69 protein-coding genes and 3 pseudogenes (1 of these 72 only partly in view) are annotated in these 115343 nt (G+C 68.2%); 36 read left to right on the forward strand and 36 right to left on the reverse strand.

Annotated elements, in window-relative coordinates; translation table 11 throughout:
- The first annotated feature begins 28 nt into the window (after positions 1-28).
- A complete protein-coding gene (locus tag ACLJPD_RS17280) occupies positions 29-1108 on the forward strand; it encodes a fatty acid desaturase family protein (protein WP_410873217.1) in 1080 nt (359 codons plus the stop codon).
- Between the two features lie 375 nt (positions 1109-1483).
- Here ACLJPD_RS17280 and ACLJPD_RS17285 read toward each other — a convergent pair.
- Positions 1484-2179: pseudogene (locus ACLJPD_RS17285) on the reverse strand (alpha/beta fold hydrolase); the annotation flags it as partial.
- 13 nt (positions 2180-2192) lie between these two features.
- Here ACLJPD_RS17285 and ACLJPD_RS17290 point away from each other — a divergent pair.
- Positions 2193-2722: pseudogene (locus ACLJPD_RS17290) on the forward strand (CGNR zinc finger domain-containing protein).
- Positions 2723-2741: 19 nt separating this feature from the next.
- On the opposite strand, the gene ACLJPD_RS17295 reads toward ACLJPD_RS17290, so the two are convergent.
- Both ACLJPD_RS17295 and ACLJPD_RS17300 read right to left on the reverse strand, forming a co-directional pair.
- Positions 2742-3128, reverse strand: coding sequence for a hypothetical protein (locus ACLJPD_RS17295; RefSeq protein WP_410873218.1), 387 nt, complete (start codon positions 3126-3128; stop codon positions 2742-2744).
- A gap of 177 nt (positions 3129-3305) precedes the next feature.
- Complete coding sequence (locus ACLJPD_RS17300) at positions 3306-4532, reverse strand: PucR family transcriptional regulator (protein ID WP_410873219.1); 1227 nt, start codon at positions 4530-4532, stop codon at positions 3306-3308.
- Positions 4533-4796: 264 nt separating this feature from the next.
- On the opposite strand from ACLJPD_RS17300, the gene ACLJPD_RS17305 reads away from it, so the two are divergent.
- Together ACLJPD_RS17305 and ACLJPD_RS17310 are read left to right on the forward strand one after the other, a co-directional pair.
- Positions 4797-21221, forward strand: coding sequence for an amino acid adenylation domain-containing protein (locus tag ACLJPD_RS17305; RefSeq protein WP_410873220.1), 16425 nt, complete (start codon positions 4797-4799; stop codon positions 21219-21221).
- Between the two features lie 114 nt (positions 21222-21335).
- On the forward strand, positions 21336-23498 hold the full coding sequence (locus tag ACLJPD_RS17310) for a molybdopterin oxidoreductase family protein (protein WP_410873221.1): 2163 nt from the start codon (positions 21336-21338) through the stop codon (positions 23496-23498).
- Between the two features lie 67 nt (positions 23499-23565).
- Here ACLJPD_RS17310 and ACLJPD_RS17315 read toward each other — a convergent pair whose 3' ends face one another.
- The 6 genes from ACLJPD_RS17315 to ACLJPD_RS17340 all read right to left on the reverse strand — a co-directional run bounded on the left by ACLJPD_RS17315 (position 23566) and on the right by ACLJPD_RS17340 (position 27712).
- On the reverse strand, positions 23566-24057 hold the full coding sequence (locus tag ACLJPD_RS17315; protein WP_410873222.1) for a hypothetical protein: 492 nt from the start codon (positions 24055-24057) through the stop codon (positions 23566-23568).
- Complete coding sequence (locus ACLJPD_RS17320) at positions 24054-24464, reverse strand: NUDIX hydrolase (protein ID WP_410873223.1); 411 nt, start codon at positions 24462-24464, stop codon at positions 24054-24056. Before ACLJPD_RS17320 ends, ACLJPD_RS17315 begins: the two co-directional genes overlap by 4 nt.
- A gap of 83 nt (positions 24465-24547) precedes the next feature.
- A complete protein-coding gene (locus ACLJPD_RS17325; RefSeq protein WP_410873224.1) occupies positions 24548-25027 on the reverse strand; it encodes a carboxymuconolactone decarboxylase family protein in 480 nt (159 codons plus the stop codon).
- Entirely contained in the window at positions 25024-26103 is a 1080-nt protein-coding gene (locus ACLJPD_RS17330; RefSeq protein WP_410873225.1) for a dihydrodipicolinate reductase, read from the reverse strand. The genes ACLJPD_RS17325 and ACLJPD_RS17330 overlap by 4 nt, the downstream gene beginning before the upstream one ends.
- Before the next feature lie 49 nt (positions 26104-26152).
- Positions 26153-27265: a winged helix DNA-binding domain-containing protein gene (locus ACLJPD_RS17335; RefSeq protein ID WP_410873226.1), complete on the reverse strand. Its 1113-nt coding sequence runs from the start codon at positions 27263-27265 to the stop codon at positions 26153-26155.
- A gap of 69 nt (positions 27266-27334) precedes the next feature.
- On the reverse strand, positions 27335-27712 hold the full coding sequence (locus ACLJPD_RS17340; protein ID WP_410873227.1) for a BlaI/MecI/CopY family transcriptional regulator: 378 nt from the start codon (positions 27710-27712) through the stop codon (positions 27335-27337).
- A 216-nt stretch (positions 27713-27928) separates the two neighbouring features.
- Here ACLJPD_RS17340 and rox point away from each other — a divergent pair, with 216 nt between their 5' ends.
- The 4 genes from rox to dinB all read left to right on the forward strand — a co-directional run bounded on the left by rox (position 27929) and on the right by dinB (position 32197).
- Positions 27929-29368, forward strand: coding sequence for a rifampin monooxygenase (gene rox / locus ACLJPD_RS17345; protein WP_410873228.1), 1440 nt, complete (start codon positions 27929-27931; stop codon positions 29366-29368).
- A 92-nt stretch (positions 29369-29460) separates the two neighbouring features.
- A complete protein-coding gene (locus ACLJPD_RS17350) occupies positions 29461-30348 on the forward strand; it encodes an RNA polymerase sigma-70 factor (protein ID WP_410873229.1) in 888 nt (295 codons plus the stop codon).
- A 106-nt stretch (positions 30349-30454) separates the two neighbouring features.
- Positions 30455-30928, forward strand: coding sequence for a flavodoxin family protein (locus ACLJPD_RS17355; protein ID WP_410873230.1), 474 nt, complete (start codon positions 30455-30457; stop codon positions 30926-30928).
- A 33-nt stretch (positions 30929-30961) separates the two neighbouring features.
- Entirely contained in the window at positions 30962-32197 is a 1236-nt protein-coding gene (gene dinB / locus ACLJPD_RS17360) for a DNA polymerase IV (RefSeq protein ID WP_410873231.1), read from the forward strand.
- Here the strand turns inward: dinB and ACLJPD_RS17365 are convergent.
- Entirely contained in the window at positions 32194-32790 is a 597-nt protein-coding gene (locus ACLJPD_RS17365; protein ID WP_410873232.1) for a TetR/AcrR family transcriptional regulator, read from the reverse strand. The two genes, dinB and ACLJPD_RS17365, sit on opposite strands and share 4 nt — an antisense overlap.
- Positions 32791-32903: 113 nt before the next feature.
- Between ACLJPD_RS17365 and ACLJPD_RS17370 the strand changes: the two genes are divergently transcribed.
- Both ACLJPD_RS17370 and ACLJPD_RS17375 read left to right on the forward strand, forming a co-directional pair.
- A complete protein-coding gene (locus tag ACLJPD_RS17370) occupies positions 32904-33935 on the forward strand; it encodes a hypothetical protein (protein WP_410873233.1) in 1032 nt (343 codons plus the stop codon).
- A 7-nt stretch (positions 33936-33942) separates the two neighbouring features.
- Entirely contained in the window at positions 33943-34296 is a 354-nt protein-coding gene (locus ACLJPD_RS17375) for a PLD nuclease N-terminal domain-containing protein (RefSeq protein ID WP_410873234.1), read from the forward strand.
- Between the two features lie 32 nt (positions 34297-34328).
- On the opposite strand, the gene ACLJPD_RS17380 is transcribed toward ACLJPD_RS17375, so the two are convergent.
- Positions 34329-35408 carry a class 1 fructose-bisphosphatase gene (locus tag ACLJPD_RS17380; protein WP_410873235.1) on the reverse strand — a complete coding sequence of 360 codons (1080 nt, stop codon included), beginning with the start codon at positions 35406-35408 and terminating at the stop codon, positions 34329-34331.
- 128 nt (positions 35409-35536) lie between these two features.
- Between ACLJPD_RS17380 and ACLJPD_RS17385 the strand changes: the two genes are divergently transcribed.
- The 18 genes from ACLJPD_RS17385 (at position 35537) to ACLJPD_RS17470 (ending at position 54244) form a co-directional block, all read left to right on the forward strand.
- The gene (locus ACLJPD_RS17385) at positions 35537-35974 is read left to right on the forward strand and encodes a MerR family transcriptional regulator (protein WP_410873435.1); all 438 of its coding nucleotides are present in this window, start codon (positions 35537-35539) and stop codon (positions 35972-35974) included.
- A 2-nt stretch (positions 35975-35976) separates the two neighbouring features.
- Entirely contained in the window at positions 35977-36324 is a 348-nt protein-coding gene (trxA, locus tag ACLJPD_RS17390) for a thioredoxin (RefSeq protein ID WP_410873236.1), read from the forward strand.
- Positions 36325-36404: 80 nt separating this feature from the next.
- Positions 36405-36806 carry a hypothetical protein gene (locus tag ACLJPD_RS17395; protein WP_410873237.1) on the forward strand — a complete coding sequence of 134 codons (402 nt, stop codon included), beginning with the start codon at positions 36405-36407 and terminating at the stop codon, positions 36804-36806.
- Positions 36807-37177: 371 nt separating this feature from the next.
- Positions 37178-37558, forward strand: a complete 381-nt coding sequence (locus ACLJPD_RS17400) for an NADH-quinone oxidoreductase subunit A (protein ID WP_266288656.1) — start codon at positions 37178-37180, stop codon at positions 37556-37558.
- A gap of 10 nt (positions 37559-37568) precedes the next feature.
- A complete protein-coding gene (locus ACLJPD_RS17405; protein ID WP_410873238.1) occupies positions 37569-38123 on the forward strand; it encodes a NuoB/complex I 20 kDa subunit family protein in 555 nt (184 codons plus the stop codon).
- Complete coding sequence (locus ACLJPD_RS17410) at positions 38120-38872, forward strand: NADH-quinone oxidoreductase subunit C (RefSeq protein WP_410873239.1); 753 nt, start codon at positions 38120-38122, stop codon at positions 38870-38872. Before ACLJPD_RS17405 ends, ACLJPD_RS17410 begins: the two co-directional genes overlap by 4 nt.
- Positions 38872-40185, forward strand: a complete 1314-nt coding sequence (nuoD, locus tag ACLJPD_RS17415) for an NADH dehydrogenase (quinone) subunit D (protein WP_410873240.1) — start codon at positions 38872-38874, stop codon at positions 40183-40185. Before ACLJPD_RS17410 ends, nuoD begins: the two co-directional genes overlap by 1 nt.
- Positions 40182-40898 carry an NADH-quinone oxidoreductase subunit NuoE gene (nuoE, locus tag ACLJPD_RS17420; RefSeq protein ID WP_410873241.1) on the forward strand — a complete coding sequence of 239 codons (717 nt, stop codon included), beginning with the start codon at positions 40182-40184 and terminating at the stop codon, positions 40896-40898. The genes nuoD and nuoE overlap by 4 nt, the downstream gene beginning before the upstream one ends.
- Positions 40895-42217, forward strand: a complete 1323-nt coding sequence (gene nuoF, locus ACLJPD_RS17425) for an NADH-quinone oxidoreductase subunit NuoF (RefSeq protein WP_410873242.1) — start codon at positions 40895-40897, stop codon at positions 42215-42217. Before nuoE ends, nuoF begins: the two co-directional genes overlap by 4 nt.
- A 98-nt stretch (positions 42218-42315) precedes the next feature.
- Positions 42316-44727: an NADH-quinone oxidoreductase subunit G gene (locus ACLJPD_RS17430; RefSeq protein ID WP_410873436.1), complete on the forward strand. Its 2412-nt coding sequence runs from the start codon at positions 42316-42318 to the stop codon at positions 44725-44727.
- Positions 44720-46507, forward strand: a complete 1788-nt coding sequence (gene nuoH / locus ACLJPD_RS17435) for an NADH-quinone oxidoreductase subunit NuoH (RefSeq protein WP_410873243.1) — start codon at positions 44720-44722, stop codon at positions 46505-46507. The genes ACLJPD_RS17430 and nuoH overlap by 8 nt, the downstream gene beginning before the upstream one ends.
- Positions 46504-47325, forward strand: a complete 822-nt coding sequence (locus tag ACLJPD_RS17440) for an NADH-quinone oxidoreductase subunit J (protein WP_410873244.1) — start codon at positions 46504-46506, stop codon at positions 47323-47325. Before nuoH ends, ACLJPD_RS17440 begins: the two co-directional genes overlap by 4 nt.
- Complete coding sequence (gene nuoK / locus ACLJPD_RS17445) at positions 47322-47621, forward strand: NADH-quinone oxidoreductase subunit NuoK (RefSeq protein WP_056819797.1); 300 nt, start codon at positions 47322-47324, stop codon at positions 47619-47621. The genes ACLJPD_RS17440 and nuoK overlap by 4 nt, the downstream gene beginning before the upstream one ends.
- A gap of 1 nt (position 47622) precedes the next feature.
- Complete coding sequence (nuoL, locus tag ACLJPD_RS17450; RefSeq protein ID WP_410873245.1) at positions 47623-49509, forward strand: NADH-quinone oxidoreductase subunit L; 1887 nt, start codon at positions 47623-47625, stop codon at positions 49507-49509.
- Positions 49506-51128: an NADH-quinone oxidoreductase subunit M gene (locus tag ACLJPD_RS17455; protein ID WP_410873246.1), complete on the forward strand. Its 1623-nt coding sequence runs from the start codon at positions 49506-49508 to the stop codon at positions 51126-51128. The genes nuoL and ACLJPD_RS17455 overlap by 4 nt, the downstream gene beginning before the upstream one ends.
- Positions 51125-52747, forward strand: coding sequence for an NADH-quinone oxidoreductase subunit NuoN (nuoN, locus tag ACLJPD_RS17460; protein WP_410873247.1), 1623 nt, complete (start codon positions 51125-51127; stop codon positions 52745-52747). The genes ACLJPD_RS17455 and nuoN overlap by 4 nt, the downstream gene beginning before the upstream one ends.
- Entirely contained in the window at positions 52747-53385 is a 639-nt protein-coding gene (locus tag ACLJPD_RS17465; RefSeq protein ID WP_410873248.1) for a class I SAM-dependent methyltransferase, read from the forward strand. The genes nuoN and ACLJPD_RS17465 overlap by 1 nt, the downstream gene beginning before the upstream one ends.
- Before the next feature lie 10 nt (positions 53386-53395).
- A complete protein-coding gene (locus ACLJPD_RS17470) occupies positions 53396-54244 on the forward strand; it encodes an SMP-30/gluconolactonase/LRE family protein (protein WP_410873249.1) in 849 nt (282 codons plus the stop codon).
- Here ACLJPD_RS17470 and ACLJPD_RS17475 read toward each other — a convergent pair.
- Together ACLJPD_RS17475 and ACLJPD_RS17480 are read right to left on the reverse strand one after the other, a co-directional pair.
- Entirely contained in the window at positions 54220-54762 is a 543-nt protein-coding gene (locus ACLJPD_RS17475) for a GNAT family N-acetyltransferase (RefSeq protein ID WP_410873250.1), read from the reverse strand. The two genes, ACLJPD_RS17470 and ACLJPD_RS17475, sit on opposite strands and share 25 nt — an antisense overlap.
- 28 nt (positions 54763-54790) lie before the next feature.
- Positions 54791-55399 (reverse strand): TetR/AcrR family transcriptional regulator, encoded by a 609-nt coding sequence (locus tag ACLJPD_RS17480; RefSeq protein WP_410873251.1) that lies wholly within the window; start codon positions 55397-55399, stop codon positions 54791-54793.
- Between the two features lie 64 nt (positions 55400-55463).
- Here ACLJPD_RS17480 and ACLJPD_RS17485 point away from each other — a divergent pair, with 64 nt between their 5' ends.
- Both ACLJPD_RS17485 and ACLJPD_RS17490 read left to right on the forward strand, forming a co-directional pair.
- Positions 55464-56450 (forward strand): saccharopine dehydrogenase, encoded by a 987-nt coding sequence (locus ACLJPD_RS17485; protein ID WP_410873252.1) that lies wholly within the window; start codon positions 55464-55466, stop codon positions 56448-56450.
- A 74-nt stretch (positions 56451-56524) separates the two neighbouring features.
- On the forward strand, positions 56525-59809 hold the full coding sequence (locus tag ACLJPD_RS17490) for a hypothetical protein (protein ID WP_410873253.1): 3285 nt from the start codon (positions 56525-56527) through the stop codon (positions 59807-59809).
- A gap of 33 nt (positions 59810-59842) precedes the next feature.
- Here the strand turns inward: ACLJPD_RS17490 and ACLJPD_RS17495 are convergent, their stop codons facing one another.
- Positions 59843-60481 carry a PadR family transcriptional regulator gene (locus tag ACLJPD_RS17495; RefSeq protein WP_410873254.1) on the reverse strand — a complete coding sequence of 213 codons (639 nt, stop codon included), beginning with the start codon at positions 60479-60481 and terminating at the stop codon, positions 59843-59845.
- A gap of 163 nt (positions 60482-60644) precedes the next feature.
- Here ACLJPD_RS17495 and ACLJPD_RS17500 point away from each other — a divergent pair, with 163 nt between their 5' ends.
- Positions 60645-61580, forward strand: coding sequence for an ATP-binding cassette domain-containing protein (locus tag ACLJPD_RS17500; RefSeq protein WP_410873255.1), 936 nt, complete (start codon positions 60645-60647; stop codon positions 61578-61580).
- Entirely contained in the window at positions 61577-62383 is an 807-nt protein-coding gene (locus tag ACLJPD_RS17505) for an ABC transporter permease (RefSeq protein ID WP_410873256.1), read from the forward strand. Before ACLJPD_RS17500 ends, ACLJPD_RS17505 begins: the two co-directional genes overlap by 4 nt.
- Before the next feature lie 41 nt (positions 62384-62424).
- On the opposite strand, the gene ACLJPD_RS17510 is transcribed toward ACLJPD_RS17505, so the two are convergent.
- Complete coding sequence (locus ACLJPD_RS17510) at positions 62425-63555, reverse strand: epoxide hydrolase family protein (RefSeq protein WP_410873257.1); 1131 nt, start codon at positions 63553-63555, stop codon at positions 62425-62427.
- Positions 63556-63617: 62 nt separating this feature from the next.
- Here ACLJPD_RS17510 and ACLJPD_RS17515 point away from each other — a divergent pair, with 62 nt between their 5' ends.
- Positions 63618-64610: a helix-turn-helix transcriptional regulator gene (locus tag ACLJPD_RS17515; RefSeq protein ID WP_410873258.1), complete on the forward strand. Its 993-nt coding sequence runs from the start codon at positions 63618-63620 to the stop codon at positions 64608-64610.
- 31 nt (positions 64611-64641) lie between these two features.
- Here ACLJPD_RS17515 and ACLJPD_RS17520 read toward each other — a convergent pair whose 3' ends face one another.
- The 4 genes from ACLJPD_RS17520 to sigJ form a co-directional block, all read right to left on the reverse strand.
- The gene (locus ACLJPD_RS17520; protein ID WP_410873259.1) at positions 64642-65751 is read right to left on the reverse strand and encodes a serine hydrolase domain-containing protein; all 1110 of its coding nucleotides are present in this window, start codon (positions 65749-65751) and stop codon (positions 64642-64644) included.
- Positions 65752-65864: 113 nt separating this feature from the next.
- Complete coding sequence (locus ACLJPD_RS17525; RefSeq protein WP_410873260.1) at positions 65865-66293, reverse strand: nitroreductase/quinone reductase family protein; 429 nt, start codon at positions 66291-66293, stop codon at positions 65865-65867.
- Between the two features lie 46 nt (positions 66294-66339).
- Complete coding sequence (locus ACLJPD_RS17530; RefSeq protein WP_410873261.1) at positions 66340-67167, reverse strand: alpha/beta fold hydrolase; 828 nt, start codon at positions 67165-67167, stop codon at positions 66340-66342.
- Between the two features lie 123 nt (positions 67168-67290).
- Complete coding sequence (gene sigJ / locus ACLJPD_RS17535; protein ID WP_410873262.1) at positions 67291-68175, reverse strand: RNA polymerase sigma factor SigJ; 885 nt, start codon at positions 68173-68175, stop codon at positions 67291-67293.
- Between the two features lie 131 nt (positions 68176-68306).
- Here sigJ and ACLJPD_RS17540 point away from each other — a divergent pair, with 131 nt between their 5' ends.
- Both ACLJPD_RS17540 and ACLJPD_RS17545 read left to right on the forward strand, forming a co-directional pair.
- On the forward strand, positions 68307-68942 hold the full coding sequence (locus ACLJPD_RS17540; RefSeq protein ID WP_410873263.1) for an NADPH-dependent FMN reductase: 636 nt from the start codon (positions 68307-68309) through the stop codon (positions 68940-68942).
- A gap of 10 nt (positions 68943-68952) precedes the next feature.
- The gene (locus ACLJPD_RS17545; protein ID WP_410873264.1) at positions 68953-69390 is read left to right on the forward strand and encodes a YybH family protein; all 438 of its coding nucleotides are present in this window, start codon (positions 68953-68955) and stop codon (positions 69388-69390) included.
- Here ACLJPD_RS17545 and ACLJPD_RS17550 read toward each other — a convergent pair.
- The 5 genes from ACLJPD_RS17550 to ACLJPD_RS17570 form a co-directional block, all read right to left on the reverse strand.
- On the reverse strand, positions 69387-69575 hold the full coding sequence (locus ACLJPD_RS17550; protein ID WP_410873265.1) for a hypothetical protein: 189 nt from the start codon (positions 69573-69575) through the stop codon (positions 69387-69389). The two genes, ACLJPD_RS17545 and ACLJPD_RS17550, sit on opposite strands and share 4 nt — an antisense overlap.
- Before the next feature lie 213 nt (positions 69576-69788).
- Positions 69789-71210 carry a three-helix bundle dimerization domain-containing protein gene (locus ACLJPD_RS17555; RefSeq protein WP_410873266.1) on the reverse strand — a complete coding sequence of 474 codons (1422 nt, stop codon included), beginning with the start codon at positions 71208-71210 and terminating at the stop codon, positions 69789-69791.
- Positions 71211-71426: 216 nt separating this feature from the next.
- Entirely contained in the window at positions 71427-72014 is a 588-nt protein-coding gene (locus ACLJPD_RS17560; RefSeq protein ID WP_410873267.1) for a DUF308 domain-containing protein, read from the reverse strand.
- Positions 72011-74320 carry an ATP-binding cassette domain-containing protein gene (locus ACLJPD_RS17565; RefSeq protein ID WP_410873437.1) on the reverse strand — a complete coding sequence of 770 codons (2310 nt, stop codon included), beginning with the start codon at positions 74318-74320 and terminating at the stop codon, positions 72011-72013. The genes ACLJPD_RS17560 and ACLJPD_RS17565 overlap by 4 nt, the downstream gene beginning before the upstream one ends.
- Positions 74321-74460: 140 nt before the next feature.
- Complete coding sequence (locus tag ACLJPD_RS17570; RefSeq protein WP_410873268.1) at positions 74461-75666, reverse strand: GNAT family N-acetyltransferase; 1206 nt, start codon at positions 75664-75666, stop codon at positions 74461-74463.
- Positions 75667-76013: 347 nt separating this feature from the next.
- Here ACLJPD_RS17570 and ACLJPD_RS17575 point away from each other — a divergent pair, with 347 nt between their 5' ends.
- Positions 76014-77465: an alpha-L-fucosidase gene (locus ACLJPD_RS17575; RefSeq protein ID WP_410873269.1), complete on the forward strand. Its 1452-nt coding sequence runs from the start codon at positions 76014-76016 to the stop codon at positions 77463-77465.
- Here the strand turns inward: ACLJPD_RS17575 and ACLJPD_RS17580 are convergent, their stop codons facing one another.
- From ACLJPD_RS17580 to ACLJPD_RS17635, 12 genes and pseudogenes are all read right to left on the reverse strand, one after another.
- Positions 77466-78908, reverse strand: coding sequence for an NDP-hexose 2,3-dehydratase family protein (locus tag ACLJPD_RS17580; protein WP_410873270.1), 1443 nt, complete (start codon positions 78906-78908; stop codon positions 77466-77468). It abuts the gene before it with no gap.
- 22 nt (positions 78909-78930) lie between these two features.
- Positions 78931-79875 carry an NAD-dependent epimerase/dehydratase family protein gene (locus ACLJPD_RS17585; RefSeq protein ID WP_410873271.1) on the reverse strand — a complete coding sequence of 315 codons (945 nt, stop codon included), beginning with the start codon at positions 79873-79875 and terminating at the stop codon, positions 78931-78933.
- Positions 79865-80479 carry a dTDP-4-dehydrorhamnose 3,5-epimerase family protein gene (locus ACLJPD_RS17590; RefSeq protein ID WP_410873272.1) on the reverse strand — a complete coding sequence of 205 codons (615 nt, stop codon included), beginning with the start codon at positions 80477-80479 and terminating at the stop codon, positions 79865-79867. Before ACLJPD_RS17590 ends, ACLJPD_RS17585 begins: the two co-directional genes overlap by 11 nt.
- Entirely contained in the window at positions 80476-81753 is a 1278-nt protein-coding gene (locus ACLJPD_RS17595) for an activator-dependent family glycosyltransferase (RefSeq protein ID WP_410873273.1), read from the reverse strand. Before ACLJPD_RS17595 ends, ACLJPD_RS17590 begins: the two co-directional genes overlap by 4 nt.
- A gap of 97 nt (positions 81754-81850) precedes the next feature.
- Positions 81851-83194, reverse strand: a complete 1344-nt coding sequence (gene ccrA / locus ACLJPD_RS17600; RefSeq protein WP_410873274.1) for a crotonyl-CoA carboxylase/reductase — start codon at positions 83192-83194, stop codon at positions 81851-81853.
- A 154-nt stretch (positions 83195-83348) separates the two neighbouring features.
- The gene (locus ACLJPD_RS17605) at positions 83349-84353 is read right to left on the reverse strand and encodes a Gfo/Idh/MocA family protein (RefSeq protein WP_410873275.1); all 1005 of its coding nucleotides are present in this window, start codon (positions 84351-84353) and stop codon (positions 83349-83351) included.
- A 5-nt stretch (positions 84354-84358) separates the two neighbouring features.
- Entirely contained in the window at positions 84359-85096 is a 738-nt protein-coding gene (locus ACLJPD_RS17610) for an ABC transporter permease (protein WP_410873276.1), read from the reverse strand.
- Between the two features lie 28 nt (positions 85097-85124).
- A complete protein-coding gene (locus ACLJPD_RS17615; RefSeq protein WP_410873277.1) occupies positions 85125-86030 on the reverse strand; it encodes an ABC transporter ATP-binding protein in 906 nt (301 codons plus the stop codon).
- Positions 86031-86073: 43 nt separating this feature from the next.
- Positions 86074-97227: an SDR family NAD(P)-dependent oxidoreductase gene (locus ACLJPD_RS17620; RefSeq protein ID WP_410873438.1), complete on the reverse strand. Its 11154-nt coding sequence runs from the start codon at positions 97225-97227 to the stop codon at positions 86074-86076.
- Between the two features lie 58 nt (positions 97228-97285).
- Complete coding sequence (locus ACLJPD_RS17625) at positions 97286-107035, reverse strand: SDR family NAD(P)-dependent oxidoreductase (protein ID WP_410873278.1); 9750 nt, start codon at positions 107033-107035, stop codon at positions 97286-97288.
- Positions 107036-107066: 31 nt separating this feature from the next.
- Positions 107067-111956, reverse strand: a complete 4890-nt coding sequence (locus ACLJPD_RS17630) for a type I polyketide synthase (RefSeq protein ID WP_410873279.1) — start codon at positions 111954-111956, stop codon at positions 107067-107069.
- A gap of 22 nt (positions 111957-111978) precedes the next feature.
- Positions 111979-115343, reverse strand: a pseudogene (locus tag ACLJPD_RS17635) (SDR family NAD(P)-dependent oxidoreductase); its annotated part runs 1189 nt beyond the window's last position; the annotation flags it as partial.

Genomic DNA, 115343 nt, shown 5'->3' on the forward strand with positions numbered 1-115343 from the left:
CGAAGAGTTCGGGCAGCGGCTCGACGAGTTGCGTGAGCAGATCGAATCCAGCTTGGGTGAGCGCGACGCGAAATACATCAAGACCGTCATCCGCGTCCAGCGAGCTTGCGAGATAGCCGCGCGACTGGTTCTGCTCGACTCGGGCCGAAAAAGCAGTTGGTGGTGGGGGACCGGCCTGCTCACCTTGTCGAAGGTGCTCGAGAACATGGAAATCGGGCACAACGTCATGCACGGCCAGTGGGACTGGATGAACGATCCGGAAATCCATTCCTCCACCTGGGAATGGGACCATGCCATGCCCGCCGCGCATTGGAAAGAAGCGCACAATTATCGCCATCACGTGTTCACCAACGTGCTCGGCCTCGACCCTGACGAAGGCTACGGCCTTCTCCGCATCACCCGTGACCGCCGCTGGCGTCCCTACCACCTCGGCAACTTCGTCTACCTGGTGCCGGTGTCGCTGCTGTACGAACTGGGTATGTGCGTTTACCACCTGGAGATCCCGCGGGTGCTTGCGGGCAAGAAGGATAGGAAGAGTTTCCTGAAGGCCAGGGACGAAATCGTCCAGAAAGCCGGAAAGCAGCTGCTCAAGGACTACGTCATCTTCCCGGCGATGACCGGTCGAAACTGGAAATCGACGATCCGCGCGAACGTCACCGCCAATCTCACCAAGAACGTGTGGGAGCAGATCGTCACCTTCTGTGGGCATTTCCCCGATGGCGCGGAGAAGTTCACCAAACGCGATATCGAGGGCGAGACGCGCGGCGAATGGTATTTGCGCCAGTACCTGGGCAGCGCCAATATCGAAGTCGGCCCCGTGCTGCGCATATTGACCGGCACGCTCAGCCACCAGATCGAACACCACCTGTTCCCGGATCTGCCGAGCAATCGACTCCCCGAAATCCAACGCGAAGTCCGCAAACTCGCGGCCGAATACCGCCTGCCGTACACCACCGGCAATCTGATCCGCCAATATGGCCTGACCCTACGCACCATCGCGAAACTCTCATTGCCCGATAAGTACCTCACCGCCGATTCCGACAACGCCCCGGAAACCAGCTCCGAAAACGCCACCGAATCCCGCCGCCTCGTACCAATTCCAGCGTAGGCCGCCTTCCGGACACCCGACCCTATTTCGTCACTGTGACGAAATAGGGTCGGGGAAGTGGGAGGGGGAGTGCCGCCCTCGAGATAGCCGATACCAATTACCGAGGCCAGGCCCTGAGATTGGCCCGAATGGCGCATTCAGCGCGAACGGTCATGAATCGACGAATTCGAAAAACACCCAGATTTCGTCAATTTCGTCTCACAAAACGGAAAGCTAAATGTCAGCGCCGCGGAGGTATTCGCGCAGACGGGCAATACAGAGCAAAGCGACAGCGAGCGCCACTCAACCCGCAGTGCACCTCGGCATGTACTGCAAACGTCCGCCCAAAAACCTCTCCCGACGGGCCGCCTTCAAACGCCGATAATGCACACTATGTCAAGTAGAAGATCTTGTCAGCACTGCCGCGAGGCCTTCTTGTAGGTCCTTGATGAAGTACTCGGGAACCTCTAGCGACGGGAAATGTCCCCCGGTTTCGGGTGTCGTCCAGCGGACGATTTGGCGGTACCGCTCCTGCGCCCAGGGGCGGGGACACTTCTCGACGTCGCGGGGGTACATGGTGAGTGCTGACGGGACGTCGACCCGGAGTTCTGGGTCGAGTGAGTTGTGGCTTTCGTAGTAGATGCGGGCCGCTGATGCGCCGGTTCGGGTCAGCCAGTAAAGGGTGACGTTGTCGAGAATGCGGTCTCTGGACATCGTTTCGAACGGGCTGTCTTCGGTATCCGACCACTCGGCGAACTTGTCGAGGGTCCAGGCAAGGAGCCCGACCGGTGAGTCGACGAGCGAGTAGCCGATTGTCTGCGGTCGGGTCGCCTGCTGTTTCGCGTAGGCCGCGCGGTGGCGCCAGAAATCGCGAGTTTCCTCGGTCCACTCACGCTCGACGGCTGTCAGGGCGTCTGCCGGCAACCCGGGTGGCGCTTCCGCGAACGTGGTGTGGATGCCGAGAACGTGTGCCGGGAACCTACCGCCGAGAACGGTGGTGATGTTGCTTCCCCAGTCGCCGCCGTGGGCTGCGAACCTGCGGTAGCCGAGCCTTCCCATCAGTTCCACCCATGCGGCCGCGATCTTTTCGGATCTGCCAGCTCGTCTGCTGGCAACCAGCTTCACGGCGACTCTGACGGAGCGTCATGGCGAGGCCGTGGAGCGGATTCCCACGCCACAGCGCCTCGTGGACTGGCTGGCAGTGACCGGGCTGGCCGTGGACTCCCGCACCGCCGCCCAACTCGAATGCGCTCGGGAGCTGAGGGATCAATTCACGCCGCCGCGACCGCGACCGCGATCCAGGACGCTCCCCCAGCTTCTGCTGTCAGAGTCATCAACGACCGCAGCATGCAGGGTCGGGCGGCGGCTGTGCTGACCGCCGAGGGCAATCGGCATTGGCGGCTCACCTGCGTAGAAGATGCTCTAGGGGTTATCGCCGCCGATGCGATCAGCATCCTCGCAGGCGAACGAGACGGACAATTGGCCCTGTGCGCATCGCCGACCTGCCGAGCCGCCTTCTTCGACACCAGCCGAAGTCGCACCCGCAGGTGGTGTGACATGAACACGTGCGGGAATCGTCAGAAGAAGGCGCGCTTCATCGCCAACCAGCGCAAAGACCTCAGATCAGCGGAGTGACCGTTCCCGCTCCCCTGGTTCAGGGACGGTCGATGTCGGGGATGATGGTCTCGGGCTTGAAGATCACCTTGTAGTGGTAACGGCTCACCTCGGCGGACTCGAGCTGTTCGACGAAGTAGCTCACGTTGTCCGAGAGTCCGAGGAAGTGCTTCTTGTATTCGTCGTCGCCGGTCTTGCACGTGACCTCGAGCTGGTTGTTCTCGTCCTTGATCGAGCACAGGCCCTCGATGGACAGCAGGTACTTGTCGGTGATTCCGTTGAAGAACACCACGCGTCGGTTGATCTTGAACTGGTCCGATTCTTTGGACAGGTTCTCGGACACCACGTCGGCGTCGCTCGAACACCCGGTCACTGCGATGACCCCCGCGGACAGCGCCGCAGCAGCGACGATGAGCCTCTTCTTCATTCCCTACCCCTGACCACGACGTGCGCGTGAACTGTGCCTTCCCCAACATCATGAATGTCGGCGGCCTCGACCGCCACCGCCAGGACTCTGCCCGACTTCCCCTCAGCCTTCGGCTATCCGTCCTTGCCGAAAGCCGCAGTCCGTACCGGCTGTGCGGGACGCACAAACCACTCGGACTCAGATTGTCCGAGTCAGTACGTGGCGGTGCCAGCGGCAGATGCCGAGGGCGAAGCGAAGTTCGAAGGTCTCGGTGTCGACCGCGATGCCGTAGCGGCCGGTGACCTGTTGGATGCGGTATTGGACGGTGTTGCGGTGGACATCGAGGACGCGGGCGGTGCGTGAGTAGCTGGCGCCTTCGGCGAGGAAGACGTCGAGGGTGTTTCGCAGGAGCTCGACCTTGGCGCCGTCGCCTGCCAGCGGGCCGAGGACGCGGTGGACGAGGCCCGCCAGTTCGTCGGGGTCGTCGGACAGCAGCGCGAAGGGCGCGATCGTGTCGTAGTCGACGACAGTGGGTGCGGTCTCGCCCGCCGAGACGACCAGCGCTTTCGCTCGCGCGGCGCTGCGGGCCGAGCGCCGGAACCCGGACAGTCCTTCGCCGGCCGGTCCGAGGGCGACCCGCACGGGCACGCCGGTGGCCTCGAACTTTGCGGTGAGTTCGTCGAGGGCGCACGGCTGCTCGGCGGGGAACCACAGACACATGGCCCGGTCCCCCGACGCTGCCACCAGTTCGGTGCCGCCGGTCCTCATCGCCGTGGACAGTAGCTGGCGTGCCTGCTCGAGCGCGCGCACAGCGTCGGTGCCGGTGACCGTCGACCAGACTTCGGCTGCGTAATGGCGCTGGTCGAGTCGGTAGCCCAGTACTTCTTCGGCCGCCGCGACGTCGACATCGTCGCTGTCGAGCAGACGCGCGATCCACTGTTGTCTGGCAGCTTGGCGACTGCTGAGCCAGCGGTCCCGTTCCGCCTCGTAGATCCGGCCCATCGACGAGTTGAGCCGGTCGAGATAGGCGCCTGCGAATCTGAGCAACTCCGCGATCCGGGCGGGCTGGTCGGGGCCCGGAACGGCGAGGATGAGCCCGATCGCCGCGTCGAGGACCCGGTACTGGCCAAGCCCGTAGGCGCGCAGCAGGATCGTCAGTGGCACACCACGTCTGGCCAGGCGTTGGGCATACGCGGCCGCGCCGGCGGGCGGGCTCACGGTGGCGGGGTCGATATTGTTCACCAGGACGTACTGCACGGCGGCGATGTTCTCCGCGATGCTGGCCGCGCGCATCTCGGCCAGGTCGGCGGCGACGTCGTTGAGCGGAATCATCTGCTCGGTGACCCGGATGAGGTCTTCGGTGATGGCCTCGACCCGGGGGCCGAGCGCCTGCCCCACCCACACCAGCGATCCGTATGCCGCCACGGCTGCTCCCGCCCGTTGAACAAAAACTGTCGATGGCATTGTGCCATCAGCACAAATTTCGGACCGATTCGGTCTTGCCGTCGATAAACAAACCGGTCATGTGGTCGTGACAGCGTGACATGTGGTGTCATGGTCGCCGAACGCCCCGATATCGACTCCTTTCTTGCTTGTTCGACACTGGTCCGCCCCGGTAGGCCGAATCCGACAGGGTTCGTGGGTCATCGCAGAGCTGTGGGCCGGATAGCTGAAGGATGTTGTACTCGAATGCGTGAAGTGCGCACCTCTCCCCGTGAAGCTCGTCGTGCGCCGCGCGGTCGAGGCAATCGGAAGTCGAGTACTCCCCTCTTCACCCAGCTGCTGACGGCGGCGGTCGACACCGCGGCCGATGCCGTTGCCGTGTCCTACTCCCCCATCGACGGCGAACGTCGCGAGCTCACCTACACCCAACTCGACGAGTACTCGTCACAACTGGCCAGAGATCTGCTCGCGCATGGAATCGGCCCCGGCGATGTCGTCGCGCTCGGATTCACCCGGTCGGTCGAATCGGTGGCGGCGGTGTGGGCGGTGGCGAAGACCGGCGCCGCGTATGTTCCCGTCGATCCGGCGTTGCCCGCGGAGCGAATCGCCTACCTGCTCGAGGACTCCGGCACGATCCTCGGACTCACCTGTGCGGCCCATCGGGAGAAGCTGGGCGACTCCGTCGAGTGGCTCGACATCGACGCCCCGGCCACCTCCGACCGCATCGCGGCGCACCCTGCCCATCCGGTCTCCTATCTCGACCGCGTCCGTCCGCTGACCGATCAGCACCCGGCCTATGTCATCTACACCTCGGGCTCGACGGGTCGGCCCAAAGGTGTCGTAGTCACCCACACCGGTCTTGGCGCCCTGGTCGCGGCGGCCAGGGAACGTTATTCCGTCGGCGCCGGCGACCGGGTCCTGCATGTGTGCTCGCCGAACTTCGACGTCTCCGTGCTCGAGCTGCTGCTGACGTTCAATTCCGGTGCCACGCTGGTTGTTTCACCCTCGACGGTTTTCGGTGGTCACGAACTCGCCGAGCTGTTGCGCCGCGAGCGGGTGACCCACATGCTGATCACCCCGGCCGCATTGGAGTCCGTCGACGCGCACGACCTCGACGCACTGCGGGTCGTCGTCGTGGCGGGCGACGCGTTCGGCCCGACCCTCGTCGACCGTTGGGCGGGCAACCGTGCTTTTTTCAACGGCTACGGCCCGACCGAGGCGACCATCCTCGCCACCGGCACCACCGAACTGCTGCCCGGTCAGCCGATCACGATCGGTTCTGCTTTCGCCGGAGTCGGTGCGACAGTGCTGGATTCGCGCTTGCGCCCGGTTCCCGCGGGTGTGGCGGGCGAGCTGTATCTGTCCGGCCCCGCCTTGGCCCAGGGGTACCAGGGCAGGCCCGCTCTCACCGCTGAACGGTTCGTCGCCTCACCCTTCTCCAGCGCCCGCATGTATCGGACGGGCGATCTGGTCCGGCGCACCCCGGAGGGCGATTTCGAATACCTCGGCCGCTCCGATTTCCAGGTGAAGATTCGCGGCTTCCGGGTCGAACTCGGCGAGATCGACGCCGCCCTCACCGCCCACCCCGACATCGAATACGCGGTCACGCTCGGCACGAAGGCCGACTCGGGCGCGACCGTGCTGGTGTCGTATGTGCTGCCCCGGCACGGTATTTCGATCGACACCGAGGAAGTTGCCCGCTTCGTCGGCACCTCGCTGCCCGGTCACATGGTGCCGACCGTCCTGATGACCCTCGACGCGATCCCGCTGACCCCCAACGGCAAGCTCGACCGCAATGCCCTGCCCACACCGGTTTTCGGGGCGGTCGGTTCGCGCGCGCCCGAGGGTCCGGTCGAGACCGCGATCGCTGAACTGTTCGCCCAGATCCTAGGTCTGGAGCAGATCGGTGCCGAGGATTCGTTCTTCGCCGCCGGTGGCGACAGCATTCTGTCCATCCAGCTCGTGTCGCGAGCGCGCAACGCCGGCATCTCGTTCACCCCGCAGGCGGTGTTCGAGCACCGAACTGTTGCCGGGTTGGCGCGGGTGGCGGTGCTCGGCGCGGAGTCCGCGCCCACCTTGGCCGAACTGCCCGGTGGTGGTGTGGGCGAGATGCCGCTGACCCCGGTGCTGGCCGCCTCGCTGGCCGGTGGGCGGGTGTTCGCCCGGTTCACCCAGCAGATGGTGCTCGCCCTGCCCGCCGGTATCGATCGAAATAGCTTGGTGGACACCCTCACCGCGGTGATCGATCACCACGATGTGTTGCGTGCCGGTCTGCGGCAGGTCGACGGTCAGTGGCAGCTGCATGTCCTGCCGCCGGCCGCGGTGGATGTGAACGACCTGCTCACCCGTGTCGATGTTCCGGCAGGCGCCGACCTCGGTGGCTTCGCCGACACCGCGATGGAATCCGTGCTGGCGTCGCTGGATCCGCAGGCGTACCGGATGATCGGCTTCGCGTGGCTCGTCCGCGAGGACGGCCCGGACGGGCTGGTCGTGGCGGCCAATCACGCGGCGATCGATGGTGTTTCGTGGCGAATTCTGTTGTCGGACTTGGTCGCCGCTTGGGCGCAGGTCGGTCAACGGGTGGTTCTGCCGCCGGTCGGTACATCGTTGCGACGCTGGGCGCACGGCCTGACCGAGGCAGCGGCCACCAGGCGCGAGGAACTGGCGCACTGGCAGCAGACATTGTCGGTGCCAGACCCGCTGCTGGGCGCTCGGCCGCTCGGCCCCGCCGATACCGCGTCGACCGTGCGAACCATCAGCGTCGAGGTACCCGCCGACATCACCCAGGCGGCCCTGACCGAATTGCCGACCGTGTACCGCGCGGGCGCCGAGGACGGCCTGCTCGCCGCCTTGGCCATGGCTGTGCGCTCGTGGCGGGCCCGCCGTGGTGTCGACGCGCCGGCGACCCGGGTCCGGCTGGAGGGCCACGGCCGCGAGCAGTCCGCGGTCGACGGCGCCGACCTGACTCGCACGGTCGGCTGGTTCACCAGCATGTACCCGGTCGCACTCGACCTGAGCGAGGTCGACAGTGATGCCGCGTGGCACGGTGGCAGCGCCACGGCCGCCGCGGTCAAAGCGATCAAGGAACAGCTACGCGCGGTGCCGCACAAGGGCATCGGTTTCGGCATGCTCCGCCATCTGGACCCGGAATCGGCGGCGCAGCTCGAGGGCACGTTGGGCCAGATCGGCTTCAACTATCTGGGCCGGATCTCCGCGGGCGACGTGGCCGACACACGCACAGACCACAGTTGGCTACCCACCGCCGACTGGGGTGAGCCTGTCGCGGAGCAGGACCCGGCGCTGCCCGCTGCCGCCGTCGTCGACATCAACGCGCTTGCCACCAGCACCGACGCCGGTCTGCAATTGCGTGCGTCGTTCTCCTACGCCGCCGAGATCATCGATGAGGAATCGGTGAGGGAACTGGCCGACGACTGGACCGCGGCCCTGTCGGTTCTCGCCGACCACCTGCGCGACCCCGCAGCAGGTGGCCTTTCCCCCGCTGATGTTCCCCTGGTCCAGGTCACCCAGGCAGAACTCGACACCTGGCATCGCGAACGTCCGCGCCTGACCGATGTGCTGCCGTTGGCACCGTTGCAGCTCGGTCTGATGTTCCTGGCCCAGGTGTCGCCGGCCGACCCGTATCTGGTCCAGCTGGCTGTCGAGCTGGCGGGCGAGGTCGACACCGACCGACTGCGACGGGCAGCTCAGGCGGTTCTCGACCGGCACGCGATCCTGCGCACCGCCTTCGGCTCGTCGTCGGCGGGCATTCCGGTCGGTTTCGTGGCCGAGGGTGTCACGGTGCCGTGGCACATCGTCGACACCGAGGATTGCGACGCCGACCGCTTCCTGTCCTCCGAAGCCCGGATCGGTTTCGAGCTCGCCACAGCACCGCTGCTGCGCTTCACGCTGTACCGGCGCGCCGACGGCATGCATCTGGTGTTGACCGCGCACCACCTATTGGTCGACGGCTGGTCGATGCCGTTGCTGATGCAGGAACTGCTGCTCTGCTACGCCACCGACGGCGCCCCCGCGGTACTTCCACGCGTGCGCCCCTACCGCGACTACCTCGCCTGGCTCGCCGACCAGGACCGTTCCGCCGCGCTGCGGAACTGGCGTGAGGCGCTGTCCGGCCACGAGCCGACCCTGCTCACCGCCGCGGTCTCACCCCCGACCGAGCAGACCGAGGGCCATGGCATGTGCGCGATCGACCTGTCACCGGCACAAGCCCACGACCTGGCGACCTGCGCCGCGGCCAACGACGTCACGGTCAACACCGTGTTCCAGGCAGCGTGGGGTCTGGTGCTGGCCGGCGCGGTCGGCCGCAACGACGTCGTCTTCGGCGCGGTGGTCTCGGGCCGTCCGCCGCAGCTGGACGGTGTCGACGGCATGGTCGGCCTTTTCGCGAACACCATCCCTGTGCGAGTCCGCTACAACCCGGTCGAACCGCTGCGAAACCTGTTGTCGCAGCTGCAGTCCGAACAGATCGCCCTGCTGGACGGCCATCATCTCGGCCTCGCCGACATCCAGCGGGCCGCGAGCGCGGACGAGCTGTTCGACACCCTCATGGCCTACGAGTCCTACCCCGTCGACACCGAGGGAATGCAGCGCGCCCACGGCTCGATCGACGGCCTCGAGATCGTCGACGTCCAGGCCGCCAATGCCACGCACTACCCGGTCGCGGTCGGCGTCGAGGTAGGCGAAGGGATTCGCGTCGGTGTCCAGTACCGCCTCGACCTGATCGACCCTGCCGTCGCCGAAGCCCTGGCCCAACGCCTGCGCATCACCCTCGACACCCTGGTCCGCACACCGGACCACACCCCCGCCCAACTCCAGGACACCCTGGACCAGCGCAACGACCCGATCGCGGAGTCTGCCTACTGGCGCAGTGTTCTCACAGACCTGCCCCAGGACTTGAAACTCCCGGCCGACCGCGCCCGTCCCACGACGCCCGTCACCGCCGATGCCCGTGTCGCTTTCGAGATACCCGCTGATCTTCACCAGCGCATGCGCGACTTCGCCCGGTCTCGCGAGACAACGACCTTCAGCCTGGTGCACGTGGCTTTCGCGGTGCTGCTCGCTCGACTGTCCGGCACCGACGACATCGCCATCGACACCCCGTGCCCGCAGTCTCCCGATACCGATCTGCTGCTGCGACTGCACGTTGCCGGCAGTGGCGAAGTCGAGGAACTGATCGCCGACGCAACCGCAGGCGCACGCCGGGCGTTCGCGCGTCATGGCGGTGAACGGTCCGTGGTGCGATTCGCACTGATGACTCAGGCACGTCCGAACACGGAGGTGATCGCACGCGATCTCGTTCTGTCGCTGCGTGTCCCGGGACTCTCGCAGTCCGGTGAGTTCGTCGGCGAGCACCTCCGGTCAGGCGATGCCGATGACCGAACATCTCTAGGTGACGACCGACAGGCCGTTGGTCTCGGTGCTACCGGTGCCACCGAATCCGCCGAGGGTATCGCCGCCGAATTCGTTTACGCCAGTGCACTGTTCGACCAGGAGACCGTGGCGGTGTTCGCGCAACGCCTGATTCGCCTGCTCACCGCCGCGATCGAGCACCCGCACACCCGCGTCGGTGACCTTCCGATCCTCAGCGCTGTCGAGGAAGCGACCCTGACCGCGCGCACCGCGCACCCCCACCTCGACGACGCTCTGTTGCCCAGCCTCGTCGCGCGCGGTAGCGCACTGGGCGCCGACCGGATCGCCGTCCGTCACGAGGGACGTTCGATCACCTACGGGGAACTCTCCGAGCGGACCGCTCGATTCGCCCGCGTACTGATCACGCGCGGGGTCGGCCCCGAAGTCGCTGTCGCCGTTGCCCTTCCGAGATCGGCTGACATGGTCGTCGCCGCCCTCGCTATCGCCGCGGCAGGTGGGGTGTACGTGCCGATGGACCCGCGCAACCCCGCGCACCGTCTCCAGCACCTGGTCACCGATTCGGGCGCGGCACTGGGTATCACCGCCACCGCACACCTCGACGACCTCCCCGACAGCCTGAGCTGGCTGACGCTCGACGACCTCGACCGAGCAGGCGCCACGCACCCCACCACCCCGATCACCGACGCGGACCGCCTCGCGCCCTTGCGCGTCGACCACCCCGCGTACATCATCTACACCTCCGGTTCCACGGGCCTGCCCAAGGGCGTCACCGTGACTCACACCGGCCTGGCGCCGCTCGTCGACGAGGCCGTGCGCCGCTACCGTCTCGCGTCGAATCACCGCTTCCTGCACATCTGTTCGCCCTGGTTCGACCCGTCCGTGCTCGAGTGGCTGTGCGCCTTCTCCACCGGCGCGACCCTGGTCGTGGTCGGGTCCGACGTCGCAGGCGGTGTCGAACTCGCCGACCTGTTGGCCGCCGAGTCGGTCACCCACGCCATCATCACCCCCGCCGTCCTCGGCACCGTGGATCCCACCGGTCTGGACGCACTGGAATCGTTGTCTGTCGGCGGCGACGTGACGACTCCGGAGCTGCTGGCGAAATGGCAGCCCGGCCGCCGCTACCTCAACGGTTACGGCCCCACCGAGACCACCATCATTTCCTCCTACGCCGAACTCACTGCCGGACAACCCGTTTCGATCGGCACGCCCGTGCAGGGCACGCACGCGATGATCCTGGACGCCCGCCTCAACCCGGTACCGCCGGGCGTCACCGGCGAGCTCTATCTGACCGGGCGCGCGCTGGCACGCGGCTACCGCAATCAGCCGGCGACGACCTCGGCCCGCTTCGTCCCCGATCCGTGGGGTGCCCCCGGCGCCCGCATGTACCGCACGGGCGATCTCGTGCGCCGTCGCGACACCGGCGACATCGACTATCTCGGCCGCGCGGACACCCAGCTGAAGGTGCGCGGTTTCCGCATCGAACCCGGCGAGATCGATGCGGTGCTCGTCGCACACCCCGACGTCGAGTTCGCGGTGACCGTGGGTCGGCAGACGCCGTCCGGTTCGACCTCGCTGGTGTCCTATGTCCTTGCTAAACAGGGGCATTCGGCCGACCCGCAGGCGCTCACCGAATACGCCACCGACCGTCTGGCCGCGCACGCGGTGCCCGCCGCGATCGTGGTCCTCGACCACCTGCCCCTGACCTCCAACGGCAAACTCGACCGCACCGCCCTGCCCGCACCGGCCACCGCGACGGCGCCCGCCGCCGCGCCGTCGGGCGCGATGCAAACCCTGCTGGCCGAACTGTTCGCCCGCGTCCTCGGCGTACCGGAGGTCGGCGCGCACGACTCGTTCTTCGCGATCGGCGGCGACAGCATCCTGTCGATCCAGCTGGTCTCACTGGCCCGCGCCGCGGGCATCGTCTTCACCACCCGCGACGTCTTCGAACACCGCACGGTGGCGAAGCTGTCCGAGATCGCCGCACTCGACAGCCCGGACACGCCGATACTGGCCGAACTGCCCGGTGGCGGCATCGGCGAGATCGCCTTGACTCCGGTGCTGGCCGATTTCCTGACCACTGGTTCGAGCGACCGTTTCGCCCAGACGATGGTGCTGGCCCTCCCCGACACCATCGACCGCTCAGGCTTGGTCGCCACCATCGCCGCCGTCGTTCGCCACCACGACATGTTGCGCTCCCGCCTGCGCCGAGACGGCCGGACATGGCAGCTCGAAGTCCTGCCACCGCATGCCATCGACGTGGATTCCCTGATTGCAGAGGTCGACGCCTCGACAGCAGAAGACCTGACCCGAATCGGCAGCGCTGCAATGGATTCGGCACTGTCCGCCCTCGATCCCGCCGAAGCCCGCATGATCGCCTTCACCTGGATCCGCAGGCACGGTGCCCGCGATGCCCTCGCGGTCGCCGCCCACCACTACGTCATCGACGGCGTCTCCTGGCGAATCCTGCTCCCCGATCTCGTCATCGCCTGGTCCCAGTACGCCGCGGGCAGCCAGATCGCCCTGCCGCCGGTCGGCACCTCGTTCCGCCGTTGGGCACACGGCCTCGCTACCGCCGACCGCACCGCCGAACTCAACCACTGGCAGCAGGTCCTGGCCACCCCCGACCCGTTGCTCGGCACCCGCGCGGTCGACAGTCGCCTCGACACCGAGGCGACGATGCGCTCGATCACGGTCCAGCTCCCGGCCGAGATCACCGAACCCCTGCTCACCACCCTGCCCGCCCGCTACCGTGCGGGCGCCGACCACGCGCTGCTCGCCGCACTGGCCTTGGCCGTGCGCGTCTGGCGCGCCCGCCGCGGCGTCGATTCCCCCACGCTGCGACTGCGCCTGGAAGGTCACGGCCGCCAGGAAGACGCCGTCCCCGGCGCCGATCTGACCCGCACCGTCGGCTGGTTCACCACCGTCTACCCCGTTGCCATCGACCTGTCCGCCATCACGCCCGCGACCTTCGACGACGAAGCCCTCGCCGCCACGGTGCGCACCGTCAAGGAGCAACTGCTGGCCGTGCCCGACAACGGCATCGGTTTCGGCCTGCTGCGCCAGGCACCACAGACACGGAACCTGTTGTCCGGCAACATCGGCCAGATCGGCTTCAACTACCTGGGCCGCGCGAGTACCGCCGCCGGGCCCACCGACGACACCGCGTGGCTGCCCACCGCCGATCTCGGCGATATCGAGGTCGACTACGACCCCGCGTTGCCAGCGCACACCGTTCTCGACATCAACGCGATCGCCGTCACCACCGACACCGGCCTGCGACTGCAGGCGAACTTCCGCTACGCCACCGCCATCCTGACCGAGTCCGAAGTCCAGGAACTCGCCGACGACTGGACGAGCTGGCTCACCGCCCTGGCCGACCACACCCTGCACCCGTGCGCGGGCGGGCTGACCCCGTCCGACGTCGCGCTGGTCCAGGTCTCGCAAGCCGACCTGAACACCTGGCGGCGCACCCACCCCGGGCTGTCGGACGTGCTGCCGCTCTCGCCGCTGCAGCACTCACTGCTCGCGCTGGGCGACATGCTCGACGAATCGGTCCACGCCTACGTCATCCAGCTCATGGCCGAACTGACCGGCGACCTCGACACCGACCGGCTGCGCCACGCGGCCGCGGCCGTACTCGAGCGCCACGCCAACCTGCGCTCGGCCTTCATCACCACCCCCGACGGCACCCCCGTCCAGCTCGTCACCGACACCGTCGAAGCACCGTTGCGGATCGTCGCGGCCGCCGACGCCGAGCTGCCCGCCCTGCTCGCCGCCGATCAGCAGGCCGGCTTCGACCCGACCATCGCGCCGCTGCTGCGTTTCACGGTGTACACCACCGGTTCCGGACGCAGCCACCTCGTGCTGACGGGCCATCACATCCTGCTCGACGGCTGGTCGATGCCGCTGCTGATGAAGGAACTGCTCGTCCTCTACGCCACCCACGGCGACGCGACCCCGCTCCCGCCGGTGCGCCCCTACCGCGACTACCTCGAGTGGCTCACCCGCCAGGACCGCACGGCCGCCGAGCGCGCATGGTCCGAGGTTCTCGCCGGTGTGCAGACGACCATGATCGCCCCCGAACTGACCTGGCCGCCCGCGACCGGAACCGGTTACGGTCTGTGCGAGTTCGACCTCGACGCCGCGCGCACCGCCGAACTGACCACCTTCGCCGCGGCCGCCGAGGTCACCGCGAACACCGTGTTCCAAACCGCCTGGGGCCTGGTCGTCGCCGCGAGCACCGCGCGCGAGGACGTCGTGTTCGGCGCCACGGTGTCGGGCCGCCCGCCGCAGCTCGACGGTGTCGGCGACATGATCGGGTTGTTCGTCGACGCGATCCCCGTCCGTGTCCGCATCGAGCCCGGCGACAATGTCGGTGACCTGATCCGCGCAGTTCAGGCCGAGCAAGCGGGCGTGCTCGATCACCACCACCTCGGCCTCGGCGCGATCCAGCGGGTCGCGGGCCTGGGTGAACTGTTCGACACTATGCTCGCGTTCGAGTCCTACCCCGTCGACGTCGAAGGCCTGCAACAGGCAGGCGGCGCCCTCGACAACCTGAGCATCGACGACCTCCGAGGCGCCGACCACACCCACTACCCGATCACGGTCCTGGTCTTCCTCGGCGCCCGCACCCAGGTGCAGATCAAATATCGGCGCGACCTCGTCTCCGATGCCGTCGCCCAAGCGGTGACAGACCGCCTTCGCACCGCCATCGACGCCGTCGTCGCGACACCGAACACTGCGGCGACGACCATCACCGAACAACTCGCCACCGACCCGACCGACCCGATCACCCGATCCCGGTTCTGGCGCCGAACCCTGGCCGACCTACCCACCCGACCGCACCTCGCATCCACGCCGCGCGACCATCGGCCCGCAAGCTCGCTCGCCCACGACAACCCGTACGGACGCACCAAGGCTTCGATTCCCGCGACGGTGCACCGCGAACTTCACCAACTCGCCGACGCCGCGAACGTCAGCAGGCAGTCGCTGATCCGCACCGCCGTGGCCGTGCTCCTCGCGCGACTCACCGCCTCCGACGACATCGTGATCCGCGTCGTCACCCCGGACCTGTTGCTACGCAACGCAATCGATCTCGCCGTACCATTTCTCGACCTGCTCGAACAAGCCGACGAAGCCGAGAACCGGGCGCTGGCTCACGCGGGCATCCCCCTCGCGGACCTCGTCGCCCTGCTCGGTGTCGAGCCGCGCTCCCTGGGACAGGTGTCGGTGGAGGTCCGGTCCGACCGCATCCCGCCCCTGACAGGCAAGAGCACCGAGCCGACTCATGAACTCGCCTTCACGGTGGTCGAGGCCAACTCACACTCGACGATCGAGATGTCTTTCGCCCGAACCCTTTTCGACGACCACGCGGCCGACACCTTCGTCGGGCGCCTGGTCCGCCTGCTCACCGCGATCGCCGCTGACCCACGAACCCCGGCCGGTGACCTGCCCTTGGTCGACCACGCCGAGTACACGTTCTTGACCCACCTCGGCGACGGTCCGGTACCCACGACAACCGGCACCCTGCCCGCGCTCCTGGTCCGCGGCACCGGGTTCGGCCAACATCGCATCGCCGTGCGCGACAACGGAACCGACCACACCTACGGCACTCTCGACGCGGAATCCTCGCGCCTGGCGCGCACCCTCATCGCCGACGGAGTCGGCCCGGAAACGGTGGTCGCCTGCGCGATCCCTCGCTCCTATGATTCGATCGTGGCCCTGTGGGCCATCGCCAAAGCAGGCGGTGTCTACCTGCCGGTCGACCCGAACTACCCCGAAGACCGCGTCCGTCACATGCTCGCCGACTCCGGTGTGACAGTGGGCCTCACCGTCGCCGCGCGAGCGACCGGACTCCCCGCATCAGTGCGCTGGCTGGTCCTCGACGACACAACAGTCCGGGCCCGCATCGTCGCGAAGGCGGCGACCCCGGTACGCGACCGCGACCGACGATCACCCCTGCGCCTCGACAACACCGCGTACATGATCTACACCTCCGGCACCACCGGCGTCCCCAAGGGCGTCGCGATCACCCATACCGGCCTCGGCGCCCTCATCGCCCACTCGGCGGCACTGATGCGACTGCGCCACGATCACCGCATGCTGCACGTCTGCTCGACGAGCTTCGACCAGTCGATCGAGGAGATCGGCACCGCGTTCCATCACGGTGCCACCCTGGTCATCGCCCCACCGGACACCCTCGGAGGCACCGACCTCGCCGACCTGCTGCGCACCGAGCAGGTCACCCACACGATCATCACCCCCGCCCTGCTCAGCACCCTGGACCCGGCAACCCTGCCCGAGCTGCGGTGCGTGTCCGCGGGCGGCGAGGCCACCACACCCGACCTGCTGGCCACCTGGCAACCCGGCCGCAGTTTCCTCAACGGCTACGGCCCCACCGAGGCCACCATCGGCGCGACCTACGCATCCCTGCGCGCCGGCGACCGCGTCACCATCGGTCGCCCCGTCCCCGGCATGCGCGCGGTGGTGCTCGACGCCCGCCTGCACCCGGTCCCGGTAGGCGCTTGCGGCGAGCTGTATCTGGCTGGCCCAGCGCTGGCCCGCGGATACCGTGGTCGCGGCGCCGCGACCGCCGACCGTTTCGTCGCCTGCCCCTGGGCCGAACCCGGCGAACGCATGTACCGCACGGGCGATCTCGTCCGCTGGGTGCACGGTGACACCTACGAGCTGGAATACCTGGGCCGCACCGACTTCCAGCTCAAGATCCGCGGTTTCCGGATCGAACCGGGTGAGATCGATGCCGTCCTGATGCGCCACCCACAGGTGAGTTTCGCGCTCACCCTCGGCACCGAGAACCCTGCCGGTGAAACAGCGTTGGTCGCGTATGTGACGGGCCGCGACATCGATCCCGATGCCATCGCACGCTGGTCGGCGTCGATGCTGCCCGCCCACATGGTCCCGGCGGCCGTGGTCGTCCTGGACCGCATCCCGCTGTCGGCCACCGGAAAGATCGACCGAACCGCGCTTCCCACACCGGAGTTCGCGACACGCACCTACCGCGAGCCCGCGCCCGGTCTGGAACGAACGGTCGCCGAGATCTTCGCCGAGGTACTCGGTGCCGAACGCGTCGGCGCCGACGACAACTTCTTCGACCTGGGCGGCAACTCGCTGCTCGCCACCCGCCTGACCGCGCGCCTGAGCGCGGCGGTCGAGATCCGGGTGCCCGTGCGCGTGCTGTTCGCCGCACCCACCGTCGCCGCATGCGCGCACGAGATCACCGGATTGACCCGCGCGGCCCACCGCCCCGCCCTGCAGGCCCGACCGCGCCCGGACCACATCCCGCTCTCGCCCGCCCAGCAGCGCATGTGGTTCCTCAACCGCTTCGACACCGCGACCGCCGCCTACAACATCCCGGTCGTGCTCCGCCTGACCGGCGCGCTCGACACCACCGCCATGCAGCAGGCATTCACCGATCTGATCGCCCGCCACGAGATCCTGCGCACGATCTACCCGACCGTCGAGCACGCACCGGCGCAGATCGTGTTGCCGGTCGACCACCCGGCCGTGCCGCACCTCCAGGTCGCCACGCTCGTCCGCGACACCGATTACACCGGCCACGGCCCGAGCGCAGACACCGACGACCATGTGACATCCGCCGTGACAGAACTGGTCTCGACGGTCTTCGACGTCACTGCCGAAGTCCCGTTGCGCGCCACCCTGTTCGAACTGGGCCCGCACGACCACGTCCTGGCCATGGCCGTGCACCACATCGCCGGTGACGGCTTCTCCGGCGGCCCCCTCACCCGCGACCTCGTGATCGCCTACACCGCACGCGCACAACGACAGACCCCCACCTGGGCGCCGTTGCCGGTGCAGTACGCCGACTACGCGATCTGGCAGCGAACCCTGCTCGGCGACGAAACCGACCCCACCTCGATGTCGGCGACCCAACTCGCCTACTGGCAGCAGGCCCTGGCAGATCTACCCGACCAGCTCGAACTACCGCGCGACCGCCCACGTCCGGCGATCCAGTCCTATGCGGGCGGCCGAGTTCCCTTCACTGTCGACACCGCCACCCACGCCGCCCTCGCCGAACTGTCCCGCACCCACGGCGCGACGCTGTTCATGGCCGTACACACCGCTCTCGCGGTGGTCCTCGCCGAACTGTCGGGCACCACCGACATCGCCATCGGCACCCCTGTCGCAGGCCGCGGCGACGCCGTCCTCGACGACCTGATCGGCATGTTCGTCAACACCTTGGTCTTCCGCACCCGGGTCGACGCCGACGCGAGCTTCGCCGAACAGCTGACCCGCCAACGCGATACCGACCTGGCGGCCTTCGCCAACGCCGACATCCCGTTCGAACGACTCGTGGAAGTCCTCAATCCGGCCCGCTCGACTGCCCGCCACCCGCTGTTCCAGGTCGGCCTGTCGTTCCAGAACCTGGCCGAGGTGCGGATGGACCTGCCCGGCACGAGGGTGTCGTCGGTGGAGCTCGACCGTGAGCTGTCCCAGTTCGACCTGCACCTGATCCTGGCCGACCGCTACACCGCCGAGGGTTCCCCCGCCGGCATCACCGGCTACTGCACCTACGCCACCGACCTGTTCGACGCGAGCACAGTGCACGGGTTCCTGGACCGCCTCACCCGCCTCGTCAGCGCGGTGGTCACCGCCCCCGGCGCACCGCTACACACCATCGACCTGCTGGCTCCCGCCGAACGCACCCAGATCCTCGACACCTGGAACCGGACCGCGCGCCGAACAGATCCGACCGCCACCCTCGTCTCCCTGTTCGACGCCACCGTCTCGGGCACCCCCGATGCCGTCGCCCTGGTCGCCGACGACATCCGTCTCACCTACGCAGACCTCGACGCCCGGGTGAACCGCCTGGCCCGCTACCTCATCGCGGCCGGGGTGGGCCCGGAAACTCCGGTGGCACTGGCATTGCGCCGATCGATCGACCTGGTCGTCGCGATGTACGCGGTCAGTACCGCAGGCGGCGCGTACGTCCCGATCGACCCCGACCAGCCGCAAGCACGCACCCGGTACATCCTGGACACCGCGGCGCCGCTGTTGATCCTCACCGGCGCCGAGACCTGGCTCGGTGCCACCGATTCGCCCGCAGTCAACGGGTCCGGTCCGACGACCCCCGTTCTCGTCATCGACCAGTTGGACCTGTCGACACACAGCCCCGCCCCGATCACCGACCGCGACCGCCGCGCACCGTTGCGCCCGGCGAACACCGCCTACGTGATCTTCACCTCGGGATCGACCGGCCGCCCGAAGGGTGTGGCGGTCTCGCATGCTGCGATCGTCAACCAGTTGCGCTGGAAGACAGAGGAATTCGACCTCACCGCACAGGACAGCGTGCTGCTGAAGACGGCCGCGACCTTCGATCTGTCGGTCTGGGAGTTCTGGTCCGCGGCGGTCTGCGGCGGTCGGTTGATCCTGGCCGCACCCGAGGGTCACCGCGACCCGGCCTATCTCGCCGAGCTGATCCGACGCGAAGAAGTGACGACCCTGCACGTCGTCCCCTCGATGCTCGACACCCTGCTCACCGAAGAACTGCCGCCGTCACTACGGCGCGTCCTGGCCATCGGCGAAACCCTTCCGGTCGCCCTGACCCGCCGATTCGCCACTGCGGCCCCGAATACCGCCCTGTTCAACGTCTACGGCCCCACCGAGGCCGCGGTCTCGATCACCAGCCACCGGGTGAGCGCCACCGACACGACCACCGTCCCGATCGGCACACCGGTCTGGAACAGCCAGGTCTATGTCCTCGACGCTCGCCTGCGCCCGGTCCCCGCGGGTGTTCCGGGCGAGTTGTACCTGGCGGGCGCCCAGTTGGCGACTGGTTACCTCGCCCGCCCCGACCTCACCGCCGAACGCTTCGTCGCCAACCCGTTCCACCCGGGCACCCGCCTGTACCGCACCGGCGACCTCGCCGCATGGAACAAGCGCGGCGAACTCGAATACCGTGGCCGGACCGACTTCCAGCTCAAGATCCGTGGTTACCGCATCGAACTCGAGGAAATCGACGCCGTGCTGGCCTCGCACCCCGACGTCGGCTTCGCCGTCACCATCGGCCGCGAGAACCAGACCGGGGCAACGGTATTGGTGTCCTACGTGGTCGCACAACAGGGACGCGAGATCACCGTGGACAGCCTCGTGCAATGGGCAACCCGCGCACTGCCGACCCACATGGTCCCCACCACGATCATGGTCCTCGACGAAGTCCCCCTCACCCCCATCGGCAAACTCGACCGCGCCGCCCTGCCGACCCCTGAGCTGGCCACTCGCACCTACCGCGCCCCCGACACCGCCATCGAGCACACCGTCTGCGACATCTTCGCCGACATCTTGCGCTTGGACCGCGTCGGCATGGACGACCACTTCTTCGAACTCGGCGGCACCTCCCTCAGCGCCACCCGCCTGTCCACCCAACTCAGCACCGCGACAGCCGCGCCCATCCCGGTCACCTGGATCTTCACCACCCCCACCCCCGCGGGCATCGTGGCCGCGTTGCGCGCCGACGGCACCGACAGCGCCGGCACCGACGCCGCTTTCGACATCCTGTTGCCCTTGCGCACCGACGGCACCGGCGAGCCACTGTTCTGCGTCCACCCCATCAGCGGCCTGGCCTGGTCCTTCGGCGGCCTCGCCGCCCACCTCGACCGCCCGCTCTACGGGCTCCAGTCACCGGCCCTGAGTTCGACCGAGCCCCTTCCTGATTCGATCGAACAGTGGGCCCTGCTCTATCTCAAGCACATCCGCGCCGTGCAACCCGAAGGCCCGTACCACCTGCTCGGCTGGTCGCTGGGTGGCGTCATCGCCCACGCCATGGCCGTGCAACTCCAGGAGGACGGCGAGGAGGTCGCCGTGCTGGCCATGCTGGACAGCACCCTGTCGTCGGCATCGGCATCGACAGCGATCGCGACCACCGTCACCACCGCCGACCTGCTCGGCGGATTCGCCCACGCCGACGACCTCGACGAGCCGGTCGACCTCCGCCACCTGGCTCGAACCCTGTGTGAACGGTCCGCCCCCCAGGCCTCGCTCGACCCTGCCCGCGTCGACCGGATCGTCGACGCGGCGATCACATCGGTCGCCCTCGACGCCGCCTACCGCCCCCGCCGCTTCGACGGCACCATCACCTATTTCACAGCGGCCCACGACGACCCCACCGGCACCACCGGCGCGTCGTCGTGGACCGACGCGACCACCGGCCCCGTCCGCAATCACCCGGTGGCGGCGACGCATTGGCGAATGACCGACGACCACGCCCTCACCGCCATCGCCGCGGTGCTGCGGGACTCGCCGTGACAGTCTCTGCTGCGCTGACTCTCGAGTCACGGAAAATCTCCGCCCGTAGGCGGATCTGTGAGGCCGGTCACCGGGTTACCGTGGGTCGAGTGGTTCGGTGAGAGCGGGGAAACTGTGAACAGTACGACGATCGCGCGACAGTGCACACTGTGCGAGGCGCACTGCGGAATTCTGGTGACGGTCGAGGACACCGAGGTCACCCGCATCGAAGGCAACCCCGACGACGTGCTCTCGAAGGGCTACATCTGCCCGAAGGCCACGGCGATGGGCGGGCTGCACCACGACCCCGACCGCCTGCGCACCCCGGTCCGCCGGGTCGGCGACGCCTTCGAACCGATCGGGTGGGACGAGGCGTTCCGCGAGATCGGGCAGCGGCTGCGGGCGGTGCGCGCGGCGCACGGACCCAGCGCGATCGGGATGTACCTGGGTAACCCGGCCGCGCACAGTTCCTCGGTGATGTACGGCGCCCTGCTGCGAATAGCGCTGCTCACCCGCAATTTCTTCTCCGCCTCCTCGATCGACCAGTTCCCGCAGGAATTCGTTGCCTGGCGGATGTTCGGCGCCAACGTGCTCATGCCGGTGGCCGATATCGACCGCACCGACCGGCTCGTGGTGCTCGGCGCCAACCCGGCCGTGTCCAACGGATCGATCTCGACCATGCCGGGCGCGAAGTTGCGCATCAAGAACGTGCGTGCGCGTGGCGGCACCGTCGTGGTGATCGACCCGCGGCGCACCGAAACGGCACGACTGGCCGACGAGCACGTCGCGGTGCGGCCCGGCGGCGACGTGTACCTGCTGCTGGGCATGCTGCACGTGCTGCTCACCGAGGGACTCTGCGACGAGCAGGCGGTGCGCGCGCAGTGCTCGGGCCTGGATCAGCTCGGTGAGCTGGTCGCCGCGACGACACCCGAACTCATGGCACCGCACGCCGGTGTCGACGCCGACACCATCACCCGCCTCGCCCGCGACCACGCCGCGGCACCGTCGGCAGTGCTGTACGCGCGGATCGGGGTGTGCCTGCAGACCACGGGCACGATCACCCACTGGCTGGTGAACACGATCAACGCGGTCACCGGCAATCTCGATCGCGCGGGCGGCCAGATGTTCGCGACGCCACCCGTCGACGCCGCCCGCTACGGCAAGTACCTGCCGATGGGCTACGGCGCCTGGACCGACCGCTCCGGCACCCACAAATCGTTTCGCAGTGAACTGCCGGTGGCAGCGCTGGCCGCCGACATCCTCGCACCGGGACCCGACCGGATCCGGGCCATGATCACCTACGCGGGCAACCCGATGCTGTCCACCCCACAGGGCGGCAAGCTCGACGAGGCACTGGAATCACTGGACTTCTACGTCGCGGTCGATATGTATGTCACCGAGACGACCCGCCACGCCGACATCATCCTGCCGCCGATCTCACCGCTGGAACGCGAGGACCTCAACCTGTTGTTCCCGGTGTTCAGTGTGCGCAACAACGCGCGCTTCGACGCCAGAGTGTTCACCCCGGCCGCCGACGGGCTGGAGGACTGGCAGATCCTGGCCCGCCTGGTGACCGAAGTGGTGCCGCTGCCTGCCCGGGCAATCACCGGCCGTGCGCTCACCGGCGTCTTCGAACAGCTCAGCCCGCTGCGGTTGACCGCGGCCGCCATCGCCACCGGCCCGTACGGTGTGCTGCGGCGGGGCCGGAAAGGCCTGACGGTCAACACGATTCGAAACACCGCAGGCGGAGTCGACCTCGGCCCGTTGATGCCACGCTTGCGCGAACTGATCGGCACGAAGGACCGCAGAGTGGCGTTGACACCGCCGGACCTGCTCGCCGAGGTGCGCGCGGTCCTCGCCGACGCGGACACCGTGCGGGCCACCGACTACGACCTGCACCTCATCGGGCGCAGGCACCTGCGCAGCAACAACTCCTGGCTGCACAACATCGACTCGATGATGAAGGGCCGCGACCGCTGCACCGTGCTCATGCATCCCGTCGACGCCACCGCCCGCGGCCTCGCCGACGGCGATCAGGCCACGGTCGAGTCCGCGGTCGGCACGATCGAGGTGCCGGTCGAGATCAGTGACGACATCCGCCCCGGCGTGGTCGCCATCCCGCATGGCTGGGGGCATCGCGAACCCGGTGTCGGCTGGACGGTCGCCGCTTCGCGGCCGGGCGCCAACGTGAACCTGCTGCACGACCCCACCCACACAGATCCGCTGACCGGCACGGCCGCGGTCAACAACACCAGGGTCAGGGTGAGCCCGACGAAAGTCCCGGTCGACATCACCTGAATCGCGCGACCCAGATCACTGTCGAGGACGACGCCGACTTGTCCCTGGCCGCTGAGTGCGGCGACCGTCAGATCTGCTGCACCCACGCCACGAAGAACAACCCGCCCGCCGCCGCGAGGACCAGCGCGGCCGGAATCGCCCACCACGATCGGTCGCCACCCAACACGGTCCTGGTCAACCGCAGCTGCAACCGGCCGAACATCGCGATCATGGCGAGGAACACCGGCGCGATCAGCACACCGAGCACCGCGTGCACCACCCACGCTCCCACCAAAGTGGGCCCGCCCCACGAGTTCTCGTAATCGTCGCCCGTGACCAGGGGATAGGCGAGGCCACGCACCAGAACCAGCACGCTGAGCATCGCGAGGAACCAGCCGAGCAGCCCGACGCCGCCGGACAGCACCGATTGGACCAGACACCGCGTCGGCGAAAGCTTGTGAGCACCGACATGTTCGCTCAGCAGACGCCGCGGCACCCGCAGCCGGGTCCGCACACGGGTGAACGCCAGTGGCAGCGCCAGCAGTTCATAGACCGCCGACCGGGCCACCGCGCCGATCACCGCAGTGACCCGGCCGCCGCGAGATCGTCGAACAGCAACTGGTCGACCGGTGGGACCAGATCGCGGTCGCCGAACCCGAACCAGGCCAACGCCTCGATCTCGCTGCTGGCGGTGAGCACGCCGCGATAGTCGGCGGTGTAGCAGGCCATCCGGACCACGGTGTCGTGCTCGTCGGCGAGGGCAGCCTCGTAGGTGCCGACGTGGACGGCGCTCTCGGGCGCGAGGTCAACGGTCAGTTCCTCGGCGACCTCACGGACCAGGGTCTGCAGGTCGGTCTCGGCGCCCTCGCGTTTACCGCCCGGAATGAAGAAAACGTCCTTACCGCGCGGGCGGGCACACAGGATGCGACCGTTCTCGATCAGCACCCAGGCCACCGTATCGACGAGCTGTTGCGCAGGTTCAACCACGGCCCGCAGCATAGTGGGCACCGGCCCGACAGGCTTGCCCAGTCCCTCGCGCCCAGCCGAGCTACGCCTGACGCAACCGGCGGTCAGTGGCCGGGCAGCACGCACACGGTGTCCAGCCCGAGGACACGGTTGAGCCGCCCGAAAGCCAGCCAGGAACCGATGCTCATGCTCAGCTCCACGACCTCGGCCTGGGAGTACTGCGCGAACATCCTGGCCCAGAATTGTTCGTCGAGACCGTGATGATCGGTGGCATAGCGCTCGGCGTATTCGGCGGCCAGCCGGGTGCGCTCGTCGAAGCGTTCGGTGGTGCGCCAGTCCGTGACGGCCTCGGGGAATTCCGCTTCGACCTTCTGCCCGTCGCGTTCGGTGCGCCAGTCCTGACAGAACAGGCACCCGTTGATCTGGGCGATCCGCAGCCGGGCCGCTTCGAACTCGCGCAGGCCGAGGGTGGAGTGCTCGTAGACCGACAGCGAGAACCCCGCCGCGGCGACCCCGATCCCGGGCACCATCTCGCCCCACACGTAACCGATGGGGTCTTTGCCCTCGGGAATGTCGATGATCATCGTGATGTCCTTCCGAGTTTGCCGACCGCGGCACGCAGCGGCACATCGAGTGCGTCATAGAGGCCGGGCTTGGCCTCGACCAGCCAGTCGATGGCATTGACCAATCTGCCCACCGCCGTGGCGTTTCCACCCGCGGCACGATTGCCGCCTTCATCGGTCGCTTCGACGCTGACCTCGATGCGGGGCGAACCCTCGATGATCACCCGGTGGGCGCCGTCACCGTCGGGCGGTGTCGGCCAGTCCGGTGCGCAGCTGGGATGAATGCGGGTGACGTGCTCGATCACAATGCGCGCCTGCCCCTCGACAATGCCTTGCACCTCGAACCGCACCGCCCCCTGCGTGCCCGCATCGAAGGTGCCCATCTTCGCGGTCTGCACCGTCGCTTCGAGGGCGCGCCGGTCCACGGTTTCGGTGATCTCGTCGAGTTCTACACCCAACGCCCTGGCCATCAACCGAATCTGGCCGCCCCACACCATCGTCGGCACGCTCGCCATCAGCATCGGCGGCTGGTAGTCCATCGGCTGTCCCATCCCGACGAGATAGCGCACCGAGTCGGGTTGGTCGTAGGTGGAGTAGTCGAAGATCTCTTGGCAGCGCACCACATCGACGGTGCCGGCGAGCCCGCTGATCAACAGTGGCAGCACATCGTTGCCCCAGCCGGGATCCACCCCGGAGACGAACAGCGAACCACCGCCCGCGGCAATGGCTTCCAGTACCGGCCCGCGCATTTCGGGTGGTGCGTTGCGTGGGTCGTAGAGGGCGTAGAGCGCGGGGGTCACGACAACGGCGCCGGCCCGGATCGCGCGCACGATATCGGCGAGCGCGTCGTCGGGGCGGATGTCGCCGGAGGCCGCGTACACCACCGCCCGCGGGCCCGCGGCGAGCAACGCGTCGATGTCGTCACTGGCAGCCACCCCCAATTCGGTGTCGAGGCCCGCGAGCGTACCCGCGTCTCGGCCGACCTTGTCGGGGTTGTGCACGAGCACCCCGGTGAGAACCAGCGCCGGATGGGCAGCCACGGCGCGGATGGCCGCGCGGCCGACGTTTCCGGTGCCCCAGACGATCGTGGGGATCATCGAGCCACCGTAGCAAGCGCTTGGTTCGCCGTCCGGGGTATCCGAAATCTCAGCCGACGCGCAGCCCGAGTCCGCCTGCGCCGGTCGCCTCGGCGAACCGGTTCACCGCCGCGGACAGCGTGCGCTTCGGGAGTTTGCGCCCGTCGAACATCGACACCACGACCTCGTCGTCGACCTGTTCCCAGGTGCCCGCGATCCGGCCGTCGAGCAGCACCAGCGGGGAGATCCAGCCCGCCGTCCTGCTCACCTTCGACCGGTGCTCGGCCGGCAGGAGCGCGGTGTCGCCGGTGCCGGGCCCCAGCACGTACTGGTCGAACGGGCCGAGCAGATGGACGCGGCCGTCGAGTCTCGCCGCGGCGAGATCGTCGGCGAACTCGCTCGGAATCCAGCCGGTGCGACCCTCGACGTCGACCTCGGTCAGTGCCGCGCCCATGGCCGCGAACCAGCCACGCACCACGGTTTTGCGCAAGCTGTTGCGGCTGAGCCACGCGTCGAACGCCTCCGGCGTCGCGGGACCGTACGCGCCGAGGTAGGCACTGATCAGCGTCGGTGCGGCGCTCTCGGGCTCAGGTAAGCCCTTCCACCCGGGAGTGCGGCCTGCCGGTGCGGTGAAGGTGACCTTGCTGCCGCGGGCAGGACCGTGGCACAGCGCGCCCTGCCAGGCCAACGGTTTGAGCACCGCACCCCACCCGGACCGCAACTGCTCGCCGAGGTGGGCGAAGCCGGGTTCGGCGAGCACCGCGTCGACCAGTTCGTCGCGGGTCAGGACCTGATCGGCCAGGACACCGGACACCACCTCCACCAGGGCGGCCACCTGCTCAGGGGTCGCACCGAAAGTCTTCTGCCACGACGGTTTCTCCCATGTACGGGCCGAGCCGATCAGTGACAGCGCCGCCGCTGCCTGCTCGGGCACCATCGCGTGCAATGTGCCGCGCATCGCCCACGTCTTCATCAGCGTGCCCGCGCCCAACGCCTCGCCGACCCCGCGTGCACGGGCATCGGAACTACGCACCGCGACGGCTGTCTCGGCCGCCGATGCCACCTGTGCCTGCACCCCGGCCAACCTGGCCGCGACATCCGCTGCACAACCCCCGGTCGGTGCTGCGACGAACTGACGACCCAGTCGCCAGGCGAACACCTGATCCCAGCCGACACTCAGCATGCGTCCCCATCCCCGTGACCGATCCCGTTGGACGTCCCCATCAGATCAGATCACTCCGACACGTCCGGGCTAGCTCGCCTCGGTCCGGCGGGTGGCGACGCGTCGCAACGCCGCGCGCAATCCCGCGAATTCGTCCTCGCTGATCCGGTCGACGAAGAAGTTGAGTACGAGGTCGGACCGACCGCCGACACCGAGCGCTTCGTGCATGAGCCGGGCGCTGTATTCCTCGCGGGTCACCGTCGGCCAGTACCGGTACGCGCGCCCCGCACGCTCCCTGGCCAACCAGCCTTTGCGGTGCAGATTGTCCATGGTCGACATCACGGTGGTGTAGGCGATGTCGCGCTCGGTCGCGAGTTCGTCGAACAGTTCGCGCACCGTGGTCGTGTCCACATCGCGATCCCACAGCCGATCCATCAGCACTGCCTCGAGATCCCCGAAACCACGCACCGCCGACTGACTCCTTCACCTTGCCCGAACCGGCTTCACAGTACCGGCACGGCCTCGGTGAGAGACGCGAGCATGGCAATGGCAAGGAGGGAAAACCACTCCTTGCCACCTCTAATCTATAGCGCACCCCGGGGCTTGCGGCAAGACCCCGGTCGTGCTGCACAATCTCTCGGCGAGCCCGCAACCTGCGGATATCTGGTCGAAGGGGAGTATTCGATGATCGACGTGATCGTGGCAGGCGGTGGCCCGACCGGCATGATGCTGGCCGCCGAGTTGAGGCTGCACGACGTGGGTGTGGTCCTGCTGGAGAAGGACGCCGAGCCGACCGAGATCGTCCGCTCGCTCGGCCTGCACGCGCGCAGTATCGAGATCATGGACCAGCGCGGCCTGCTCGACCGGTTTCTCGCGCTCGGCCGCAAGCATCCGGTCGGCGGCTTCTTCGCCGGTATCCCTAAGCCCGCGCCCGAGCGACTCGACACCGCCCACCCGTTCGTGCTCGGCATCCCGCAACCCCGCACCGACCAACTGCTGACCGAGCACGCCATCGAGCTCGGCGTCGAGATCCGACGCGGCACCGAAGTGGTCGGACTGAGCCAGGATGACGACGCGGTCACGGTCGAACTGGCCGACGGCACCCTGCTGCATTCGCGCTACCTCGTCGGTTGCGACGGCGGGCGCAGCACCGTGCGCAGGCTGCTCGGCGTCGCGTTTCCGGGTGAGCCGAGCCGGGTCGAGACCCTGCTCGGCGAAATGGAACTGACCGCGTCACCGGAAACGATCACCGCGGTGACGGCCGAAGTCCGCAAAACCCAGCTGCGCTTCGGCGCGATGCCGCTGGGCGGCGGTGTCTACCGTGTGGTCGCCCCCGCGGACGGCGTCGCCGAGGACCGTACGGCCGCGCCCACCTTCGAGGAGCTGAAACAGCAGCTCATCGCCACCGCCGGTACCGACTTCGGGGTGCATTCACCACGCTGGCTGTCGCGGTTCGGCGACGGCACCCGCCAGGCCGAGCACTACCGGGTCGGGCGCGTGCTGCTGGCGGGCGACGCGGCCCACATCCACCCGCCCGCCGGTGGCCAGGGCCTCAACCTCGGCGTCCAGGACGCGTTCAACCTCGGGTGGAAACTGGCCGCGCAGATCAACGGATGGGCGCCTGCGGGCCTGCTCGACACCTACGAGACCGAACGCCATCCGGTGGCGGCCGACGTGCTCGACAACACCCGCGCCCAGATGGAGCTGATGTCGCTCGACCCGGGACCACAGGCGGTCCGCAGGCTGGTGTCGCAACTGATGGACTTCGACGAGGTGCGTCGATATCTGACCGAGAAGATCATCGCCATCGGAATCCGCTACGACTTCGGCGAGGGCGATCCACTGCTCGGTCGGCGACTGCGCGACATCGCCCTGAAACGCGGCCGCCTCTACGCACAGATGCACGCGGGCCGCGGGCTCCTGCTCGACCAGACCGGGCGTCTGTCGGTGCGGGGGTGGGCGGACCGGGTCGACCACGTCGTCGATGTCAGCGAGGAACTCGATGCCCCCGCGGTATTGGTTCGCCCGGACGGGCATGTGGCGTGGGTCGGGGACGACCAACAGGATCTGCTGGCCCACCTGCCTGTCTGGTTCGGCGGGGAGGACCGCCGAGGTGACGTGTGATGTCTTCTTGACGACCAGTGCGCGTCGACATGGTTGCGCCGACTCGCACTCGCCCGGAATCATCGGCGTATGAGGTTGGCAGGGGTGGCCCGATGACCGAGCTCGACGCGTTCACCACCTTCCGGCCACTGCTGTTCACGATCGCCTACGAAATCCTGGGCTGCGCCGCCGATGCCGAAGATGTGTTGCAGGACAGCTACCTTCGCTGGCGCGACGCGACGGAGGTGACGCATCCGCGCGCGTATCTGGTGCAGATCGTCACCCGTCAGGCGATCAACCATCTCCGCTCGGTCCGGCGCCGCCGCGAGGACTACGTCGGCACCTGGCTGCCCGAACCGATCCGCACCACGCCCGATGCCGGCCACGACGTGTTGCTGGCGGAGTCGGTGTCGATGGCGATGTTGCTCGTGCTGGAAACCCTCGGTCCCACCGAGCGTGCGGTGTTCGTCCTGTCGGAGGTGTTCGGCCACAGCCACCGCGAGATCGCGGACATGATCGGCAAATCCGACACCGCCGTGCGGCAGATCGCCCACCGGGCCCGCGCCCACGTCGCGGCTCGGCGCCGACGCTTCCAGCTCGACTCCGACACCAGCCGGGCGGTGATCGGCCGTTTCCTGCTCGCCGCCAACACCGGTGATGTCGGCGCGCTCATGGCAGTGCTCGCGCCCGACGTCGTCGAGATCTCCGATGGCGGCGGCCGCGTCTCCGCCGCACGTCGCCCGATCATCGGCGCCGAGGCCGTCGCGCGGTTCATGATCGGGCTGGCACACAACTCGATGGCGGGCGCGACTGTCGAATTCGGCAATTTCAACGCCCAACCGGCAGTGCTCGCCCGGGCGAAGAACGGCGACCTGGACACGGTGCTGTTGGTCGAGTTGACCGACGACCTCATCACCGGCCTCTACGCGGTCCGAAATCCCGACAAACTGCAAACGGTCGATGTCATCCGGTCACTCGACATCTCCGTCGACCTGCCCTGATCGTGCGCGCTGTGACGGAGGACCTAATGGGGGCGTGTCACGCTGGGAACCCGAGCGGTGTCTCCGAGTGTGTCCAGCAATGCAGCGGAACGAAAGGACCATCCCCATGAAGGTCATCCTCGTGTGCAAATCGGTGTCACACGGCAACACCCAGCGCGTCGCCCAGGCCATGAACCAGGTGCTCGGTGGCCGGGTCCTCGACCCCGCCGACGTCGACCCGGCCGAGCTCGCCGACTGCGACCTCGTCGGCTTCGGTTCGGGAATCTACAACATGGCTTTCCACCCGGAACTGCGCCGATTCATCGCCGCGCTGCCGACCGGGAATCAGGGCAAGGCGTTCGTCTTCCGCACCAGCGGATTCCCGGAAACACCGATTCGCCGCTATGTCACCACCTTGACCCGCGACATCGAGCGCAAGGGCTTCGACGTGATCGACGCCTTCGACAGTCGAGGCTTCGACACCTGGCTACCGCTACGTCTGGTCGGCGGCATCCACAAAGGCCACCCCGACGCCGCCGACCTCACGGCTGCCCGCGTGTTCGCCGAAAGTTTGCGCGCCAGGACTACGACCGCGCCCTGACCGACCGAACTCGTCATACCCCGATGCGAACATATGTTCGTGTCTAATTCCGCCGCCACCCGTCGCCCGCGTATCCAGTCCCGCGCCGAGGCCTCGATCCTGCACGCCGACCTCGACTCGTTCTATGCCTCGGTCGAACAGCGTGATCAGCCGAGGCTGCGCGGTAAACCGGTCATCGTGGGCGGCGGGGTGGTGCTGGCGGCCAGTTATGAGGCCAAGGCGTTCGGTATCCGCACTCCCATGAACGCGGGTCAGGCACTGCGATTGTGTCCGCACGCGATCGTCGTGCCGCCGCGAATGTCGGCCTATGCCGAGGCGAGCAAGGCTGTCTTCGCGGTATTCCACGACACCACCCCGATGGTGGAGGGGATCTCGATCGATGAGGCGTTCCTCGACGTCAGCGGGTTACGCCGGATCAGCGGGGAGCCGATCGAGATCGGTCATCGGTTGCGTGCGCAGGTGGCCGATCATGTCGGGCTGCCCATCTCCGTGGGCATCGCCTGCAACAAGTTCCTCGCCAAGGTCGCCTCCGCCGTCGCCAAACCCGACGGGTTGCGCCTCGTCGAGCCCGGCAAGGAACTCGACTTCCTGCACCCGCTCCCGGTGGAACGATTATGGGGCGTCGGCAAAGTCACTTCGGCGACCCTGCACGCCAACGGCATCACCCGCATCGGACAACTCGCCGAACTCGGCGAACCCCATCTCCGCGCGATCCTCGGCCCCGCCGCCGCCCGTCACCTGTTCGCCCTGTCCTGGGCGCGCGATCCACGCCGCGTGGAGACCGGCAAACGCCGACGCTCAATCGGCGCCCAACGCGCCCTTGGCCGCCGCCCCCGCGAACCCGAACAGATCGCCGCCTACCTCGACGGTCTCACCGACCGCCTCGGTCGCCGCCTGCGCGCCGCCGACCGGGTGTGCCGAACAGTAGTGCTGCGCTTACGTTTCGACGATTTCACCCGAGCCACGCGCTCCCACACCCTCGTCGAAGCCACCGATTCCTCCGCTGCCATCCGCCACGCCGCCCGCCTGCTCCTCGACACCGCCCAACCGCTCATCACCGAACGCGGCATCACCCTGATCGGCCTCTCGCTGACCAACCTCGACGACGCCGACACCATGCAACTCACCCTGCCACTGGAGGCACGCGCCGAGAACACTCTCGACGCCACCCTCGACGACTTGCGCCGCCGCTTCGGCTCCACCGCCGTCACCCGTGCCGCACTCCTGCGCAGCGGCGAAGGCATCTCGGTCCCGCTGCTACCCGACTAGCCGCGTCGGCGAATTAGCGGCAGATACACCTCGTCGACGATCTCGACCAGCACATCATCGGGAGCGGTCGGCACCCCACGCAGCACGAACTCGTTGCGCAGCAGCACGACCGCCACCGTGGCGACCCGCGGATGCAGGCACTCCGGCGGCGCCTCGCCCCGCGCCACCGCACGCCCGAGCACCGTCAACCACATCGCGGCCGTCCCGTCGGCCGACTGTTCGGGCAGCTGCGCCAGCAGCTCGGCGGCACCGCCGGCAGCGGCGAGCAGTTCGCGCATGATCGCACCGAGTGCCGAACTCCAATGCCGGTTGGCGCGCCGCAGCAATTCGAGGGCGTCTTCGCGCAGGTCACCCGTATCGGGCACATCGACGGTTATGGCCAGTTGCCGATACGCGGCGATGCCGAGCGCGAGTCGATTCGGCCATCGCCGGTAGATGGCGTTCTTGTTGGTTCCCGCGCGTTGGGCGACCTTGTCCATGGTCAGCCCGGCGTAGCCGGTCTCGGTGAGTTCGGCCGCGGCTGCGCGCAGAATCGCGTCCTCGAGTTCGACACCACGCCTGCGCGTCGCACCCGACTTCTCGTGGTCCACCATCGTCGATCCCCTCTGATTTTCAGACGACAGTACCGTATCCATTCACCCTTGTAGCCTGTTCATCCTTCATATACGGTACGTGACGTACCTTAATACCTAACAAGGGAAACAACATGCGCGCCAACGGAATCACCTATGACACGGGCTTCATCCGTGACGGCCTGTCGTCCCGCCCTCACTTCGACCCCGAAATCGTCGGCCAGGAACTGCGGATCATCCGCGACGACCTGCACTGCACCGCGGTCCGCATCGTCGGCGGCGACCCCGACCGACTCGAACTCGCCGCCACCTACGCCGCCGACCTGGGCCTGGAGGTGTGGTTCTCGCCGTACCCCCTCGAGCAGACCACCGCGCAGATGATCGAACTCTTCCTCGACTGCGCCGAGCGTGCGGAGCGCATCCGCCGGCGGGGCGCCGAGGTGGTGTTCGTGACCGGTGCCGAGTTGAGCTTGATGAACAGCGGCTTCCTGCCCGGCGAGAGCCTCGACGAACGAGTCGCGGCACTGACCGTGCCGGGCGCACTCCCCGAATTGGTCGGCGAGGTGGGCGCGCGCGTCAACACCTTCCTCGGCGCCGCGGTGCCGCTGGTCCGTGCGCACTTCGGCGGCAGGATCACCTATGCCGCAGTGCCATTGGAACGGGTCGACTGGACACCGTTCGACATCGTGTCACTGGACCTGTACCGCTCCGCCGAGGTCGCCGGCCAATTCGCCGACGGCGTCCGAGACCTCGTCGCGCAGGGAAAGCCCGTGGCCGTCACCGAATTCGGTGCCGCGAGCTTCCGCGGCGCAGGCGATCTCGGAGCGCGCGGACTCGAGATCGTCGAGTACGGTCCCGGCCCGATTCGCCTGCGCGGCGCCTATCTCCGCGACGAAGCGGGCCAGGCCGCATATCTGCGCGAACTGCTCGAACTCTTCGACGACAGCGGTATCGACAGCGCCTTCGTCTTCCTCTTCGCCCTCTACGACATGCCGCACCGCCCCGACGGCGACCCCCGAGACGACCTCGATCTCGCCAGCTACGGCATCGTCAAAGTCCTCGACCGCGCCGGACACACCCATCCCGGCCTGGAATGGGAGCCGAAACTCGCCTTCGCCGCCGTCGCCGACCACTACGGATCCACCGCGCGAGCCGACGTGGAATAATCGCCGAATGCCTTACGCCGTCATCGGCTTTCTGACTCTCGCCCTGTGGGTGTATTGCCTGGTCGACATCATCACCAGCCCCGACGCGGGCATCCGGCACCTACCGAAGATGGGCTGGATCATCGTCGTCGTCCTGATCCCTACGATCGGCGCGCTGTTGTGGTTGTTCGCGGGCAGGCCCGTGGGCGAGTCACGACCTGCCTCGAACACCCGGTTCGGTGAATACGATCGCCCCGGCCGCCAGGTCGCGTCGAATCCCGACGATGACGAGGCCTTCCTGCGCGGTCTGCGCGACCGCGCCGAACAGCAGCGTCGCGAAGCCCGCAGGCAACAGCAAGAGCGCGACCAGGACCCGGCCTGATCGGCTGAAGAAGTGCTTGCCCGGTCGCGTATCTAGGTGCGCTGATCGTGCTTGGCGGGCCGGAACAGTGATCGCGTCCCGAACAGTGAACTGTCGAACCGCTTGCCCGCGTCCGGTTCCCGGTGATAGCGCTCGATGCGCAGCACCTCGTTGCGGGAACCGAAGATGAACGGCACCCGCTGGTGCACGTCGGTCGGCGGCACCTCCATCATCCGCTCGTGCCCGGTGGTCGCCGCCCCACCCGCCTGCTCGACGATGAACGCGATCGGATTCGCCCCGTACAGCAACGAAACACGGCCCGGCACCGCCGGATTGCGGGTATCGCGCGGGTACAGGTACAGCCCGCCCCTGGTCAGGATGTGGAACGTGTCGGCCACCAGCGACGCCACCCACCGCATATTGAAATCGCGCCCGCGCGGGCCCTCCACTCCCTCCAGGCACTCGAGCACGTACCGGCGCACCGGCCGCTCCCAGAACCGCTCATTGGCGGCGTTGATCGCGAAACCCGACGTGTCCTGTGGGATTCGCATCTGCGGGTGGGTCAACACGAACGCCCCGATCTCCCGATCGAGAGTGAACCCGTCGACCCCGCTGCCGGTGGTGAGCACCAGCACGGTCGCGGGCCCGTACAGCGTGAACCCCGCGCACACCTGCTCCACACCCGGTTGCAGGAAGTCGGTTTCAGCGGGTTCCGCATCGCCGGCGACAACCTCTTCCGGCGCCCGCAGAATGCTGAAAATCGAACCGACAGGCAGATTCACGTCGATGTTGCTCGACCCGTCCAACGCGTCATAGGCCAGTAGATACTTCCCCCGCCGCTGAGTAGCGGGCAACACCCTCGCATGCTGCTCGGACAACAGCCCCGATAAATGCCCGGACCATTGCGTCTGCCCCACCATGATCTCATCGGTCAGCACATCCAGGCGCCCACTCACCGACGACTCGTCGTCGACCCCTGACCCGATGATCGCCCCACGTGTCACCTGATTGGCAATGATCTTCGCCGCTGTGGCCACCACATTGACCAGCGCGGAGAATTCCCCCGACGAACCGGGATGCCGATGTTCTTCCTCGATCGTGTAGCGAGTAAGTGTTTTCAGTCCATTCGGCATTCGGTAACAGCCCTCTGTGAAAACCGGTGTGTCCCTTGCTCTTTCCAGAATGGCTCACGACCCGCCCACAAGCAATGTGAACTCTCGTGCTTGACCTTGCCCCTGGGGGCAGCGTTTACATTTGTCGTATGAGGATCGGAGAGCTTGCGCGGCTGGCTCAGCTCAGCCCCAAGGCCATCAGGCGGTACGAGGCTTTGGGCTTGGTCGCGCCGGAACGTCACCCCAACGGCTTTCGCGAATACGACGACCACACTGTCCGGCTGGTACAGGAAATCCGAACCCTGAATCGCCTGGGAATCCCGGTGGAGGAGACCCGCCCGTTCCTGGACTGCCTGGCGACAGGCGGCGAAAACGTCGACGACTGCCCCGCCTCACTGGCCGAATACCAGCGGACCATCGACGCGCTGAACTCAGAAATCGATGCACTCACCGCTCGCAGAGACGCACTCACCAATCGACTCCGCGACGCCGCACACCGTCACAACACCACTCGAATGCTCCCGTGGCCGGAGGCAGTCTTCGCGCGCCAGCCCCCATCAGGTCAATCGATCGAACTGAAGGAATGATGATGACCCAGAGCTCTGCGATCGTCGGCACCGTCGCGGTGACCGATGAAACATTCGACCGCGACGTCCTCGCTCACCCCGGCCTCGTCCTGGTGGACGTCTGGGCAACGTGGTGCCCGTCGTGCAAAATGATCGCCCCCGTGCTGGCCGAAGTCGCCCGCGAACGCGCGGACACCCTCGCTGTTCGCACCCTCAACGCCGACGAAAACCCGCTCACCGCACGCAATTACCAGGTCATGGCGGCTCCGACGCTGCTGCTCTTCCGCGACGGCCAACTCCTGCGCACCCTCGTCGGTGCCCGCTCCAAGGCCCGGCTCCTCACCGAGTTGGACGCCGCAGTGAGCCGCTGATCATCGCCGATACCGCTGCGCGACTGGTCGATCCGGCGAACCTGCCACGGTGGCGCCGCCCCCGGAGCTACGATCCGAGCGTGGCCGAATCCGATGGTTCCACCCCGCTGCGTGTGCTGGTCTACAGCAACGATGCCGATACCCGTCAACAGGTGATCCTGGCGCTGGGGCGTAGGCCGCGTGCCGATCTACCGGAGCTCGAATTCTTCGAGGTCGCCACCGCGCCGGTCGTCATCGAGCAGATGGATGCCGGTGGGATCGATCTGGCGATCCTCGACGGCGAATCAGCGCCGACGGGTGGGCTCGGCATCGCCAAGCAACTCAAGGACGAGATCGCGCAGTGCCCGCCGGTGGTCGTGCTCACCGGTCGCCCCGATGACGCCTGGCTGGCCAACTGGTCGCGTGCCGAGGCCGCCGTCTCGCACCCGATCGACCCCATGCAGCTCACCAACGCGGTCGCCGGCGTCCTGCACGCCCGGTAACAGACCGTTCGGACATCGTCCCGAACCATCGGATAGTCCGCGCGATACCCTTTCTGTCCATCACCACTGCTGACACCTGTGGTTCGCCCCCGCATGCCCGCAGACGATTACCCCCGTATCGCTCATGAATCGCGGTGCCGATATCGATCAAACCCCGCCCCGGAAACGTGCGGCGGAGCCTCGAAACGGCGGTAGTCTGTGCTCTAGCTCACACGAGCACGGGCTCTTGTATAACGCTCCGCCATCGCTGCACAGCCTTGCGCGAGCCCCGGTTCGGCGGACAACGTTGTCGGCCCCGTCTCGCCGAAAGCTGCCGTCCGCGGCCGGGCCACACGGCTCGGCCTGCTCCAGCGAGGAGGGGAAGTGCAGTCGTGAATATCGAGGTGCCCGCACTCGTACTCGGCGCCATCGCCGCGGCGTTCGCGGTGTTCTCCGTCATCATGGCGTCGCTGATCGGCCCGAAACGCTACAACCGGGCCAAACTCGAACCCTATGAATGCGGCATCGAGCCGACCCCGCACGCCATCGCGGGCGGCCCGGGAAACACAGCGGGACAGCGTTTTCCGGTGAAGTACTACCTCACGGCGATGCTGTTCATCATCTTCGACATCGAGATCGTGTTCCTCTACCCGTGGGCCGTGCATTTCGACACGCTCGGGCTGTTCGGTCTCGCCGCGATGGCGCTGTTCATCGTCAATGTGTCTGTCGCCTACGCCTACGAGTGGCGTCGCGGCGGCCTCAGCTGGGAATGAGTGGGAAATAATGGGTCTCGAAGAGAAACTGCCCAGCGGGTTCCTGCTGAGCACGGTCGAGGATTTCGCCGGCTACCTGCGTAAGGGCTCGGTCTGGCCCGCCACGTTCGGGCTGGCGTGCTGCGCGATCGAGATGATGGCCACCGGCGCCGGACGATTCGACATCGCCCGCTTCGGCATGGAAGCGTTCCGCGCCTCCCCGCGCCAAGCCGACCTGATGATCGTGGCGGGCCGGGTGAGCCAGAAGATGGCGCCGGTGCTGCGCCAAGTCTACGACCAGATGACCGAACCGAAATGGGTGCTGGCCATGGGGGTCTGCGCGTCCTCGGGAGGCATGTTCAACAACTACGCCATCGTGCAGGGCGTCGACCACATCGTCCCGGTCGACATCTATCTGCCCGGCTGCCCGCCCCGCCCGGAGATGCTGCTCAACGCGATCCTGACCCTGCACGCCAAGATCGCCGAGATGCCGATGGGTGTCAACCGCGAGGAAGCGATCCGCGCCGCCGAAAAGGCCGCACTGGCCAGCACGCCGACCATCCGGATGGAGGGCCTGCTGCGATGACCTTCGACTCCCCCGACAACACCGACAACCCTGCGGGACAAGAGGTCCCGGAGGAATCGCCGGCACAGCCGCCACCGACACCGCCCGAGGACGAGGTGATCGGCACCCGACGCGGCATGTTCGGCGTCAGCGGCACCGGCGATACGTCCGGCTACGGCGGACTGGTCACCCCGGTCGCCCTGCCCGCGGGCACCCCGCCCCCGTACGGTGGCTGGTTCGACGCCTTCGTCGGCACGTTGCGCGCCGCCCTCATGGGCCGAGTCATCGCCTTCGACACCGTGATCGAGAAGATCGTGGTCTTTCGCGGTGAACTCACCCTGCACGTGAGACGCGAACATCTCGTCGCCGTCGCGAGCACGCTGCGTGACGACAGCTCCCTGCGATTCGAACTGTGCCTCGGCGTCAACGGCGTGCACTACCCCGACGACACAGACCGCGAACTGCACGCCGTCTATCACCTGAAGTCGATCACCCACGGGCGCCGCGTGCGACTGGAAGTGTCCGCACCCGATGCCGATCCGCACATTCCGTCCCTGTTCTCGGTCTATCCGACCAACGACTGGCACGAACGCGAAACCTACGACTTCTTCGGCATCCACTTCGACGGACACCCCTCCCTGACCCGCATCACCATGCCCGACGACTGGCGCGGGCATCCGCAGCGCAAGGACTACCCGCTCGGCGGGATCCCGGTGGAGTACAAGGGCGCGCGCATACCGCCGCCCGACGAGCGGAGGACCTACAGCTGATGACCGACACCGACTTCCGCCGCGACGACCCACCCGTGGTGACTGTCGCAGGCCAGGACTGGGACCAGGTCAGCGAGGTGATCGACGGCGGCGCCGAAGAACGCATCGTGGTGAACATGGGCCCACAGCATCCGTCCACGCACGGAGTGTTGCGCCTGATCCTCGAAATCGAAGGCGAAACCGTCACCGAGGCCCGCTGCGGCATCGGCTACCTGCACACCGGCATCGAGAAGAACCTCGAATTCCGCAACTGGACCCAGGGCGTCACCTTCGTGACCCGGATGGACTACCTGTCCCCGTTCTTCAACGAAACCGCCTACTGCCTCGGGGTGGAGAAGCTCCTCGACATCACCGAGCAGATCCCCGAACGCGCCACCGTGGTGCGAGTGCTGCTGATGGAGCTCAACCGCATCTCCTCACACCTGGTGGCGTTGGCGACCGGTGGCATGGAACTGGGCGCGCTCACCCCGATGCTGTTCGGCTTCCGCGAACGCGAACTCATCCTCGATGTCTTCGAAACCATCACCGGCCTGCGGATGAACCACGCCTACATCCGCCCCGGCGGCTTGGCCCAAGATCTCCCCGACGACGGCGTCACGAAGGTCCGTGAGCTGCTCGACATCCTGCCCGGTCGCCTGCGCGATCTGGAGCATCTGCTCAGCGCGAACCCGATCTGGAAGAAGCGCACCCAGGACATCGGCTACCTCGACCTCACCGGGTGCATGGCCCTCGGCATCACCGGCCCCGTGCTTCGCGCTACCGGCCTGCCACACGACCTGCGCAAATCGGATCCGTACTGCGGCTACGAGAACTACGAATTCGACATCCCGACCACCACCGGCTGTGACTGCTACGGCCGCTACATCATTCGCGTCGCCGAGATGACCGAGTCGATCAAGATCGTCGAACAGTGCCTGGACAAGCTGCGGCCGGGACCGGTGATGATCGACGACAAGAAGATCGCCTGGCCCGCCGACCTGGAACTGGGCCCCGACGGTCTCGGCAACTCGCCCAAGCACATCGGCAAGATCATGGGCACCTCCATGGAATCGCTGATCCACCACTTCAAGCTCGTCACCGAGGGCATCCGAGTGCCCGCGGGACAGGTGTACACGGCGGTGGAGTCCCCGCGAGGGGAACTGGGTGTGCACATGGTCAGCGACGGCAGCACCCAGCCCTACCGGGTGCACTACCGCGACCCCTCGTTCACCAACCTGCAAGCGGTGGCCGCGATGTGCGAGGGCGGCATGCTCGCCGATGTCATCGCCTCCGTCGCCAGCATCGACCCCGTCATGGGCGGAGTGGATAGATGAACAACGAAACCCCCACCAGCACACCGATTCTCCTGAGCCTGAGCGCCCGTCCCGAACCGTATCCGCCGCATGTGCGCGAACGCCTCGAACTGGACGCGAAGGAGATCATCACCCGCTACCCCCACCCCCGCTCCGCGCTGCTCCCCCTGCTGCATCTGGTGCAAGCAGAGGAAGGCTACGTCACCGGCACCGGGATAGATTTCTGCGCCGATCACCTGAACCTCACCGGCGCCGAAGTGACCGCGGTCGCCACCTTCTACTCGATGTACCGGTGCACCCCCACCGGCGACTACCACGTCGGCGTGTGCACCAACACCCTGTGCGCGGTTCTCGGCGGCGACGTCATTTACGAAGCGCTGCAACAACATCTGAACGTGAAACACGGCGAAACCACACCCGACGGCGCCATCACCCTCGAACACATCGAGTGCAATGCCGCCTGTGACTACGCCCCGGTCATGATGGTGAACTGGGAATTCTTCGACAACCAGACCCCCGAATCGGCCGTTGCGATCGCCGACGCCCTGCAGGCAGGCCACCAGGTCCGCCCGACCCGCGGCGCACCACTGTGCACATTCCGCGAGACCGCCCGCATCCTCGCCGGATTCCCCGACGAACGCCCCGGCGCCCTCGAAGGCAAACCCGGTGCAGCCACCTTGGCAGGGCTGGAAACCGCTGCAGCAGAAGATGACTCGGCAGGGGGTCCGCGATGACGACCTTGACTCCGGTCCTGAGCGAGCACTGGGCCTCCCCCCGATCCTGGACCCTCGACGCCTACCGTGCGACCGGCGGCTACGACGGACTCCGCAAAGCCCTGCGCTCCACCCCCGACGAGGTGATCCAAACCGTCAAGGACGCGGGCCTGCGCGGTCGCGGCGGCGCCGGGTTCCCCACCGGCATGAAATGGTCCTTCATCCCGCAGGGCCCGGGCCCCGACGGCACAACGAAACCGCACTACCTCGTCGTCAACGCCGACGAATCCGAACCCGGCACCTGCAAAGACATCCCGTTGATGCTGGCCACCCCGCACACCCTCATCGAAGGCATCGTGATCGCCGCGTACGCGATCAGGGCCGCGACCGCGTTCATCTACGTCCGTGGCGAAGTGGTGCCGGTGCTGCGCAGGCTCCACGCCGCCGTCGCCGAGGCCTACACGGCAGGCCTGCTCGGCCGCGACATCCTCGGCTCGGGCTTCGACCTGGACCTGATCGTGCACGCCGGCGCGGGCGCCTACATCTGCGGCGAGGAAACCGCTCTGCTCGATTCACTCGAAGGCAAGCGCGGCCAGCCCCGACTGCGCCCACCGTTCCCCGCCGTCGCCGGCCTGTACGCGTGCCCGACGGTCGTGAACAATGTGGAGTCCATTGCCAGCGTGCCCTCGATCCTGCGCAACGGCACCGAATGGTTCCGCTCGATGGGCACCGAGAAGTCACCCGGCTTCACCCTGTACTCCCTGTCGGGACACGTTGCCCGCCCCGGCCAGTACGAGGCCCCGCTCGGGATCACCTTGCGCGAGCTGCTCGATTACGCGGGCGGCGTTCGGGCCGGTCACACCCTCAAGTTCTGGACTCCCGGCGGGTCGTCGACACCGATGTTCACCGATGAACACCTCGACGTCGCCCTCGATTACGAAGGCGTCGCCGCCGCCGGATCCATGTTGGGCACCAAGGCCTTACAGATCTTCGACGACACCACCTGTGTTGTGCGGGCGGTCCTGCGCTGGACCGAGTTCTACGCCCACGAATCGTGCGGCAAGTGCACACCGTGCCGCGAAGGCACCTACTGGCTCGTGCAATTGCTGCGCCGCCTCGAAGCAGGTCAGGGCACCGAAGCCGACCTGGACAAGCTCGCCGACATCGCCGACAACATCAACGGCAAATCATTCTGCGCGCTCGGTGACGGCGCGGCCAGCCCGATCTTCTCCTCGCTGAAGTACTTCCGCGAGGAATACCTCGCGCATCAGCGACTGGGCGGCTGCCCGTTCGATCCGGCCGCCTCGACCGTGTGGGCACCAGCGAAAGAGGACCGATGAATCCAGCATCGCGCAGCGATTCCGTGAGGGGCGGCGGTCGGGTGGCGGGTGGGCCGGCCATCGCGCCAAGCAACAGCAGCGGTGTCGTGCCCACCGACATGGTGAGCGTCACCATTGACGGCACCACCATCGAGGTTCCCGTCGGCACCCTGCTGATCCGTGCCGCCGAACTGATCGGCGTGCAGATCCCCCGCTTCTGCGACCACCCCCTGCTCGACCCGGTCGGCGCGTGCCGCCAGTGCCTCGTGGAGGTCGAAGGACAGCGAAAGCCGGTCGCCTCCTGCACGATCCCGGTCACCGACGGCATGATCGTGCGCACCCAGATCAGCTCGCCGGTCGCCGAAAAGGCCCAGCGCGGGGTGATGGAGCTGCTGCTCATCAACCATCCCCTGGATTGTCCCGTCTGCGACAAGGGCGGGGAGTGTCCGCTGCAGAACCAGGCGATGTCCACCGGCAGCGCCGAATCACGCTTCGAGGGCGAGAAGCGCACCTACCCCAAGCCGATCCCACTGTCCACGGCGGTTCTGCTCGACCGCGAGCGGTGCGTGCTGTGCGCACGCTGCACCCGGTTCTCCCAGCAGGTCGCCGGTGATCCGTTCATCGAACTGATGGATCGCGGTGCGCTGCAACAGGTCGGCATCGCCCAAGCCGAACCCCTCGACTCCTACTTCTCCGGCAACACCGTCCAGATCTGCCCGGTCGGCGCGCTCACCGGCACCTCCTACCGTTTCCGGGCCCGTCCGTTCGACCTGGTCTCCACACCCAGCGTGTGCGAGCACTGCGCCTCGGGCTGTGCGCAACGCACCGACCATCGCCGCGGAAAAGTGTTGCGCCGCTTGGCCGGTGACGACCCGCAGGTCAACGAGGAATGGAACTGCGACAAGGGCCGTTGGGCCTTCGCCTACGCCACCGAACGCGACCGCCTCACCACACCGATGGTGCGCGGCTGGGACGGCGTCCTGGCCCCCGCCTCCTGGCCCGAAGCCCTCACCGCCGCCGCCGCGGGCTTGAGCGCCGCGATCGGCAACGCCGGAGTGCTCGTCGGCGGCCGGGTCACCGAGGAAGAGTCCTACGCGTACAGCAAGTTCGCCCGAATGGTTCTGGCTACCAACGACATCGACTTCCGCAGCCGGGTGCACTCGGAAGAGGAAGAACGCTTCCTCGCCGCCCGTGTCGCCGGGCGCGGCGTGCAGGTCGACTTCGCCGCACTCGACCGGGCCCCCGCCGTGCTGCTGGTCGGGTTCGAACCGGAAGAGGAATCGCCCATCGTCTACCTGCGGCTGCGTAAGGCCGCACGCACGCGCGGACAGCGGGTGGTGTCGCTGGCACCGTTCGCCTCCCGCGGCCTCGAACGCATGTCGGGCGCGCTCATCCAAACCCCGCCCTGCGCCGAAGCCGACATCATCAGTGCCGTGCTGGCCGAAACATCGCAGGATGCAACAGAACTCATGGCGATGCTGGCCACCCCGGGCGCGGTCATCATGGCGGGCGAACGTCTCGCGGGCAGCCCCGGCGCACTCTCGGCAGTGTCCCGCCTGGCCGACACCACCGGTGCCGCGTTGGCCTGGGTGCCCCGCCGCGCGGGCGAACGGGGCGCACTGGAAGCCGGCGCACTCCCCGGTCTGTTGCCCGGTGGCAGACCCGTCGTGGATCCCGCCGCGCGCCAACAGGTTCGACACCGTTGGCAGTCCGCAGAACTCCCGGTCACCGTGGGTCGCGACGCCACCGCGATCCTCGCGAACGCAGCCCAGTTGGGCGCGCTCGTCATCGGCGGTGTCGACCCGGCCGATCTGCCCGATCCGGCCGCCGCCCTGGCCGCCATCGACGCGGCCCGTTTCGTGGTGAGCCTCGAAATGCGGCACAGCGCCGTCACCGAACGCGCCGATGTCGTCTTCCCGGTCGCGACCGCGATGGAGAAGTCCGGCACCTTCCGCACCTGGGAAGGTCGCCCACGCCCTTTTACCGCGGCCTCGCTCGACGCCACTCGCCGCGTCGCCGCCCCGCTGTCGGACCTGCGCGTGCTGCACTCGCTGGCCGCGCAGATGGGCGTCTCGATCAACCTGCCCGACCCCGCCGCAGCCCGCACCGAACTCGACGCGCTCGGTGCGTGGACCGGCGAACCCATCCCGGCGCCGGAGTTGACCAGCCAGACCCGCCCCGCTCCGGGACCGGGAACGGCGGTGCTCGCCGGGTGGCGGATGCTGCTCGACGCCGGTCGCATGCAGGACGGTGAACCCAACCTCGCCGGCATTGCCCGCCCGCCGGTCGCCCGGCTCTCGGCCGCGACCGCCGCCGAGATCGAAGCCGACGATGCCGATCACATCATCGTCTCCACCGACCGCGGCGAGATCTCGCTGCCGCTGATGATCACGGACCTGCCCGACCGGGTGGTGTGGCTGCCGCTGCACTCGCCCGGTTCGACGGTCGCCGCCGAACTCGGTGTGACACCCGGCGCCGTGGTGCGCCTGCGTCGCGCCGACGACAGGATGAAGGAACACCGTCATGAGTGATCGAGTGCTACTCCTCGCGGCCGACGCCGGGCCTGTTTTCGGCACCGACCCGCTGTGGCTGGTGGTGGTCAAGGCGCTGGGTGTGTTCGTCTACCTGATGCTGGTGCCGCTGATCGCGGTCTACGCCGAACGCAAAGTCGTCGCGTGGATGCAGATGCGGGTCGGCCCCAACCGGATCGGGCCCGGCGGCATGCTCCAGTCGGTCGCCGACGGCGTGAAGATGGCGCTCAAGGAAGACATCATCCCGGCCATCGTGGACAAGCCGATCTTCGTGCTCGCCCCGATCATCTCGGTGATCCCGGCGTTCATGGCGTTCGCGGTCATCCCGATGGGTCCGGAGGTGTCGATCTTCGGCACGCGCACCGCCTTGCAGCTCACCGACATGCCCGTCGCCGTGCTCTACATCCTCGCCATCACCTCCATCGGCGTGTACGGGATCGTGCTCGCCGGTTGGTCGTCGGGGTCGACGTATCCGCTGCTCGGCGGTCTGCGCTCGACCGCACAGGTCATCTCCTACGAGATCTCGATGGCACTGACCTTCGCGACGGTGTTCCTGCTGTCGGGAACCATGGCGACCTCCGAGATCGTCGGCGCGCAGGAGGGCACCTGGTACGTCTTCCTGCTCCTGCCCTCGTTCCTCATCTACTGCGTGTCGATGGTCGGCGAAACCAACCGCGCGCCCTTCGACCTGCCCGAAGCCGAAGGCGAACTGGTCGGCGGCTTCCACACCGAATACTCGTCGCTGAAGTTCGCGATGTTCATGCTTGCCGAATACGTCAACATGGCAACGGTTTCCGCGCTCGCGACGACGCTGTTCCTCGGCGGCTGGCGGGCACCGTTCCCGATCAGCCTGTGGGAGGGCGCCAACTCCGGCTGGTGGCCGCTGCTGTGGTTCACCCTCAAGGTGTGGACGTTCCTGTTCGTGTTCGTCTGGCTGCGCGGCACCCTGCCGCGCCTGCGCTACGACCAGTTCATGAACCTCGGCTGGAAACTGCTCATCCCCACCTCGCTGGTGTGGGTGATGATCGTGGCCGGTGCGCGCGTGCTCGAACTCGAAGGCCTGCCCGGCCAGAACCTGATCCTGGTCGGTGTCGGCCTGGTGATCACCGCGGCGATGATCGCGATGTTCCTGCGGGCAGGCCGCTCCGCCGGACTGCCACCGTTGCCGGAGGAACCGTCGACGTCGGCGGTGTTCCTCGGTTTCCCTGTGCCGCCGATGCCACCACGGCCCGCGAACGACAAGCCCGAGCTCGGCCTGTTCGAACCACTCGCCGGCTTTGCGGTCACCGCGGCCACCATGTTCAAAAAGCCCAACACCGAGTCCTACCCCGAGCAGAAGGTGCCGACCGCACCGCGCTATCACGGCCGCCACCAGCTCAACCGCTACGAGGACGGACTCGAGAAGTGCATCGGCTGCGAACTGTGCGCGTGGGCGTGCCCGGCGGATGCCATCTTCGTCGAAGGCGCCGACAACACCGAGGAAGAACGTTTCTCCCCCGGTGAGCGGTACGGCCGCGTCTACCAGATCAACTACCTGCGCTGTATCGGCTGCGGCCTGTGCATCGAAGCGTGCCCCACCCGCGCACTGACGATGACCAACGAATACGAACTCACCGATGACAACCGCGCCGACCTCATCTACGAGAAGGACCAGCTGCTCGCGCCCATGCAGCCGGGCATGACCCCCGCGCCGCACCCGATGGCACCGGGCACCGACGCGGCCGACTACTACCTGGGCCGGGTCGGTCCCGCACCGTCGGAGCAGGAGGTATTGCGATGAGCACCGCACACGTTCTCGCCGCCGAAGTCGCCGCCACCTCCACCGGTGAAGGCGTGTTGTTCTGGGTGCTCGCCCCGATCACGGTGCTCGGCGCACTGGGCATGGTGACCGCGGCCAAGGCGGTGCATTCGGCACTGTGTCTGGCGTCGACGATGATCGCGCTCGCCGTGTTCTACATCGCCCAGGGCGCACTGTTCCTCGGCGTCGTGCAGATCGTGGTGTACACGGGCGCGGTGATGATGCTGTTCCTGTTCGTGCTGATGCTCGTCGGCGTCGACTCCGCGGAATCGCTGCGGGAAACGTTGCGCGGGCAGCGCATTGCCGCCGCGGTCGTCGGAGTCGGATTCGGGTTGCTGTTCATCGGCGGCATCGGCGCGGCCCTGCGCGACAGCGGAACCAGCTTCCCCGGTCGCGGTTTCGGTGATCGTGACGTGATCGCCGAACTCGCCGAACTGATCTTCCTGCGCTACGTGTGGGCCTTCGAACTCACCGGCGCATTGCTGATCACGGCAACGATCGGTGCGATGGTGCTGGCCCACCGCGACCAGTTCACCCCCAAACGCGGACAGCGCGAAATGTCGCGCGCCCGCTTCCGCACCGCAGGCGAACGGGCCACGCCGCTGCCGACACCGGGTGTCTACGCACGCCACAACGCTGTGGACAGCCCCGCCCAACTCCCCGACGGCTCCTTCGCCGAACTCTCGGTGAGCACGATCCTGCGTCACCGCCGCAACCGCGCCCACACCGAAGCCGCCGCGCTCTCGGTTGGCACGGTCCGCGACGACACCCCGACGGCCGACGAGGAAGGCAAGCGGTGAACCCCCAGAACTACCTGTTCCTGTCCGCGCTGTTGTTCACCATCGGCGCCGCGGGAGTGTTGTTGCGCCGCAACGCGATCGTGGTGTTCATGTGCGTGGAGCTGATGCTCAACGCGGTGAATCTGGCGTTCGTCACCTTCGCCCGGCTGCACGACAACCTCGACGGTCAGGTGATCGCGTTCTTCACCATGGTGGTCGCCGCCGCCGAGGTCGTCGTCGGCCTGGCCATCATCATGACGATCTTCCGTGCCCGCCGGTCGACCTCGGTCGACGACGCCAACCTGTTGAAGTTCTGACATGGGTACCGCAATGCTGTGGCTGCTGCCCGCCCTCCCGCTCGCAGGCGCTATCGTCCTGCTCCTGTTCGGTCACCGCACCGACCGCTGGGGCCCCTACCTGGGCACCGCCGCCGCGGTGGCCTCGTTCGTCGTGGCCCTCGTCGCGTTCTTCGGCATGCTCGGCCGCCCTGACGCCGACCGCGCCGTGCACAAGGAACTGTTCAACTGGGTGCCCGTCGGCGACCTACAGGTCGGTTTCAGCCTGCAACTGGACCAGCTCTCGATCTGCTTCGCGCTGCTCATCACCGGCGTCGGATCACTGATCCACCTCTACTCGCTCGGCTACATGAGCCACGATCCGGGCAAACGCCGGTTCTTCGGCTATCTCAACCTGTTCCTGGCCGCCATGCTCGTGCTGGTCCTGGCCGACAACTTCCTCGTGCTGTACCTGGGCTGGGAAGGCGTGGGCCTGGCCTCCTACCTGCTGATCGGGTTCTGGTACGAAAAGCCCTCGGCCGCAACGGCAGCCAAGAAGGCGTTCGTGGTCAACCGGGTCGGCGACATGGGCCTGGCCATCGCGATGATGGTCATGTTCGCGGCGTTCGGTTCCTTCGACTTCCGCACCGTGTTCGCGGCCACTCCCGGTGCGAGCGAAGGCACACTCACCGCGATCGGGCTGCTGCTGTTGCTGGCCGCCTGCGGAAAATCCGCGCAGGTGCCGCTGCAGTCGTGGCTCGGCGACGCGATGGAAGGCCCCACCCCGGTTTCGGCGCTCATCCACGCCGCCACCATGGTCACCGCCGGTGTGTACCTGATCGCCCGCGCCAACCCGATCTATGACCTCGCGCCGGACGCGCGCACCGCGGTGCTCGCTGTCGGCGCGGTGACGCTGCTGTTCGGCGCCGTCATCGGCTGCGCCAAGGACGACATCAAGAAGGCACTGGCCGCGTCGACGATGAGCCAGATCGGGTACATGATCCTGGCCGTCGGCCTCGGCCCAGCCGGATACGCGTTCGCGATCATGCACCTGCTCACCCACGGTTTCTTCAAGGCCGGGCTGTTCCTCGGTGCCGGTTCGGTGATGCACGCGATGGACGACGAGACCGACATGCGCCGTTACGGTGGGCTGCGCACGCTGATGCCGATCACGTTCATCACCTTCGGCCTCGGCTATCTCGCCATCATCGGCGTGCCACCGTTCTCGGGGTTCTTCTCCAAGGACAAGATCATCGAGGCGGCTTTCGATCACGGCGGATCCACCGGCATCCTGCTCGGTGTGGTCACGCTGCTCGGTGCCGCACTCACCGCCTTCTACATGACCAGGGTCATGCTGATGACGTTCTTCGGCGAGCGCCGCTGGAAGCCCGACATCCATCCGCACGAGTCACCCGCGGTGATGACCGGGCCGATGATCCTGCTCGCGTTCGGATCGGTCTTCGCGGGCGGGGTGTTCGTGTGGGGTTCGTCGCTGGTGAACTGGCTCGAACCCGTCGTCGGTTCCCATCACGCGGAGCCTGTGATCCCCGCAGCGGTGGTCACCGGACTGGCACTGACAGCGGTCGCGATCGGTGTGGCCGTCGCCTACCGCAAGTACGCCGAAACCGCGATCCCCGAGGTCGCGCCGGAGCGAGTCAGCGTGCTGACCGGCGCCGCGCGTGACGATCTCTACGGCGACAAGATCAACGAAGCCGTGTTCGAACGCCCCGGCCGCCATCTCACGAGGGCGCTGGTCTTCCTCGACGCGAAGGGCGTCGATGGGATCGTCAACGGAACGGCCGCCTCGATCGGCGGCCTGTCGGCGCGAATCCGCAAGGTGCAGAACGGTTTCGTGCGCTCCTACGCCCTGTCCATGTTCACCGGCGCGGCCCTGGTGGCCGCTGCCCTGCTGGCGGTGAGGTTCTGGTGAACTCGTTTCCCTGGCTGACGACACTGTGGCTCGCCCCCGCGATCGGGGCGGGTGTGGTGCTCGTCCTGCCCGCCGCCCGCCGCACTGTGGCGCGTGGCGTGGCGTTCGCGGTGTCGATCGGTGTGCTCGTCCTCGCGGTTTATCTGGCAGTGCGGTTCCAACCCGGCGCAGCGCAGTACCAGTTCGTCGAATCCCACGAGTGGATCCCGGCATTCGGTGTCGGCTACACCCTGGGCTTGGACGGCATCGCCACCGCTCTGGTCCTGCTGACCGCGGTGCTGGTGCCGCTGCTGATCCTGGCGGGCTGGAACGACGACACCGCCACCGGCGACGGCCGCAAGACCATCCACATCTACATGGCGTTGATGCTGCTGGTCGAGTCGATGGTGCTGATCTCGTTCCTCGCCCTCGACATCCTGCTGTTCTATGTGTTCTTCGAAGCGATGCTGATCCCGATGTACTTCCTCATCGGCGGTTTCGGCTCCCGCACCACCGACGCCGCGATCCGCGCCCAACGCTCACGCGCGGCGGTGAAGTTCTTGCTCTACAACCTGTTCGGTGGGCTGATCATGCTCGCCGCGGTGATCGGGCTGTATGTACTGACCGCCCAGGCGGGCCTCGGCGAAGGATCGGCGGGCACCTTCGATCTGCGGGTCGTGGTCGCCGCGGCCAACAACGGTGAACTCGGGGGCAGCACAGCGGTTCTCAATGCCCTGTTCCTCGGCTTCATGTTCGCTTTCGCCGTGAAGGCACCACTGTGGCCACTGCACACCTGGCTGCCCGACGCGGCGGTCTCGGCCACCCCGTCCAGCGCGGTGCTCATGATGGCCGTCGTCGACAAGGTCGGCACCTTCGGGATGCTGCGTTACTGTCTGCTGCTGTTCCCCCTGGCCTCGGACACCTTCGCGCCCTTGGTCATCACGCTGGCCGTGATCGGCGTCCTCTACGGCGCACTGCTCGCCATCGGCCAAACCGATGTGATGCGCCTGATCGCCTACACCTCGATCTCGCACTTCGGGTTCATCATCCTCGGCATCTTCGCCATGACCAGCCAGTCCCAATCCGGGGCCACGCTCTACATGGTCAACCACGGACTGTCCACGGCCGCACTGTTTCTCATCGCCGGGTTCCTCGTCTCCCGGCGCGGAACCCGGATGATCGCCGAGTACGGCGGCGTGCAGAAGGTCGCGCCGGTGCTGGCGGGCACGTTCTTCATCGCGGGCCTTGCCACCTTGTCGCTGCCCGGGCTGGCACCGTTCGTCAGCGAATTCCTGGTCCTGGTCGGCACATTCCCGAAGTACCAGGTGGCGGCGGTGATCGCGACCGGTGCGCTGGTGCTGGCCGCGATCTATGTGCTGTGGCTGTATCAGCGGTTGATGACCGGCCCGTTGCAAGCGGGCAACGAGCACCTGCGCGACCTGGTGCCACGCGAGCTCGCGGTGGTGGTGCCGCTGCTGGTCGCGCTGCTGGTGCTCGGGTTCTATCCGAAACCGATCCTGGATCTGGTGGATCCCGCCGTAGGACACACTCTCTCGACGATCGGTAAGCACGATCCCGCCCCGACGGTCCCGGCCCCCGAAGCAGGTGCGGCCACCCCGCCCGCAGGCGGCCACAAATGAGGACGGACTCCGTGACCATCACCGAGCTCGCGGCCATCGCGCCCGCACCGAGCATCGAATACCACCTGCTCGCCCCGATGCTGATCGTGTTCGCGGTCGGTGTGGTGGGTGTGCTCGTCGAAGCGTTCGTGCCACGGCCCTACCGCTACCTGACGCAGTTGGTGCTCGGGTTGGCCGGTGTGGTCGGCGCACTGGTCGCGGTAGTACTGCTCGCGGGGTCCGAAGGCACGGCGGTGGTCGGCGCGGTCGCCATCGACGGGGTCACGCTGTTCCTGCAGGGCACGATCCTGCTGGTCGCACTGCTGGGGCTGCTGCTGATCGCCGAGCGCGGTGCGGTGCCGCGGGCACGCAGCGGACCGGGCACGTGGAGTCGGGCGGCTGCCGCGCTGGATCGCGGGGTCGACGCGTTCACCCCGCAGGCCTCCGCCGTGCCGGGCAGCGCGCACGAGCTCGCCGCCGTGCGCTCTGGAGTGGCGACCACCGAGGTGTTCCCGCTGACGATGATCGCGGTCGGCGGTCTGTTGCTGTTCCCCGCGTCCAACGATCTGCTGACGATGTTCGTCGCGCTCGAAGTGCTGTCGCTGCCGCTGTATCTGCTGTGTGGACTGGCCCGGCGCAGGCGGTTGCTCTCGCAGGAAGCGGCGCTGAAGTACTTCCTGCTCGGCGCATTCTCCTCGGCGTTCTTCCTCTACGGTGTCGCCCTGCTCTACGGGCAGACCGGCACGGTGTCACTGCCGGGAATCGGCGCGGCACTGGACAAACAGCCCGAGAACGCGACCCTGGGGCTGCTCGGCATCGGGATGCTCGCCGTCGGTCTGCTGTTCAAGATCGGTGCGGTCCCGTTCCAGGCCTGGGTGCCCGATGTCTACCAGGGCGCGCCGACACCGATCACCGCTTTCATGGCGGCCGCCACCAAGATCGCCGCGGTGGGCGCGACCATGCGCGTGCTGATGGTGGGAACCGGTGCGCTGAGCGATGATTGGCGACCGGTCCTGGCCGCGGTCGCCGTGGCGACCATGCTCGTCGGCGCGATCATGGCGATCACCCAGACCGACGTGAAACGCATGCTCGCCTACTCCTCGATCGCCCACGCCGGTTTCCTGCTCGTCGGTGTCGCCGCCGCCGACAACGCCGGCATCGCGGCCGTGCTGTTCTACCTGCTTGCCTACGGCCTCGGCACAGTCGGTGCGTTCGCGGTGGTCAGTCTGGTGCGTGACGCCTCCGGCGACGAAGCGACCGCACTGTCCCAATGGGCAGGTCTTGGCCGCCGATCCCCGTGGCTCGCTTCGGCATTCGCCCTGTTGCTGCTGTCCTTCGCCGGTCTGCCACTCACCAGCGGATTCGTCAGCAAGTTCGCCGTCTTCGCCGCCGCTTCCGGTGCGGGCTACGCCGCGTTGGTCATCATCGGCGTCCTCTGCAGCGCCATCGCCGCCTTCTTCTACGTCCGGGTCATCGTCCTGATGTTCTTCACCGACCCCCCGGCCGACGCGCCCACCGTGACCGCGCCCTTCGCGACCACCCTGGTCGTGGCCTTCAGCGCGGGCGCCACCCTCTTGCTCGGCCTGTTCCCCCAACCGATTCTCGACCTCGCCGACCGTGCCGCGGTGTTCATCCGCTGATGCCGTCGACTCCCCAGCCCGACCCACGCCCACCGACCAGCCACGAACGCCGAACCGGTCGGCCGTGGAACGCGTCCTACCTCGACGGCCCCGCGCCCTGGGACATCGGCGCACCGCAGCCCGCCGTCGTCCGGCTGGCCGAAGCGGGCGGGTTCTGTGGACCGGTCCTCGACGTCGGCTGCGGCACCGGCGACAACGCCCTGTTCATCGCCGCCCGCGGGCTACCGGTGCTCGGCGTCGACGTGGCCGAGTCAGCGCTGGCCACAGCCCGACGAACAGCCGACGATCACGGGATCGACGCGGGCTTCGCGATAGCCGACGCGCTGCACCTGCAGCGTCTGTATCGCCGCTTCGAAACAGTGCTGGACTGCGGCCTGTTCCATACCTTCGACGCGTCCGAACGCATCGAGTACGTGGCGAGTCTGGCGTCGGTCACCGACCCCGGTGGCAGCCTGTACGTGCTGTGTTTCAGCGACACCGGTCCCGACACCGGACCGCACCCGGTCACCAGGCAAGCCCTCAGCGCACCCTTCGCCGACAACCCCGCCTGGCACCTCTGCGCCATCACCCCGGAACACCTGCGAACACGATTCGCCGACACGTCCTCTGCCTGGCTCGCGACGGTCGAACGTCGATAGCATTGCGACCATGGCCATACTCCTCCCACCTCCGCGGCTGCTGGTGGACGAACTGATCATGGTCGAATCCGGACGCTGGCACGACGGCCGACTGTGGTTCGCCCACTGGGGCAGCGGAGACGTGCTCGCCGTCGACCTCGACGGACAGACCGAAGTGGTCGCGCCTGGTCGCGACACGATGGGGTGGTCGATCGACTGGCTGCCAGATGGTCGGCTGCTGGTCTCGGGCGAAGAGTTGACCAGGGTCGAACCGGACGGGTCGACCGTGCGGCACAGCGCACAAGGCGGCAACGAACTCGTCGTCGATCCGGCCGCTCATGTCTATGTCAACGGCGCCGATTTCGACTTCTTGGGTGGTGGCGCTCCCGTACCAGGCTGGATCCGTCTGATCGACGCCGACGGATCCCCCCGCGACGTCGCTGGGGACATCGAGTTCCCCAATGGCATGGTGGTCACCCCCGACGGCTCGACACTGGTGATCGCGGAATCCTTCGCCGGTCGGCTGTCCGCGTTCGACATCCAGGACGACGGTTCGTTGTCGGGTCGACGTACCTGGGCCGAAGGGCTGGGGCCGGACGGAATCTGCATCGACGCCGACGGCGGCATCTGGTGTCAAACCGCTGATATGCCCGACCCCCACGATGAGAGCGCCCCCGCGGGGGTCGTGGTTCGGGTGCTCGACGGTGGCGAGATCACCCATCGTGTCGAGACCGAGCTCCCGTGTTTCTCCTGCGCGCTCGGCGGGCCGGAGGGTCGACACCTGTTCCTCTTGTGCAACGAGTTCGAGGGGATCGACCAGCTCGAAGCCGTGTTGTCTCGCCGCAGCGCGCGGATCTACGTCACCGAGGTACCGGGTTGACACTGCCGAGCGTCCATTCTGATCCGATACCGCCGTGCCGGACCGAGTTCGGTGTCCTCGATCCTTTCGAGCACACCGCCACAACGTTCGATCGTCTTCGCTGAGCCGAGATTCTCCGCGGCACAGACAACGAGCACGCGATCCATTCCGGCCGTCCGCGCTTCAGCGAGGATCTGCCCCAAGGCCCAAGTCGCCACCCCGAGTCGGCGTGCCGAGGGCCGGATCCCATAGCCGATGTGTCCGACCCGCTGCTCCAATTCACCCGCCCCGTGCCGCAACGCGATTCCACCGAGCACCCGATCACCATCGACGATCCACCGATACGTACACCGGCCGACCGCATCCTCCGCTGACGCATCGACAAGCCGCGCAACCCAAGCCTCGAAGCCCGCCGCGGAGCCGACGTCGTCACCGGGCAGCAGGCCGAAGCCGTCCTCGTGGACACCTGGACCCCATTCGACCTGCGCTTCGTGCCATGCTGCGAACAGATCGGCAGAGGGAGTGATCAACTCGGGCACACGCGGACCGTACCTCGAACCGCAGTGGTCAGTGTCGCTTTCCCGCGCCGATACTGCCCACGATCAGGTCGGTCAGGGCCGCGATGGTTTCCTCTGCGGACGTCGCGCCCAGGTTCAGTTCCGTGGCCAGCGTTTCGGCCGCACCCAATACGCCGACACAGCGCAGGCGAAGCGCCGCGGCGGTGAGTGACGAGAACGGCAGGAGGGTGTCTGCCATCCAGTCTCGGTAGCTGTCGAGCATGTCGTGCTGGATGGCCTGGACGTCCGGATTCCCTTTCAGCGCAGCGGAAATCGCGTCGAACTCGGGCATTTCGGTGGCGCAGGCGAAGTAGGCGGCGCTCATGACGCGGGCGATCCCCTCGACGGTGGGGGTGGCGTCGCGGACGGCTTGTTCGGAGGCGAGGCGGTGGCGTTCGTCGAGTTGCCGGTACAGCGCGAGCAGTAGTTCGGGGCGGGTGCCGAAGTGGTCGTACACGATCGGCCTGCTCACCCCGGCGGCCTCGGCGAGGGTGGCGAGCGTCAGGCCGTCGGTGCCGTGTTCGCGCACCACCGTCAAGGCGGTGTCGAGCAGTTGCTCGCGTCTGGCGGGCTTGGCCAGTCTGCCCGATCGTGCGGTCATCGTCCTCCCTTGCGTCATCGCCCCAGTTTAGCTACAAAGAGTAAGTTACAAACTGTAGTTTAATCGAGGAGCGGAGTTCATCATGGAGCAATCGGTACTGATCCTGGGCGGGTCGGGGCAGGCTGGATCGGACACCGCCGCCCTACTGCGCCGCTGGTATCCGACCTTGCCGTTGACCATCGCGGGCCGTGACCTCGACCGCGCGCAGCGGGTCGCCGACGAACTCGGCACCGCCACAGCGGTCACGATCGATCTGTCGCGCCGCGATCTCGGCCTGACCGAAACCGCCCACTCCGCGGTGATCGCGACGCTGTGGGACGACCGCCTCAATGGCCTGCACTACGCCCAGGATCGCGAACTGCCCTACCTCAGCATTTCCAGCGGCCTGCTCGACATCGGCCCGGAAATCGTTGCGGGCGCGCAGAAGTCGAGCGCGGCACCAGTTCTGGTCGCCAGCCACTTGATGGCGGGCATCGTCGTTCTCGCCACACTCGACTCCGCGCGCGCGTTCGCAGGAGTCGACACAGTCCGAGTCGGTGTCGCACTCGATGAGACGGACACCGGCGGGCCAGCGGGGATCGCCGATCTGGAGCGGTGGTCGTCGGTCACGTCGGCCGGTCTGGTGCGTCGCGACGGCGTCTTCACCTGGCTCGCCGAGGCCGACGCACGAGCCGACGTGCGCACCGTCGACGGCACCACCGTGGCCGGTCAGAGCATTCCGGTTCTCGATGTGCCGAGCCTGGCCCTCGCGACCGGAGCACCGAATGTTCGGGTGGACTTCGCGGTGGGCGAAACACCGAGCCGACGTCGTGGCGAACCTGCCTCGACCGAAATCCGGATCGAGCTCGACGGCACCGACCACGCAGGTGATCCACTCCATCGAACGCACCACCTCGTCCATCCAGCCGGGCAACGACCCCTGACCGCGCTCGGCATCGCCCTCGGCGCAGAACGACTTCTCGGCCTGCACGGCGTCCGGCCGGCACCTGGCATCCACATGCCGGAGTCGCTGATCGACCCGGCCTATGCGATGGAGCGGATGCGCGAAATCGGCGCGAAGCTCAGTTAGCGGGCCTCCAAGGGCCGCCGCCTCGAGGTATGCCAGAGCAAGAACTGTCGGTCTCGGCGGATACGGTGGCCTGCATGAAGGGCACGGGGAGAACACTGGTGCACGACGTGGCGGGGATGTCTGTGCCGCAGCGGATGCGGGCGTTGACGTTCGCGGCTCGGCGGTCGACCGGGACTGGCGAGCTGGTGACGTTGCTCGGCGAGATCGCCGGGGAGGGGCGATCAGGGCGGCGGACGGCGAACTATCTGGCTGTCGTCGGTGAAGAACGCGGTTACCTGCTGTCGCAGCTCGATTCGACGGACCAGGAGACCGCCGGTCAGGCTCTGACGGGGCTGATCCGCCTCGGCGTCGATCCTGCGGTGGTTGTCGACAGACTGCCGGGCGCTTCGCAGCGAACCAGGAAGAACATCAGCCGGGCGCTGGGGTGCGGTGGTCGAACCGAGATCGCCGATGCTCTGCTCCCTGTGTTGCGGAGCTCGTTCGGCGACGCCGAGGCGGCGCGCGTTCTGTCGTCGTGTTCGGCAGCGGTGGTGGCCGAGTGGCTGCCGCCGCTGGCGTACGCGGTGCGGAACTGGACCACGTTGTCCAACACCCACATCGGTGTCGTCCTCGATTTCGTCGAGGCACAGTCAGTGGGCGCGAACCGCGCGGAGTGGCGCGAACTCTGGTCACGCCTGAGCGCCGCGGCAGAGTATGCCCCGGATCGGCTGTTAGCGCTGGCTGCGGCGGCCGTCGAATATGTGCCGGTGACGGCGTTGAATCCCGTGGCCGGGAAACTGGCGCGCCACAATCCGCAGGCAATCCGGCGACTGATTCTGCATTCCAGCGGCAACGGCCGCGCACTCGCGGGCCCGGCACTGTGGCGGGCAATGCGATCTCTGCCCGATGACGAACTGCGGGAGCTCTACCTCGCAACCCGCGCCAAACGTCAGTTTCTGCGGACTGTTCCACCATCGCGGCGCACCGCGATCGCCGGGGCCGATCTCGCACGCCCGGGGTTGTCCCCTGCCGCGGTCGACCTCGATCTGCTCGACGCGATTCCCGGTGCCGCCCGTGCCGAGATCGCCCGTGATCTCCTCTCCCGCCCCGGTGGCGCCGACATTCCCGTAGTGGCCGACCGGCTCACCGCGCGGCTGACGTGGACAGAAGCGAAACCGGCACTGACCGAGGCGATCCGGCGCCCCACTGCCGACGAGCGCGCCATCGCCTACTCCCACCTGGTCACTGCCGCCGCAGGGAGCCGCGATCCATCGGTCATCACCGACCTGCTGACCCAGCTGGCGCGCCTGCGTAACGAACAAGACCCCGTCCGCACGAGTGCACTCGGTGCGATCGCCGGCATCCCGATGTCGCTGTTGATTCCCGACCACCTACCCGGGCTGGAACAACTCGCCACCGACGCTCTGCAAGCGCGCGATCGGTCATACAACACCTCGAACGCGGTCGGTACTCTCGCCCGCACCCTGCTGCTCCACGGCAGCGCCACCGCCGAGGCCGCGTTCACCGCGGTCGCGCTCCGGATCATCGGCAGGCTCGCCGAACTGTCGATCGACCCGAATCTGTCCGGCCTGCACCGTAATCTGCCCCGCGGAGCAGAACAGCAGATTCTCGCGACGCTGCTTCCCAGGCTCGCGGCCGATGCCGACCGTGACCGCTGGGATCTGTGTCTGAGCTTGGCCGACGGCCTCGGCCGCCGCGCTTTCGATCTGCCCGAACTGCAACGGCTGATCGTGCGTGCCTGCTTCGCGTCCTCGGATTCTACTGTCCGCCAGGCGGTTCGACTCGCCTTGGACGCACCGGCAACCCGCGACGCCCACCTCGACGAACTGCTCGCCCGCGACCGATCCCTGATCACGGTGCCGCAGGTGCAGAGCCTGATCGGGGTCCGTCGCACCGACCTGCTCGATGCCCTGCTGAACACCAGGACACCGGGCCGGTTCCTGTCGGCGAAGGTGGTGTTCGTGCCGATGTGGGTCACCGGATTTCATCGGTGGTCACCGCATCACGTCGACCGATACGCGCGGCTGCTGTACGACTACGCCCGCGGCCGCGCGGCCACTCCGTACGAGCGAGCCTCGGCTATCCGCCAACTCGGTCGTCTGCCGGGCAGTTTCGCGCGGCTGATGTGGTTTGTCGACAACGGCGAACTCGTCGATGTCGAGGCCGCGCTCACAGCGCTGGGCGCCAGCGATGAGCCCGAAGCGGCCATCGGCGTGCTCGCGCGGCATGTGGGTAACGATCGTGCTCGGGTCGCGGTCAGCGGAATCGCGACCTGTGCCAGGTGGGTCGCGCCGGATCGGTTGTCGAGAACCCTTGCGCCACTGCTCGAGTCGCCCAAGGTCACCGCCAGGAAAGAAGGGATCCGGCTCCTTGCCGAGTTGCGGGCTCCTGATGCTGTGCCGATCATCGCAGGACTCGCCACCCGCCCCGATGCGCATCGCGACGTGCGACGTGCGGCCGTGTTCGCCACCCGATTCCTGCTCGACCACGACCAGACGTGGGCGCTGCTCCACGAAGCGGCGGCCGATCACGCGGTGGCCGGCGCGATCCTCGACATCCGGCCGATGATGGTGCCCGTCCCGCAGCGGCAACGGTTCGCGGCGTCGGTGCGCGACTTGGCCGCCGATCGCGATCCTCGCCTGGCCGCCCCCGCGCTCAACGCACTGAGCTCGTGGCAGCGATGGTGGGCACCGGGCACCGACGAGGTGATCGTCGGCAGGCTCACCGACCTCGAATCGCTCGGCACGTGGATCGCCGCGTTGCGCGCGCTGTTGGCGGGTGTCCGGGCGGACGGTGACCCTGCGGCTGTGGTCGAGGCCGTCCACAGATTGCGCAGCGCCGAGTTCTCCGCCGCCGGCCGGGATATACCCGCACACCAACGTCTTTCGATGCTGCTGCACTTGTTCATGACCGTTGTGCGCGATCACCCTACGAGCCCGCGTGGCTTTTCCGCTCCGGTCGTCGCCGCATTGGCCGATGACGCGATCTGGCACGACCAGGTGATCGAACTCAGCATGGTGGCCCTCCGCTGGACCGATCCCGCTGGTGTCATCGCGACCCTCGACGAGGTAGCCCGCTACGCCACCGGAGCTCTCATCACCCGGCCTGCTCATCACCTGGGCCAACGCCTCAACGCCGAACTGGGTACCACCCCACCGACGACGTTTCATCTGATCGGCGCCGAACTCGCCCGCAGCCCAACACCTTCCACCGCACTGGCCGCACTCACCATCATCGATCGATGCGCAGCCGAATTCGGCTGGTCACCCGAGTGGGTCCAGTTGCTCACGGCCTTGCGCACGCACGCCGACCCCGATGTCCGCCGTGCCGCCCACACCGTTTTCACGGCGCCGGAGTAGCCCGTCGCAGAGCTGCACCAGGACGCACACCGCTCAACGGAGGTCCTCAGGATCCGGACCGGTCGCGAACGGATTCGGCTCGCCTTCGGCGAGCACCCCGACGAAAGGTTCTCCCTCTCCCGCAAAGATGTAGGCGCCGTCTTCGATCCGCCCGATCAAGTTGTTCGTCCACGCCGCCTCGCTGTCGGCCGAATGCAGCCACATGTTCATGATCTCGCCGATGTGGCCGAGCTGTTGCGGGCCGTCCTCCGGGGTGTAGTACTCGGTCACCGAGCCTCGCCACTGCGCCAGCCGCGCGATCCGTTGCCCGAGCAGTGCGACGACCTCGTCCCGTGGCAGGTCGACCATGAATCCGATTGCGGCCGAGAGCATGTCCATCTGCTGGTCGTAGGAGGTCAGGGCCTGGCGCAGCAGCGTGAGGTACTCCTCGGTGCCTTTGTCGGTGATCTCGTATTCGACCCGGGGCGGGCCGCCGGCAGTGCTCGGCGCGACTTCGTGGGCGACGAGGAAATCCTGCTTGGCCAGCTGCTTGAGCGCGTGGTAGATCGACCCCGGCTTGGCGTTGGACCACTCGTGGGCGCCCCAGAACTCCAGGTCGTTGCGCACCTGGTAGCCGTGTGCACGTCCGTGTTGGCGGACCGCGCCGAGCACCAGCAGCCGGATAGCCGACATGTACGCCTCCTTCTAGGCAACCTTGACTAGAGCATCTCGAAGTCAGCTTAACCAGCTGTCGCGACATCACGGCGCCGACAAGTAATCAAGTTTGACTAAATGGCGAAAAGTTCGTACCTTTGTCGTCCTAGTCAAGTTTGATTACTGACTGAAGGAGAGTGTAGTGATTGACCACGATCAGGCGATCGTCGTCGAAGGCCTGCGAAAGCGGTATGGAGACAAACATGCCCTCGACGGGCTCGATCTCACCGTCCGAGCCGGGACCGTCCAGGGCATTCTCGGCCCGAACGGCGCGGGAAAGACCACGGCCGTACGGATCATGTCCACACTGCTGCGCCCCGATGCGGGGCGCGTCGAGGTGGCGGGCATCGACGCGATAAACAGGGCCGAGGAGGTGCGCTTGCGCATCGGGCTACTCGGCCAGCACGCCGCCGTCGACGAGGAACTCAGCGGTCGCCAGAACCTGGAGATGTTCGGGCGGCTCTACCATCTCGGCGCGCGCCGGGCGGGCACCCGGGCCGATGAACTCCTGCATCGCTTCGGGCTCGCGGACACCGGCAACAAAGCGGTCAAACAGTACAGCGGCGGCATGCGTCGGCGCCTCGACCTCGCGGCGTCGCTGATTTCCCAGCCGCAGGTGCTCTTCCTTGACGAGCCGACGACCGGACTCGACCCCCGCGGTCGCACGGAGGTGTGGAGCGCGGTGCGTTCGCTGGTCGACGGCGGCACGACCGTACTGCTGACCACGCAGTACCTGGAGGAGGCCGACCAGCTGGCCGACCGGATCGCGGTGATCGACCACGGGAAAGTCATCGCCGAGGGCACAGCCGACCAGCTGAAGTCCAAAACCGGCGGTGACCGCATCGACGTGGTCCTGCACGACACCACTCAACTCGCCCTCGCGGCCTCGCTGATTCCTGGCGACGCGGTGGTCGACGAGGACCGGCGGATGGTCAGCGCGACGGTCGCCGACCGGATGGCCGCGCTCACCGAGACCGTGCGCGCTCTGGAGACTGCGGGCATCGAGGCGCACGACATCGCCCTGCGCAGACCGACGCTCGACGAGGTCTTCCTGCATCTGACGAAGGAGACTGTGTGAGTACGACATTCGACACCGGTTCGACGCTGGGCTGGGCGGCCGCCGACTGCTGGACGATGACCAGGCGCGAGCTGGCGCATTGGGCACGCCAGCCCGCGCAGGTGGTCGTCGGGTTGATCTTCCCGGTGATGCTGCTGCTGATGTTCAGTTACCTGATCGGTGGCGGACGTGGCGTCGACGGGGACTTCACCTCGTTTCTCGTTCCCGGCATGCTGACCATGACGATGGCCTTCGGGCTCGAAGCGACAATGCTGTCGGTCACCCAGGACCTCGGCAAGGGTGTCATCGACCGGTTCCGCTCGATGCCGATGAACTCCGGCGCCGTGCTGGTCGGGCGCAGCGTCGCGGACATGCTGCAATCGGTCGTCGGGCTCACGGTGATGATCGCGGTGGGTTATGTGGTGGGCTGGCGCTGGCACGGCGGGTTGTCCTCCTTCCTCGCCGCGGTGGGCCTGCTGTTGCTGCTGCGGTTCGCGATGCTGTGGATCGGCATCTATCTGGCGATGGTCGCGGGCAAGCCGGAACTGGTGCAGGCGGTGCAGATGTTGGTCTGGCCGATCAGCTTCCTCTCCACCGCCATCGCCTCGCCCGAATCGATGCCGTCCTGGCTCGGTGCCGTCGTGGAGTGGAACCCGATGTCGGCGACGGCCACCGCGGTGCGTGGGTTGTTCGGCAATCCGGGCGCCGATGGCGACTCCTGGGCCGCGACCCACGCGGAGTGGCTCGCGGTGGCCTGGCCGCTGGCGCTGATCGCGGTGTTCTTCCCGCTGGCGGTGAAGCGTTTCCGGGACCTGAGCCGATAGCCGTCGAGGTGCCCCCGCTCCCGACCGGGGGCACCTTCGCTCTACCTCACCGAACGAAAGAACTCACGTACATCCTCGACCAGCAGGTCGGGTGCTTCCATGGCGGCGAAGTGCCCACCGCGGTCGTATTCGGTCCAGCGGACGAGGTTGTTCTGCTTTTCCGCGATGCCACGAATCGTGGTGTCGCCGGGAAAGACCGCGACGGCGGTGGGGACACCGGAGCTCGCCAGATCGGCGCCCCACTGTTGGGATTCCTTGTACAGGCGCATCGAGGAACCGGCGGTGCCGGTGAACCAGAGGATCGCTGTTTCGGCGAGCATGGCGTCGCGGTCGAGAGAGTCCTCGGGCAGCGCGGCGGCGGGGTCCTTGTAGGTGTTGACGACGTCGATGACCCAGGCGAGCAGACCGGCCGGCGAATCGGTTAGCGCGTGGGCCAGGGTCTGGGGGCGGGTGCTGTGCACGCCGGCGTAGGCGGAGGTTTCGTTGCTGCTCCAATCCTGGAGTGCGGCAAGCTTTTCCCGATCCTGCTCGGTGTAGCTCGCACCGTCGTCGTCCCAGGCGGGGATGGTGATCGCGGCATTGAGATGCACGCCGGCGACGCGCGTGGGGTCGACCCGGCCCAAGTGCGGGGCGATGAACGAGCCCGCGTCGCTACCCTGCGCGCCATAGCGTTCGTAACCGAGCCTGCTCATCAGCTGGGCGATCAGTTCGGCGGATCGTTCGGTCGCGGCCTGGCCGGGCTGATGTGTGGGTCCGGAGAAGCCGAAACCGGGCAGCGTCGGGATGATCACGTCGAAGGCGTCGCGCGGGTCGCCGCCGTGCGCGGCGGGGTCGGTGAGCGGTCCGATCGTCGCGCCGAAGTCGGTGAACGGCCAGCCGTGGACCAGGACCAGCGGCAGTGCGTCGGGTTCGGGTGAGCGGACGTGGGTGAAGTGCAGGCGCTGGCCGTCGATCTCGGTGACGAACTGCGGGCGCGCGTTGCGTGCGGATTCGGCAGCACGCCAATCGAACTCGGTTCGCCAGTATTCGGCCAGGTCGCGCAGGTAACCGGTGGGCAGGCCGTAGGTCCAGCCGGTGTTGGGCAGATCCTCGGCCCAGCGGGTGCGGGCGAGGCGGTCGTGCAGATCATCGAGGTCGGACTGCGGGATGTCGATCCGGAAGGTGTCGGTCATACCGGTAACGCTAGAGACGGCTTAGGTCGAGATCGTTCCTAAGTCGGCGGCAGAATGGGGGCATGTCCGCAACCTCCACTCGATTGCTGCGACTGTTGTCGCTGCTGCAGACCCATCGCGCGTGGTCCGGTGCCGAACTCGCGACCGAGCTCGATGTCACCGGGCGCACCGTGCGCCGCGATGTGGAGCGGTTGCGCGGGCTCGGCTATCCGGTGCAGGCGCTGCAGGGCACCGCGGGATACCGGTTGGGGGCCGGTGCGTCGATGCCGCCGCTGCTGCTCGACGACGAGGAAGCCGTGGCCGTCGCGGTCGGTCTGCGCACCACCTCGGGCGGCACTGTCACCGGCATCGAGGACGCGTCGTTGCGGGCGCTCGCCAAACTGGAACAGGTGCTGCCGTCGCGGCTGCGGCATCGGCTCGCGACATTGCAACAGTCGATGGTGCGGGTTTCCGCCGAAGCGCCGCGGGTCTCGCCCGAGACGCTGCTGACGATCGCGCAAGCGTGCCGAGGCCGCGAGCGCCTGCGGTTCGACTACACCGATCATGGTGGACGTACGTCTCGCCGTGACGTCGAGCCCGATTCGCTGGTCAATGTCAGCAGGCACTGGTATCTGGTCGGTTGGGACGTCGACCGGGCGGATTGGCGCTCGTTTCGCATCGACCGACTTCACCCCCGTGTCCCGACGGGCCCACGCTTCACCCCGCGCCCGCTGCCCGACGGTGACGCGGCGACCTACCTGTCCCGCAGGCTGTCGGTCGCGTCGTGGCCGTGGCGCACCGTCGTCTCCCTGCACGGCTCGGCCACCGACCTGGCCGAGCGGGTTTGGCCGGGCATGGGTGTCCTCGAAGCGGTCGATGATGTCAGCTGTCTACTGCACCTGGGTGCCGACTCCCCTGCCTCTCTGGCCTGGATGATCACCGCCTTGGACACCGATTTCACCGTCACCGGTCCACCGGAGCTCATCGGGGCGTTGCGGACGGTGGGCGAGCGCTGCCGTGTCGCAACCATTGATGCACCCGAGGCAAACCTGCACCCGGTGCCACCTTCGCACTGACACAAAGGCGTTCGCTCAGCGTCAACGAGGGTCACTCGCACAGTGCGTGCGTGAGCAGTCCCGCGAGATCGACCGAGGCGGACGTGCCGGTGTAGGCGATGGTCACCGCACGACCGGCGGGGGTGGCTCCCGCGATGGTGGAGAAGCCGGGGACGCCGCCGATGTGGCCGACGTACTGCGCACCGCACGGCAGTGGGGTGTAGCCGAGACCGAGGCCGTAGAACATGCCGTCACCGTTGCCCATGTCGACTCCGTCGAGCATCTGCCGGAGCTGGGGCTCGGGCACGACCTGACCGGCCAGCAGGGCGAGGAAGAACCGGTTCACGTCGGCGCCGGTGCTCACCAGGGCGCCGGATGTCCACGGCACCGACGGCTCCATTCGTGTCGTGTCGGTGACGGTCCCGTCCACGGTGGTGTAGCCGGTCGGATGGGGTTGGCGCAGACCGGTTTCGCCGGTGGCAGGCAGGTAGGTGTTCGACAGGCCGAGCGGAGTCAGGATGCGGTCGCGCAGTTCGTCGGTGTAGCGATGTCCGGTCACGGCCTCGATCAGCATGCCCGCCACGATGTAGTTGATGTTGGTGTACTCGAATCCGGTGCCGGGCGCGAACTTCGCCGGGTGCTCCAGAGCCAGGGCGATCGCCTGGGCCGGGGTGAAGGTGCGGCCGTTCTCTGCCGCTTCGTGCTCATCGAGCTCCGGGGATCGGGCCGGTTCGGGCAGGCCGCTGCGGTGGCCCAGGATCTGCCGGATGGTGATCGCGCGACCGTCCACGCCGTCACCGGCGAGCAGTCCGGGCAGATACGTGTCGATGGACCGGTCGAGCTCGATGCGGTGTTCGGCCACCAACTGCAGCACGATCGCGGCGGTGAACGACTTGGTGATGCTGCCGACCCGGACATGCTGAGCAACGTCGGTCCTGATCGGCGTCGCCGCGGCCGTCGCGGCCCGGCCGGAGCCGACGACGGTGCTCGCGCCGTGCTCGGTGAGCGTGGCGATGGCTCCGATGGCACCCGTGCCGACCATCGCGTCGAGGTCGGCGCGCACGACGGCCGCACGGGCTGCCGGTTCGGCCGTGCCCGTCGTGCAGCCGGACAGCATCGCGGCGGCGGTGAGGATCGGGATGGTGAGTGTTCGACAACGCATGGTCGAACGGTAGAAAGCCGAGGCCCGCACACGCATTGGACTGCGGTACTACAGACCACTCGAACCGGAGTAGCGGGGCAGGACGGTTCGCCCTGCCCCGCGACATCATCGGATCAGGTACGTCGCAATGCCAGCACCGGAATGGTGCGAATCCCTTTCGTCTTTTCCTCGTACTCGGCGAAACCGGGATACCGTCGAGCCTGCTCGGCGTAGAGGCGGTCGCGTTCGGCGCCGGTCACCTCGGTGACGGTGACCGGAAAGGTTTCGGTGCCGACCTCGGCTTGCGCCGTACCTGCCGAGGTGAGGTTGTAGTACCAGTCCGGATGGGTCGGGGCACCGGCCTTGGACGCGAAGACATACATCAGCTTCGGGTCGTTCTCGTCGGCCAGGTACATCATCGGCGACACCAACTTCCGGTCGGTGCGCCGCCCTCGATGGTGCACCAGCACCATCGGCGCACCCTCGAAGGGACCACCCACGCGCCCCTCGTTGTCTCGGAATTCGGCGATGATCTTGCTGTTCCAGTCCTGGGGTTCACTCATGCCCTGCATCCTCTCCCCCGCCCCCTGTGTGTGCGAGTAACCACGCTCACGGCTCGTCGAGTACTTCTTGCAGGCGGGCGGCGAAGGTGGCGGGGTCGTTGACGAATCCGGTGTGGTCGCCGGGGAACAGGACCGGCTCGACGCCGAGCGCCGAGGCCAGTTCGCGCGCGGTGTGATCACAGAACTGGCCGGCGGACTCGGCGCCGATCCCGACGATCACCCGGGTGGGGACCGAACGCAGCAGTGGCGGGTCCGGCACCCAGCCGGTGGTCGCGGCCAGTTCGTGGGCGAACCAGAAACGTTCGCTGGCAACCTGTTGCGGGTCGCGGTCGCCGCCGAAGATCTGCTCGAGCATCGGGTCCGGAATGGGAATCGCGGCCTGGGCGAAGAACTTTCGCCAGGCGCCGATCACCTCACCGGTGGCGTAGGTGGCGACGATGTCCTCGGTGAGCGCACGCTGGGCGTCGGCATCGGGGAGCAGTTCGCGCAGCGGCGGCTCGTGGGCGACCACGGTGGTGACCAGGTCGGAGTTGGTCTGGGCCAGGGCCAGCGCGGAGACGGCGCCACCGCTGGATCCGAACACCACGGCCGGTCCCGCGTCGAGGTGGGTGATGAGCCGGGCGAGGTCCTCGGCACGGGCGAGCACCGTCGAGTCCTGGTCAGGGTTGTCCAGGGGGCTGGCGCAATGGCCCCTCGGGTCGGTGGTGAGGACGGTGTTGGTGGGGGCGAGATGTTCGGCGGTCGCGGCGAACGAGGCGGCGTTCATCGGGGCACCGACCAGCACGAGCAGCGGTCCCGCCCCGCGGACCTCGTAGTACAGGCGGGCGTCCGGCACCACGAGGGTGCCGGTGGTGACGGCGGAACTGGCGGTCATGAGGCTCTCCCGGATTTCGGCTACAGGTAGCACTCATAGAGACGGTGCCCGATGCGAGAACTCATCGCTAGGTCAGCGTGCCATGTCGGATCCGGCTCGGGTGAGGCACATCCGCCGTGCGGTTCAGTCGGCGGTCCATGGCCGCAGTTTCTCCGGGTTGCGGATCGCCCAGATGCGGGTGATCCGCCCGTCTGCGATGTCGAAGGCATAGACCGAGACAATGGCGCCGTCGAGCTGTGCGACCAGGCCGGGCTGGCCGTTGACCGTACGCTCCAGCACGGTCAGGGCCTGGCCGCGGTTGGCGATTTCCATCCAGAGTTCGGCGATCTGCTCGCCACCGTAAATGGGCTCACGGAAGGCCGGTGCCAGACCACCCCCGTCGGCCGTCGCGATCGCCTGCGGGTCGAGCAGCCCGATCATCGCCTCGATGTCCATCGTCTCCCACGCACGTTTGAAGGCCAGGACTAGCTCGGCGCGCTCGGTGCTCGACGGGCCACGCGAGGTGTCGACGCGGCGGCGGGCACTGGAGGCGAGCTGGCGGCAGGCCGCGGGGGTGCGCCCGACGATGTCGGCGACCTCGGCGAACGAGTAGCGAAAGACGTCGTGCAGGACGAATGCCACCCGCTCGGCCGGTGTCATGGAATCGAGCACGACGAGAAAGGCCATGCTGATCGACTCGTCGAGGGTGACCCGGTCGGCTGGATCTGTCGGAGTCGACCCGCCGAGCTGGTCGGATCGGCCGGGTACCGGTTCCGGAATCCATTCGCCCACATAGCGTTCCCGCCGGGCACGCGCCGAGCCGAGCAGATCGAGACAGATCCGGCTGGCGACCGTTGTCAACCACGCGCCGGGCGCGGCCACCTCCTGGCGCTGGCGCTCGGACAGTGTGTACCAGCGCGCGTAGGTCTCCTGCACCACGTCCTCGGCATCGGCCAGGGAGCCGAGCAGCCGATAGGCGAGGTTGGTCAGTGGGCGGCGCTCACCGAAGGGCGGGTGCGGGTCGGTCATGGTCGGCTCCTTCGGTGGGTGTCTCACCGGAATCGACGATTCAGCGACCCGATATGTGAGGCGGCCTGACAAATCAGGTGGCTGTGTCGTCGAAGGATCGTGACACTTTCCGCAAACCAGGAGTTCTGGACATGATCAGAATCGGCATCATCCTCGGCAGTACCCGGCCCAACCGCAACGGGCCGCAGGTCGCCCAGTGGGTTCTGGATTCGGCATCGCAACGCGGCGACGCCGAGTTCGAACTGATCGATCTGCGTGACCACGCCCTGCCGCATCTGGACGAAGCGCTGGCGCCGATGCACGGGCCGTCCGTGCACGCGCACACTCGCGCCTGGGCCGCGCGGATCGCCCCGTTCGACGGCTTCGTGGTGGTGACGCCGGAGTACAACGGCGGCGCACCCGGCGTACTCAAGAACGCCATCGACCACCTGTGCGCGGAATGGGCCGACAAGGCGGTCGGATTCGTTTCCTACGGCGCGGGCGGCGGCGGGCGCGCGGTGATGCAGCTGCGGATGGTCTGCAGCACGTTGGGCATGGCCGATGTGAGCCGCCAGGTGGAGATCTCGGTGCTCACCGACTTCGAGAACTACACCAGCTTCACACCGCGTGACCACCATGGCGCCGCCCTGACGGTGCTACTGGATCAGCTCATCGCATGGAGCACCGCCCTGGCTCCGCTGCGCCGACCCGCCACCGACAGCCCGAACATCCACTCCGAAGGGACCCATCATGACGACGACGCCAGACACCTTTCCGGCACCCACTGACCCTGTCGAGGTGGACGAAATCGAGATTCGCCGGCAAATCGGCAGATTGGCCGCCGGCCTGCGAGCCAAGGATCTCGGCGCAGTGCGACAGCTCTACACCACCGACGTCGTATCCTCCGACATCGAGCCGCCGCTGCAGCACGTCGGGATCGCGGCGAAACTCGAGAACTGGGCGAGAGTATTCGCGTTCTTCGAGGAGATCACCTATGAGGTCCGCGACCTGAGGTTCACCGTGGGCGATGAGGTGGCATTCGGGCACGCCTTCGCTCGACTCAGCGGCACTTCGAGGAACGGGGCCGCGACGAGCGGGATGTGGGTCCGGGCGACGTTTGGCCTGCGCAAGATCGAGGGCACCTGGTTGATCGCCCACGATCAGGTGTCGGTGCCGCTCGACATCCAGAGCGGCACCGGTGTGGTGGATCTGGAGCCGAACCGGGCAGGCTCCTAGCGGCGGCGCAGTTCGTCGGCCCGAGCACGCAGGGTCCCGGCGAGCAGTTCGCGCCCCTCGTGCACCAGATCGACGACCTCACGAGCGCTCTTGCGGCCGGCATCGGTCAGAATCCCGGCAATGGCGGTGCCGGTGCGGCGCGCCGCGAACGACAACTCGTCGATCAGTTCCTTCTGATAGCTCACGCCTGGTTCTCGACCGTGATCGGGTTGATCCATCTCGTGGGACTCCATTCGCAGTGCAGGCCAGCTCGAATACCTGACACAGCTGAGTGTACAGTCGTGCACTGAACTGGTGTCAAGCCCTGATCGGTGATCGCCGCACCGAGCACACGCCGACATCGACCGAACACGAATGCCGCGCAGCGATGAGCTGCGCGGCATTCGTGTGGGCGGAGTTCAGTTGTAGGAGTTGGCGACCCCGTCGAGAAGGTGTTCGAGGGTGTCGTAGGCGGGGACGTCGACCACGTCGATCAGGTCGGCGGCGACGGGGACCGAGCGTTCGGCCGCAATCGCGGTGAACTGGGCGGCATCGCCGGTGCGGAAGCCGTGTTCGGCGGCGAGGCGGCGCAGGTCGGGGTTTGTCGTGAGGAGCTTGCCGATCTGGTCGCCGGTGCCGGTCAGGGGCACGAGGGTGTGGCTCGACAGGACCGTCGGGCTCGGATACGTCAAAACCATGTCCGGCTTGATCCGGCCGTTGCCTGCGGCTTCGACGAACTGCGCTTCGTAGATGCACACCAGCGGGGTCGGGCCCATGCCGTTGGTGAGGTACTGGTTGAACGGGCCTTCACTGCTGTTATCGGTGTAACCCTGGGCGAGGAACAGTTTCGACAGCGCGGGCAACACGTGCTGTTCGGCGGTGGCGCCGCGCACGATCGTGTGGTCGTTGGCGACGTAGCTGGCGATCGACAGATACATCGCCGCGGAGTTGGAGCTGCGCGGGTCGGTGGTGGAGACCAGGATGTTCTTGGCGACCGGGTAGGTGCTGTTGCCGGGCAGGTCGTCCCACTGCACCCCGGTCCCGGCCAACTCCAGGTACTTGTTCATGTCGAACGTCGCGACCGGACCGGGCTTGATCACCCCGGCCGTGGTCAGCAGGTCCGCGATCGGCCGGTAGGTGGCGATGGCGATCGGCGAGGAGAACGGTGTGTACTTGGTGGTGATGTTGCGCTGCCGCTGGATGCGCTCCGCGGCCGGAATGCTCGACGGGAACGCGAAATCGAAGGCACCGAGGTCGACGGTGGTCGCGATCTGCCGCGAACCGGCCGGTTCGACCTCCACCCGAATACCGTTGTCGGCGAGCACCTTCACCACGCGCTCGTCGCCGAAGAACGACATCTTCTCCGACCCGACGACACCGCGCACCACGGTCGCCGGTGCCGCGGCAGTGGCCGCGGGCGCTTCGGTGCTCCCGGGCAGCAGCACCGCACCGGCGACGATGCCGACGACGACCACGCCCACGCCGATCGACAACGGCACCACCGCACGCCTGCTCACCAGCCGCTTCGTCCGCTCCTCGGTGGTCTCGGACTCGCGCACGATGAGCTCGGCGGCCCGCACGGCGGCCGTGGGGGCCGGGACCCGCACCGTCGGATCGGGATCGGCGAGTTCACGGCGCACGATCCGTTCGACCAGGATCGGCACGAAGTCCCGGATCGGTTTGTCGGTGAAACGATGGTGCGCGGCGCCTACCGCCGACGTCACCTGATCGACGGGGACGTTCTCGGACAGGTCTTCGACCAAACTCTCGGTCATCCGCCGCATGGCCAGCTCTTCCCGCTGGACGGCATCGGCAGCTATGCCGGGGACTACGCGCGACACCACAATTCTCCTGGGCTCACAATCGGGCTGTGGGGAGCGGCGCGCCGAACACCCGTGCGCACGCCGCGGGCCACGCTACCGTCGCGCAGCACAGTTGCCCCAGCCGCGAGCGAGGGTGCACGCAGAGTTCAGCGCTCGCTCGGCTGCGCGCAATGTCGCGTTGTCCGCGATTTCGCGTGAACCGCCAATGTCGTACGCGCAGTGTGTGATTCGCTACTACAACTCGGTTGCGGCGCGCATCGGCCGCGCCGACTGCTCGGTCGCTGTTCCGTGCGCCGCGTCCCAGGCCAACCGCCCGAGCCCACCGGCGAGCAGTTCCATGACACCGATCACGACCAACCCGGCACCGGTCATCGTGGCCAGCCCGGTGACCGTCTGGAACGTGATCGCGATGATGGCGAAACCGATCACGGTCGTGACGAGCCCGCACACTTCGTGTATCCACCCGTCGACGATCGTGTGGTCCCACGCCGCGACCAGCGCGTGCACGATGCCGCGCACCGACCAGCCGATCCCGATCCACAGCGCCAGCAGTTCGATATTGCCACCGCTGAAGACCAGCCAGGCCAATATCGCCGTGAGCCCCGCACCGACCAGCACCAGCACCCGCACCAGCAACGCGATCCGCGCCACCATCGCCAGATAGGCCTGCGCCGCGGTGCTCAGGATCAGCGACATCCCGAACAGCATCGCCAACGTGTTCTCGTCGCGCCCCGGCCACAACAGCAACGCCACCCCGAGCACGAACGAACACCCACCGGCGGTGAGCGTCGCAGTCCGGGTCCGATCAGCGCTGCCGTTCATGTCAGTCGCCTCGCCAGATAGGGCGAAGTCCGGCTGACCGGATTGTCCGCCACCTGTTCCGGTGTCCCCTGCGCCACGATCCGGCCTCCCTGCCCACCGCCGCCCGGCCCCATGTCGATCACGTGGTCGGCCCCGGCGACAACGGTCATGTCGTGTTCGACGACGACCACGCTGGCGCCGCTGTCGACAAGCGAATTCAGTTGTGTCATCAGGATATCGGTATCAGCCGGGTGTAGACCGGTTGTTGGTTCATCGAGCAGGTAAACAGTGTTGTTGCGCCGTGCTCGCTGCAACTCGGTGGCCAGCTTCACCCGTTGCGCTTCACCGCCGGACAATTCGGTGGCCGGTTGCCCGAGCCGCAGGTAGCCAAGGCCGACATCGCGCAGCGTGCGCAGGGCGCGGGCCACGACTTCGACGTCGGCGAGGAACTCCGCGGCCCGGTCGACGGTCATGTCGAGCACCCCGGCGATGGTGGTGTCACGGTAGGTGATCTCGAGGGTTTCGGGGTTGTAGCGCGCGCCGTGGCAGGCCGGGCACGGGCTGTAGGTGCTGGGCAGAAACAGCAGTTCCACGGTGATGTACCCCTCGCCCTGACAGGTCGGGCAGCGTCCTTGCGCGACATTGAACGAGAACCGGCCGACGCCGTATCCGCGGGCTGTGGCGGCGTCGGTCGCGGCGAAGAGTTTGCGCACCGTGTCGAACAGGCCGGTGTAGGTGGCCAGGTTCGACCGTGGGGTGCGCCCGATCGGGGCCTGATCGACCTCGACGACTCGCATGATGGCCGGGTCGGCGGCGGCGGTAGTCGAAACAGCGTGCAGCAGAGTCGATTTGCCCGACCCGGAGACGCCGGTGATCGCGGTGAACACGCCGAGGGGGATGTCGATGTCGAGGTTTTGCACATTGTGGCTGGTGATCGCGCGTAATCGCAGCTCGCCGGTCGGGGTGCGGGCCGCGCGTGGTGGGCGCACGATCTCGTCGAACAGGTAGGGCCGGGTGATCGACTCGGCCACCGCGCGCAGGCCCTCGACTTCACCGGCATAGAGCACGTTGCCGCCGTGCACGCCCGCCCCGGGGCCGATGTCGATGAGCCAGTCGGCGTGGCGGACGACGTCGAGATCGTGTTCGACCAGGAACACACTGTTGCCCGAGTTCTTGAGCCGGTCCAGCACTGTCGTCAGTGCGGCGGTGTCGGCGGGGTGCAGTCCGGCCGATGGTTCGTCGAGAATGTAGACGACGCCGAACAGGCCCGACCGCAACTGCCCCGCCAACCGTAATCGTTGGAGCTCACCACCGGACAGTGTCGGGCTTTCCCGGTCGACGCTCAGGTAGCCGAGTCCGAGCTCGATCAGCACATCGATGCGCGAGGTGAGGTCCTGGGTGAGCACGGCCAGCGCGGTCGTGCCGGGGGTGTAGGGCCGCAACACCTCGACGAGCTCGCTCAGCGGTAGGTCGGCGAGCTCGGTGATGGTGAACCCGGCGAAGGTCACCGCGAGCGCTTCGGGTTTGAGTCGGCGCCCGTCGCACAGCCCGCAGACGGTGGTGTGCAGGTATTCGGCAGCGCGCGCCCGGGTGGCCTCGCTCTTGGATTCGGCGTGCGAGCGCAACAGCAACTGTCGGGCACCGGTGTAGGTGCCCTGGTAAGGGCGGTGGATGCGATGTGGTTCGCGTACCGGTTCCACGGTGACGACCGGCTTTTCCTCGGTGAACAGGATCCACTGCCGCGCGGCCGGTGACAGTTCACGCCACGGGCGGTCGATGTCGTAGCCGAGCGCGCCCAGCACATCACGCAGGTTCTTGCCCTGCCAGGCACCGGGCCACGAGGCGATCGCCCCCTCGCGGATGCTGCGCGACGGGTCGGGGACCATCGACGCCTCGGTGGCTTCGTGGACGACGCCCTGTCCGTGGCAGCGCGGGCAGGCGCCCTCGACGGTGTTCGGGGAGAACGCGTCGGAGTAGAGGCGGTTGGTGCCCTCCGGGTAGTGCCCAGGGCCGGTTCTGGGCGGGGCATCGGGATAGTCGCCCTCGCGAGACATGAGCAGCCGCAACGTGTTCGAGATCGCGGTGACGGTGCCGACGGTGGACCGTGATGACGGCGAGGACCGGCGCTGGGCCAATGCCACTGTCGGCGGCAGTCCGGTCACGGTGTCGACATCGGGAGCTTCGACCTGGTTCAGCAATCGTCGGGCATACGGCGCGACCGACTCCAGGTACCGGCGTTGCGATTCCGCGTAGAGAGTGCCGAACGCCAACGACGATTTGCCCGAGCCCGAGATACCCGTGAACGCGACCAGGGCGTTGCGGGGCATGTCCGCGTCGACATCACGCAGATTGTGGACCCGGGCGCCACGCACCCGAACCGAAGAATCGACCTCGTGCGAATCCACAGCTACCTACCGTACTCGCGAGCTGATGCGCCTCGGGCCGAACGCGCCCGTTGTCGGGTGGGTCAGAAGAACCAGCCCAATTGTGGTGCCCGGTCAGCGGTGAACGCTTCGCCGAACGCGCGCAGCACCGTCGGGTCGTCGACCTTTATCCGGTGTGCGGCGGCGAAAGTGCTCGCGCGCTGACCGCCGAAGTAGAGCGCGCCGAGAATGTTGATGTCGAGGCTGACAGTCGCGGTGCGGGTGGTCGGCTCGCACTCGGCGACACCGTCGCGGATCCGCAGGGCGAAGTTCCCGCCCGCACTGCGGAACGGGTCGTGCACTGCCAGTACCGTGTCGAGGTCGGCCCGGTAGGTACGGGCGGTCAGTGCCGCGGGGACGTCCATGACCCGCGCCCACAGTGCGTCGCCGCGGTGGGTCAGCTGCACCGCGCGCGGGTCGGTGAGCATGTGGGCCAGTGGATCGTCGTCGGCGATCTCGGCTTCCACGGTGTCGACGAGGTCCATGCCGAGCAGTACCCGCCACAGCGCGGCGTGCGCGTCGGGGGTGACGGCACGGAATTCCCACACCGAGCAGATGTCGCGGCCCTCGCGCCGGGAACGCCGATACAGCGCGTACCCGTCGGCGTGGAGCAGGACGAACAGCGACGTCGCACCCTGTCGGTGACGCTCCACATCGGCGAAGAACATGCCCCACTTGGCATCCGGGCGATCCTGGGCCCCCGACGTCACCTGCTGCCAGCGTTCGTAGATCTCCCGAATCCGCGGCGCGGCGTCGGCCAGTGTCTCCAGGATGACACCGCCGGGATCCGGTGTGGTGGAACGGAACTCGGACCGCCGCGTGTCGATGGAGATGGAGGTGTCGAGAATGGTCACCTCGTACCCGAACCGCCCGTAGATCGTGCCCTCACTGGCGGTGAAGATCGTCAACGGCAACCCGTCGGCCTCGGTCCGCGCATGCTGGGCGGTGTAGAGCTCCCGCAGAATTCCGCGTCGCCGATGCGTCGAGGCCACCGCCACCCCCGACACACCGGCAGCCCGCACGGTCCGCTCCCCCGGCACGGTCACCGTCATCGTCCGGTCCACGGTATGCCCGACGATCCGGTCACCCTCGACAGCCACCAATGACCGATCGACCGGAAAGATCTCCCCCCGGAACTCGTCCTCGTCACCGCCGTACCGCATCCCGAACCCGGCCTCCTGCAACCCGGTGATCGCCGCCAGATCCGCCTGCGTAGCCGCACGAACGGAAACACTTTTCGCCGATGCCATCCCCGTACCCTGCCACGCCGCCTCACTCGAGCACATCCGGTTTTCGACGTGTCGGTCTCGCCGATCTCGACCACCTGGAACTCATCGCCGCCGAGGTGCAATCGCGGCTCCGAGATGAGCGGTTCGCGGTGCGATACTGCCGGCCGACTCGCTCATCATCCCAGTACCCGTCGCTTCCCCATCCGACCGAAAGTTGTTTCAGGAGACACCACCTGGCCACGTGTTGAGTTGTCGAAGCTGCGACGGACCTGAGACGATGGGTCCGCAGTGATGACCGCACGCGCTGTTCCAGGCGTAGGAAGCATGAGTGGTCGGCAGCCGGCAGCTCATCGACCAGGAGACGCATGATGAGCAATCAGCCGGACAAGAAATCGCTCGACGCTCGGCCGCTACCGCCCTGGTTCTCCGATGCGAAGCTGGGCGTATTCATCCACTGGGGTCTCTACTCGGTCCCCGCCTTCGCCGAGAACACCGACGGCGATTTCGCCACCTATATGGCTGATCTCAGCTCCGGCGAGGACGACAAAGCGGGCATCCCCTACGCCGAGTGGTACCTGAACTCGCTCCGCACCCCCGACTCCGCGACCGCCCGGCACCACCTGGTGACCTACGGCGCGGACTTCTCCTATTACGACTTCCGCGCCGAATTCGAGGCGAACGCCGCCGAGGTCGATTTCGACGAGTGGGCGACACTGTTCAGCACGGTGGGCGCGGAGTACGTAGTGATGGTGACCCGCCACCTGGACGGGTATCCCTTGTGGCCGACCACGGTGCCCAATCCCAAGATGCCGCCGGGCTTCCACTCGCCGCGCGACCTGGTCGGCGACCTGAGCAGCGCGGTGCGCCGTCGCGGGCTCCGAATGGGGCTGTACTACGCCGGCGGTATCGACTGGACTTTCACCGACCAGCCGATCGAGACGATGACGGACCTCCTCGAGCAGAGCTCCCTCGGCCCCGAATACGCCGCGTACGTCGCGGCGCAGTGGCGCGAACTCGTGAACCGCTACCAACCCTCGGTGCTGTGGAACGACATGGGCATGCCCGAGGAGATCGACCCACACCAACTGTTCGCCGACTACTACGCGGCGGTGCCCGACGGTGTGGTCAACGACCGGTGGGAGCAGGTCGATCTCCCCGACAACAGTTTCGGGCGCGAGGTCTACCTCGATGTGCTCGGCTTCGCACTGCGCATGATGCACCGCTTCGGCAAGAAGGTGCCCGTGCGCAAACCCGAGATCCACTCCGATTTCCGCACGCACGAGTACACCGTCCCGGAGAACCCGCCCGCGGCACGCTGGGAGCTGACCAGGGGACTCGGCGAATCGTTCGGCTTCAATGCCGCCGAGACGGCCGCCGACCTGCTCTCGGGCCCCGAACTCGTGCGACTGTTCGCCGACGTGCTCGGCCGGGGCGGCAACCTGTTGATCAATGTAGGTCCCGACGGCAGCGGCCGGATTCCCGAGGTACAGCAGCGCCCACTGCTCGAACTCGGCACCTGGCTGCGAGCCAACCGCGCCGCCGTCTATGGCACCGAGCCACTGCCCGGCGCGCCCGCCGAGACCAGCGACGGTGTCCCGGTGCGATTCACCCGACGCGGAGACGATATCTTCGCGATCGTCCTGGCCGACGAGGTCGCCGGTCGGGTCGTGTTCCCGAATATCACCCCGGTCGGCGGAAGCCGGGCCCACGTCCTGGCCTCCGAAACCGAAATCCCCTGGCGTGTATCGGGTTCGGACGTCGAGGTCGAACTGCCTCCACTCGACGGGTCGCCGGCGCACGTGGTGGCGTTCACGGTGTAGCTATCCGGCTCGGCCAACCAGGCTGTGCAGGCAGGCAACCAGACTGCGTGCCTGCACATTGACGTAGTGGCTGTGCCGCAGCAGACCGACGAGTTGATTCAGCGTCAGCCAGCGATGGTCCGGATAGTCCCGCGGGCCGAGTTCGTCGTCGGTCTCCACGATGAGGTAGCGGGTCCGCGCATGATAGAAGCGCCCACCCTCCTCCGAATGCGTTGCGTCGAAACGGATCCGGGCGAGGTCTGCGCTGAGCACCTCGTCCAAGAACGGTGGTCGGTCCGCGGTCGGCAGGTCCGCGTAGTTGAGCACGGTGCACTGGACCGTCGGCGCCAACTCGACGGCGTCGAGGTAGCCGGGTTCCAACCGGGCGTTGGCCAGTACGTGTAGCACGCCATCGATCCGCTTCACCAGAAAGGCCGCCAGGCTGTCGCCCGCCGGGCTCAGCATCGGCTGCGACCACTGCCGCACCTCGCGTCCCGCGGCGGCGACATCGACGCCGATGATGCTGAAATACAGTCCGGTTTCGTGCGAGATCGCCGTTGGCGACCGCACCCACTGCTCGACCGCGGCGAGCGGGATGCGGGTGGCGGTGGTCTCGACGCGGGTGCGTGTGTCGGTGATCCAGCTCAGAATCGCGTCGGTGGTGTACTGGCTGCCGGATTCCTCACTGCACGAGCGCAGCAACGCCATCCGCAGCTCGGTGCCGCCGGTGGGCAGCAGTGCCATCAGGTCTTTGCCGGAGAACGGCAGGCAGGACAGCACGGTGCGTGCGTCCATGTTCACCATGTTCTCGAAAGCGAGGAAGCGGTGCACCAGATTCAGCGGCATCCAGTGGAAGTCCGGCAGCACGACGACGTCGCCGCGCACCTCGACCACCATGTTTCGGTTGCGCTTCTGGTAGAACCAGGAACCTTGTTCCGATTGCAGCACGTCGGAGATCACCCGGTGCGCGGCGGTGTCGGTGAAGTATTCGAGATACGGCACCGGCCTGCCCTTGTGCACGCGGGTGTAGTTGCTGCGGGTCGCCTGGACGGTCGGTGAGAGCTGAATTCCGTTGCAGTTGCCGGGTTCCACCTTGGCCTGCATCAGGCAGTGCAGTTCGCCGTCGATCTCCTTGATCAGGATGCCCAGGATGCCGATCTCGGGCTGATTGATGATCGGCTGTGTCCACTGCGGTATCCGGGCGCCCGGCTGTCGCACGTCCAGACCTTCGATCTGGAAGAACTTTCCGCTGGTGTGCCCGAGGTTGCCGGTGTCGGGCGCGAACGACCAGTCGCTCAACTCGGCCAGCGGCACCGGGGTCACCGTGGTCGGGTTGCGGGCGGCGCAGTCGGCGTACCACGTTTCGAATTCGGCGATCCGCGCCGCGTTCGGCGCGGACGCCATGGTCGATTCGGCGATTCGGATCGGCAGGTTGACATCGCTCGTGCGTACGAGACCAGACACTTCGGTCAGCCCCTCTCTGCGATCATGTGCTGGCGGTGAATGGTTCGTCGAGCAGCGCGCGCACCGACTCCGCGGGGGTGTACCGGGGGCGCCAGCCGAGTTCGGTGTGGGCGAGGGTGGCGTCCACACACGTCCAGTCACCGCCCTTGCTGGTGATCTCGGCGGTCTGCTCACGCACCGCGGTCGCAGGCAGTCCGGCAGCGGCGGCGAGCCCGTAGACGAGTTCGCGCAGCGGGGTGGCGACGCCGCTGCCGATGTTGAACACCCGGCCCGGCCCGGTGTGCCGCGCTGCCGCCAGGACGGCTCTGGCCACATCGCGGTTGTCGACGTAGTCGCGGCGGGCGTCGGCGATGGTGAGCTCGATGCCGACCGCCGGGTCCACCGTCGGCAGTTTCGCCGCCAGGAAACCGAGGAAGCTCGCGGCGGCCGGGTCCGGTCCGTACACGTTGGATACCCGCAGCACCACGGCGTCGACGGCGCCCGCCGCGGCGGCGTCGAGCGCCAGCGTCGAGCCGGCGAATTTGGTCCGCGCGAAATCGGTCTCCGGCGTCGGCTCGGCGGTTTCGTCGAGGACCGTGCCCGCGGCCTTGACGCCGTACTCGTGCACGGTGCCGATGTGCACGAGCCGCGGCGCTGGAGTGACGGCGGCGAGCGCGGTCACGAGGTTGGCGAGTAGTTGGATGTGCGCACGGGTCAGCTCATCGAGTGAATTGGACCAGCTGCCCGCGGCATTCACCACGACCCCGACCTGCTCGGCGGTCAGGATCTCGGTGATCCGCCCGACGTTCTCGCCCGCGATGTCGAGCGGTACGAAGCGGTACCGCTCGACCGCCGCCGTCGGCTTGCGCGCGATCACGATGACTTCGTAACCCGCACCGGCGAATTCGGCGCACACATGGCGCCCGACGCTGCCGGTGCCGCCGAGCACGGCGACCCGAGGGGCGGGGTCCTGCCGCTCAACCGACATGGTGGTGTCCGGCCTGCTCATGCTGTGCCGCAAGGCATTCCGCGTAGACCGGCAGTAGACCGCGATCCTGTAGCTCGGCCAGGGTCGGCGCCACGAGGTCACGCTCGGACACCACCACGTCGGCGCTGTCGGGCCAGGGCAGGCCGAGCGCCGGGTCGTACGGGTTGATCGCGATCTCGCGCTCGGCGACGTAGCTGGTCGAGACCATGTACGCCATCACCGAATCCTGTTCCAGCACATGGAAGGCATGGCCGACACCGATCGGGAAATACACCGCGCGCAGCGAATCCTCATCGAGTTCGACCACGTCCCACGCGCCGAAGGTCGGCGACCCGACGCGGATATCGAGAACCAGATCGCGCACCCGCCCCTTGGGGCAGTACACGTACTTGGCCTGACCGGGCGGCGTGCTGGTGAAGTGCACGCCGCGGATCACATCGTGCGCCGATCTGCTGTGGTTGGTCTGGGCGACGGTGAAGGAGTGCCCGGTGGCGGCCAGGAATTCCGCTTCCTGGAACGGTGAGACGAACAGGCCGCGGTTGTCCCGATGAACCTGCGGGGTGAACTCGATCGCGCCCTCGACCGCGAGCCTGCGCGCTTTCACCGGTTCAGCCCGGCCTGGGCCTGCCCGACGAGGCGCTCGATCTCGGCGACCGCGCTGTTCGGCGTCGGTGTGGACAGGATCTCGGCGCGCAGTTTCCCCGCGCCCGCGCCGAATTCCGGCTCGTCGAGCAGTCGCCGCACCGCGGTGCTGACCTGCTCGGCGGTGGTGGTCGGCGCGTGCAGGCGCAGCCCGGCGCCCGCTTCCTCGGTGCGTCCGGCGCGCAGCCACAGATCACCGTGCCGCAGCGTCGGAATGAGCTGGGGCACACCGAGCAGCGCCGCGGTGGACCAGGTACCGAAACCGCCGTGGTGGACCACCGCCGCGCAGGTCGGCAGGAGTACCTGCATCGGCGCGAAACCGACCGCGCGGACGTTGGCCGGGAGCGGGCCGAGCTTTTCCTGTTCCGCTTCGCTGAGCGTGGCGATGATCTCCGCGTCCACCTCGGCGAGCCCGGCCAGGATCTCGCCGAACGGCAGGAAGGTCGCGCCGAGCGCGGCTTCGAACGAGCTGCCCGAGGTCACCGCGATACGCGGGCGCTGCGGCTGTTCGCGCAGCCAGGCGGGCACCACCGAGCGTCCGTTGTAGGGGGTGTAGCGCACCGGGACGCGGTCCACGGCCAGCGGCAGCTGCACGGTCGACGGGATCGGGTCGATGGTGAAGTGGCCGGAGAGAACAGTCTCGGAGAACTCGCCGCCGTAGACGGCCAGCTGCCTGCCCAGCCAGTCCGCCAGTGGATCGACCTGGGCGGCGGGCGGTTGCTGGTCCTTCAGTTCGAGGAACGCCGCGCGCATGGTCGAGTAGATGTCGACGTTCCAGATCAGGCGCGCGTGCACGGCGCCGACGGCGGTGGCGGCGACCGCGCCCGCGTAGGTCAGCGGATCCCAGATCACCAGGTCGGGCTGCCATTCGCGGGCGAAGGCGACCAGGTCCTCCACGATCGGATCGTTGTACGGCTGCAGGGCCATCGGCACCGCCACCTGGTACTTCATCATGATCTGGGTCCAGGTGAGCTTGTCGGCGAACGGATCGCTCCAGTCCGACAGCTCGTTCTCGATCGCACCGGCGCCCTGCTGGCTCAGCTGGGCGAGCAACTCGTGCATATTGTGATCGGCACCGACCGACACCGCGGTCAGCCCAGCCGAGGTGATCAGCTCGGTCATGGCGGGCGCACTGGCCACGCGGACATCGTGCCCGGCCGTGCTCAGTGCCCATGCCATCGGCGTCTGCGCGAGGATGTGCGAATTCTCCGCGATGGTGGTGAACAGGATGCGCATGTGGATTGGTCCTCCGTGGCTGTTGTACTGCGGACGGGCTTTGATTGGCGGGCAGACGATTTCAGCGCAGCTACACCCACCGGGCGCGGCAGGGCGCTCAGACCCCGCCGGCGTTGAAGCGATTGATTTCGGGTAGCAGGCGTGCGCGCATCTCCGGATCGGTGACGCCGAGTCCGGCCTGCGGCGCCAGCGCGAGCACGCCGACCTTTCCGCTGTGGTGATTGCCGTGCACCTCGGCCGCCGCCCGGCCCGCGCCGGACAGCGGATACACCGCGGACAGCGTCGGGTGGATCATGCCCTTCTCCACCAACCGATTCGCCAGCCATGCCTCGCGGTAGTTCGCGAAGTGGGTGCCCACGATCCGCTTCACCGACATCCACAGGTCGCGGTTGTCGTAGTGGTGGTCATAGCCCGAGGTGGACGCGCAGGTCACTACCGTGCCGCCGCGCTTGGCCACGTAGACGCTCGCGCCGAAGGTCTCCCGGCCGGGATGCTCTAGCACGATGTCCGGGTCGTCACCGCCGGTGAGGTCCCGGATGTGCGCACCGAACCGGCGCATTTCCCGGCGATCGAGCGCGCCGTCCTCGCTGAAGAATTTATAGCCGTGCTCCTGCCGGTCGATCACCAGCTCGGCGCCCATCGAGCGCACCAGCTCAGCCTTTTCCGCACTGGAGACCACGCAGACCGGGATCGCACCGCCGTTGAGCACAGACTGGGTGGCGTAGGAACCGAGCCCGCCCGCGGCGCCCCAGACCAGCACCACGTCGCCCTGCTTCATGGTGGCGCCGTTGCCGGAGACGAGCTGGCGATACACCGTGGAGTTCACCAGCCCGGAGGCCGCCGACTCCTCCCAGTTGAGATGGGCCGGTTTGGGCATCAGCTGGTTGGCCTTCACCAGCGCCAACTGGGCGAGGCCGCCGTAGTTGGTCTCGTAGCCCCAGATCCGCTGGCCGGGATCGAGCATCGTGTCGTCGTGACCCTCCGGGGCCTCCAGCTCGACGGACAGACAGTGCGCGACGACCTGATCGCCGGGCTGGAACCGGTGCACCCCTTCGCCCGTGCGCAGTACGACACCGGCCAGGTCCGAGCCGAGCACGTGGAACGGCTTGTCGTGCTGCGCGGCCGCGGGCACCGCTCTGGCGTAGCGGGCCAGGAAGCCGAAGGTGGGCAGCGGCTCGAAGATCGCGCTCCACACCGTGTTGTAGTTGATGCTGCTCGCCATTACCGCGACCAGGGCCTCGCCCGGGCCGACCTGCGGCGTCGGTACGTCGCGCAGATGCAGTGACTTCGCCGGGTTCTTGTCCGCGGTGGCCATTCCGGCGAACATCTCCGCCTCCTCGGCGAGGACGACCACGCCGGTATAGGCCTCCGGCACTGAAATAGCGGAATAATCGGCACGGGTGGCGGATCCGGAAAGGATCGCGTCCAGAATTTGTTCCATATCGGGTCCTCGGTCATGCGACGCCGGAAATTCGACAACCCGGGTGAACACCGGTCCCGGTGGACAACCACCGGGATGAGCGTTCCCGAATTACTACTCGAATTCTATCCAGCGGCCGAAAAACTCAGTACCCCTGACAATCCCGGCCCGGCCCCTAGTTGAAGCCGGGTTCGCAATAGGGGCCGGGCCGGGTGTACACGGTGTGCGCGCGAATAGCGATGGTGTCGAGCATCCGGGCCAACCGGACAGTCTCGGCCACGCTGGTCGAGGTTTCTTCGTCGCCACGTACCGCGGCGACGAAGAAATTCAGCATGGCCTGGAATTGGTCCTCCGGCGGCAGCGCTATCTCGTCGGTGCCCGATTGCCGGTGCAGCCGCAGGACCGGCGCGTACGAGGGCGGGGGAGTGAATGCCCGGTCGACGACCAATCTGCCGGTGCTGCCTGCGAACTCGTAGTCGGAACGGTAGGAATGCTCCAGGCCGAAATTCAGATGTGCGATCACGCCGGCCGCGTTGGTGAGCAGCGCGGCACCGGAGAGCACGACCCCACGGGCGCGGTCGTGCCGCAATACCGCACCGTCCACGGTGAGGTCGTCGCCGAGAAAATACATTGCCGTCCGTACCGGGTAGCAACCGATATCGAGCAGCGCTCCACCACCGGCCGCCTGATATCGGATGTCGTCGGGCGGTTTCGGTGGAATGGTGAACGTGCTGGAAAAGCTGCGTAATTCGCCGATCGCCCCGTCAGCGAGGAGTTCGGCGGCCCGACGGTGCTGAGAATGCTGTAGGAACATCATGTTCTCGAGCAGCACGAGCCGTTTTTCCCTGGCCAGTTCGGTCAGCTCCACCGCCTGGAAATGGCTGCTGCCCAATGGTTTCTCGACCAGCACGTGTTTTCCGGCGAGCAGCGCGCGCTCCACCCAATCCGCGTGCAGCATGGCGGGCAGCGGGAGGTAGATCGCCGAGATGTCGTCGTCGTCGAGTAGTCGCTGATAACCGGTCATCGCGGCACAGCCGAATTCCGCCGCGAACCGCGCGGCCTTGTTCGCGTCCCGGCTGGCAACGGCGACGAGTTCGATGTCGGGGTGGGCGAGCAAACCGGGAATCGTACGACGCTGGGCGATCTCCGCGCAGCCGAGCACTCCGAATCGCACCGGCATATCGCTCACTCCCAACGGAACACTCGCACCGAGACCAGCGTGCCGACCAACCCGATGACGGCGAGCACGATCAGAAACCTCGGTTCCGGCCAGTCACCCGCCCAGGACTCGCGAAAGCCCGACATCGCCGCGCCGAGCGGGGTGAACTCCCCGATCCGCCGGATCGCCTCTGGCATGTCCTCGAGCGGTACGAAACCGCCGCCGAAGAACAGGCTGGGGAACAGCAGCGAGAGGCCCGCGGCCGTTGCCGTCCTGGCGTTCGGCGCGAGCGCCGCGACCAGCAGGCCGATCGAGAACAGCGCCCAGGCGCTGAGCACGAAGGTGAGCGTGAACGCGGCGACCTGCGCGGGCGGATCCATCTGGTAGGCGAACCGAGCGACGGCGATCACCACGACGGTGGCGACCACCGAGGTGACGAAGTTGACCACCAACTGCGCGACCAGCACCCGGGACGGATGCGCCGGGCTGGCCGAGAGCCGACGCAGGATGCCCTTTTCCCGGTAGGTGGCCAGGTTGGTCGGTAACAAGTTCAGTGCGATCATGACCAGCGCCATCGACATGGCGATGGCCGGTACGTAGATCTTCAACGAGTCCCGGTCGGCCTGATCGACTGCCTGCTTGGTGGTGATGAAATTGAAGATCACCAGCAGGACAACGGGAAGCGCGATGATGAAAAACAGGGCGGTCGGGTCGCGCAGCATCAGCTTCGACTCGACGACAACCAGTTTCGAACGTCCTGGCATGAGGGTTCCTGCGCTCTCGGACTAGGGGTCAGATGATCTTGCGACCGGTCAGGGCGACAAACGCGTCGTCCAGGCTCGGCTGTTCCAGTTGGACATCGGTCACGACGATCTCGTTCGCGGCGAGCGTGGCGATCACCGAGTAGACGAAGTTCCCGGCGCCGATCACCTCCACCTGCGCGCTGTGCCGGGAGATCGACTTCACCTCGGGTAGCGCGGTGAGCAGCTCTTCGCTCCACGGCGTTGTCGAGCGGAAGCGCAGTCGGTGGCCCACCGACACCGCCTGGATCAGCCCGGCGGGGCTGTCGATCGCGACCACTTTGCCCGCGTCGATCACCGCGAGCCGGTCGCACAGGCGCTCGGCCTCGTCCATGAAGTGCGTGACGAGCAGCACCGTCACGTCCCGGTCCCTGATCTGCTCGACCAGTTCCCAGGTGTCGCGGCGTGCCTGCGGGTCGAGTGCGGCGGTCAGTTCGTCGAAGATGACGATCTCCGGCCGGCCGACCAGCGCGAGCACGATGGAGACCCGCTGCTTCTGTCCGCCGGACAGCTTGCCGAAGTAGGCGTCGCGTTTGTCGGCCAGACCCCAGTCCTCGATCAACTGGCGCCAATCAGCGGGCTGGTCGTAGAACGAGGCATACATGTCAAGGGCTTCCCACACCTTGATCCGGTCCGGCAGCTCGCTGGCCTGCAACTGGACGCCGATCTTCTGCCGCAGGGCGTCCTTGTCCCGGAGCGGATCGAGCCCGAGCACGCTGATCCGGCCGCTGTCGGCCCGGCGCAGTCCCTCGATGCACTCGACGGTGGTGGTCTTGCCCGCGCCGTTCGGGCCGAGGATGCCGAAGATCTCGCCGCGTTCCACGCTCAACGAAACGCCGTCGACGGCCTGTTTCTCCCCGTACCTCTTGCGCAGGTCGCTTACTTCGATGATGGGCATGGCCCGTTGCCTCCTTCGGCTGTCGAGTGTTTCCGGTCGCTGGTCAGACATGGTCGGAGAGCCACTGTTCGATCACGGCGCCGGTCGGCCCGCAGTGCTCCTCCATGATCGAGAAGTGGTTTCCGGTGATGTCGACGGTGTCGTGCGGGAACGGCCACGACGACCGCCAATCCGGAGCATCCGTATCCGCGGTGGCGCCGGACGGTGCGCCCGACAGCGGCTCGGTTGCCCGCACCAGCAGCGTCGGTGCCTCGGTGCGGCCCGGCGTCCAGTCGCCGAACAGGCGGAAATACCAGCCCATCGCCGACATCCGCTCGGTGTCGCCCGCCTCGAATTGCCCACCGCGATCGACCATTCCGTCCATCAGGGCGAGACCGAACCGACTCACGAAATCGCCGCCGGGCAGGTAGGTGTCCACCAGGACCACCGCGGCCGGACCGGCGCCTCGCCGCTCCAGTTCCTGGGCCACCGCGTTGGCGAACCACCCACCGGCCGAGGAGCCGAGCAGCACGACCGGATCGTCGCCGGTCTGCGCGAGCACGGTGTCTGCCTGCAACGCCACCGCGGCGGTAACCGTCTCGGGCAGGCTCTGTCCATCGGTGAATCCGGCGAGTGGTAGCCCGGAAACCGTGCGCACACCGCGGAATACCGTCGCGAAGCGGGCGTACTGATGGATGCCCGAGATGGCGACGCAGGACGCGATGCACACCAGGTGCGCCTTGCCCGCCGGGCCGCGCGCCAGCCGCACCAGCTTCGGCGCACCGAGCGCGGTGGCGGGGTCGTCGAAGGTGTGCCGCAATCGGGCGGCGCTGGAGAGCAGTTCGAGTCCGGCTTGCCATTTGCCGGTCTGGAACGCGGTGACGAACAGTGAGCCCAACGTCTCCCCTGTGGTCTGCGCCGCCGCCGTCGGCTCCGCGGGACCGTCGGCGGCGCGCTGCAACTCACCGCGCAGGTGTTTGGCGACCGCCGCGGGCGTCGCGTGGTCGAACACCAAGGTGGCGGGCAGCCGCAATCCGGTCGCCGATCCGAGCCGGTTGCGCAGTTCGACCGCGGTCAGCGAATCGAATCCGGCGTCGACGAACTCGTCGTCGGGTCCCACCTCGTCCGGGCCCGCGTGTCCGAGGACCACCGCGACGTGCGTGCGCACCAGATCCACCAGCAGTGGCTGCTGCTCGGACTCGGTGAGCGCCAGCACGCGCTGCCGGAACGACGGTGCCGCTGTCGCGTTGTCGCCGCGCGTGATTCGCCGGACCGGGCGTAATAGCCCGGTGAGCATCGGGGGCAGTCCGCTCGGGTCCTTGCCCGTCAGATCCAGTTTGATCGGCAACAGGACCGGCTCGTCGAGAGTGAGCGCGGTGTCGAACAGGGCGAGTCCGTGCTCGACGGTCAGCGAGGTGACGCCCGCACGGCGCATTCGTGCCGTGTCGGCGTCGTCGAGATGGCTGGTCATCTCACCGCGCTCGGCCCACGGACCCCAGGCCAGGGCGGTCGCCCTGACATCGCGAGCGCGCAGCCAGTGCGCGAAGCCGTCCAGGAACGCGTTGGCGGTCGCGTAGCTCGCCTGCCCGGCCGCGCCGAGGGTCGCCGCACCGGAGGAGAACAGGACGAACGTGGTGAGCGGTGTATCCCGGGTCAGCTCATAGAGATTGCGGGCCGCGTCCACTTTGGCGCGCAGCACCGGGGCGAACCGCTCCGGCGTCAGGTCCGCCAGCATGCCGTCGTCGATCACGCCCGCGCAGTGGATCACCGCTGTGACCGGATGTTCGGCCAGGACCGTGGCGAGCTGGGCGCGGTCGGCCGCATCGCAGGCCAGCAAGACCGGGCGCGCCCCGAGCTGCGAAAGTTCTTGCTGCAGCACTTCATCGGCGCCCCGGCGACTGATCAGGACCAGGTCGCGCACCCCGTGCGCGACGACGAGGTGCTTGGCGACGAGCTTGCCGAGCAGGCCGGTGCCGCCGGTGATCAGCACGGGGCCATGACCCCATTCGCTCGGTGTTCGGGGCGGCGTGGTCACGGTCGCGAGCCCGGGTGTGTACGCCGCCGCGCCACGTACGGCGAGCTGTGCGGCTTCGACGGCGAACGCCCGTGCGAGTTCGGTGGGTGCGTCGGCGTCGCGGTCCACCAGCAGGAATCGGCCCGGGTGCTCGGCCTGTGCGGCGCGCACCAAGCCCCAGACCGCGGCGCCTTCGAGATCGTCGATGACGTCGCCGGGGCCGGCAACGACCGCGCCGCGCGTCACGAAAGCCATTCTGGCCGTGCCGAATCGGTCGGTCGCCAGCCATTCCTGCATGAGAGCGAGCACGCGTGGGACCAGGTCGGGACCAGTGCAGGCGACCGCGAGGACATCCGGCGCGGGCGAGCCGGAGTCGATCATCGCGGCGAGCGCGGCGAGATCGACATAGGACTCGATGTCGTCCGGGAAGCCGGTCGCGTCGTCGTCGAGCACGGCGAGCCGGGCGACGGCGGCGTCCGGTAGCGGCAAGGACTTCCACTCGACCCGGTAGAGATCCGGCACGAGCGTCGGTCGTTGCGTCGCGTCACCGATCGGGCGCAACACCAGCGATCCGATCGTGGCGACCGGCTGCCCCGCCGCGTCGCCGAGCGCGACGGTGACACCATCGGCGCCCGAGGACATCCGCACCCGCAGCGCCGTCGCGTGCCTGGCATGTACGGTGACGCCGGTCCAGGAGAAGGGCAGCATTCCCGCCGCCATCCCCGGGAACTCGGTCAGCGCGAGAATATGCAGCGACGCGTCGAGCAGGGCCGGGTGCAACACGAAGCGGCGGGCATCCGCGTGCTGGGCGCGCGGCAGGCTTACCTCCGCGTAGACGTCGTCACCGAGGCGCCACGCACGCATCAGCCCCTGGAAGGCCGGACCGTAGGCGAAGCCGCCCTCGGCGAGGCGCTCGGACAGCCCTTCGGTTTCCAGTTCGTGCGCTCCGGCCGGTGGCCAGGCCGGGGGCGCGAAATCGACGTCGTCCGGTTCCGGATGCAGCCGACCGCTCGCATGCCTGGTCCACGGCTGATCGTCGAGTCGTGAGTGCACGGTGACGGGGTGCCCGCCGTCGTCGTCGGGTGCTCCGACCACCACCCGCAGCGCCACCGTGCCGCGCTCGGGCAGGATCAGTGGCGCTTCCAGGGTGAGTTCGTCGGCGCCCGCGCAGCCGACCTGCTCCGCCGCGTACAGCGCCAGTTCGAGGAAGGCGGCGCCGGGGAACAGCACCACGCCGCGCACAGCGTGATCGGCCAGCCATGGTGCGGTGGCGAGTGATATCCGGCCGCTGAGGACCAGCCCGTCGGAGTCGGGCAGGGTCACCGCCGCGGCGAGCAACGGGTGGTCCGCGGATTCCAGCCCCGCGGCGGCGAGATCACGGCGCGGTGGCGTGTCGAGCCAGTAGCGTTCGTATTGGAAGGCGTACGTGGGCAATTCGGTTCGGCGGGCGCCAGAAAACACTGCTGCCCAGTCGATTCGGACGCCATCGACGTGGAGCTGGGCCACGGCCGCGGTGACCGACTCAGGCTCCGGGCGTCCTCGGCGCAGCATGGGGATCGCGGTGCCGTTTGTCACCAGACCGGACAACACTGGACCTGGACCAGCTTCTACGAACCGGGAAACACCCTGCTCCACAAGGAAAGTCAAACCCGCACCGAAACGCACCGGTTCGCGAACCTGACGCACCCAATACTTCGGCGACGTCAGATCCGCATCGACCGAACCCGTCAGGTTCGACACAACCGGCATCGTCGGATCGGAATAGGAGACACCGGCGAGCACCTGCTCGAATTCAGCCAGCATCGGCTCCATCCGCACCGAATGAAACGCGTGCGAAACCGCCAGACGCTTGACCCGAGAACCGGATTCAGCCATCCGCGCGGCGAACGCAAGCACCGCCACCTCATCACCGGACACCACCACCGACCGCGGACCGTTCACCGCCGCGATCTCCACACCAACGACCGATGAAGCCGCCACCTCAGCCTCAGACGCCTCGACCGCCACCATCGCCCCGCCACCGGCGAGACCCTGCATCAACCGACCACGCGCGGTAACGACCCGCACCGCATCGGCCAGTGACCACACCCCCGCCACATGCGCCGCAGCCAACTCCCCCACCGAATGTCCGATCAGATAGTCGGCTCGCACACCCCATGACTCGAGCAGTCTGAACAGAGCCACCTCGATCGCGAACAAACCCACCTGCGCGAATTCCGTTCGCCCCAGGACAGATTCGTCGTCACCCCACAGCACCTCACGCAAAGGCATATCCGCCTGCGCCAGTACCGCATCGAAAGCGGCCGCGAACACGGGGAACTGCGGGTACAGCTCCCGCCCCATCCCCAACCGCTGCGCACCCTGCCCTGGGAACAGGATCGCAGTCTTGCCACCGGACCGTGCTACTCCCCTGAATACGCCGACGGCTTCCTCGTCGTCGCTCAGTGCCCGCAGGCCGGCGAGCAGACCGGTTCTTGTGCCACCGAGCACCGCGGCGCGATGTTCGAACGCGGAACGTGTTGTGGCCAGAGCTAATCCGATATCGGCACTGTCTACGCTCTCGCGCTTCTCCACGAACGACAGCAACCGGGTGGCTTGGCCGCGCAGCGCCGCCGGAGTGCGCGCGGACAACACCCACGCCACCGCCGCCGAGTCGACCGGACCGACCGGCTCGAGCGCTTCTCCCGGTTCCGCTTCGACCACGATCAGATGCGCGTTCGTCCCGCTCACCCCGAAGGCCGAGATCGCGCCGCGGCGAACCCCTTCGGTGGACCATTCCGCGTTGTCGGTGAGCAATTCGACTGCGCCGGTGGACCAATCCACCTTGGTGGAGGAGATCTCCGAATGCAGCGTCCTTGGCAGCACTCGATTGCGCAACGCCATGACCATCTTGATCAGACCGGCAATGCCCGCAGCCGCCTGGGTATGACCGATGTTCGACTTCACCGTGCCCAACCGCACCGGACGATCCGCCGGGCGGTCCTGACCATAGGTCGCCAGGATCGCCTGCGCCTCGATCGGGTCACCCAGTGTTGTTCCGGTGCCGTGCGCTTCGACCAGGTCCACCGCGGTCGTCGCGAGCCCGGCCGCGGCCAGCGCCTGTCGGATCACCCGCTGCTGCGACGGACCGTTCGGCGCGGTCAGACCGTTGGACGCGCCGTCCTGATTCACCGCCGAACCCGCGAGCACCGCGAGCACCTCATGACCATTGCGTCGTGCGTCGGACAACCGCTCGAGCACGACGATGCCCGCGCCCTCACCGAACCCGGTGCCGTCGGCGGCGTCGCTGAACGCCTTGCACCGGCCGTCGGCCGCGAGGCCGCCCTGCCTGGCGAATTCGGTGAACAGACCAGGCGTCGCCATCACCGTGACGCCGCCCGCCAAGGCGAGCGTGCATTCACCGCTGCGCAGCGCCTGCGCCGCCAAGTGAACCGCGACCAACGACGAGGAGCACGCTGTGTCCACTGTCAGGGCGGGACCTTCCAGCCCGAGGGTGTAGGCGAGCCGTCCCGAGAGCACGCTCGCGGAGTTGCCGGTACCGAGGTGGGCTTCGATGTCGGCAGGCGGTTCCGTAATCCGCGCGGCGTAGTCCTGTGCCATCACACCGGCGAAGACACCGGTTCGGGATCCCTTGAGCGAGAGCGGATCTATCCCGGCGCGCTCAACTGCCTCCCAGGCGATCTCCAGCCACAGCCGCTGCTGCGGATCCATCGCCAGCGCCTCGCGCGGCGAGATCCGGAAGAAGCCCGGATCGAAGTCGGCGGCCCCGGTCAGGAAACCGCCGCAACGGGCATAAGTCGTCGCCTCGTCCAGATCCCAGCCGCGATCGTCCGGGAAGTCGGCGACCGCGTCCTCGCCCGCGACGATCAAGGTCCACAGCTGCTCCGGCGTGCGCACCCCGCCGGGGTACCGGCAGGCGAGCGCGACGATCGCGATGGGCTCGTCGACCGGCCCCGCCGTCACCGCCACGGTCGCGGCCGGGGTGGTCTCGTCGAGCAAGGTGCCCAGGTGGCGGGCGGCTTCGGCGGGTGTCGGGTAGTCGAAGGCCAGGCTCACCGGCAGGCGCGCGCCCACAGCGGCGGACAGCCGGTTGCGCAGTTCGACTCCGGTGAGCGAGTCGAGACCGAATTCACGGAACGGGCGGTCGAGATCGACCGCGCTCGCGTCGGTGAAGCCGAGCACGGTCGCGGTATGCGCGGCGACCAGGTCACGCAGCGCCGTGACGCGCTCGGCGCCGCGGGATCTGATCAGCCGGTCCCGGACGCTATCGCCGAGTGGCGTGGTGCGGCGGGTGGTCGGGGGCACGAGAGCGCGGAGCAGCGGCGCGACCTCGGGCAGTTTCCGCAATGCGGTGATGTCGATCGGTGTCGCGACCAGGTCGATATCGCCGAGGTCGAGCGCGATATCGAGCAGTGCGAGACCGTGTTCGGTGGCCAGTTCGGCCAGACCGCCGCGCGCCATCCGGCGCAGATCCGCGTCGCTCATCCGCGCGGTCAGCTCGCTGCGCTCGGCCCACAGGCCCCAGGCGATCGACTGGGCGGGCAGCCCCCGCGCTCGCCGGTATCCGGCCAGCGCGTCGAGCGCGGAGTTGGCCGCGGCGTAGTTGGCCTGTCCCGCGCTGCCGAAAGTGCCCGCGCCCGAGGAGTACAGCACGAACGCCGCCAGATCCAGCTCCGCCGTCAGCTCGTGCAGATGCCACGCGGCGTCCACCTTCGGCCGTAGCACCGTCGCGATCCGCTCGGGTGTGAGTGCGGCGAGCATGCCGTCGTCCAAGACGCCCGCGGTATGGAAGACGGCGGTCAGTGGCCGTTCGGCCGCGATGGCGCCGAGCAGCTCCGCCACGGCGCCCCGATCAGCGACATCGCATGCGGCGATGGATACTTCGGCGCCGAGGGCACTCAACTCGTCCCGCAATTCCACCGCGCCCGCCGCGGTCGGACCACGCCGACCGGCGAGCACCAGATGACGAACACCGTGCCTGCGCACCAGCCAACGTGCGAGCACCACCCCGAGGCGCCCGGTTCCGCCGGTGATGAGCACCGTGCCGTCGGGGTCGATCCGGCCGGTTACGCCGACCCCACCTTTCCCGCCGCCCCGCTCGGTCGGACCGACCCGCTCGGTCGGACCGAGCAACTCCGCTCGATCGTTCGGACCCACTCCGGACAGACCTGCGCCGCCACGGGCGGCCCGCTGTTGCTGAAGCAGTTCATTCGGACTGACCCGGTCGACGGGAGGTTCGGCGGTGAGCCGGGCCAAGCGCGGTGTCGATGCCATTCCGCGGCGGAGCAGGAGTTCGGGCTCGCCGGTGGCGATGGCGTGAGGCAGCGCGGCGGTGGATTCGGCGCAATCGTCGGTGTCGATCAGGATCAGACGGTCGGGGTGTTCGGCGCGGGCCGACCGGACCAGCCCCCACACCGCGGCACCCGCGAAATTCGATGCTTCGGGGCCCATTGCCGCGTACGTGGTGATCACGAGAGGGGTTTCGTCGGTGGCGAGGTGCGTTTGGATCGCGGCAAGTGTGTCGACCACGGCGTCATGCACCGCACTCGGGTCGGTCCCGCCTGCCGCGGCGTACACGGCGAAGGCCGGGGCCGCATCCCTCGGCAGCGCGTGGGGTTGCCAGTCGACGGTGAACAGCGAGTTGTGGTGCTCCGGTGCGGCCGAGCGCATCGGCCGCACGCGCAGCGCCGCGACGGTGGCGACCGGGCGACCGTCCGGGTCGGCCAGGTCGAGCGCCAACGTCTCGTCCGCGGTGGAGCGCAGTCGGACGCGGACAGCGCGAGCCCCGGTCGCGTGCACGGTGACGCCGGTCCACGAGAACGGCAGCGAACCCGCTGCGACACCGGGGAATTCACCGAAAGCCGTGGCGTGCAGGCAGGCGTCGAGCAGGGCGGGGTGCAGGCCGAAGCGGTCGGGTTCGACCGGAAGTCGGACCTCGGCGAACACCTCGGCGCCGCGGCGCCAGCCGCTCACGAGCCCCTGGAACACCGGACCGTAGTCGATGCCGGCGTCGGCGAGTCGGTCGTAGAGGTCACCCACCTCGTACGGTTCGGCGGCGGCGGGCGGCCACTGTGTCGCCCAGTCGAACGAATCCGCCGGTCGCGGTTCGGCCAGGATGCCTTTGGCGTGGGTGGTCCACGGCTCGTCCCAGGCGGTTTCGGTATCCGGCGTCGACGAGATGACGACCGTGCGCGCGCCGGTCTCGTCGGCGGCACCGACCGCCACCTGGAGCAACACGGCCCCGTGCTCGGCCAGCCGCAGCGGCGTGTGCAGGGTCAGCTCGACCAGTCCGGCGCAACCGACCTGCTCGCCCGCGTAGGTGGCGAGTTCGACGAAGCCGGTGCCGGGGAACAGGATCGTCCCGGCCACCGCGTGCTCGGCCAGCCACGGCTGGGTCGGCACGGACAGCTTCGCGGTGCACAGCAATCCCTCGGTGTCCGCCAGCGTGACGCAGGCCGACAGCAGTGGATGGTCCGCCGGGCGCACACCGGCCGCGGTCAGGTCACCGGGCCCCGTGGACGCCTCGAGCCAGAACCTGCGCCGCTGGAACGGATACGTCGGCAGATCGACATGGACCGAGTGTCGACCGGGAAACACCGCGTCCCAGTCCGGGGTCGCGCCGTGCGCCACCGCCTCGGCCAGGGCGAGCATGATCCGGCGAACGCCACCCTCTTCGCGACGCAGGGTGCCGACCGTGCCCACCGAAAGGCCCATCTCCTCAGCGGTTTCCAGCACCGCGGTCGAGAGCAGCGGATGCGGGTTCACCTCGATGAAGAGGTCGTGCTCCGCGCCGAGCAGGGCGCGGGTGGCATGGCCGAACTCGACGGGTTCGCGCATATTGCGGTACCAGTACTCGGTGTCCATGGTCGTCGTGTCGAGCAGGTCACCGGTGACGGTCGAGTACAGCGGAATTCGAGCGGCGCGCGGCGTGACCGGTGCGAGATCGGTGAGCAGTCGAGTGCGCAGCACATCGACCTGAGGTGAGTGCCCCGCGGTGTCGACACCGGGGATACGTCGGGCCTTGATTCCCTCCTCGATCAGCTCGGCGGCGAGTGCGTCCAGCGCCGCCGGGTCGCCGGAGACCACGACCGACACCGGCGAGTTCACCGCGGCGACGGACAGGGTGTCGGGCAGGCGGGGCGCGATCACGGATGCCGCGGCGGTCACCGCGAGCATGCCGCCCTTGCCGCGCAGCTCCCACCACGCCTGACTGCGCAGCGCGACCACCCTGGCCGCGTCCTCGAGCGACAGCGCGCCGCACACGTAGGCGGCGGCGATCTCACCCTGGGAGTGACCGATCACCGCGGCGGGCGTCACGCCGTAGGAGCGCCACAACGCGGCGAGCGACACCATCACGGTGAACAGGGTCGCCTGCACCACGTCCACGCGCGCCAGATCCGGTGCACCCGGTGTGCCGCGCAGAACGTCGAGCACCGACCAGGTGGTGAACGGCCGCAGCGCCGCATCGCAAGCCGCGACCTCGTCGGCGAAAACAGGTGCTTCCGTGAGCAATTCGCGGCCCATGTCGATCCACTGCGAGCCCTGACCGGGAAAGACGAACACGACCTTGCCCGTCCCGGTGGCATGCGCTCGCGCCGCCGCGCCGGTGGGTTCGTCGGCGGCGACCGCGGCGAGTTCGGCGGCGAATTCCGCGGGCGACCCACCGACCACGACGGCGCGATGGGCGAAGGCGGCTCGGGTCGTGGCAAGCGCGTATCCCACGCTCGCCGGATCGGTCTCGTCATCGACCGCGGCCAGCAGCGAGCGCGCCGCCGCTCGCAGATCGGCCTCGGTGCGGCCGGTGAGCAGCCACGGCAGCGGCCCCGGAACCGGTTGCGGCGCCACTGTTTCCAGAGCCGGTGCTTGTTCGAGCAGCACGTGCGCGTTCGTACCACTGATGCCGAACGAGGACACCGCCGCCCGACGCGGGCGGTCTTCCTGCGGCCAGGGGCGGGCCTGCACCAGCGGCGCGACCGCGCCCGAGGACCAGTCCACCTGGGTGGACGGTGTGTCGATGTGCAGGCTCTTGGGCATGAGTCCGTGCCGGATCGCCTGGACCATCTTCAGCACGCCGCCGACACCTGCCGCGGCCTGGGTGTGCCCGATATTCGATTTCAGCGACCCCAGCCACAGCGGCCGATCGGCGGGCCTGCCCTGGCCATAGGTGGCCAGCAGCGCCCCGGCCTCGATCGGATCACCCAGCGTGGTTCCGGTACCGTGCGCCTCGACCAGGTCGATATCGGCCGCCGTCAGCCCGGCACTGTCGAGCGCCCGCCGGATCACCCGCTGCTGCGCGGGCCCGTTGGGCGCGGTCAGACCACTGCTCGCGCCGTCCTGGTTGATGGCCGAACCCCGGATGACCGCGAGCACGGGGTGACCGAGTCGCTGCGCGTCCGAGAGCCGCTCCAGCAGCAGCACCGCCACGCCCTCACCCCAGCCGGTGCCGTCCGCCTCGGCCGAGAAGGCCTTGCATCTGCCGTCCGCGGCGAGTGCGCCCTGACTGGTCAGCTCGATGAAGGCCTCGGGGGAGGTCATCAGCGTCGCGCCGCCCGCCAGCGCGAACGAACTCTCCCCCTGGCGCAGCGACTGGCAGGCCAGATGCAGTGCGACCAGGGACGACGAGCACGCGGTGTCGACGGTGACCGCGGGCCCCTCCAAGCCGAAGGTGTAGGCGATACGACCCGAGGCGATACTGCCCGCGCTCCCGTTGCCGAGATAGGCGGCGAGTTCCTCGGGCACCTGCGCCACCCGGCCGGAGTAGTCCTGATACATGATGCCCAGAAACGTGCCGGTTCGGCTGCCGCGCAGAGAGATCGGATCGATCCCAGCACGTTCGAACGCCTCCCAGCACACCTCGAGCAGCAAGCGCTGCTGCGGGTCCATGGCGAGTGCCTCGCGCGGCGAGATACCGAAGAACTCGGGGTCGAAATCGGCGATGTCGCTGACGAATCCGCCCTCGCCCGCCCGCAACCGGGTGCGATCCCACCCGCGATCGGGCGGAAACGGCGAGATGCCGTCCACGCCGTCGGCAACGAGCTGCCACAGCTGCTCCGGTGATGCGACACCGCCCGGATACCGGCAGCTCATGGCGGTGATCGCGATGGGCTCGCGCGCCTTGGCCTCGGACTCCTGCAACCGCTGGCGGGTGCGGTGCAGATCCGCGGTCACCCGCTTCAGATAGTCGCGGAGTTTGGTCTCGGTCACTGTGCTGTCGGACTGCGCCACGGCGCCACCTCCGGTAGAAGCCCTCGTCGTGGCGTAGTCAGACCACGCCGAGGTCGTTGTCGATGAAGTCGAAGATCTCGGCGTCGTCGGCCGTGTCGATTCGTTCGGGCACGCCGGATGACGGCCCGTCCAATTGGGCGAGCAGGTTCCGCAGGCGGGTCGCGAGCACGGCGCGGTCGCGCTCCCCCAGCTCGCCCGCAAGCAGCGCCGCCTCCCAGTCCGCCACCCCGGATATCTCGGCCGGTGCGTCGAAGGCGAACTGCTCGCGCAGGTACCCGGCCATCGCCACCGGTGTCGGGTAGTCGAAGAGCAGGGTCGCTGGCAATCGCAATCCGGTGGCGGCAGCCAGGCCGTTGCGCAGTTCCACCGCGGTGAGCGAGTCGAAACCGAGGTCGAGCAGACCACGGTCCGGCTCGATCCGGCTGAGGTCGCCGTGGCCGAGCACCAGACCGGCCTGTCTGCGCACCACGCCGAGCAGCACCCGGGTCTGTTCGGCCTCGTCGCGTCCGGCGAGGTCGCGGCGCAGCGTGTCCACGGCGTCCGCGCCGCCGCTTGCTGCCTGTCCGCGAACCCGGTTCGACCCGATCAGATCGCGCAGCAGCACGGGCGCACGATCCGGATGCCGACGCAGTGCGGCCAGGTCCAGGCGGGTCGGGACGAGGACGGGTTCGTCCGAGCCGGTCGCCGCGTCGAACATGGCCAGTCCTTCGGCGGCCGAGAACGCCACGATGCCCGCGCGGCCGATCCGTCGCAGATCGGCGTCGTCGAGCTTGCCGGTCATCCCGCTGCGCTCGGCCCACAGCCCCCAGGCCAGCGACTGCCCCGCCAGCCCCCGATCCCGCCGGTACTGGGCGAAGGCGTCGAGGAAGGCGTTGGCCGCGGCGTAATTCGCTTGGCCCATACCGCCGAACGTCCCGGCCAGCGACGAGTACAGCACGAATGCGCTCAGGTTCAGCTCACGGGTGTGCTGGTGCAGATGCAGCACCGCGTCGAGTTTCGGGCGCAGAACCTGATCGAGGCGGTCCTCGGTGAGTTCCTCCACCACGCCGTCGGCCAGCACGCCCGCGGTGTGCACCACGGCGGTGAGCGGATGCTCGGTGGGGATGTCGGCGATCAGGGCAGCCACCGCGGCACTGTCGGTGATATCGCATGCGACGAACCGGGCGTCCACCCCGAGGTCGGTGAGGTCGGCGACCAGTTCGGCGGCGCCGGGGGCGGAAAGCCCACGGCGACCGACCAATACGAGATGGCGGACCCCGTGCGTCCGAGCGAGATGGCGAGCGACCCGACTACCGAGGGTTCCGGTGGCACCGGTGACGAGCACCGTCCCGTCCGGATCCCAGCCGCCGGTGCGCTCGGTCGCCGGCACACGCACGAGCCGGGCGACCAGCGCGTCGCCACGGCGCACCGCGACGTGCGGTTCGTCGGCCACCGCGGCGGCGCGCACCGCCACGGCCGACTGCTCCCGATCATCGACATCGACCAGGACGAATCGACCGGGGTTCTCGGTCTGCGCACCCCGGACCAGCCCCCAGACCGCGGCATTGGCCAGGTCGGGCGCCGCCTCGTCGGACAGCGCTACGCCGTTGTTGGTGACGAATACCAGGGTGGCCGCGGCGAATCGCGGGTCGGTGAGCCAGATCCTGACCAGTTCGAGCGCGCGGTGCAGCGCCGAGCGCACCGCCGCGGGCGCTTCGTCCAGGCTCGGGCGACCGGCCGGGAAGTACACCTGAACGATCTCGGGCGCTCGATCGGCCGGATCGAGGGCGGCGTAGTCCGGTATCTCGGCAGCGGCCGGTTCGGCGAAATCGGCAGCGCGCCAATCGAGTCGGTACAGCGAGTCGCCGGAACCGGCCGCGATCGCGGCCGGACGCAGCGAGAGCGCGGCGATGGCGCCGACCGGATGGCCGGTCTGGTCGGCGAGGTCGACCCGGGCCGTGTTCGCGCCGTCGGTGGTCAGCCGGACGCGCAGCGCCGACATGCCGGACAGGTTCAGCGTGTAGCCCTGCCAGGCGAACGGCATGCCCAACTGCTCGAGAGGCGCGAACCCGATGATCTGGCAGGCCGCGTCGAGCAGCGCCGGGTGCAGGCCGAACCGGCGAGCGTCGGCCTGGAGCGCGACGGGCAGCGCGACTTCGGCGTAGACCGCGTCCTCCGTGCGCCATACCGCGCGCAGACCCTGGAACGCTGGCCCGTAGGCGAATCCGGTGTCGTCCAAGTCGTAGATATCGGAGAGATCCATCGACTGCGCCCCTGTCGGCGGCCAGTCGGTCAGCTCCACGAGTCCCGTGCGGTCGCCTCTGTCGGCCAGGGTGCCGAGCGCATGGCAGGTCCATTCGTCGCTGTGCTCGGGCCGACTGTGCACGGCGACCGAGCGGACCCCGGTCTCGGTGGCCTCGCCGACGGTGACGTGCAGCACCACCGCATCGCGCTCCGGCAGCGGCAGCGGGGCCTGCATGGTCAGTTCATCGACGAGATCGCAGCCCACCTGCGCACCCGCGGCCGCGGCCAGTTCGAGCAGTGCGGCGCCGGGGAACAGCGGCGCCGCGGCGAACCGGTGATCGACGAGCCACGGATGGGTGCGCAGCGAAATCCGGCTGGTCAGAACGCAACCGCCGGTACCGGGCATCGACAGCGACGCGCCGAGCAGGGGGTGCTCGGTGGTGCGCAGGCCCACGGCGGCGGCATTCGACACCTCGGGTGCGTCCAGCCAGTAACGCTGGTGCTGGAATGCGTAGGTGGGCAGGTCGACGCGGCGCGCGCCGGTGAAGACCGCGGACCAGTCGACCGCGCCACCGTCCACGTGCAGTTGGCCGAGCGCCGTCAGTACCGCGTCGACCTCGGGGCGATCCGCGCGCAGCGTGGGTATCGCCTTGCCGGTATCGACCAATCCGGACAGCGCAGCGCCGGGTCCCACCTCCACGAATCGGGAAACCCCCTGTTCCACCAGGAAACTCAAACCCGCACCGAAACGCACCGAATCGCGAACCTGACGCACCCAATACTTCGGCGATGTCAGATCCGCGTCGACCGAACCCGTCAGGTTCGACACCACGGGCATCGTCGGGTCGGAATAGGAGACACCGGTCAGCACCTGCTCGAACTCGGCCAGCATCGGTTCCATCCGCCGTGAATGGAACGCATGCGACACCGCCAAACGCTTTACCCGAGAACCCGATTCAGCCATCCGCGCCGCGAACGCGACCACCGCGTCCTCATCACCGGACACCACCATCGACCGCGGCCCGTTCACCGCCGCTATCTCCACACCTGCGGGCAGAGCAGCGACCACTTCGGTTTCGGATGCCTCGATCGCCACCATCGCTCCACCACCGGCGAGACCCTGCATCAACCGACCACGCGCGGTGACGACCCGCACCGCATCAGCCAACGACCACACACCCGCCACATGAGCAGCGGCCAACTCCCCCACCGAATGCCCGATCAGGAAATCAGCCCGCACACCCCAGGACTCCAACAACCTGAACAACGCCACCTCGACCGCGAACAAACCCACCTGCGCGAATTCCGTTCGCTCCAGGACAGATTCGTCCTCACCCCACAACACCCCACGCAAAGGCATATCCGCCTGCGCGAGTACCGCATCGAACGCCGCCGCGAACACCGGGAACTGCGCGTACAACTCCCGACCCATCCCTAACCGCTGCGCACCCTGCCCGGGAAACAACACCGCCGTCTTACCGTTCATCCGAGCTGCGCCCGACAACGGCGTCTGCCCCGCCGCCAGCTCCGCGAGCCCGTTGCGCAAGGTCGCGACGTCACCGCCGACCAGCACCGCGCGATGCTCGAACGCCGAACGACCGGTGGCGAGCGAGAAGCCCACGTCGGTGATGTCCAGTGCCGTCGACTCGTCCACGAAGGCCAGCAGGCGCGCGGCCTGTGCGCGTAGCGCCGCTGGGTCGCGGGCCGAGAGCGTCCACGGCACCGGCGACAACCGCGCACCGGATTCGGTGACCGCACCGGGCTCCGCCTCCGCGACGATGACGTGCGCGTTCGTGCCGCTCACGCCGAACGAGGAGATACCGGCCCGGCGCGGGCCCGCGGCCGCCCAGGAGACGTTGTCGGTGAGCAGTGCGAGGGTTCCGGCGGTCCAGTCCACGTCCGGCGAGGGAGTGTCAGCGTGCAATGTCCTGGGCAGCAATTGGTTTCGGATCGCCATGACCGACTTGATCACTCCGGCGATACCCGCCGCCGCCTGCGTATGACCGATATTCGACTTCACCGTGCCCAACCGCACCGGACGATCCGCCGGGCGGTCCTGACCATAGGTCGCCAGGATCGCCTGCGCCTCGATCGGGTCACCCAGTGTTGTTCCGGTGCCGTGCGCCTCGACCAGATCCACCTGCGCGGCAGTCAGATTCGCATTGGCCAGGGCCTGCCGGATCACCCGCTGCTGCGACGGACCGTTCGGCGCGGTCAAACCATTGGAGGCACCATCCTGATTCACCGCCGAACCCGCCACCACCGCGAGCACCTCATGGCCATTGCGCCGTGCGTCGGACAACCGCTCCAGCAGCACGAGGCCGACGCCCTCGCCCCAGCCCGCGCCGTCCGCGCCCGCACCGAACGCCTTGCACCGGCCGTCCTCGGCGAGCAGTCGCTGTCTGCTGAACTCGACGAAGGTGTCCATGGTTGACATCACCACCACGCCACCCGCGAGCGCGAGCGAACTCTCCCCGTTGCGCAGCGACTGCGCGGCGAGGTGCAGCGCGACCAGCGACGACGAGCACGCGGTGTCCACCGTGACCGCGGGTCCCTCGAAACCGAACGTGTACGACACCCGGCCGGATGCGACGCTGCCCGCGCTTCCGTTGATCAGGTAGCCCTCGTACTCACCGGGCGCGCCGCGCAACCGCGCGCCGTAGTCGGTGTAGCTCGCGCCGACGAAGACGCCGGTAGCGCTGCCGCGCAGCGGCATCGGATCGATACCGGCCCGCTCGAACGCCTCCCAGGCGGTTTCCAGCAGGAGCCGCTGCTGCGGATCGATGGTCAGCGCCTCGCGCGGCGAGATGCCGAAGAACGCCGGGTCGAAGTCGGCGGCCTCGTACAGAAAGGAGCCGCCGGTCGTGTAGTAGGTGCCCGGTCGGTCCGGGTCGGGGTCGAAGCGGCCGTCGATGTCCCAGTTGCGATCGGACGGGAACGGTCCCACCGCGTCGACCCCGGCGGCGACCAGATCCCACAGTTGCTCCGGGCTGCCGACTCCGCCGGGGAATCGGCAGGCCATCGCGACGATCGCGATCGGATCGTCGGACACGTCGACGTGTCCGACGACGGTGTGCCCGACGCTCGGGCCGTCGCCGAATTCGGTGAGCAGTTGCTCGGTCAGTTCCGCTGCGGTCGGGTAGTCGAATACGAGCGTGACCGGCAGTCGTAGGCCGGTCGCGGTGACCAGCTGGTTCCGCAGGTTCACCGCGGTGAGTGAGTCGAAGCCCAGATCGCGGAACGGGCGGCGGAAGTCGATGGCGTCCGCGTCGTCGTAGCCGAGGGCGTCGGCGACCGCAGTGCGGACCAGGGCGGTCACCGCGCGGGCCCTGGCTGTGGCATCGAGCGCGGCGAGCTGTCCGGTGGGTGAATCCTGCTGCACCGCAACCTGTTCGGCTTTCAGGTAGGGCAGAGCATCCGGGAGGTCGCGCAAGACGATGCCGGGGCGCACGGCGGTGACGGTGCGCACCAGTCGATCCCACGCGATGTTCGCCACCGCCGAACACGTCTCGCCGAGATCGAGCGCCCGTTGCAGCGCGGCGATCGCGAGGTCGGGGCGCATGGCCGGCACGCCGTCGGCGGCCAGTTCGGCCGCGAGTTCGGCAGTGACGCCGCCGTCGCCGCCCCACACCGCCCAGGCCACCGCGGTGGCGGGCAGGCCGCGATCGGCCCGGTAGCGGGCGAGCGCGTCCAGGTACGCGTTGGCCGCGGCGTAAGTGCCCTGGCCGGGCGAGCCGAGCACCCCACCGAAGGAGGAGAACAGCACGAACGCCGACAGATCGAGCCCGGCGGTGAGTTCGTGCAGGTGCCGGGCGCCGTCGACCTTGGACCGCACCACGCCGTCGGCGCGCTCGGGGGTCACTGCCTCGAGCACGCTGTCGTCGACCACACCGGCGGCGTGGAATACCGCGGTCAATCCGGGCAGTGCCGCGAGCAACCGCTCGAGTGCGGCCCGGTCGGCCACGTCACACGCCTCGACGGTGACCCGCGCGCCCTGTTCGGCCAGTTCCGCGCACAGCTCCGCCACGCCAGGGGTTCGCGGTCCGCGGCGCCCGGTCAGCACGACGTGCTCGGCGCCGCCCGCCACCAGCCAGCGGGCCAGATGCGCACCGAGACCACCGGTTCCGCCGGTCACCAGCACGGTTCCGCTCGGCCGCCACGGCTGCTCTGGTGTCGGCTGCGGCGTCGGCCGGACCAGGCGCCGACCGAAGATTCCGGCGGGCCGCAGCGCCACCTCGTCCTCACCGTCCAATCCGGCGAGCACCGCGACGAGTTGGTCGACGCTGCGCGGGTCCGGCGTCTCGGGCAGATCGACCAGCCCGCCCCAGCGGTGCGGATACTCCAGCGCGGCGATCCGCCCGAGCCCCCATGCCTGGGCCTGCAGCGGCCGGCGCAGCGGGTCGGCCCCGCCGACACTGACCGCCCCCGAGGTGACTGTCCACAGCGGCGCCTCCACCCGGCGGGCGCCGAGCGCGCGCAGCAACGACAGCGTGGCGACGACGCCGACCGGGAAGGCGGATCGGTCCGAGTACGGTGTGTCGTCCGTGGCGAGCAGCGACAGCACGCCCGCGATCGGCGCGGGCGCCGCGGCCAGCGCCTGCTCCAGTCGCGCTGCCAGTGGTTCGGGGTCCACCTGCGCCCGGCCGATCGAGACGGTGACGATCTCGGTGTGCCCGGCCAGCGCGGCGCCGATGCCGTGCGGGTCCTGCCCGTCCGGCAGCACCACCAGCCAGACGCCCGTGAGCGCACCGCGCCGACCGGGGGGCAGATGCCGCCAACTGATGCGGTAGCGCCAATCATCTTGGGGGGCAATCGCTGTGACGGGTGCGCGATGGTCGAGCCAGAGGTGCTCGCGCTGGAACGGATAGGTGGGCAGGTCCGTCGCGGTCGCCGGGCGACCGCCGAATACCGCGGCCCAATCCAGTGAACCCCCATGGGCATACAGCTCCGCCGCCGCACCCATGAACCGACGCAGACCGCCGACGTCCCTGGTGAGCGTGCCCATCGACACCGCCACCGCACCGGCGGACTCGAAGGTCTCGAACAGCGGGATGCGCAGCAGCGGATGCGGGCTGACCTCGATGAACTTGTCGGCACCCGCGGCGAGCAGGGCGCGGGTGGCGCTCTCGAATTCCACCGGGTCGCGCATGTTGCGGTACCAGTACCCGGCATCCATCGTGGTGGTGTCCAGCAGCTCACCGGTCACCGTGGAGTAGAACGGAATTCGCGCCGCCTGTGGGCGCACCGGGGCGAGATCGCGCAGCAGCTGCGCGCGGAGAACATCGACCTGCGGTGAATGACCGGCGGTGTCGACCCCGGGTACCCGCCGCGAGTGGATGCCCTCCGCGGTCAGTTCGGCGGCGAGTTCATCGAGCGCGAGCGGGTCACCGGACACCGCGACGGTGGACGGCGAGTTGACCGCGGCGAGCGCGAGCAGCGCATCCCAGCGTTCGAGACGCACGCGCACCTGATCGGCGGGCAGGCCGACCGAGAGCATCCCACCCTTGCCGCGCAACTCCCACCACGCGCGGCTGCGCAGCGCGACCACCCGCGCGGCATCGGCCAGCGACAGCGCACCGCACACGTAGGCGGCGGCGATCTCACCCTGCGAATGACCGACCACCCCACTCGGCCGCACGCCCACCGACTCCCACAGCGCGGCAAGGGAAACCATCACGGTGAACAGCACCGGCTGCACTACGTCGACCCGCGACAGCTCGGGCGCGCCCGGTGCGCCGGACAGCACATCGAGCACCGACCACTCGGTGAATTCCCGCAGCGCCGCATCGCAGGCCCGAGCCTGTTCGGCGAAGACCGGTGCGGTGTCGAGCAGTTCCCTGGCCATCAGCGGCCATTGCGAACCCTGCCCGGGGAACACGAAGGCGACCCGGCCGCCACCGCCGACCCGGCCGCTCACGGTATCGGCTGTAGTGCCCGCCGCCAACGCGGTCAACCCGGCGACGAAATCCGCACGGGATGCGCCGATCACCGCCGCCCGATGCTCGAAACCGGTCCTGGTGACAGCGAGCGCGTGTCCCACACCGGCCGGATCGAGTTCCGGGTTGTCGGTCACGTAGCCGAGCAGCCGCTCCGCCTGCGCGCGCAGTGCCGTCACGTTCCGGGCGGACAGTACCCACGGCACCGGTCCGGTCGAGTGCGGCGCGGGCTCCGGATTCTTTACGGGCGGCGCCTGTTCCAGGATGGCGTGCGCGTTCGTACCACTGACGCCGAACGAGGACACCGCCGCGCGCCGCGGTCGTTCGGCGTCCGGCCACGGGCGCGCTTGCCGCAGCAGTTCCACCCGCCCCGATGACCAGTCGACGTGTTCGGAGGGTTCGTCCGCATGCAATGTCCTGGGCAACACGTTGTTTCGCAACGCCTGCACCATCTTGATGACGCCTCCGACCCCGGCCGCGGTCTGGGAATGGCCGATATTGGATTTCAGCGAGCCGAGCCACAGCGGCTCCGAACGCTCCTGGCCGTAGGTGGCCAGCAGCGCCTCGGCCTCGATCGGATCGCCGAGCGCGGTGCCCGTGCCGTGCGCTTCGACCACGTCGACATCGGCGGCGCTCAACCGGGCGTTGGCCAGCGCCTGCCGGATCACCCGCTGCTGAGCCGGGCCGCTCGGCGCGCTCAGCCCGTTCGACGCGCCGTCTTGGTTGACCGCCGTGCCGCGAACGAGCGCGAGCACTCGATGGCCGTTGCGGCGCGCGACCGACAGTCGTTCCAGCAGCAGGAGTCCCACGCCCTCGGCAGGCCCCATACCGTCCGCCTCGGCGCCGAAAGCCTTGCAGCGGCCGTCCGGCGCGAGCGCACCCTGCCGACTGAATCCGACCAGCGACATCGGCGAACCGATCACCGTGACGCCACCGGCGAGAGCGAGCGTGCACTCGCCCGAGCGCAGCGCCTGGCAGGCCAGATGCAGCGCGACGAGCGAGGACGAGCACGCGGTGTCCACGGTGACCGCCGGACCTTCCAGACCGAGCGCGTAAGCGATCCTGCCGGAGATGACACTGGTCGAGATGCCGGTGACCAGGTGACCCTGCACATGCTCGGGAGCGTCCTCGATACTCGGCCCGTAGCCCTGGTACGCCGCGCCCGCGTACACGCCGACCTGCTGGCCGCGCATCGAGAGCGGGTCGATCGCGGCGCGCTCGAACGCCTCCCACGCGGTTTCCAGCAGCAGGCGCTGCTGCGGGTCCATGGCGAGCGCCTCGCGCGGCGAGATGCCGAAGAAGGCGGGATCGAATTCGGCTGCGCCGGTGAGGAATCCGCCCTGCTTGGTGCTGAGTTTGCCGTGCTTGCCCGGATCGGGGTCGTAGAGTCCGTCGACGTCCCAGCCCCGGTCCGCCGGGATGTCGGCCACCGCGTCGACCTCGGACTCGACCAGGCGCCACAGATCCTCGGGCGATTCGACACCGCCGGGGAACCGGCAGCTCATCGACACGATCGCGATCGGCTCCTGCGCGGCGGCGGTCAACTGCCGGGTCACGGTGCGCAGACGCTCGTTCTCCCGCAGCGAGGAACGCAGGGCGTCGACGATCTTGTCGCCGGATACATCCATGGGTGACTCCAACATTCAGGGACCGAAGTGGTCAGGACTCGCTCGGGAATTCGCTGCTGTCGTTGGCCATCCGGACCAGATCGGCCACGTCGAGCTCGCCGATGTGGTCGATGGTGGGCGCGGGCGCGAACTGGTCCGGTTCGGCGGACGCGAGTAGGAGCAGGGTGTCGAGCAGACCGGCCTCGTGCAGGCGCTGCGGCGACAGACCGTCGAGCATGGCCCGGAACCGGGCCTGCTCCGGGTCTACCTCGGCCGCGCTGTCCGGGAACAGTTTCGCCGCCAGGTGCTCGGCCACGGACAAGACCGTGGGATGGTCGAAGACCAGCGTGACCGACAACCGCAATCCGGTCGCCGCCGCCAGCCGGTTACGGATGTCGACCGCCGCGAGGGAGTCGAAACCGAGTTCGCGCAGCGCCCTGGTGGCATCGACCGCCTCGGCCGTCGCGTGCCCGAGCGCGGCCGCCGCCTGCGCCCGAACGAGGTCGAGCAGGGCTGCCTGCCGGTCGGCCTGGGTCAGGTCGGCCAGGCGCTGACGCAGCGATGCCGATTCCTCGGTGTCGGTGCCGACCGGTGTGGCGTCCGCCGCGAGCAGTCGGCGCACCTCGGGGATCTCGTCGAAGAACGCGCACGGGCGTACCGAGGTGAAGATCGGCAGGAAGTTGTCCCAGTTGACATCCGCGACCGCGACGAACGTCTCGTCGTGGTCGAGCACCTGCTGTAGCGCCCGGATCGCGACCGTCGGGTCCATGAACGGGACGCCGCGGGCGCGCAACTGGTCCTCGGCGATGTTCACCGCCATGCCGCCGGTGCCGTCCTCCGGACTCCAGATGCCCCAGGCGATCGAGGTGGCGGCCAGACCCCGGCCCCGGCGATGCTCGGCGAGCCCGTCCAGATAGTTGTTGGCGGCCGCGTAGGCGCCGTGGTCGGCGCTGCCCCAGATACCGGCGATCGAGGAGAACAGGACGAACGCGTCGAGCCGGTCGGTGTCGAAAATGGCCGAAAGATTAGCCGCGCCTGCCATTTTCACGTAGACGGTGTCGGTGAAGTCGGGCAATTCGCTGGCCGCGAGCGGGACGAGCGAACCCGCGCCCGCGATATGCATGACGGTGCGGATCGGCTCGTCGGCACTCTCCACCGACCGGACCAGCTCTTCGACGGCGTCGCGGTCGGCGAGATCGCACGCCGCGATGGTCACTCGGACGCCGAGCGCTTCCAGATCAGCGCGTAGTTCGGTGGCTCCGGCCGCGTTCGGCCCGCGCCTGCTGGTCAGCACCAGGTGTTCGGCGCCGTTGTCGGCCAGCCAGCGCGCGATCCGGCCGCCGATACCGCCGGTGCCGCCCGCGATCAGCACCGTGCCGCGAGGGCGCCACGGGGGCGGGCTCGTCGCGAGCGCCGCGCGTTCCAGTCTGCGTACGAACACCCCCGACGGGCGAACGGCCAACTGATCCTCGTCGCCGATGCCGGCGAGCACTGCGCACAGCCGCGGCATCGTCCTGGCGTCCACGGTCTGCGGCAGGTCGACCAGTCCGCCCCAGCGCTCGGAGTGTTCGAGTGCCGCGACCCGGCCGAGTCCCCAGATGGCGGTCTGCACCGGATCGGTGAGCACGTCGCCGCCGCCGATCGTGACCGCGCCACGGGTGGCCACCCACAGCCGGGCGCGCGCGCCCAGATCGCCCAGCGCCTGCACCAGGGCCGTGGTCAGGGCGAGTCCGACGATCAGGCCCGGATATTCCGGGTGCACGCGGTCGTCGAGTGCGGCCAGCGAGAGCACACCGGCCGAATCGATCGCTGCGGCCAGCTCGGCGGCCATGGCCGAACGGTGTACGTGCGCCGCGTCCACCTCGACCACGGTGAGGGGGACGCCCAGTTCCCGCAGACCGGTGAGCACCGCGACGACCTCGGGCGCCGCGGCGCGCACCGCGGGCACGACGACCAGCCAGGTGCCGCCCGGCAACGCGGCGTCCGGCTCCGCGACACTGCGCCAGCCGACTCGGTATCGCCACGCGTCGACGGTCGACTGTTCGGTGCGGCCCGCACGCCAGGCCGCGAGCTTGGGCAGCACGGCATCGAGATCGACGTGATCGGTCAGCCCGATGGTCGCGGCGAAGGCCTGACTGTCACCGCTGGCGACCACGTCCCAGAAGTCCGCTTCGCCCGCGTCGGTGTGGGCCGCGGCGACGGGGGTCGCCGGATCGTCGGCCAGCCAATAGCTCTGCCGCTGAAAGGGATACGTCGGCAGGTCGGCGCGCTGTGGCGCGAAGGAGTCGAACGCCAGATCCCACCGCACCGGCGCGCCACGCAGATACAGTTCGCCGAGCGCACGATAGAACTGGCCCAGACCACCGTCATCGCGGCGCAGCGAGCCGGTGACCAGCGCCCCGTCCAGTTCAGCCGCGTCGAGCGTCTCCTGCACCGCGGGGGTGAGCACGGCGTGCGGGCTCACCTCGATGAACACTTCGAAGCCCGCCTCGGCCAGTGTCGCGATCGCGGGTTCGAGCTGGACCGTCCCGCGCAGGTTCCGATACCAGTAGTCGCCGTCGAGCGGTCCGGTCGACCAGGCGCCGTCCACCGTGGACATGATCGGGATGTCGGCGGGCAAGTGCTCGAGATCGGTGAGACTGTCGAGCACCCGCCTTCTGATCTGCTCTACCTGCGCCGAATGCGAGGCGTAGTCCACCGGAATCGCGCGGGCGCGCACCTCGTCGCGTTCACATTCGGCGATCAGTTCGGCAAGCGCCTCGGGCGTTCCGGACACCACGACCGAGTTCGGCCCGTTCACCGCGGCGAGCGAGAGGCGCTCACCCCAGCGGGCGATGCGGTCGAGCACGCGGTGGGCGGGCTCGGACACCGAAACCATTCCGCCGCCACCAGCCAGCTCGACAATGGCCTTGCTACGCAACGCGACCACCTTCGCCGCGTCCGCCAGGGAGAGCGCACCGGCCACACACGCGGCCGCGATCTCGCCCTGACTGTGCCCGACAACCGCGTCGGGCCGCACGCCGAACGAGCGCCACAGCGCCGCGAGCGAGACCAGAACGGCGAAGAGCGCGGGCTGCACCACATCCACCCGAGCCAGCGCCTCCTCGTCACCGAGCACATCGAACAGCGACCAATCGGTATACGGTGCGAGCGCTTTCGCGCACAGCGCCATCTGCTCGGCGAACAGCGGCGAGGTCGCGAGCAGTTCCACCGCCATCCCCGGCCACTGCGAACCCTGACCCGGAAAGACGAACGCGACCTTCCCGAGCTGCCCTTCCCCGCCCGGACGCCGCGGCGGCGCACTCGCCACCTCGGCCAGCCCAGCGAGCAGTTCCGCCGTTGTCGAGCCGACCACCACGGCACGATGTTCCAGCGCCGACCGCGTGGCGTACAGCGAGTAGCCGACATCAACCGGATCGAGCTGCTCGGCGTACACCGCGGCAGCCAGCCGGTTCGCCGCGGCGCGCAGCGCTTGGGGTCCGCGTGCGGACAGCACCCACGGAATCGCTGTGGTGCCCGGGTATGCCGAATTGTCAGAGGTCGCATCGAGCGGCGGTGCGGGCGCCTGTTCGAGGATGACGTGAGCGTTGGTGCCGCTCATGCCGAAGGCCGAGACGCCGGCGCGGCGGGGGCGGCCGGTGTCGGGCCAGGTTGTGGTGTCGGCGAGGAGTTCGACCGCGCCGGTCGACCAGTCCACCTTGGTGGTCGGCCGGTCGGCGTGCAGTGATCTCGGCAGTACGCCGTGCTGGATGGCCTGCACCATCTTGATCACCCCTGCCACTCCGGCCGACGCCGCGCTGTGGCCGAAGTTCGATTTCAGGGAGCCGAGCAGCAGCGGTTGGTCGGCCGGGCGGCCCTGGCCGTAGGTGGCCAGCAGCGCGTTGGCCTCGATCGGGTCGCCGAGTTCGGTGCCGGTGCCGTGCGCCTCGACCGCGTCCACGTGCTGTGCGGGCAGCCTGGCGTCGGCGAGGGCGTCCTCGATGACCCGGCGCTGCGCGGAGCCGTTCGGCGCGGTGAGCCCGTTCGACGCGCCGTCCTGGTTGATCGCGGCGCCCCGAACCACCGCGAGAACCCGGTGTCCCGCGCGCTGGGCGTCGGAGAGTCGTTGCAGCAGCAGCACTCCGACACCTTCGGCCCAGCCGGTGCCGTCGGCGGTGTCAGCGAAAGGTTTGCACCTACTGTCCGGGGCGAGTGCGCGCTGCCTGCTGAATTCGATGAAACCCTGCGGCGTCGACATGACGGTCGATCCGCCGGCCAGTGCGAGCCCGGCTTCCCCGCGGCGCAGCGAGTCAACGGCCAGGTGCAGGGCGACCAGCGAGGACGAGCACGCGGTGTCGACCGAGACCGCCGGACCTTCGAAACCGAAGGTGTACGCGACCCGACCGGACAGGATGGACGCCGCCCGGCCGGTGGCCAGGTGCCCCTCCAGCCCCTCCGGCGTCGCGGCGAGCCCGCTCGCGTAGTCCTGGCCGCTGGTACCGACGAACACTCCGGTTCGACTGCCGATGAGAGCCTTCGGGTCGAGGCCCGCACGTTCGAAGACCTCCCACACCGTCTCGAGCAGCAGCCGCTGCTGTGGGTCCATCGCGAGCGCCTCGCGCGGCGAGATACCGAAGAAGGCGGCGTCGAATTGGTCGGCGTCATGCAGGAATCCACCCGCCTGGACATAGGTGGCGCCCTGGTGGTCGGGATCAGGGTGATACAGACCGGCCAGATCCCAGCCGCGATTGGTGGGAAACGGCGTCACCGCGTCGCGCCCGTCCAGCACCAGATCCCACAGTTCCTCCGGTGTCCGTACGCCGCCGGGGAACCGGCAGCTCATGCCGATCACCGCGATCGGCTCGTGCGTCCGGTCCTCCACGTCCTGCAGACGGTTTCGGGCCGTGCGCAGGTCGTTGGTGACGCGTTTGAGGTAGCTCCGCAGCTTGTCTTCGTTGTCCATCGAACTCAGCTCCTCTACCCGATCACGACACGCCGAGGTCGTGGTCGATCAGGTCGAATATCTCGTCATCGGTTGCCGTGCCGAGGTCGTCGGCGGTGTCGGGACCCTGCTGGTCCAGGCTCCAGAGCAGTGCTTTGAGTCGCGCGGTGATCGCCTGCCTGGCCGCGGGTTCGGCGGCGAGATCGGTGATTGTCTCGGCGAGAGCGTCCAATTCGGTGAGTAGTGCGGCGGCGGGGTCCAGTTCGGCCGTCGGCAACAGCGCGGTGACGAACTCGGCGAGCGCGGTCGCGGTCGGCTGGTCGAAGAGCACCGTCACCGGCAGGTTCGTTCCGGTAGCGGCGCTGAGCCGGTTGCGCAGTTCCACCGAGGCCAACGAATCGAACCCGAGTTCGCCGAACGAACGGCCGGGCTGCACCGCCACGCCGGATTCGTACCCGAGCACCGCGGCCACATGGGCGTTCACCAGTTCCAGCACGATCTGGCGCTGTTGCTCCCCGGTTCGTCCGGTGAGCTGGGCGAGCAGTGCCGCACCCGGCGCCTGCGTCGCGCTCGCGTCGCCGAGGTCCCGGAGCTCGGGCAGCGCCTGCAGCACCGGCGCGGGCCGTCCCGCTTGGAACCGCTCGACGAATTCGGGCCAGTCCACGTCCGCGACAAGCAAGAACTGTTCGTCGTCGGCGAGCGCCTGTTCCAGCACCCCGAAGGCGAGGTCGCGTGGCAGCGGCGGCAGCCCGCGGGCGCGGAGCCGGGACCCGGTGTCGCCGCCGGACATTCCGTCGCCCGCGAGGGCGCTCCACGCGATGCTGAGGCCCGGCAGGCCGAGCGCGCGGCGCTGACACGCGAGGGCATCGAGATAGGCGTTGGCGGCGGCATAGGGCCCCTGGCCCGCGGCGCCGACCGTCGCGGCCATCGAGGAGAACAGGACGAAGGAGGACAGTTCCCGATCACGGGTCAGCTCGTGCAGAACGCGCGCACCGGCCACCTTGGGCCGAAGCACCCGGTCGATCTGGTCGGCGGTGAGCGTGCCGAGCATGCCGTCGGCCAGGGCGCCCGCGGCGTGCAGCACCGCGCCGAGGTCGACGTCGGTGAGCAGTTCCCGCATACGCTCGAGGTCTGCGACATCGGCGGCGGCGATGGTGACCGCGGCACCGAGTTCGGTGAGCTCGGCGTGCAGCGCGTCCGCGCCCGGCGCATCCGGTCCACTTCGGCTCACCAGCAACAGATTTCGGGCGCCCGCGCGGGCGAGGCGGCGGGCGAGGTCGGCACCGACACCGCCGGTGCCGCCGGTGATCAGGATCGTGCCTGGCAGCTGCCAGGTCCACTCGGCGGGGGTGGCGGGGCGGGCGCGCACCAGGTGTCTGGTGCGGACGCCGCCATCGCGGATCGCGAACTGGCGCTCCGTCTCCGTGGCGGCGAGCACTGATCCGAGCCGGGCCGCGTCGGCGGGTGAGCCGAGGTCGACGATCCCGCCCCACCGCTGCGGCTGTTCCAGCGCCAACGCCCCGGCAAGTCCCCAGGCCAACGCCTGAGTCGGGGCGATCGGGTCGCCCTCAGCCGCCGCGACCGCACCGCTGGTGATCAGCCATATCGGGGCCTGGTTTGTCGCGGCCAGTACCTCGACGGTGCGGGCGACGACGTCCGGTCCGGCGATGATCAGTATCCCGGCTACCTCGTCCATCCCGCCTGCTCGGTCCGCGCCGGGGTCGAACGAGAGCACCTGTGCGCCTTGCGCGGTCAGGGCCGCCGCGATGGGTTCACGCAGACCGTCGTGCGAACTGCCGTCGCCCGGACGGACCAGCAGCCACGTACCGGAGACCTGGCCCGTTTCGGGGATTTCGGCTTCGGTCCAGTCGACCCGGTATCGCCAATCGGCCGCCGAAGCGGCGGGGCGGGCGGATTCGGGGCGGTCCAGCCAGTAGCGCTGATGCTGAAACGCGTAGGTGGGCAGATCGACTCGGCGGGCGCCGGGGTAGACGGCGTGCCAATCGATCGGTGCGCCGTCGATGTGTAGTTGCGCGAGGGCGGTCAGCACCGAACCGGGTTCGGGGCGGTCGCGTCGCAGCATCGGAATGGCGGTGCCGACTGTCACCAGACTGGACAGCACCGGGCCCGGACCAGCTTCCACGAACCGGGAAACACTTTGTTCCACCAGAAAACTCAGACCCGCACCGAACCGCACCGGCTCGCGAACCTGACGCACCCAATACTTCGGCGACGTCAGGTCCGCATCCACCGAACCTGTCAGGTTCGACACCACGGGCATCGTCGGGTCGGAATAGGAGACACCGGTCAGCACCTGCTCGAACTCGGCCAGCATCGGCTCCATCCGCTGCGAATGGAACGCGTGCGAAACCGCCAGACGCTTTACCCGAGAACCGGATTCAGCCATCCTCGCGGCGAACGCGTCCACCGCCTCCTCCTCACCAGAGACCACCACTGACCGCGGACCATTGACCGCCGCGATCTCCACACCAGCGACCAACGAAGCCACGACCTCGGCCTCAGACGCCTCGACCGCCACCATCGCCCCACCCCAGGCAAGGCCCTGCATCAACCGACCACGCGCGGTAACGACCCGCACCGCATCACCCAACGACCACACACCCGCCACATGAGCAGCAGCCAACTCCCCCACCGAATGCCCGATCAAGAAATCGGGACGCACACCCCAGGACTCCAACAACCTGAACAACGCCACCTCGACCGCGAACAAACCCACCTGCGCGAATTCTGTTCGCTCCAAAACAGATTCGTCGTCACCCCACAACACCTCGCGCAAGGAAATATCCGCCTGCGCCAGTACCGCATCGAAAGCGCTCGCGAACACCGGGAACTGCGCGTACAGCTCCCGACCCATCCCCAACCGCTGCGCACCCTGCCCCGGAAACAACACCGCCGTCTTCCCGGCGCGGTCGGCCTGTCCTTGCAGCAGACCAGTGGCGACGCCGTCCGCGAGCAATACCCGCAGACCACCGATCAGGCTGTCCCGATCACTGCCGACCACGGCCGCGCGATGGTCGAACGCCGAACGGGTGGTGGCCAGCGCGTGGCCCACGTCGGCGACGGGCACGTCATCGCGGGATTCCGCGAACGCCAGCAGTCGGGCAGCCTGCGCACGCAGTGCGGCGGGCGTGCGCGCCGACAGCATCCAGGCGACCACAGATGGCGCTGCAGGCCGATCGTGCTCCGGCGCAACAGTATCGACTGGTTCGGGTTCCGCGATGATCACGTGGGCATTGGTCCCGCTGACCCCGAACGCGGACACCCCCGCCCGGCGGACCCGCGCGCCCGCCGACCAGTCCGCACTCTCGGTCAACAACCTGACGTGTCCCGCCGACCAGTCCACCCGAGACGACGCGATGTCCGCGTGCAGCGTCTTGGGCAACGTCT

The sequence above is a fragment of the Nocardia sp. A7 genome (genome assembly GCF_046549215.1).
Lineage (GTDB): Bacteria > Actinomycetota > Actinomycetes > Mycobacteriales > Mycobacteriaceae > Nocardia.

Coding starts and splice junctions, on each gene's coding strand:
- ACLJPD_RS17295 (WP_410873218.1), bottom strand. CDS start 3,128: ATGAAGAAGAGGCTCATCGTCGCTGCTGCGGCGCTGTCCGCGGGGGTC.
- ACLJPD_RS17305 (WP_410873220.1), top strand. CDS start 4,797: ATGCGTGAAGTGCGCACCTCTCCCCGTGAAGCTCGTCGTGCGCCGCGC.
- ACLJPD_RS17325 (WP_410873224.1), bottom strand. CDS start 25,027: ATGATCATCGACATTCCCGAGGGCAAAGACCCCATCGGTTACGTGTGG.
- ACLJPD_RS17330 (WP_410873225.1), bottom strand. CDS start 26,103: ATGATCCCCACGATCGTCTGGGGCACCGGAAACGTCGGCCGCGCGGCC.
- ACLJPD_RS17335 (WP_410873226.1), bottom strand. CDS start 27,265: ATGCTGAGTGTCGGCTGGGATCAGGTGTTCGCCTGGCGACTGGGTCGT.
- rox (WP_410873228.1), top strand. CDS start 27,929: ATGATCGACGTGATCGTGGCAGGCGGTGGCCCGACCGGCATGATGCTG.
- ACLJPD_RS17350 (WP_410873229.1), top strand. CDS start 29,461: ATGACCGAGCTCGACGCGTTCACCACCTTCCGGCCACTGCTGTTCACG.
- ACLJPD_RS17355 (WP_410873230.1), top strand. CDS start 30,455: ATGAAGGTCATCCTCGTGTGCAAATCGGTGTCACACGGCAACACCCAG.
- dinB (WP_410873231.1), top strand. CDS start 30,962: ATGTTCGTGTCTAATTCCGCCGCCACCCGTCGCCCGCGTATCCAGTCC.
- ACLJPD_RS17365 (WP_410873232.1), bottom strand. CDS start 32,790: ATGGTGGACCACGAGAAGTCGGGTGCGACGCGCAGGCGTGGTGTCGAA.
- ACLJPD_RS17370 (WP_410873233.1), top strand. CDS start 32,904: ATGCGCGCCAACGGAATCACCTATGACACGGGCTTCATCCGTGACGGC.
- ACLJPD_RS17375 (WP_410873234.1), top strand. CDS start 33,943: ATGCCTTACGCCGTCATCGGCTTTCTGACTCTCGCCCTGTGGGTGTAT.
- ACLJPD_RS17380 (WP_410873235.1), bottom strand. CDS start 35,408: ATGCCGAATGGACTGAAAACACTTACTCGCTACACGATCGAGGAAGAA.
- ACLJPD_RS17385 (WP_410873435.1), top strand. CDS start 35,537: ATGAGGATCGGAGAGCTTGCGCGGCTGGCTCAGCTCAGCCCCAAGGCC.
- trxA (WP_410873236.1), top strand. CDS start 35,977: ATGACCCAGAGCTCTGCGATCGTCGGCACCGTCGCGGTGACCGATGAA.
- ACLJPD_RS17405 (WP_410873238.1), top strand. CDS start 37,569: ATGGGTCTCGAAGAGAAACTGCCCAGCGGGTTCCTGCTGAGCACGGTC.
- ACLJPD_RS17410 (WP_410873239.1), top strand. CDS start 38,120: ATGACCTTCGACTCCCCCGACAACACCGACAACCCTGCGGGACAAGAG.
- nuoD (WP_410873240.1), top strand. CDS start 38,872: ATGACCGACACCGACTTCCGCCGCGACGACCCACCCGTGGTGACTGTC.
- nuoE (WP_410873241.1), top strand. CDS start 40,182: ATGAACAACGAAACCCCCACCAGCACACCGATTCTCCTGAGCCTGAGC.
- nuoF (WP_410873242.1), top strand. CDS start 40,895: ATGACGACCTTGACTCCGGTCCTGAGCGAGCACTGGGCCTCCCCCCGA.
- ACLJPD_RS17430 (WP_410873436.1), top strand. CDS start 42,316: ATGGTGAGCGTCACCATTGACGGCACCACCATCGAGGTTCCCGTCGGC.
- nuoH (WP_410873243.1), top strand. CDS start 44,720: ATGAGTGATCGAGTGCTACTCCTCGCGGCCGACGCCGGGCCTGTTTTC.
- ACLJPD_RS17440 (WP_410873244.1), top strand. CDS start 46,504: ATGAGCACCGCACACGTTCTCGCCGCCGAAGTCGCCGCCACCTCCACC.
- nuoL (WP_410873245.1), top strand. CDS start 47,623: ATGGGTACCGCAATGCTGTGGCTGCTGCCCGCCCTCCCGCTCGCAGGC.
- nuoN (WP_410873247.1), top strand. CDS start 51,125: ATGAGGACGGACTCCGTGACCATCACCGAGCTCGCGGCCATCGCGCCC.
- ACLJPD_RS17465 (WP_410873248.1), top strand. CDS start 52,747: ATGCCGTCGACTCCCCAGCCCGACCCACGCCCACCGACCAGCCACGAA.
- ACLJPD_RS17470 (WP_410873249.1), top strand. CDS start 53,396: ATGGCCATACTCCTCCCACCTCCGCGGCTGCTGGTGGACGAACTGATC.
- ACLJPD_RS17480 (WP_410873251.1), bottom strand. CDS start 55,399: ATGACGCAAGGGAGGACGATGACCGCACGATCGGGCAGACTGGCCAAG.
- ACLJPD_RS17485 (WP_410873252.1), top strand. CDS start 55,464: ATGGAGCAATCGGTACTGATCCTGGGCGGGTCGGGGCAGGCTGGATCG.
- ACLJPD_RS17490 (WP_410873253.1), top strand. CDS start 56,525: ATGAAGGGCACGGGGAGAACACTGGTGCACGACGTGGCGGGGATGTCT.
- ACLJPD_RS17495 (WP_410873254.1), bottom strand. CDS start 60,481: ATGTCGGCTATCCGGCTGCTGGTGCTCGGCGCGGTCCGCCAACACGGA.
- ACLJPD_RS17510 (WP_410873257.1), bottom strand. CDS start 63,555: ATGACCGACACCTTCCGGATCGACATCCCGCAGTCCGACCTCGATGAT.
- ACLJPD_RS17515 (WP_410873258.1), top strand. CDS start 63,618: ATGTCCGCAACCTCCACTCGATTGCTGCGACTGTTGTCGCTGCTGCAG.
- ACLJPD_RS17520 (WP_410873259.1), bottom strand. CDS start 65,751: ATGCGTTGTCGAACACTCACCATCCCGATCCTCACCGCCGCCGCGATG.
- ACLJPD_RS17525 (WP_410873260.1), bottom strand. CDS start 66,293: ATGAGTGAACCCCAGGACTGGAACAGCAAGATCATCGCCGAATTCCGA.
- ACLJPD_RS17530 (WP_410873261.1), bottom strand. CDS start 67,167: ATGACCGCCAGTTCCGCCGTCACCACCGGCACCCTCGTGGTGCCGGAC.
- sigJ (WP_410873262.1), bottom strand. CDS start 68,175: ATGACCGACCCGCACCCGCCCTTCGGTGAGCGCCGCCCACTGACCAAC.
- ACLJPD_RS17540 (WP_410873263.1), top strand. CDS start 68,307: ATGATCAGAATCGGCATCATCCTCGGCAGTACCCGGCCCAACCGCAAC.
- ACLJPD_RS17560 (WP_410873267.1), bottom strand. CDS start 72,014: ATGAACGGCAGCGCTGATCGGACCCGGACTGCGACGCTCACCGCCGGT.
- ACLJPD_RS17565 (WP_410873437.1), bottom strand. CDS start 74,320: ATGCCCCGCAACGCCCTGGTCGCGTTCACGGGTATCTCGGGCTCGGGC.
- ACLJPD_RS17570 (WP_410873268.1), bottom strand. CDS start 75,666: ATGGCATCGGCGAAAAGTGTTTCCGTTCGTGCGGCTACGCAGGCGGAT.
- ACLJPD_RS17575 (WP_410873269.1), top strand. CDS start 76,014: ATGAGCAATCAGCCGGACAAGAAATCGCTCGACGCTCGGCCGCTACCG.
- ACLJPD_RS17585 (WP_410873271.1), bottom strand. CDS start 79,875: ATGTCGGTTGAGCGGCAGGACCCCGCCCCTCGGGTCGCCGTGCTCGGC.
- ACLJPD_RS17595 (WP_410873273.1), bottom strand. CDS start 81,753: ATGCGCATCCTGTTCACCACCATCGCGGAGAATTCGCACATCCTCGCG.
- ccrA (WP_410873274.1), bottom strand. CDS start 83,194: ATGGAACAAATTCTGGACGCGATCCTTTCCGGATCCGCCACCCGTGCC.
- ACLJPD_RS17605 (WP_410873275.1), bottom strand. CDS start 84,353: ATGCCGGTGCGATTCGGAGTGCTCGGCTGCGCGGAGATCGCCCAGCGT.
- ACLJPD_RS17610 (WP_410873276.1), bottom strand. CDS start 85,096: ATGCCAGGACGTTCGAAACTGGTTGTCGTCGAGTCGAAGCTGATGCTG.
- ACLJPD_RS17615 (WP_410873277.1), bottom strand. CDS start 86,030: ATGCCCATCATCGAAGTAAGCGACCTGCGCAAGAGGTACGGGGAGAAA.
- ACLJPD_RS17625 (WP_410873278.1), bottom strand. CDS start 107,035: ATGGATGTATCCGGCGACAAGATCGTCGACGCCCTGCGTTCCTCGCTG.
- ACLJPD_RS17630 (WP_410873279.1), bottom strand. CDS start 111,956: ATGGACAACGAAGACAAGCTGCGGAGCTACCTCAAACGCGTCACCAAC.